Below are 115,343 nucleotides of genomic sequence, written 5' to 3'. Positions count from 1 at the left end.
AGAAAAACATACGAAAACTATATAATGCTGTGATAAATACACCAATCAAAACAGAAAAATAAGCAAATCCAGCACCTGTGCGTCCTATTTCACTCGCATGATGAGCCGCTTCTATAATGGCATCCTTGGAGAAAAACCCAGCAAAACCTGGAAAACCAATTAATGCTAAAGAACCAATCAAGGAAGTAATATAGGTAATGGGCATGTACTTGTACAAACCACCCATCTTACGAATATCCTGTTCATGATGCATAGCAACGATAACAGAACCTGCCGCTAAGAAAAGCAGTGCCTTAAAAAAGGCATGAGTCATCAAATGGAAGATACCCGCCGCATAGGCAGATGCACCCAACGCTACGGTCATGTAGCCCAACTGTGATAAGGTTGAATACGCCACAACTCGTTTAATATCGTTTTGCACTAACCCTAAGAAACCCATGAACAACGCTGTAATTGAACCTATTATTAGAACAAAACTTAATGCGGTTTCGCTCAGTTCAAATAAGGGCGACATTCTAGCAACCATAAAAATACCAGCAGTCACCATGGTTGCAGCATGAATTAAGGCTGAAATGGGCGTAGGACCTTCCATAGAATCAGGTAACCAAACATGTAAAGGCACTTGTGCGGACTTACCCATTGCACCAATAAATAACAGAATACAAATAACTGTTATTAAAGACCAATCCCATCCTGGAATAATTTGAATCATTGTATCTTTAAAAGTTTCGGTTTGCGCAAAAACATCCGCATAATTCAAACTGTTAAAGTACATCAATACCGCAGCAATGCCCAACAAGAAACCAAAGTCACCCACACGATTGACCAAAAACGCCTTTAAATTGGCATAAATCGCTGTTTCACGTTGAAACCAAAAACCAATCAACAAATAAGAAACTAAACCAACGGCTTCCCAACCAAAAAAGAGTTGTAAGAAGTTGTTAGACATAACCAGCATCAGCATGGAAAACGTGAACAATGAAATGTAACTAAAGAACCGTTGATAACCCGGATCATCAGCCATATAACCGATGGTGTAGATATGAACCATTAATGATACGAAAGTGACTACCACCATCATTGTAGTGGTTAGCGTGTCTATTAAGAATCCAACCTCGAAACGAACACTTCCCGACATCAACCAAGTATATAAGGTTTCATTGAAAGGCTCATTTCCATCAATCGCAATATGTTTAAAAACAAATAACGAGAGAATACAGGCAGTAGCTACACCAAGAATGGTCACCGTATGCGCAGCACGACGACTGACAGTAAACAGTCCCGCAATAATTGCACCCACTAACGGTGCCAGCACAATAGTCAGATAAATTGTTTGCATATCAACCCTTCATGCTGTCTAAGTCTTCAACATTAATCGTATTCTTATTACGGAATAAGACGACTAGAATGGCTAATCCAATAGCAGATTCAGCGGCAGCCACTGTGAGAATGAAGAACACAAAAATTTGTCCTGCAATATCTGCATTAAAATAGGAAAAAGCGATGAAATTCATATTGACAGAGAGTAACATCAATTCAATGCACATTAACAGAATAATGATATTCTTCCGATTAAGAAAAATACCCGCTACACTCAGACAAAACAAAACCGCTCCTAAAATTAGGAAGTCAGAAAGAACAAGCATGGGGATTAGTCCTTCTTTTCGGCTGGCATCTTAACAAGGCGAATACGATCCTCGCGACGAACATTAATCTGCTTTTCAGGGGTCAGATACTTCGTGCGACGAGAAGAACGCATAGTCAAGGTAATTGCTGCAATAATGGCAACTAACAAAATTACTGAGGCAATTTCAAATGGGTAAACATAGGTAGTATAAAGCACGTGTGCTATTGCTTCAGTATTAGATTTGCCGTCAATCATCATGCCAATAGGTTCAACAGAATGACCTTTAGCATTCCATAAAACCAATGTCATTTGAACAAGAATGAGAGCACTGACAAAGATACCAATAGGCAAGTAGCGTGTGAATCCTTCTCGTAATACGGTGATATTAATGTCCAACATCATCACCACAAACAAGAACAACACCATCACTGCGCCAACATACACTAATACCAATGCGATAGCCAAAAACTCTGCATTGAGTAATAACCAAATAGCAGCTGACGAGAAGAACGCTAATACCAAAAACATAGCGGCATGAACAGGATTTCGGACACTAATTACACGGCTAGCGGCAAAAACCAAGATTAGGGCGAAAAGATAGAAAAGAAGTTTTTCGGATATCATATAGTACTCTATGCTGTTTTTGTTTGAACCAAATGACTCATTACCAAAGTCTGAAACCCGTTACGCGCTGGCGTTTTACAAGGCGATCATCCTCATAGTAACGTTCGGCAACTAACTTACCGTCTTTGTCGTATTCTTCTGTAATACCATTAAGCTTGCCGTTTTCGAAATGATGTTTCATCCATAACTCACCACTTCGATAATAAATCAGGGCTGAGACAGGCTCACCATCCACAAATTCCCAATCACCTTGTAATTTGCCATTGTTATGATAGCCTTTTGCATAGCCATCCCGTTTGTCATTACGATAAGAACGGGTGGCTTTTAACTGCCCATTTTGGTAATACTCGGTTTCTTGACCATTCAACTTATTATTGAGCAATGTTCTTTCGCGTAATTTCTCGCCCGTTTGGTAATATTGAATTTGCGTTTCTTGCCGATTACCACCAACGATTTTTATTTCACGCTCCAGCTTACCATCTTTGAGAAATTCTTTAGAAGATACCAAGTTACCTTCTTTAAAGTTGAACTCTCCTTTTTTTTCCCCTGTCTCGTAAAACTCACGGACTTGTCCGTGAAACTTCTCATTCAGATAAGAATATTCAAAATGAACAACACCATTTTCATAATATTCTTTTTCTGGATATCCAACCGCCGGCAGGGTAGGTTCTGAATAAGCTACCGGAGCTATCCCCAATAACAAAGGGAAGAGTAGAACTTTCATGAACCGCATAGGTATTTCTCCTTGTTTAGCTAAGGAGAAGCAAAGCATCAACGATAACGTGAATCCTTAGCGCGATCAGCGGCTAACTGCTTCTCCATTCTATCGCCAACAGCCAGTAACTTTTCTTTAGTCATTAATAAATCGCCGCGCTGCTCACCGTGATATTCAAAAATACGGGTTTCAACAATGGAATCAACAGGACAGGATTCTTCACAAAAACCACAGAAAATACATTTTGTTAAATCAATGTCATAGCGTGTTGTACGTCGCGTACCGTCTTCACGTACTGAGGAGTCAATTGTAATGGCAACCGCAGGACAGACAGCTTCACATAGTTTACAGGCGATACAACGTTCTTCACCATTAGGATAACGCCGTAGTGCATGCAATCCACGAAAACGATGGGACAAGGGGGTTTTTTCTTCGGGATACTGTATGGTAATTTTTCTATCAAACAAATATCGCCCTGTTAGGCGCATTCCTTTAACCAGTTCCCACAGAAAAAGACTTCTTAAATAATTTAATGCTCTGTTCATGATGATAAACCTTATGCAAACCAAGGTGGTAATTTCGCTAACACAGCAAATCCAACAACAACAATCCAAACGATAGTGATAGGAATAAAGACTTTCCAACCTAAACGCATGATTTGGTCATAACGATAACGTGGGAATGTTGCACGAAACCACAAAAATAAGAATAAGAACAGAGAAACTTTAAGTGCAAACCAGATGAATCCATGTTGTGCAAGCAGACTACCTTCAAAAGCGGAAATTCCTTGGAAAGGAGATAACCAGCCGCCTAAAAACATCAGTGCTGCCAGTGCAGAAACAAGAATCATATTGGCATATTCAGCTAAAAAGAACACGGCGAACAACATGCCTGAATACTCTACGTGAAATCCTGCCACAATTTCGGATTCCCCTTCAGCTACGTCAAAGGGAGCGCGGTTTGTTTCTGCTACGGCCGAAATAAAATAAATGACGAATAAAGGTAATAGCGGTAACCAGTACCAATGCAATAGACCACCAGATTGTTTCAAAACAATTTGACTTAAATTCAAGCTACTGGCCGCCATCAGAACACCCACTAAAGCAAAACCCATCGCAATTTCGTAAGCAACTATTTGTGCTGCGGAACGCATTGCACCCAAGAAGGCATATTTGGAGTTAGAGGCCCAACCAGCGATTATGACACCATAAACACCCAATGAAGTCATTGCCAAAATGTAGAGCAATCCCGCATTGATATTGGTTAATACTAATCCTTCAGAAAAAGGGATTACAGCCCATGCGGCAAGCGCAGGTGCGATTGAGAGAACAGGCGCAGATAAAAAGAGAAAACGATTAGCATTTGATGGAATAATGATTTCCTTAAACATCAACTTAATCGCATCTGCTAAAGGCTGTCCGAATCCTTTTAAACCTAAAAGATTAACACGGTTAGGTCCCAAACGAATTTGAATATAACCAATGATTTTACGTTCAGCGAGTGTTAAATAAGCCACGCACGCCATCAGAGGCAAAACAATAGCAACAATCTTAATTATGTAATAGAGTGTTTCAAGCATGGGGAAGTCCATATTTACTGAAAACTATAGGGTTATTCGTTTGATATTTGAAGTATAGGGATAACTACTTTACCCTCGCATTTATCCCTATCATCACTTCATTACCTATGCAACACTGAGTTTTAAACCACCATGCCACGTACCTAACACAGCAGTAGTTGCTTGCCCTGCATAAATCAGGGCGCAATCGTCAGGAACACGCTCATCAATTACCAATGTTAATTGGATAGTCACTTCATCTTGTTTAACTTTTACCTGTGATGCTTTGCTCAGTCCCTGTTTATTTGCAGTGACCGCATTAAGATGAATACCATTGGTCGTCTTGCCATCAATTGTTTCTTGTAGGGCTTTAGCGCGTCTTACTAGTGCATCTACTGCATAAATAGGTAACTCAGTAATTCGTTGCAATCCGTTAATGACAGTTGTTGTCGGTAGTTGAGCAGGCAACATGTTATTGACGATTGTAACTACACTTTTATCCCCAATCAATTGGCTAACTTCATCACGTACTTCATCGGATGACACGTAATCAAATCCAGCTAAATTGAATAGGTTGCCTAAAACACGCAATATTTTCCATGCAGGGCGAATATCACCACAAGGTTTTATAGCACCAGTGAAACTCTGCCATTTACCTTCTGTGTTTACGAAAGTTCCTGATGTTTCCGCATAAAGACTCATTGGCAACACAACATGCGCATAACTTTCTATCGCGGGCGTACAGTATGCTGTTACTGACACAACAAAATCAGCCTGTTTTAGTGTTTGTAGTGCAGTCGTTCCCCAAATACTATCTAATTCGGGTTCTACACCTAACAACACATAACCCTTTACGCCACTGGTCAGCATGGCTTGTGCGTCTAATCCTGATGTTTTTAAAACTTCACCAGCAACACTACGATGTGGCAATGCACCTGCTAACCAAGCCCCCACCGTATTAGCAGATTCAGCTAAATAGCCTAACTTACTGCTACTCATTTGAGCAATTGCGTTGGCTAATGCACAGACAGTGGCATATAGAGGATGCGCTGTTGCTAAACTACCCAGTAAAATCGTGCTTTGTTCACCCGCCAAAAGTATGTCAGCAATCTGTTGTTGACTCGTATCAGGAGTGACAGAGGTTAACAAACTATCAACACCATCAGGAATCGTAACAGGTTGTTTTAACAATAAGGCTTTTGCAATTCCTGCAAGTGTTGCTACTAATTGTGCTGGTGGTGTAATTAACTCAGCCGCAACAGGATAGTTAAAATTATAACGTATTGGATTAACAAACATTATCTTACCACCACGCAAACTGGCTTTACGCAGACGGTGATTCAATAAAGGTTGTTCTTTACGAATGTGTGAACCAATGACTAAAACAGCTTGGGCAGTTTCCAGTTCGCTAATGGTTTGACCTAATGCAGGATATAGTGGTGCAGTATCTTGCTGACTAAAATCAGATTGGCGTAAACGGTGATCAATATTATGACTACCAATACCACGCAAGAGTTTTTGTAACAAATAAAGCTCTTCTAGCGTTGCAGTGGGACTGGCTAATGCACCAATCGCTTTGCTCTGATGAGTTTTAATAACTTTTTTCAATCCATCAACGGCAACACTTAAAGCAGTTTCCCAATCCGTTTCATGCCATTGCCCATCTTTTTTAATCATGGGCGTGGTTAAACGGTCATCCGCTTTCAACCCAGTATAACCATAACGGTCACGGTCGGATAACCACATCTCATTAATGGCTTCATTTTCTTTAGGCACAACACGCATGACTTCATCACGACGCACATGCAAATGTACATGTGAGCCAATTCCATCATGGGGTGCAATACCGTTGTACTGTTGCATTTCCCAAGCGCGAGCAGAAAAACGAAACACTTTATTGGTTAATGCACCAACGGGACAGAGATCAACAATGTTACCAGACAATTCGGAATCGACGGTTTTTGCAATGTAAGTACCAATCTTGGTGTGTTCACCACGCCCTGTTGCACCCAGCTCCATCATGCCTGCTATTTCATCACTAAAGCGCACACAGCGCGTGCAATGAATACAACGCGTCATTTCTGTCGCAACCAGCGGGCCTAAATTTTTATCCGCAACAACTCGTTTGCCTTCTTGATAATGAGATACATCCCCACCGTAGCCGACAGCAATATCTTGTAATTCGCATTCTCCGCCTTGGTCACAAATGGGACAATCAAGCGGGTGGTTAATGAGTAGAAACTCCATCACCGCTTTTTGTGCTAACAACGCTCTTGTTGAACGGGTATAGACTTTCATACCGTCCATAATAGGTGTCGCACAGGCAGGCATGGGCTTCGGGGCTTTTTCCACTTCAACGAGGCACATACGGCAGTTAGCAGCTACCGACAGCTTTTTGTGATAGCAAAAACGTGGAATATCAATCCCATTTGCATCTGTGACCTTAATCAACATCGTGCCGGGTTCTGCTTCGTAAGTCTTGCCGTCTATTTCAATGGTTGCCATTCTTCAATCACCAAATAGTAGGGTAATACATATGCTAACAACATTATCATTCTTCATAAATAATGGGTTAAGCTGCCTCAGCACGCTTTGTATCCAATAAAGAATGACCATGCTCAATGTAATGCTTAAATTCTTCAGGAAATTCGCGGACAAAACTTAAAACAGGCATGGATGCCGCATCACCTAACGCACAAATTGTCTTGCCCATAATCTTATTAGCGATGTTGCTCAGTAGTTCTAAATCTTCGTTTTTACCTTGCCCCATGCGAATACGATGGACAACACGATGCAACCAGCCCGTCCCTTCCCGACAAGGGGTACATTGACCGCAAGATTCTTCATAATAGAAATAAGAAATACGATCTAGGACACGAACCATATCGGTTGTTTCATCCATCACGATGACCGCTCCTGAACCTAGCATGGAACCTGCCTTAGCAATGGAGTCGTAATCCATCGTGAGTTTCATCATCACGTCGCCTTTTAATACAGGCACAGATGACCCGCCTGGGATAACTGCCTTAAGTTGATGTCCCGTGCGAATTCCCCCCGCCATTTCTAATAATTCGGCAAAGGGCGTACCCATTGGGATTTCATAATTGCCCGGTTTATTAACGTGTCCAGAAACAGCAAAAATCTTTGAACCACCATTATTTGGTTTACCTAAGCCTAAAAACCATTCCGCCCCTTTGTTTAAAATGGTGGGGATGGACGCAAAGGTTTCAGTATTATTAATGGTTGTTGGTTTGCCAAACAAACCATAACTAGCAGGGAAAGGGGGCTTATAACGAGGTTGCCCTTTTTTACCTTCAATGGATTCTAGTAAGGCAGTTTCTTCACCACAAATATACGCACCCGCACCATGATGTGTATAAAGGTCAATATTAACACCTGAACCTAATATGTTTTTGCCTAATAACCCAGCATCATAGGCTTCTTGCAATGCGGCTTCAAAGCGTTCAATAGACTCGCGAAATTCACCACGCATATAGTTGTAGGCAACGGTTGCGCCGATGGTATAGGCTGCAATTGCCATCCCTTCAATAACTGCATGAGGGTTGTAGCGAAGAATATCGCGGTCTTTAAAAGTTCCCGGTTCACCTTCATCAGAATTACAGACAAGGTATTTTTGAATATCAGGGCTTTTAGGCATGAAACTCCACTTTAATCCTGTAGAGAATCCTGCCCCACCGCGTCCGCGTAAACCAGAGGCTTTCACTTGGTCAATGATTTGTTGTGGTGGTGTTTTTTCTTGTAGAATCTTACGCCAAACAGCGTAACCGCTTACACTCTGTTCGTAAACAGGTAATGTCCATGATTTGTCTAAATGGATGTGCTGAAAACAGACTTCGTTCGCCATAATTGTTACTCCAGACTCGCTAGAATTTCATCTACTTGGGTAGGTGTCAAATTTTCATAATATTTATTGCCAATTTGCATCATTGGCGCACCACCACAAGCAGCGAGGCACTCCACTTCTTTTAAACTAAACTTACCGTCAGTTGTGACCTCACCAAATCCAACCCCTAATTTTTGTTGTAAGTGTTCAACAATTTCATCTGAACCGCACAACATACAGGAGACATTGGTGCAAACACAAATTTTATAGCGTCCAACGGGTTTGTGTTCATACATGGAATAGAATGTTGCTACTTCGTAAACAGCAATAGGTTCCATTTCTAAGTAATCAGCAACTGCATCCATCAATTCTGTTGTCAACCACCCACCATTGGCTTCTTGTACAATGGTAAGAGAGGGCATTACTGCGGAGCGTTTCCAGTCGCTAGGATATTTTGCAATCCAGCGATCAATTTGTGCTTTAAGGTCGGCTGATAAGTGTTTGTCTGCCATCCCTTTATGCGGTTTACTGATGTACTGCAAAGGGTAAGTAGAAACTGTTTGTTCTGCCATCGGATTGTTTCCAAGTCTTTATAGAGATGCGATGTTTTAACGGTCAATTTCACCAAAAACAATATCTATTGTACCAATAATGGCGACCACATCGGATAACATGTGTCCCTTCGACAATTCATCCATTGCCGCAAGATGTGGAAAACCAGGCGCGCGAATTTTTAAACGGTAAGGTTTATTTGAGCCATCGGAAATTAGGTAAATACCAAACTCGCCTTTTGGATGCTCAATAGCAGAATAGAATTCACCAGCGGGGACACAATAACCCTCAGTAAACAGTTTAAAGTGATGGATTAAGGATTCCATATCACCTTTCATGGTTTCACGACTGGGTGCAGTGACTTTGTGATCATCAACCATCACAGGACCGGGATTCTTACGTAGCCATTCAACACATTGTTTAATAATTTTATTAGATTGGCGCATTTCTTCAATACGCACTAAATAACGATCGTAACAATCGCCATTCACACCAATAGGGATATCAAAATCAAGACGGTCATAGACTTCATACGGTTGCTTTTTACGTAAATCCCACTCAATGCCCGAACCCCGTAACAAAACACCTGTAAAACCTAATTGTTGCGCCCGTTCTGGGGTTACAACACCAATGCCAACCGTGCGTTGTTTCCAAATACGATTATCCGTCAATAAGGTTTCATATTCGTCTATATATGTCGGAAAACGGGTGGTGAAATCTTCAACAAAGTCTAACAAAGAGCCACTACGATTTGCATTTAGACGGTTAACTTCTTTAGGATTACGCCATTTAGAGGCTTCGTAAAACGGCATTGAATCAGGTAAATCACGATAAACACCACCCGGACGATAATAGGCTGCGTGCATACGCGCGCCTGATACCGCTTCGTAGCAGTCCATTAAATCTTCACGCTCACGAAATGCGTACAGAAAAACCGTCATCGCACCAATATCTAGCGCGTGCGCACCCAACCACATAAGGTGATTGAGAACACGTGTAATCTCATCAAACATAACACGAATATATTTTGCCCGAATTGGCGGTTCAATACCCACCATCCGCTCAATTGCCATGACATAAGCGTGTTCATTACACATCATGGAAACGTAATCTAATCTATCCATGTAGGGTATAGATTGATTAAATGGCTTGTTTTCTGCCAGTTTTTCAGTGGCACGATGCAACAAGCCTATATGCGGGTCAGCGCGCTCAATTACTTCGCCATCTAACTCCAAGACTAAACGCAACACCCCATGTGCGGCGGGGTGCTGGGGTCCAAAATTCATGGTGTAGTTACGAATTTCAGGCATTTTGTACTTCCTTAGTCAATAGCTCGTTGCTTTGCCTTGACGAATGCAAACAGAAAACACGAGTTTACGTGTCAATTCAGTGGATTAATCTACATAACGATTATCGTGACGAATAACCTTGGGTACAAGCACACGATTTTCAACAGTAACGGGTTGATAAATAACCCGCTTCTTTTCTGGGTCATAACGCATTTCGACATAGCCGTTTAAGGGGAAGTCTTTGCGGAAGGGATGTCCGATAAAACCGTAGTCGGTTAAGATACGCCGTAAATCGGGGTGACCTTCAAATAGAATACCGTACATATCAAATGCTTCACGTTCATACCAATTGGCAACGTTCCAAATATCAATGACGGAGGGAATACGGGGAGACTCGCCATTAGCAAAAACACGCAGGCGAAGACGTTGATTGTGTTGAATAGAAAGCAGGTGATAAACCACTGCGAAACGACGATCAGCCGTTTCATTTTCTTTATTTTCTTTGTAAATGGACTTGCTAACACCGCGACTAAATCCTGATCCCGTTACTTGGGAGGAGGGTTCCCAATCGGCAACACCATAGTTAAGATAATCCACACCACATAGGTCGACGAGTAAGAGAAAGCCAAATTCATCCCGCAGAGATTCACAGGTGTTTAGTAAGTGACTACTCTCAACTTCAATCGTGATTTCGTCCAAGCTAATACAGGATTGTTGGAGGACATCGGCAAATTTATGTTGTAAACGTGTCAGTAGTATTTCTTGTGCGTTAGACATAGAGAATCTTACCTTTAGGTTTAACTGGCACGTGCAATGGTATTCGTGCGACGGATTTTATTTTGGAGTTGAAGTATGCCATACAACAGGGCTTCAGCCGTTGGCGGACAGCCGGGGACATAGATATCAACAGGGACAATTCGGTCACAACCACGAACAACGGCATAAGAGTAGTGATAGTAGCCACCACCATTCGCACAGGAACCCATAGATATAACCCAGCGGGGTTCAGGCATTTGGTCATACACTTTGCGTAAGGCTGGAGCCATTTTATTAACAAGGGTGCCAGCAACAATCATTACGTCGGATTGACGTGGACTGGGGCGAAAAACGATACCAAAACGGTCAAGGTCATAGCGCGACGCGCCTGCTTGCATCATTTCTACCGCACAACAGGCAAGACCAAATGTCATTGGCCATAATGAACCTGTCCGTCCCCAATTGATGAGTTTATCAGCGGTTGTAGTGACGATGCCTTCTTCTAAAACACCTTCAATTATTCCCATTCCAAAGCCCCTTTCTTCCACTCATAGATAAAGCCAACAACCAAAATACCTAGGAATATCATCATGGCAATAAAACCAAACCAGCCTAGTTGACTGAAGATAATCGCCCACGGAAAGAGAAAAGCAATTTCTAAATCGAAAATAATAAATAGAATGGCAACGAGGTAGTAGCGTACATCGAATTTCATCCGTGCATCTTCAAACGCTTCAAAACCGCATTCGTATGGCGAATTCTTTTCTTGATCAGGTCTATGTGCACCCAGTAGGAAACCGATACCAATAGGCGCGACACCAACTAAAATGCCAATTATGATAAATAAAAGTATAGGAAAATAATCTTCCAACATGACTTGGTATTACCCTCTTGGTTGCCCACTAGGAGAATGGAGTGCGTATTTTAAGCTGAAATACCCAGAAAGCATATAGTAATTTCATAATTTAGGTTAAAAAATCAACCAATAAATACCAACAAAAATAATCAACATTAGTAACTTATCGTTTATTAAGTCATTTTTTGGTGATTTTAAAATTGTGCATTAATCATTTTTAATGCCATATTTACTGCACTCAGTAAACTGTCAGCCGTTGCTTTGCCTGTTCCCGCTAGAGACAATGCTGTTCCATGGTCAACAGAGGTACGAATAATCGGTAATCCTAACGTAATATTTACCGCTTCTCCAAAACCTTGTTGTTTTAGAACAGGGAGTCCTTGATCGTGATACATTGTTAGAACAACATCAATATCTTGTAACATATCAGCTGTAAAAGCTGTATCAGCAGGTACAGGTCCTATTAAGCGCATACCTGTTGCCCTGAGCGTTTGTAACACGGGAATAATGGTTGTGATTTCCTCATCTCCTAAATATCCCCCTTCACCCGCATGAGGGTTTAACCCGCAGACAAGAATATGTGGGTCTTTTAAACCAAATTTTACTTGTAAATCATGATAGAGTATTTGTATAACGCTTGTTAGTTTTTCATGGGTAATTGCTTGGCTAACGAGGGCTAATGGGAGGTGTGTTGTAACCAGTGCTACGGCAAGTGTTGAGGTTGTCAACATCATCACAACCTCTTTTGTTCCTGTTTGATGGGCAAAAAATTCAGTATGCCCACTAAATGGAATCCCCGCTTCATTAATAACGCCTTTATGCACGGGTGCTGTGACTAACGCATCAAATTGTTTGTCTATGCAGCCTTGACAGGCTTGACGCAAAGTTGTTAATACATATAAGGCATTGCGTGGATTAAGTACGCCACAATGACTTGGTTCAACCAATGAAATCGGCTTGACCTTTAACGTCCCTGCAATTTGTGGGGTAGGAATATGACAGTCATGGACATCAAAATTTATGCTAAGACCCAATAATCGTGCTCGCTCAGCCAATAAATTTGGATCGGCAAAAGCAACAATATGTGCAGAAATATCTTGTTGTGCAAGTGCCAACGTAATATCAATGCCAATGCCCGCAGGTTCGCCGGGTGTTAGTGCGATACGAGGAAAAACAATAGACATAAACACAACCTCATTTATGATGATGACCAAAGCTATTAATTAAGCGGTAATTGCTCAGATAGTAATGAAAATCACATTTACGCAGCAACTATCACGTTGCTTAGCATAATTACGAGACAATTTCCTTACCTAAAATTTTAGGCTTGACATACAATGTGGATTTGAATAAACCATTACAAATTACGTTAAGTGTAAAAGGATTTCTGTGCGAATTCTGCTGATAGAAAAAGATGGTCAAGATTATTTAAAACTTCGTCAATTAGTTGATGAACAAGATGATGCTGTCACAATGGAATGGGCACCCAATCATGAAAACGCAGTACGTCTCATAAAAAAAAATAATTACACGATTTTTCTGGTCGCTTTTTACGATGAAAGTCAACAATCTTTCATCGACTGGTTATATGAATACACCACATCACCCATTATATTTCTAATAAAATCATGGTTTCCAAAGGCAGCTCCCCGCTTAGACTCCCTTCGTACTGAATACGTCAATAAAACGCATGTTAGTTGGGCATTAATAAAACAAATGATTCACCATTTTGAAACCTTACGTCAGTTTCAAGAAACGGGGAATAAATTTCTTTCTGCTTTTATGCAAGCGACAACATCCTTATGCCTACTTAACCCACAAGGTACTATTATTGAAATTAACGAAAATGCCTTAACTTTTGTTGGATTATCTTATGAAGAAGTCGTTAACGCGCCCGCATGGGATATACCATGGAACAAACTCACAGAAAAATTACGTCGACGTTTTCATGTTGCCATTCGCATTGCTAGACGTGCAAAAACGCTTAAATATGAAGTTAATATTAAAGGGCAAGGCAATAATAAACCAATAACCCTAGAGGTTGCAGTCAGTCCCATTACTAACTCCACAGGTAATGTCGTCTGGATACTTGTAGAAACGCATGATTTAAGTGCTTATAAACTCGCAGAACAACAACTCCTCCAAGCCAGCCAATCAGACCAACTGACAGGACTACCTAACCGACATTTCTTTCTTGAACGCTTAGAACGCGCAATGCTCAATGTACAAGGCAATAAAAATTACCGCATTGCTGTTTTATACATAGACTTAGACAGATTCAGAGTGGTCAACGAAAGTTTAGGGCCTGATATGGGCGATTGGCTCATCATGGAAATTGCCCTACGTTTACAAAATTGCCTACCAACAAACGGATTTCTAGCGCGTTCAGGTGGTGATGAATTTATGATACTGCTTGATGAACTCTCAAACCTGAGTGATGCTATCCGTTTGGCACGCACCATCAACCAAGAAGTTGCCCAAGCCTTTTTACTAGACGGCTATGAAGTACAAACTTCAGCAAGTATTGGCATTGCCTACAGCACCTACCACCAGTCCAGCAACGACTTACTGCGCGATGCAGACATTGCCATGTACCGTGCTAAAGCGGGTGGTAAGTCCTGCTACAGTGTATTTAACAGCAACATGCACGCTGAAGCTATGTCGCGCCTACAAATAGAAGCAGAACTTAATAGAGGGATTGAACAAAACAACTTTGTGCTTGTTTATCAACCACAAATAGAACTCCAAAGCAAAGAGCTGCTGGGGATGGAGTCACTTGTCCGCTTTTACCACCCCCAATATGGACTGATGTCACCACTTAGATTTATTCCTATTTTAGAAGATACGGGCATTATCATTAAAATTGGTGAATGGATTATTCAAACGGCTGTTCATCAATTCAAAACATGGCAAGATGCAGGACTGCCATTAAAACACGTTGCAGTCAACCTATCAGCAACCCAATTTCGCAACAAACACCTATTAGACTCCGTAAGAGAAGCCTTAGAAAAATCAGGATTATCCGCAGAATGTTTAGAATTAGAACTGACAGAAAGTTTATTACTAGAAGATACTAATTCAGCAGTTAAAACACTTAAGCAATTTAAAGACATGGGTATTCGTGTTACCATCGACGACTTTGGCACAGGCTATTCATCCCTCAGCTATTTACGTCGTTTTCCTGTAGATAGCCTAAAAATTGATAAATCCTTTATAAAAGGCATTATTTCTGAACCTGAAGACATTGCCATTACTGTCGCCACCATAGATATGGCACATGCACTCGGTTTAAGTGTTATCGCTGAAGGCGTAGAAACAGTTGAACAACGTGACTTCTTACGTGACCATGGCTGTGATTGTGCGCAAGGCTACTATTATTCCCAACCCCTAAATCATGAAGAATTTGCCAAATGGACTATAGAATATGAAAAAAACACACATAATGATATTTAATACAAAAATAAAACACAAAATATCTATCTTTTAAAGCGTTATCAACATAATGTTACTATCCAACTTGGAATATATTCCACTCCGCTTAATTCGTAAGTTTCTTTTAACTGAAAAATTACTACTAAAAATAGGTCAGTTTTTGCCTTATTATCAAACAAATAGCAATCAAATAAATCCAACTATTATTCTTGAGCAATACAGCCATTATCTTGCAAAAAAACAAATTAAACCAGAAGCCTTATCAATTCTAGAAATCGGTGTTGGTGCAACCAATTCAACAGGCTATCTCATGGCATTACAAAACTGGGGAAACATTTTTCTTTTTGAACCCTATATTTCCCTTTCTATTAAAGAAGATGACGCTTTACTCGCGCGTTTATGTCCAAAAGACGTAATAAAAACAACTATTGTACAAAAAGTAAAACGCCTAAATAACCTGCAAACGATACCAGACAATAGCATAGACCTAATTTTATCAAACTCTGTTTTAGAACATGTTGATAATTTAGAAAATTTATTTATTGAGTTAAAAAGAATTCTAAAACCCACAGGAAAGATGTTACATCTGGTAGATTATCGTGACCATTTTTTTAAATATCCCTATCATTTCCTACAATTTAGCAAAAAAACATGGCATTCTTACCTTAATCCCGGTGATTTACCTGTTTGGCGATTACGTGAACAACTAGAAATCTTTCAACAAATAGGCTTTGTCGTAGAAATGATGGAACAACATATTGATACAGCCCATTTTGAAAAAATAAAACCTTATATTGCAAACGACTATGATTTAAATGATTCACTATTGGGTGTTACTTTTGCCGTGCTGTGGATAGGGTTTACTTAGATATGACGTTCATTATGTTTCATTCACTTTTAGTCAAACATCGCCTATCTAGTCACAAAACTTTCGGTTTATTACTGTAATGACAATTAATACTTTAGATAACAAAAAGATATACGACAACACTTGGCAACAATGGCGCGATATGAAAAAGTATGGTGCAGCAAGTTGTTGGTTACGTGCCTTAATTAGTGACATATTAAAAAATATTTCTCAACAAGAGATTACCTCCATTTTAGACGTGGGTTGCGGAGAAGGAACAACGACGCATTTTATCGCTACCCAATATCCTGCAATACAGATTCGTGGTGTTGACTTTTCAAAAACAGGCATTGAATGTGCGAAAAGTGCGTGGCAATTGCCAAATTTACAATTTATCCATGAGGATGATACAACTTCTTTAAAAGAATCATGGGACTTAATTTGTTGTTTTGAAGTATTAGAACATGTGGAAACATGGCAATCACTCTTAACCGCTATCGCGACGGCAAGCACTAAATATATATTACTGTCTTTTCCAACAGGTAGAATGCGCACCTTTGAAGTGAATGTAGGACACGTTAGGAATTTTCGCCAAGGCGAAGTAGAAAAATTCCTTTTACAACAAGGTTTTGTTGCGCGTCAAGTATTTTATGCGGGTTTTCCCTTTTATTCACCGATTTATAGAGAATTAAATAATTTAACAAATGCAGGAAATAATTCTTTTACACAAGGTGAATATGGTTTTACACAAAAAACCATTTCCGCTATTTTCTATTTTCTATTTCGCTACTTATCAACCAGAAAATATTATGGTGACCAATTTTGTGGTTTATTTGAACGGGTTGATACGGAATCGCTAAAAGTAGTAACAAGTTGAATAAACAATATTTTAAATTAGGTGTTTCCATCATTTTATTGACATGGTTTCTGTCTAATACCAATTTATCAGCACTATTTTCTTTATTTAAAATGCTTACGTTAGTAAACCTATTATTAGCATTAGGATTGATTGCAATTACTTTCTGGATTAGTGCTACTAAATGGCAATTATTACTACCACAATATAAATTAACTAACTTACTAAAACTAAATGTGATTGCAACATATTATTCTTTAATCTTACCTGGGCAACTATTTGGTGAAGCTGTTAAAGTTTATTATCTGGGTAAGGGCAAACAAGAAATAGAAACGATAGCAACCTCTGTTGTCGTAGATAAAATAACAGGATTGATTGGTTTATTAATTGTAGGCACTATCGGATTTTATTATAGTAACTTATTATTACCTGTCATTTTTTTATGGTTGCTCATCATTGCGTTATTAGGATTAATTACCATTCTATTTATGATGAATTGGTTTATTAAGCCTTTGCATAAGCTTTTATGGAAAACAAAACGCTATTTCAAATGGTTGGAAAACATAGCTACACAACTTGAACGAGTTTCATTGGCTTGGTTGCATTATTTGCGAAATTCCCCTGTATTATTCATTTCTGTAATACTAGGGGCATGTTTTCAACTATTAACCATATTAGCCATTGTGTTACTGGCAATAGACTTAAATATTTACCTAGCCTTTGCTGATTGGTGTTGGATATTTGCACTGGTTTCAATCGCTTTACTGTTACCCTTAACTATTGCGGGTATTGGTATTCGTGAGGGAACATTTATTAGTCTTTTAGGAATGTTAGGTGTTCCTATAGAACAAGCCTTAGCACTGTCTTTGTGTGTATTTGGTTTGAATATTGTGATGGGAATAGTGGGTGGTATTATGGATTTTTATCACACCTAAGCCATTAAAAAATATAAATAACAACTGGTTATATAAAGAATTATGCACTCACTTTCTCTTATCATTCCTGTTTATAACGAAGCCGAAAATATCCCATTACTTCAAGAAAAAATTGCGAAAACGCTTGCTCAACTTTCTTATCCTTATGAAATTATTTATGTTGATGATGGTAGCCAAGACCAAAGTTTTGCGGTTTTAACCGCTCTTGCACAGAACAACGCATTCATAAAAGTCATTCAATTTACATGTAATCATGGGCAAACTGCCGCAATTGCTGCGGGTATTGACCATGCGACGGGTGATGTGATTATTTTTATGGATGCTGATTTACAAAACGATCCTGCTGATATTCCAATGATATTAAACAAATTAGATGAAGGCTATGATTTGGTCAGTGGGTGGCGTGCGAATCGGCAAGACGCATGGTTGACACGGACATTACCTTCAAACATGGCAAATTGGCTAATTTCCAAAGTAACGGGTGTACGGTTGCATGACTATGGTTGTACCTTAAAAGCCTATCGTAAAGAGGTTTTACAGGGTTATCGCTTGTATGGTGAAATGCACCGCTTTTTGCCTGCTTATGCTGCACAAGTTGGCGCACGCATTGCGGAAATACCAGTTAATCATAATCCGCGTCGCTTTGGACAGTCTAAATATGGTTTAGAACGAATTTTTAAGGTTATTTTAGATTTATTTACAGTTAAATTTTTAAGCAAATATGGGCAAAAACCCATTTATCTATTTGGCAGTATTGGGGCAGGATTTATTGTTGGCAGTTTTTTGCTACTTATCTATCTGTTACTAGATAAGTTTTTTTATGCACAGTCCTTAGTAACCAGTCCCTTATTGTTAATGTCTGCCATGTTTTTCATCGTTGGTGTGCAATCTATCTTTTTTGGATTAATTGGTGAATTATTAATGCGTACTTATTATGAATCGCAAGATAAACCAACATATAGTATTAGAACCCGCTTCAACATTACAGCAGATAAACCATAATTATGTGTGGCATAGCAGGTTTTATTGGTACGGGGACAATTGCAGATTTACGCAGTTTAACCCATCGATTGCAACATCGTGGACCCGATGCTGAAGGGTTATGGCATGAACAGACGGTTTTTTTAGGACATCGACGATTGGCTATAGTTGACCTCTCAGGAGGGCAACAACCCATGTTGACTAGCGATAAAGATTTAGTAATTGTTTTTAATGGGGAAATTTATAACCATATTGCCCTACGCCAACAACTGCAATGTAAAGGACACGTTTTTGTTACCGACCATTCAGATACCGAGGTGTTATTACATGGTTATCGAGAATGGGGTACGGAACTACCAAACAAGTTAAATGGGATGTGGTCGTTTGTATTGTATGACCGTAAACAACAAGTGATTTTTTGCAGTCGTGACCGTTTCGGGGAAAAACCGTTTTTTTATACCTGTCAAAAAGATTTATTTGTATTTGCTTCAGAATTACAAGCAATTACAGCACATCCCGCAGTAACTCCTACTCTTTTTCCCTTAGCATTACAAAAATATTTTGCCTACGGTTATATTCCTGCACCACACACACTTTATAAAAATATTTATAAGCTGCCTGCTGGGCATTCCCTCATTTATAACCTGCAAACACAGCATTGTAACATTCAAAAATATTGGGATTTTGTGCTAGAACCCTTTACAACTATTCCTTCTAACCCCGACATTGTATGGGCAGAACAGTTGCGCGAATTGCTGGATAATGCTGTTAAAATACGTTTAATGGCAGATGTTCCGTTGGGGATTTTTCTCAGTGGCGGGGTGGATTCCTCTGCGGTTGCGGCTTTTGCACGTCGGCATGTTGACCGCGATAAACTCAATACGTTCAGCATTGGATTTACAGAAGCAGATTTTGATGAATCTAAGTATGCACAACAAGTTGCAAGTTATTTAGGCACGCAACATCATTTAGATGTGCTATCGTTGGATAAAGCGCAAACTTTATTACCCAGTATTATCGATAAGTTAGATGAACCGATGGGGGATAGCTCATTATTGCCAACTTATTTGCTTTGTCGTTTCGCACGGCAAACGGTGACGGTCGCATTGGGGGGCGATGGTAGCGACGAACTTTTTGCAGGTTATGACCCCTTTCGTGCGTTACGCTGGGCAACACTTTATCAAAAGTTTATCCCTAAACCGCTTCATCAGGGAATTCGTTTGCTTTTCGCGCGGTTGCCTGTTTCTCACCGTAATATGAGCGTAGATTTTAAAATTAAGCGGACATTACGCGGTTTAAGCTATCCCCCATCGCTCTGGTCGCCTGTGTGGATGGCAACATTAGACCCTCAAGAACTCAACGATTTATTTCAAGAACCGATTGATTTAGAAAATTTATATTCTGAAGCAATAATACAGTGGGATGCATGTCAACAGGATAATTTAGTTGATAAAACATTGCAGTTTTATACAAAGTTATATTTACAAGATGATATTCTCGTAAAGCTAGATCGCGCTAGCATGATGGTTTCTTTAGAAGGACGCTGTCCATTTTTAGATATTGATTTGGTTAATTTTATCCGTCAAATTCCCAGTGATTATAAATTCCGTCATGGACAGACGAAATACTTATTAAAAAAGGCATTGGAAGGTATATTGCCCAACGAGATTTTATATCGCAGTAAAAAAGGTTTTGGTGTACCCATTGGGAAATGGTTAGCACAAGGGAAACTAACAATACCGACAACATTTCCCCTGTTACATAGTCCTTTTATTCAAGAAAAAATTCATGAACATAGATGCAATACGGTTGATAATCGGGCGTTTTTATGGAATCTATCGTTATTAAGTCGTTGGAGTGAATCTAAGTCTTTTTAGAAAATATGAATTTACTATTGATAAATTACGAGTTTCCGCCTATTGGCGGTGGAGCGGCAACTGCAACGTGGAATACCGCCCATGAGTTGGCTAAGCAAGGGCATCAGGTTACTGTTTTAACCAGTTGTTTCCAAGAATTACGTGGTTGGTCAGAAGAACAGGGTGTATTTATTTATCGTTGTTTAGCTTTCCGTCATCAAGTCAGTCGTTCTAGTTTGTTTGAGCAATTTTCTTTTGTTTTATCCGCAATGATGGTTTTGCCCCGTTTGTTAAAGAAACAGAATATTCAAGGAATTATTGTTTATTTTTCAATTCCTTGTGGCCCATTGGGTCTATGGGCTAAGCTTTTGTATAAAACACCTTACATTGTGTCATTACGGGGGGGCGATGTTCCCGGTTTAGAGCCGCGTATTATGTGGATACACCGCATATTGCAACCGTTACGCCGTGTAATTTTAAAACAAGCAATAGCCATTGTTGCTAACTCTATTGGCTTACAACAAGTCGCGCAAAAAGCTGACCCCTTCCAGACCCAAATAATAGCTAATGGTGTAGATACCCACTTTTTTTTCCCTATTCCGCATGAAAACCCAATTTTTCAATTTTTATTCGTTGGACGTTTTCAGGAACAGAAAAATTTATTCTTTTTATTAAAGCAGTTAAAAAAATTACGCGATACGACGACATTAGCCTTTTGTTGTCATTTAGTTGGTGATGGATACCAGAAGACAGCATTACAAGCCTATGCACAACAGTTGCAACTTGATGATGTGTTAATTTGGCATGGTTGGTTAGATAAGACAATATTACGTGCTTGTTATCAACAGGCAGATTGCTTATTAAGTTTTTCTTTATATGAAGGAATGCCTAATGTGTTGTTGGAGGCAATGGCATCAGGGCTTGCAATTGTTGCTAGTCAAGTAACAGGACATGAGTCGGTTGTACGTCATGGGGAAACAGGGTATTTGTTGGCATTGCAAAATAATGATGAGATACAAACAACGCTTAAATATCTCATAACAAATCGACAGCAAACAAAGGTATTAGGGGATGCAGGCAGACAATGGGTTATGGAACATTTTTCATGGGAACAAGTTGCAAAGCAGTATGTGCAATTATTTGTTAATAAAAGCTAAGATTGTTTTTTAATCTGTGTTTGCCATGTTGATAATAAATTTATTCCCGGAATACCAACCAGCATAACGGTATCGGCTAATAAGTGCATTTCAACAGCGCGTTGAGATTGCGCATAATATTCAGCAATGAGTGCCGCATATCGTGGAGTCAGTGCGTGGATTTGTTGGTTTTTTGAACCCCGCAAACTCAAGCCATCGTTTTGTTCTGCAATATATAAACCATCAATTAATACATCTATTTGGTCTAATAAGCCTGCAACAGCGGGATGTTTTTTAGCCATTTTTTGTAATTGTTCTAGGGTATAGCCTGAATAAACAATAATTCCTAATGACTTAACCCGTTTAATTTGATGAATTAATTCTAGTAACTCAGCACTTTGTGCAAAGGGTTCACCACCTGATAGAGTAATCCCTTCAATCGTGGGAGTGTTTAGAATTTGTTGAGCTAATTCTGTAATTTCCACAGATGTTCCGCCATCCACACGCAACGCATCAGGTGTCATGCAGTCATGACAACGGAATGGACAGCCTTGTACCCATAAGGCAAAACGGGTGAAAGGGCCTAAAACATGGGTTTGGGGGATAAGTGCGTAGAGTTGTAAGCTTGCCATAAAATTAGTGTAAATTCATTCATATAAATGTAGTATTACCAATATCAAGATGTGCGTAAGACTGACGAGTTACGTCATTTCCACCTTTCAAACCGTCCACAAAAGCATATAATGTTTTAGGTAATGGTATTAATGTAAAATAGTAGTGCTTAATTCTCATCAAGGAAAACGATGACTCCTTATAAACGCTTGGTTGATGGCATAAAAAAAATATTAAAATCTTTTGAACCTTCTGAGGTGCAACCGCAGACGGCGTTGTCATCTATTATAGATACGCAAAAGCCTGTTCCTTTACGTATTTCACGTGCAGAACACGCCCTTTCTCGTAAAAATATTAGTAAATCTGCCCTAAAAGTGTTGTATCAATTACAAAGTGCTGGTTTTCAGGCTTATATTGTGGGTGGTGGTGTTCGTGATGTTCTTTTAGGTAAACAACCAAAAGATTTTGATATTGTTACTAATGCCTTACCTGAACAAGTTAAAAACGTTTTTCGCAATTGCCGTTTAATTGGTCGTCGCTTTGTACTCGCGCATGTGTATTTTGGACAAGAAATTGTTGAAGTCGCTACCTTTAGAGCAAGCCATGGTGGCAAAGTGAATGGCAATGAACGGGTGATAGAAGACGGAAGAATTGTGCGTGATAATGTGTATGGTACAACCGTTGATGAAGACGCGAATCGTCGAGATTTTACTTTTAACGCTTTGTATTATGACATAAATGATTTTGCCATTTTAGACTACGCCAATGGCATGGCAGATTTACAAGCGGGTATTGTGCGTTTAATCGGCGACCCGATGTTACGTTATCAAGAAGACCCTGTGCGTATGTTGCGGGCGGTGCGGTTTGCGGCAAAATTGGGTTTTACGATTGAAAACTATACGGCTGAACCCATTCCACAACTGGGTGGTTTATTAGCCGATGTACCTTCTGCACGTTTGCATGATGAAGTTTTAAAACTGTTTTTAAGTGGACATGGTTTAAAATCTTTCCGCTATTTACGACAATACGGTTTATTTGAACATTTATTTCGTCAAACACATGAGTGCATTCTAGAAAATCCCAATGTCTTGACGATGGTCGAACAAGTATTAAAAAATACAGATGAGCGAGTTGCTAAACAGCAATCCGTTAATCCTGCCTTTTTATTCGCCGCGTTGCTCTGGTCGCCTATTCTCAAAGTCTTACCTTTTCACCGTGAAGAAGGGGCGAGTGAACAAGATTGTCTGATTAATGCAATGCAACGAGTGATGAATAAACAAGTTAAACAAGTTGCTATTCCTAAACGTATTAGTGTGATTATGCAAGAAATTTGGTTAATGCAACCACGTTTGTTACAACGAAAAAATAAGCGTAAACGCCTATTATTAATGGAACATCCCCGTTTTCGGGCCGCTTATGATTTCCTCTTATTGCGGGCATTTTTAGACGCGGAAGCGCGTGAAGGGGCAGAATGGTGGACGCAGGCATTGACCACAGAAGTTGTGGCGCGTGTGCCTGAAGAGAATACACCCGTTATTGCTGAAATAGAAGAAACATTAATAATATCAACACCACCGACGCATCCCGCCATTCATAAACAACCGCATCATAATCGCAGGAAACGTCGTCCTTATCGGCGTAGAAACGACGCATCGCAAAGCGAATCCTAGTGGGTCATTATGGTGAATAGTATCGCTTATATCGGGTTAGGCAGTAATCTTGCCGAACCAGTTAAACAAATACATCAGGCCTTTCAATCTCTCGCTACGTTACCGCAAACACAATTGCGTAAACAATCTGGACTGTATCAAAGCAAACCGCTCGCTAATATGCTACAACCCGATTATATTAACGCCGTAGCCGTTTTAGAGACACAACTCCCCCCATATATTCTCCTAGAACACTTGCAAGCGATAGAAAATCAACAAGGACGAGTGAGAGGGGAGCGATGGGGCGCACGCACGTTGGATTTAGACATCCTTCTTTATGACGCACTACAATCCACAGACCCGCGTTTGTGTTTGCCACATATCGGACTGACACAACGGGCATTTGTACTATACCCCTTGTATGAATGCGAACCCGCATTAATATTACCCGATGGAACACCCCTAGAAATATTACTACAACACTGTCCGATGGATGGCTTATATAGGATAGAAAACTGATGCCACGTTTATCACTTAATCACTTTCGCAAACTTAAACGCCAAGGCGAAAAGTTTGCTTCTCTAACCGCTTATGATGCGAGCTTTGCCCATCTGATAGAAGAAGCGGGCATTGAATTGGTATTGGTTGGCGATTCTTTGGGAATGGTGATTCAAGGGCATGAAAGCACACTCCCTGTTTCTATTGAAGAAATGATTTATCATGCTCAACAAGTACATCGTGGTAGTGACAACATGCTCTTAATGGTCGACATGCCATTTATGAGTTACGCAACACCCGATACAGCCTTACACAATGCAGCACGCTTAATGCGCGAAGGCTATGCCCAAGTGGTAAAACTGGAAGGGGGAAATTGGCTAGTTGATACGGTTAAACTCCTCACAGAACGAGGAATTCCTGTATGCGCTCATTTAGGACTCATGCCCCAATCCGTTCATCAACTGGGTGGTTATGTGGTACAAGGTCGCGCCAACAGCGATGCAGAACGATTGCGTCAAGATGCTCTCGCCTTACAAGCAGCAGGGGCATCAATGTTATTGGTAGAGTGCATACCGGGTAAATTAGCAGCAGAAATCACCCAAGCCTTACACATACCTGTCATCGGTATTGGAGCGGGTGCTGAATGTGACGGACAAATTCTGGTGTTATATGACATGTTGGGTTTAACGGTAAAACCCCCTTCATTTTCTAAAAACTTTCTGACAGAACAGTATTCCATCCAAGCGGCTGTTCAAGCCTACACGCAAGCAGTTAAAAGTAAAGCATTTCCAACCATAGAACAAACATTTACATAACAATAATACGCCAACCCGTTCAAACAGGGCGAATGCCTTCGCCCTTGCAATAAATATCCGAATTCACTTTTTTCCTACTCGACTACATCTGCAATGCAAATACCCCTTATTCAAAAAACTGCCATTCGGCATGATTGGCAACTCTCAGAAATTATTGACATCTTTAATCAACCGCTGAATGATTTACTGTTTCAAGCCCAATTAGCGCACCGCGCCTATTTTGACCCCAATCAAATACAACTAAGTGCATTACTAAATATTAAAACGGGTGCATGTCCTGAAGATTGTGCTTACTGTCCCCAAAGTGCGCGCTACGAAACAAGTGTTGAAGCCGCTCCATTAATGGACATTGCCAGTGTTTTGGATGCGGCACAACATGCTAAAACACAAGGGGCAACTCGTTTCTGTATGGGGGCTGCATGGCGAAGTCCTAAAGCTAAAGATTTAGATAAAGTTGTCGAAATCGTGCGCGCAGTCAAAGCCTTAAATATGGAAACCTGTTTAACCTTGGGCATGTTATCCGCAGAACAAGCGCAAGTGCTAAAAGACGCGGGCTTAGATTATTACAACCACAATCTGGACACCTCACCTGAATATTATGAACAAATTATCACTACACGTACTTATCAAGACCGTTTAGAAACATTAGAAAACGTGCGATTAGCAGATATAAAAGTGTGTTGTGGCGGTATTATTGGCATGGGGGAAAGTGTAAAAGACCGTGCGGCAATGCTGATGACGTTAGCAAATCTTAATCAACATCCTGAAAGTGTGCCAATAAATCAACTAATTAAAATTGAAGGCACACCATTAGCCGATGCTCAAGCGATAGACCCATTTGATTTTATCCGTTGTATTGCTACTGCGCGGTTATTAATGCCTGCTTCTTATATCCGCTTGTCAGCAGGACGTACAGAAATGGATGATGCGTTACAAGCCTTGTGTTTCTTTGCGGGTGCAAACTCGATTTTTTATGGTGATAAGTTATTAACGACGGAAAACCCAACCGCTCAACATGATGTCCGTTTATTTGAACGCTTAGGCATTCAGACCGTACAATAATTTTCGGTGCGATAGGACATATTAGATACATTACGTTGATACTTAACTTATTGTATATATTAATATAATGTGCTATTAGAGCATACCTGTCTAAGAACGGGTAGCAACCTGTAATATCAAATAGATTTATGCAGAAAATCTATTAAATCAAATTATTGCTCGTTACCAAGTTTCACTTGGTAGTGCCTATTCGCCAAGCTCTGCTTGGCTGGTACTTGAACGCCCCGCGCTTAAGTCCGCTTGTACTCGGCAAGCGGAGCTTGCAAGGCAGGCATTACCAAGCAGAGCTTGGTAACGAGCAATATCAAATAGATTTATGCAGAAAATCGATTAAATCAAGTTATAACCTTTTCTCTTCTTCTCTTCCCTGTCTATGATAGAACGCCAACACATCAGAAAGACCTCCTTGTCTTTCTGTGTGGCGATTCTCATTCGGACAAATCTAAAGCGGTAAATTAACCGTGTTTAAAATGAAATAACAAACGCTTGTGGGTCATAAACGAGGGTTTGTTCCCCTGTTGTCGTGTCTGTTATGTAATACCCTGCATAAATCGCCAGTGAACCATCATTAAAATCAGTTAATGCCCCTTGCCATACCGTTATCGTTTGACCTTCTACTAATGTGACCTGTTGTAAGGTTTCTAGGCTAGCCAAATCTCTGTCCCATACTTGCCATGTAGTGGGCGTTAAATTAAATAAATCTACTAAATAGCCTGATTGTATATATGCACCTACCACGATTAAACCGACAGTTTTGCCTATATCTTGGGTATCAGGTTGTAAACGCAGTTGGATAGTACGTTCATCATTGTCAGGGTTTGTAATGACTTGTCCTTGTACTTTTAAGTCATGATGATTTAACACCGTGATGGTAAACTCTTTTTCTGATACCGTTCCGCTTGTATCCGCTTGGGTTTCTACGATGATGGTGTGTTGTGTTGCCGTTTCATAATCAATTTTTTGGGTATCTGCAACAATGAGTAAGTCTTGAATGATTTGGAAACGCCCTTCTGCATCGTCTATCAGGCGGTAATGATAGGTATCTGCTTTTTGTTGTTGCGTGGTGAAGCGTCCGATGATTGAACCATTTAAACTGTTTTCTGCAATGGTTTGTCGGGTTAATTGTAGGTTTAAAGGTAAATTCTCGGTTTGTGTAATTTGCAGGGTAAAATCTTGGTCTATGTATTTGCCCGCAATATCCATTGCCCGTACCGCAACTTGATAATGATGTGTATCATCCGCTTGCAATAAATAACCATTATTTACTTGCAATACATTATCTTGCAATATAAAACGACCTTCATCATTATTTAAGAGTACGTAGTGAAATTGGTCTTGTTTATCAGGGTCAACCGCGCTAATTGTGCCTATTGTTGTTCCACGCGCGCTGTATTCGCTGACCGATGTGTTACTTAACTGTAGTGCCGTTGGTTGACGATTGGTATTGACGGTGAGCGTTATTATTTCGTTTTCAATCAAGGTACTGCCAAAACGATAGCCCAATTTAACGCGAAATTCCCCCGCTAAAAAGGCTAAGTTTCCTGTAAATAATGTCAGCGGTATTTCTTTATTTAAGGCGGTATTTTTGGCTAAAGTAATCGGAATTGTTAAGTTATTTATATTATTAGGTGCTTCCCAATAGTAAGTTACAATAATATCTGCAAATACGCCAACGTGACGGCTATCAGGTTTAATCAATCCTGTAACGGTAATTGTTTCAGGTGCATCTATGCTGATTTGCTCGCCTGTGTCGCCTAATGCCGTTTGAATTAAGCCTGTGATTTCCGCACCTGAAACGGTTAGCAAAAATTGTTTAGTAAAGGATAAGCCTTTGTTATCTACACTGGTGATGCTAATTGAATAACTGGTATTAACCGTTTCAAAAAGTTGTTTAGTTATTAGTTGATTTCCCAATAAGCCAAAACGACCATTGTTATCATTCATTAGTAAATAAGTATGGGTGTCGGTTGGATTTGGGTCTGTCGTGCTGAGTGTGCCAACAACGGTTCCGACAGCATCTTGCTTTAATAACAAGCTATTAGATAAAGTAATATCAGTAGGTGCGCGATTACCATCATCTGGCGTTGGGTCAACAGGTATTGGAGTTACAGGAACAGTTGTGCCTGTGCAAACAATGGTATAACTAGCCGTTAGTTGCGTCGGTGCATTGGTTTTTAATGCTAGCGTGACACTTTCTGTTCCAGCGACACTGGGTAAACAACGAATAGAAATCATTAAGGGATTACCACCGTCTGCAATGATAAAATCGCCCGTGCCACTCAATAAGCTGAAACTGCTGGTATTTGTGCCGATTAGCGGGTCGACTGTCACGGTTAAAGCGGCGTTGCCCGTTTCTAAAATGGTAATTGTTGTTGTCGTTGGTGTACCAACGGGGCTAATGAGTTCTAGTGTGGTATTCGGGGCAGGCGTTGAAGCAAAACCTGCTTGTGGCAGGGCGGTGCCTGTGCAATTAATGGTATAGGTTGCAATGGGTTGTGTTGGGGAATTGGTTCTTAATGTCAGGGTTGCACTTTCTGTACTTGCCGTGCTAGGTATGCAACGAACAGGGATTAATAATGGACTCCCACCATCCGCAACGGTAAAACTTCCCGCGCCATTCATTAAGGTAAAATCGCTAGGGCTGGCTGTCACTAATGGGTCAACTGTTACCAGTAAATCTGCATTGCCTGTTTCAGCGACGCTGATGGTTGCTATGCTTGGTGTACCAACGGTGCTAATGAGTTCTAGTGTGGTATTCGGGGCAGGCGTTGAAGCAAAACCTGCTTGTGGCAAGGCGGTGCCTGTGCAATTAATGATATAGGTTGCAATGGGTTGTGTTGGAGAATTGGTTCTTAATGTCAGGGTTGCACTTTCTGTGCTTGCCGTGCTAGGTATGCAACGAACAGGGATTAATAATGGACTCCCACCATCCACAACGGTAAAACTTCCCGCGCCATTCATTAAGGTAAAATCGCTAGGGCTGGTTGTCACTAATGGGTCAACTGTTACCAGTAAATCGGCATTGCCTGTTTCAGTGACGCTGATGGTTGCTATGCTTGGTGTACCAACGGGGCTAATGAGTTCTAGTGTGGTATTCGGGGCAGGTGTTGAAGCAAAACCCGCAACACTTGCCACTGTTCCTGTACATTCTAAAGGATAATCAACACTTGGTTTATTTGGGTCATCACTCAAAACCGTTAATATTGCCGTGCGTAAACCAACCGCAGATGGCGTGCATCTGATATTGACATCAAGACTTGCGCTGGGTAATAAAACATTATGTCCCAATGGTAACACCGTAAAATCACTGGCATTTGTGCCTGTCGGTGTAGATAGCGTAACGCTTAATGGAACATTACTGTCATCAGTGATTGTTAATGTGGTGACTGAACTTGTGATATTGACAGGACTGCTAAAAGTCAATGATGCGCCCGGTAAAGGCTGGCTGGTATAAACAGGCTGGCTTTCTAAAATAGTAAGTGAATATTCTGATGTTTCTACGGTGCTTAAATTGGTTGCCGTTGCAGAAATATAGGGGTGTCCCGCGACGGGGACATAATTAAATGTAAAATCAGCTACATTATTGATTGTGCTGACGGTCATTCCGCCTAAATAACGTGTTCCGCCACCATGCCCTGAAGTGTGAACATTTGCGGATGGATTGGCAAAAAATTCAAGCCGAAAACTCGTTGCATTTGTACTATTTAATGAACCAATAATTTGATTATTATAGGCATACGCTAACACAGGAAAATTTTGCAACCCATTTACGCCACTATCTCCATCATTCACATCATTACTGGTTACACCATCCGCATCTAAATCAATATCTAATAACCTATTAGCATAAATAGAATTTCTTTTAAACTCATTATTTTTTGACGTGCCTGTTACCGCAATACCCTCTTTACTATTTGCTGCAATTAAACTTTCCTGTATAACATTTAAAGAGGAATCACTGATTAAAATGCCATTTCCCGCATTTGGACGAAATCCTAAACCATGTCCATCAACCCCGATATAACAAGAGATAATAGTATTTCCACCGCCTGACGATAATATAATACCCTGTTGATCAAAGTTTTCTATTATCAAATTGCTGATTGTAGAAGCCCCTGCTGTTATCACTAAACCGCTACTCCCAGCCCCCGCACTTATCCCATCCAAACGAATAACGGGTGTACCCGCCGTGATAAAATCTGGCTCGGATGTCCCATCAATAAATACAAAATCAGTAATTGTCGGTAATGCTGATAACAACACAATCGTATGTGGTAACGTTCCCCCTGAAATATTAAAATTAATGGTATCAATTCCTAATGTTGCATTTGCATCAATGATAGCTTGACGCAATGAACCGCTACCACTATCTGCGGTATTGGTGACTAATAATGGACTCGCCTGCGCATGGCTGATAAAACTCAACCCCACTAACATGCCATAACATAAGGGACGAATCAGTAACCACTTCATATATTTTAATATTTTATCGACACACATTTGCTTGATTCCTATATCCAATGGTCTATGAATTACGTTTAAGTATAGAGAACAGCACACCGAAAAAGTATGCTTTTCATTACCTATTACCGCTATACTACACAACGAATATGAAAAAATTATCTTTTATAACTAGATAGATAAATAAATATAACCAATAAACCTAAGAAAAAGCCATTAATTTTCCCTCACATCCTTTATATACTGACCGCTTTTGACCAAAGGAAAATGCTACATGAGTGCAACTATTATTGAACAAGCTACCCCTCGCCTCCAACGCTCAGAATTAGCCGTACCGGGTTCAAATCCCGCTTTTTTCGAAAAATCTGCCCAATCGGATGTGGACTGCATTTTTTTAGACCTAGAAGACTCCATCGCCCCTGACGAAAAAGAAAAAGCCCGTAGTAATGTTGTTGCCGCACTCAACGATATAGATTGGGGCAAAAAAACCATGCTCGTGCGGATTAATGGTTTAGATACCCACTACATGTATAAAGATGTTATAGACATCGTCGAAAATTGCCCGCGTTTAGACATGCTATTAATCCCTAAAGTTGGTGTACCTGCAGACTTATACGCGCTCGACATGCTAGTAACCCAAATTGAAAACGCCAAAAAACGCACCAAACGCATTGGTTTTGAAATTCTCATAGAAACCGCATTAGGCATGGCAAACGTTGAAGCCATCGCCCAAGCCAGCAAACGCCTAGAAGCCATGAGCTTTGGTGTTGCCGACTATGCCGCCTCCACCCGCGCGCGGACAACCGTCATTGGTGGCGCGCACCCCGAATATGGTGTATTAACAGATAAAGCAAACGATGGTAGCCGTGATTTCCATTGGAACGACATGTGGCATTACGCACAAGCCCGCATGGTTGTTGCCTGTCGTGCTTATGGCTTACGTCCTATTGATGGTCCTTTTGGCGATTTTAGCGACCCAGATGGTTACACCGCTGCCGCCAAACGCGCCGCGATTCTTGGCTACGAAGGCAAATGGGCAATTCATCCCTCTCAAGTTGCCTTAGCTAATGCGGTTTTTAGTCCATCCGAAGCAGAAGTTACCAAGGCAAAGCGTATTTTAGAAGCGATGGCACAAGCACAAAAAGAAGGAAAAGGTGCGGTGAGTTTGGATGGACGCTTAATAGATGTCGCCAGTATCAAAATGGCAGAAAATTTGATTCAAAAAGCGAAAACAATCGGGATGTAAGCAACAGGATAAAGACGCTAATTATCGCTTTAGGGTTTTATGTTGCTTTTCAATGACAAGTGTTAGAAACGGATACCACCGCTCAACGCGGTGGTGTCCGTGCTGTTTTTACACGTGATTTACTACGCCTTCTACAGGTATTATCTTTGCTACAGACTGCTTTTTTCCTTGTCCTAACATTAATAAGCAAGGTGTAAGCACCAACGTTAATAAGGTCGCAAAAGTTAAACCGCCTGCAATCGCCGTTGAAAGTTGCGTCCACCATTGCGTAGAGGGTGCGCCAAAGGTTATATCGCGGGTGATAAAATCAATATTTATCGCGAAAACCATAGGAATTAAGCCTAAAATCGTTGTAAATGTAGTCAAAAATACGGGGCGTAACCGTTGGGCGCAGGTGCGAAGAATCGCCTCTCTTAGCAAATACCCCTCTTGTCGTAACACGTTAAACGTATCAATCAAAATAATATTGTTATTTACCACAATCCCCGCTAACGCAATAATCCCAATCCCACACATAACCACACCAAACGGTTGTTGCGTAATCAGCAAGCCAAGTAGTACGCCAACGGTTGAGAAAATAATCGCACTCAGAATTAAACCTGTTTGATAAAAGTTATTAAATTGCGCAACTAAAATCAATGTCACCAGAAAAATCGCCACAAAAAACGCATTACCTAAAAAGGCTTGGGTTTCACGCTGGTCTTCCTCTTCACCTTTAAACGTCACTTTAATGCGGGGGTCTGCTTGTCCTTCTGCCAATCCTGCGCGGATTTCGTTTAACTTATCATTCACCAACACCCCTTCTGCAACCGCCGATTTAATAGTTAGCACACGCTTTTCATCGCTACGTTTGAGCGTCCCAACTTGGGCTTGGGCTTGACGTTCTACAAATAGACTAATCGGTACTAAACCCGAAGCGGTACTGATGCGTAACTGGTCAAGCTCATCAACGCTACGGTTTTCCGTCGGATAGCGGACGCGAATATCCAATTCTTCATCCGCATCATCAGGGCGATATTCACCAACTTTAATGCCATTGGTAACTAATTGAATACCATTCCCAACCGTTAGAATATCCGCACCAAAACGGCTAGCTTGTTCGCGGTCAACCAACAATTTCCAATCAATACCGGGCAAAGGGCGATTGTCTTCAATATCCACCAAGCCCTCTAAAGTTTTTAATTTATCTACTATTTGTTTCGTCGCGGGAATAAGCAACTCAGGATATTGCGCACTGACTTGTAGTTGAATCGGTTTACTGTCGCCCGGCCCTGAAGGGGGTTTGCGTACTTCAATCACAATACCTGCTAAATCTTTGGTGCGTTGACGAATCTCTGTAAAAATTGCCTCCGCAGGACGACGTAATTTCCAGTCGACAAGCTCCAACTGAATCACGCCTATCGTATCTTCAGGGGTATCATTGCGACTAAGTACCCCACTACTTGCATAAATATTTGCAAATTCATGCATATTTAAAATACGGGCTTCCACCTCTTTCACCAATTTATCCCGCTCTTCTACGGACAAATCACCCCGCGTCCGAACATGAACAACCGCTTGTTCAGGTTCTACTTCAGGGAAAAATTCCACCCCTTTACCATAAGCACCATAAAGCATATAAGTGCCAACTAAGGTACACAATGCAAGAAATAAGACTTTTAACGGGTGTTTTAGCAAAAATCCTAACACATGAATATAAAAACCCGTTATTCCGCGTATGCTCTCTAACGGGGCATTATCATGATTGGGCAATGGTGTGCTATTTGCCTTACCAATCAATGCACCCAATGCAGGCATGAATAATAAAGCGACAATCAACGACGCGCTTAATGTTGCAATAACCGTAATTGGCAAATACTTCATAAATTCGCCAACGACACCGGGCCAAAACAACAGAGGAAAAAACACGGCTAAGGTTGTAAGCGTAGAAGTAATAACTGGAATTGCCATGCGTTTTGCGGCCAACCCATAGGCTTGAGCGCGAGGCATTCCTTCCATTAAACGGCGGTCGGCATATTCCGTGACAACAATCGCACCATCAACCAACATTCCTGACGATAAAATAAGGCTGAATAAAACCACGATATTCATGGTCAGCCCTAAATAATAAATAATTAAAATACCTAATAAAAAAGAACCGGGAATAGAAATAACGACCAATGTTGCAGTACGTAAACCCAACGCAGCTAAAACAACAATAGCAACCAATAAAACAGCCGTTAAAACATTATTTTGTAAATCTGCCAAAATGTTACGTACATCAGTAGAACGGTCTTGAATAAAATTAATTTGCACCGTAGCAGGAAAATCTTGTTTTTCTGCTTCTACCACTGAACGCACTTGCTCAATAGTATCAATAATATTAGTACCGACCCGTTTTTTAATTTCTAACGCTAACGCAGGTTTACCATTTACCCGCGCATAAGACGTAGGGTCTTTAAACGTGCGATGGATTTCCGCCACATCACCTAAAGTAATAACACGTTGCCCATCAACTTTTATCGGTAAGCTACTAATATCTTGCAAGGTTTCAAATACACCGGGAATTTTAACATTAAACCGCCCTTGTCCTGTATCCAATGCACCAGCGGCAATCAATTGATTATTCCGCTGAAATAACGCTAACACCTCAGCATAATTCAGGTTATAACTTTCTACGTGCAACGGGTCGATAATCACCTCTAATACTTCTTCTCTATCCCCTGTAATATCAACCTCTAATACGGAAGGCACGGATTCAATTGCATCTTTTAACTGGCGCGCCATACGCAATAACGCCCGTTCTGGCACATCACCCGCTAACGTCACGACGAGAATAGGAAATAACGCAACATTTACCTCATTAACAGTAGGTTCTTCAGTTTCACTAGGCAATTTTGCCTTAGCAATATCCACTTTTTGCTGCACATCACGCAAGGCTTGCTCACTATTAAACCCCGCGTCGAATTCCAACATTACCGAAGCATGACCTTCGCCTGCTGTCGCGGTCATTTCCTTAACCCCTTCAATAGTACGCAACTCCTTCTCTATTGGACGCACTAACAAACGCTCTGCATCTTCAGGCGAAATGCCTTCATGCGACAAAGAAACGTAAATGATAGGAATCGCAACATCAGGGTCAGATTCTTTAGGGATATTGATATAGGCGGATGTGCCAGAAATAAGAATAAAAGCCAATAGTAACAAGACAACGCGCTTATTATAAATCGCCGCGTCGATAAGGGCATTCATAAGGGAAGATTCCTTTATAGCTTAAAATTTTGGCAACACAGACAAACGCATCTATGCTGTAACTGGCTTAAAGTATATTGGAAAAATAACAAAATGTAGCGTAAAAATAATATCCATCGTGTTTTGATGGCATTCTTAACTCATTTGAAACAAGCCATGTCCTTCAAGCACTATTTTTCTTGCCTGCAATAAATGATGATGAACATGGCTAGTGAGAATAACTGCCCCGCCTGTTTCACAAAAATGATGTAAATTATCAATCACTAACTTAGCAGATTTATCATCTAAGCCTGCGGTAGGTTCATCTGCTAATAACACTTGTGGTTTTGTAAGCAACACCCGCACTAAAGCAAGACGGTTTTGCTGTCCCCCTGATAAAGAAGACGCATCACGCTCTAACGCAACATCTTGCAAACCAACCCGTTGTATAGCAAGGCGTAAATCGGGTGGTGTTGGTACATATTCTTGTCGGGCGAGTAATCTTTCTTGTTGAATTTGAAAGTTTCTAAAGGGATATAATAAGTTATCTTCTACTGTTCCCGACATCATCACATTTTTTTGTGGTAACAATGCAATTTCAGCTCGCCAATGATGTACGGGAACATCTTGATATAACATGCCATTTAAAAATAACTTACCCTCAGTAATGGGACGCATCCGCGCCAACGCCCACAACAAGCTACTTTTACCACAACCTGACGCACCCATTAAATGGACTAACTCGCCCATCCGTAAAATTAAGGAGCAAGTAGAACCACCCCGTAAAATAATTTTACGTTGTTCACGTAAACCCCGTTCTAGGGCTATGGATTCGGCATAAAGAAGGGGGAGAATTTTAGGATACCTCTGCAAGTTTTTGACGTAAAAAGTGCGTTGTTACAAAAGCAAAAGCGGGCTGTTCTGGCATATTCTCAATTTTATTAATTTCTCCATTAATCAGTGAAACTAAATCAATTTCTTCTGAATCTGTTTCTTCTTCTAAAGAATCAGTAAATTCTTCTACATTCTCAAATGTTTTAATACGGGATTCTTTTAGTTTTTTTGCATTCAAATTTAATATTCGAATCGTTTCATTGCATTCATTTTCATCTATTAAAATAGTGCCATCTTCTAAATAAGAAACCCGATTTTCACAGCTGAATACTTCATAATCATGTTTTGGTTGGTGTGCATTACGTATCCAGCCATTTACTAAAATAGGTTGAATTGTGATTTTTTCATTCTTTTTATGCGTATCACAAAATAATTCATTGGGGTTGTATTTTATCTTAATTTCCGTTTTAGCTGGGATTATATCTGTTTCTTTTAAATGGAGATAACGTGGAACAATGACCTTTTGCGTATCAACATTATATTGTTCTGCAACCACCTTTCTTGTTGTTTCATAAGGTAAATATAATGGTGTATCGCCTTTTCCCCCTTTGCATGATGCGTAAAGATTTGAATAATCAAAAGTCATTGCAGGAAATAAGCTTTTAGGGTTTAAATGCTCTATTATCAACTCATCCAGTTTTAATTGAGTCCCACAATAACAGCAAAGCCCCTTTTGTTCTTGATAAAGCTGTTTTTTTAAAGATTCTTTATCAAGTCCGCCAATTTTCCATAAAGATTCACCATTAGCATTCGCAAGTTGTGCGTTTTTAAATGCACTATTTCCTTCGATTTCTCGATGTATTGACTGTTGCCAATTCGTTAAAAGTTCAGAATCAGCAACATCTGTTTGTGTAATAGTGATATTTAGTTTTTTAATTGGAATCATATTATTTTTTGCTGACAATTAATTTTTTAGCATCTAATCGGCTTTTTAATTTATTTAATTCTTCATCTTCTGGATTAATTTCAGCTTCTAATTCAGAAATTAAATTGTCTGCTTCTTCAATCTGTTTTCTAGCAATTGCACTGCGTAAGGTTTCCAATTTATCTTTTATTTCGGGTTCTCTTTCTGGAACTCCCATAAAATCATCGGCAATTGTATTTAAATCCGCGCCGTATGGATTTTCTTTTGTCGGGTCAATTTCAACAAATACGACTTGCTTTGTTTCTTTGACTGCCCGATAAATAAAATAATTATCCTTGTTTTTCAAAGAGGATAGACCGATTACAGAATGACTCGTAACAACAAACTGCAAACAAGGGAATGTTTCAGTTAAAACCCGTAAAATATTCCGTTGCCAATTTAGATGCAGATAATAAGTATCAATTTCATCAATTAATACAATTCCATGTAACTCTTCAATTGTGTTTGCTTGGTAACGTTTTCCGCGTGTGTTTTGATTGCGTAAAAAGGAGTTTTTATCGTTTTTATATGCGGTTTGATGAGCTGCTAAGGCACTGTATAAGCGCATGACTAAGCGACCTACCCAGATGAAAATATTGGTATAGCCTTTACTGAGCAAATCTAAAGAAATCCCATCGGGCATGTCGGGGGTGCAGATAATAATGTCTTTTTTCCCTGTTGCAGGGTCGTGAACGGCACTTTTTAAGCGAATGGCGTTTGCATCAGTGTCAGAAATAATTTTAGAGAAAATATCAAAAAACCAATTGATTTGTAATAAATTATCTTCGCGGATTTTGGCATCAGGTTGACGATATAAAGCAACTATCCATTCTACTAAATCATTTTTCCAGTTTGCAATGTCGCGGTCTTCTATTAAATCAATCACATCGTTTAAATTCGGTTCGACAATTTTCCCCACTGACTTTTGAGCGCGTTTCTTGCCTTGTGGAAAACCTAATACTAAGTCAATAAAGCGGTTTTCACTGGACAATAACCATTCATCCTCATTATCAACAAAGGTTTTTACAGTTACGCCCCGCAATTCTGTTTGATTAAATTCAATTATCTGACTTTGTACAGCATTAATTTGTAAATTTAAGTAAATAGAACCACTGTTACAAAATTGTTTTGTACCATCAAACTCTGTTTTTAAAATGCGTAAATAATCTTGAACAAGTTCAGTATCTAATGTTCCTGCAATACCTGATAAAGCCAGCGCAATCGCTTTTAAAATTGTTGATTTACCGCTACCGTTTTCACCAATAAAAATCGTAACTTGTCTGCTTAAGTCAATGCCAAGGCTTTCAAAATGTCCGATATTTTCTAATTGTAAAGAATGCAGTTTTAACGGCTTACCGATTTCGGTTAAAGTTTTTATTTCAGCACTTTCTAATTTTTGACGTAATAAAGTCGTAAATTTTAAAGCCTGTAAAAACTCAGTTTCAGGAATAAAACTAAAATCGGCTATTTGATTACCTTTAAAGGCTAAATAGTCATCAATTTGGGTTTTATCGATTAAAAATGCGTCTAAAGCACTTTGCCAATCTTGCGAGTAAGTTTTTTTCCACTGTTTTCCATCAGTTGATTGAATAAACCCGTCGAGCAATTGCGTTATATCTTGTAAAAAATCAGTTTTTTCATGGGAATCATTGCCATTAAAAGTAATTGTGAGTTGTTGTTCTAAATCGATTTCGATAGCAATAGTTGGCATTTGATTGGTGCTATCAATGCCTTTCCAGAAAGAAAAATATAAAAATTCTTCTTCTCCTAAAAACCAATAACCTTTAGAAAGTCGCCCTTGTTCATCATTATGATGTGTGCGCAGAGTAAAAAATAATTGCGGATTGTTTTCACGCTTTTGTAATAGAAATTGTAAAATAGTTTTATGTAACTGATTAATAACAGAAAAAATGCCCGTGTTATCTGTTTCTGTGCTAATAGTTTCTGCGAGATTTATTAAACTTTGTGTTGTTTTCGGATGCTCAAAACCCAGTTTACCCTCTCGTATTGCAAGTGCTTGCTGATGCAACTGTTTTGCTTCTGCGTGCTTTCCCTGTTTTCGATAGGATTCAGCAAGATTATTTAACCCTGTAGCAATAGCAACATGTTCATTACCAAATTTATTTCGCCAAATGGCTAACGCTTTATCATAAAACTCGTTTGCTTTGGCATAATCGCCTTGGGCTTGATAAATAGTGGCGAGATTATTAAGGCTAGAAGCCACATCAGGATGTTGCGAACCGAAGAGCTTTTCGCGAATGGCTAAGGCTTTTTCGTGAAATTCTGTCGCCTTGGCATAATCGCCTTGGTCTGAATAAATAGTAGCGAGATTATTAAAGCTAGAAGCCACATCAGGATGTTGCGAACCGAAGTGCTTTTCGAAAATGGCTAAGGCTTTTTCGTTAAATTCTATCGCCTTGGCATAATCGCCTTGGGCTTGATAAATAGTGGCGAGGTTATTAAGGCTACCAGCCGTATCAGGATGTTGCGAACCAAAGTGCTTTTCAAAAATGGTTAAGGCTTTTTCGTTAAATTCTATCGACTTGGCATAGTCGCCTTGGGCTTGATAAATAATTGCGAGAATTCCTAGACTCGTGGCCATATCAGGATGTTCCGAGCCTAATATTTTCTTTTGAATTGGAATGGCTTTATTTAATAAGGTTTCTGCTTTTGTATAATTTCCTAAATTATCCAAGGCATTTGCAGCATTGACTAAACAGCTTGTATAACTTTGTTCTTGTCCTTTTATGCCCTTAAATAGTTCCGAAGCCTCTAAAAAATTATCAACTGCTTGTTGATAGTTAGCTGTATTTAGCGCGTGTTCTCCTGCTTCAGCTTTTTCATTTGCTAAACGTAAGCGTTTATTAAAATTCATTTTTTTATCTCTATTCTTCAGATACAAAAAACCGACAAAGTTGTATTGTTGTCGGGCGTTGCATTCATTTTTCAATAGTAGTTATTCGCAAGGGCTAAATAAACAATCTATTGTTTGTTTTGGTGTTGGTGCAGACAATTATACGCCCTAGTCCATCGTTAAAATTAATCATCATTCAGTAATCCCTGACCGCTGGGGATATTAATCAATCGTGCTTCAAGGCTTTCTGCTATGGGTAATGCCATTCGTGGGCAGGTTTGGTACATGGGGAGTTTGTGTTGTAACGTCCATGCGGGGCGGGTCATGATGCCGTGTTGGTTGGTGTGGGTTAATAGGGCGGTTTGTTGGTCTGCGTAAAGCTTGTCTAGTAATAGGGCGTTTAGCCAGTAATTCCCTTTTGTATCCGCAGGTTCGCAAAAAATATGCACGCCTTCTATAGCTGCAAAGGCTTGTTGATAGCGGTGTGCTAGTTGACGCTTTGCGTTGAGAAAGTTGGGGAGTTGTTCTAGCTGCGCACAGCCTAATGCGGCGTTAATATTTGGTAAACGGTAGTTATAGCCGAGTTGGTCATGGTCAAATCGCCATGCGTGTGGGATTTTTGCGGTGGTGGTTAGGTGTTTGGCTTGTTTGGCAAGGGTGGCATCGTTGGTGAGAATTGCACCGCCACCGCCTGTGGTAATGACTTTGTTGCCGTTGAAACTTAAGGCACTGAGTTTGCCATGATGTCCGACATGTTGCCCTTTGTAGTAAGAGCCTAATCCTTCTGCGGCATCTTCAATAAGGGTTAGGTGGTAGCGTTGACAGAGGTCTTGTAAGGGGTCTAGGGCGACGGGGTGTCCGAATGTGTGCATGACGAGTAGGGCGCGTATCGGGCGGTGGGTGTGTTTGTTGTAGCATACGTCATTTTTTAGGTAGGCGATGGTTTGTAGGTAGTCGGCTAGTGCGATGGGGTCAACGCCTAGTGTGTGTTCGTCGCAATCGACAAAGTGGGGTATGGAGCGACAGTAGGCGATGGCGTTGGTGCTGGCGATGAAGGTGAGCGCGGGGGTTAGTATTTCGTCGTCAGTTTGTACGCCTGCGAGTAGTAGGCAGATGTGTAGGGCTGCTGTGCCGTTGACGGTGGCGATGGCGTGGTTAATGTCTGTATATTCGGTAAGTTGTTGTTCAAAGCGGTCGACGAATTTGCCAACGGAGGATACCCAGCCTGTGTCTAAACATTCTTTGACGTATTCCCATTCGCGCCCTTTAAATTGGGGTTCGTGTAGGGCAATAAAATCGCGTTGTGGTAAACAGGTTTTTAATGTTTCTGTAATCAAAGGGATATTTAATGCCATTGCCCTGCTCACTTTATAGGTTGTAAATATTTGCTTTGTAACGACGTAAATTGTCGGGATTGGTGAACCAGTGTATGGTTTCTTGTAGGCCGCGTTTAAAGCCGTCTAAGCCTGCGTATTCGGGTTGCCAGCCTAGTATATCGCGGGCTTTTTGGTTGTCTGCCCAGAGTCGTTCTACTTCGCTTTTTTGGGGTCGTAAGCGCACGGTTTCTTCTTCAATATTGACGTTGACATTCATTAGGTCGGCTATGTGGCGTACGGTATCGCCAATGCTGACTTCGTAGTTGCTGCCTATGTTAATGACTTCGCCTAGACAGTTGTCTGTCGTTAAAAAGGCCATAAAACCGCGCACGGTATCGCGAACGTAGTTGAAGTCGCGGGTGGGGTGTAGCGCACCGAGTTTGAGTTGGTGTTGTCCGTTGGCGATTTGGGTGATTATTGTTGGAATCACGGCACGGGCGGATTGACGTGCGCCGTAGGTGTTAAAGGGGCGGATGATGGTAACGGGGGTGTTAAAGGCTTGGTAGTAGGAGAGGGCGAGTTGGTCTGCACCGATTTTGGTTGCGGAGTAGGGGGATTGTCCTTGTAGGGGGTGTTGTTCGGTAATGGGGACAAAACGCGCGGTGCCATAAACTTCGCTGGTGGAGGTGTGGATAACTTTTTGTACGTTTAGTTCGCGTGCGGCTTGGACGATGTTGAGTGTGCCGTTGATGTTGGTTTCTACGTAGGTAGCAGGGGAGTGGTAGGAGTAGGGGATGGCGATAAGGGCGGCAAGGTGCATGACAACATCGCAGCCTTGCATGGCTTGTTTAACGCCAAAGGGGTCGCGGATGTCGCCTGTGAAAACGTCGAGTTGTTCGCGTGTGGATTTGTCTATGTGGTCTAACCAGCCCCATGTGTTGAATGAGTTGTATAGGACAAATGCGCGCACGTCATGCCCTGCGTGTATGAGGGCTTCGGTTAAGTGTGAGCCAATAAAGCCATCTGCGCCTGTAACCAGTATTTTCATGGTGTTGTCTGTTGTTTTAGCGGTTGAATGATGTTGGGGATAACGGTTGCCGTTGGTACGGTTGATGAGACGGTATCTGTGGTTTCTACGGTTAGGCGTTCTCTAAAGGATTGGGTAATTTCTTGCGCTTCAGCGTCGTTGCTGATGACGTAGGGGACAATAATGGCAATGAGTTCTGTGCGCGTTTTGTTGCTACTTTCGGTTTTAAATAGACTGCCGATAATGGGGATGTCTTTTAAAATGGGTACGCCGCTGTCGCCTGTGTCGCTGTTGCTAGAAATCAGTCCGCCGAGTAGAACTGAGCCGCCGTCGTTAAGGGTTAATTTGGTGGCGATACTGCGATTAAAAATGGAGGGTGAGTCTATACCGCTAAATTCGTTTGTTGAGGCATTGCTGACTTCTTGGTTAATGTCTAGGTCTATGCGGTTGCCTGCGTGAACGATGGGTTTAACGGTTAGTATCACGCCTGTATTGCGGTATTGAATTTGTTGCAGAATGGTTGAGTCGCTTTGTTGGCTGGAGTCGCTGGATTGGCTGGTTACGATGGGAACTTCTGTGCCTACGTTAATCGTGGCACTTTCGCCACTTTTAACCATGATACGCGGGGAGGATAGGAGGCTAACACGGCTGTTGCTGGCGAATGCGCCAAGGAGTGCGCGGGTTTGTCCTGCGTTGTCTATGGTGTAGGTTAGTCCTGAGTTGCTTGTGCTTAGGGCAATTGTTGAGAGTGTGCCACCTAAGGTACTGCCAAGGTCTATCCCTTTTGCAAGCCATTCAATGCCAAATTGTTCTTGGTCGGTAAGCGTTACTTCTGCAAGGGTGACTTCTATTAGGGTGAGTTTGGGGGGTTGGTCCATTTGTTTTAGGATGGGGAGTAGGTATGCCCATGATTCGGATGAACCTTGATAGAGTAGCGCGTTGCGGTTGGTATCAACGACAAGTTTACGACTGGTGGTTGTGGTGGTCGTGCTGGTTGTGGTGCTTGGTGATACGTTGGTTGGCGGTGTTGTATTTGGCACATTAGCGGGTCGGTTGGTGTTTGGTGTTGCGGCGGCAACGACACCATCTAGCAGTGGTGTTAGGACTTTAGCAAGGTTTTCTGCTTGGGTATTTTGTACGGGGTAGAAATATAAGCTGTCACCGACTTTTTTGTTAATCGTGCTGTTGGGGGCATCTAGGGTTTTTACCCATTGTTTGACATGTTCGATAACGCTTGCATCATTCGCAAAGGTAATCAGGGCATTACTGGCTTTTAATGGGAACATGATAATGCTTCCCCCGCTGCTAGCTCCACCCGATACTGCAAATCCTTCTGAGGCGAGTACGCTGGTTAATTGTGTGGTTAATTCTTCTGCACTTAAGAAAACGGGTTCAATGCGGACGCTGTGACGACTGCGCATAAAGGGTTGGTCTAAAAATCCAATGATGTCGACAGCACTGCGAATGAGTTCGGGTGTTCCGAGTAGTACCATCGCGTTACGTTCAGGGTCTTCTATCATTTGTAGTTTTGGGTTGTTATAAATCTGGCGTAACCAGCCTGCAACTTGTGTATTACGCACAACTTTTAAGGGAACAACTTGAAAGATAGGGCGATGTGATATAGGTACGTTGGGTAGTGTTGTCCCTGTGACGAGTAATGGGGGGACGATGTTGGTATTGTTCGCTGAGGGAACAAAGCGGAGCATATCACCTTGTAGTACGATTGCAACGCCATAATTTTCTAGCACTTGGTTAGCTAATTTATACAGTTGTATAGGGGTTTGTGAGTCAACAACACGCAGGGTAACAAGGTCTTTTTTGGCTTGTAAACTGGCTTCAATTTCAAAAGATACCCCTAGTAGGTTGCCATACACTTCGTTAATGAAGGCAGGCAGTGGGAGGGCTTCAACGCTAATTTGCAATGGTTGATTATGTGCAAAAGTGGGAATGTAATCTTTAACTTCTCCTCCAACACTGGATAAAGTCAATGGATAGCGCGGGGTGTCTTGAAAATGGGTTGTGTCGCGCGGTTCTTCTTTTTTTTCTTCAACTTGTGTGGCATTGGAGTAGTTGACAGCGGGCGCACGTAAGGGGGTTGGTATGCGCATATCTTGTGCGGGTGGTAACACACATGCAGATAAGAAGATAACAGTGTATATAAAAAGTAGGGCATTTTTAGACATGGGAGGTTAAACAGTTAAATAACGCTGAGAGATAAGTTAGGAAGTTGGTTTAGGCGCGTACAACTTAAGGGTTTCTTCTGTGTCTGTTCGTTGTAAAGTCACGGTATTCTTGTCAATGGAAATAACAACTGTTTCATCAGGTAAGGTATCTTTTATGGTGTAACGGGTTATCTTTTGACCATCAGAAAGCAGAATATACTGTTTTCCGCCTTCTTTGACGATACCGACAAGTTGTAATTTATTGGTAGATTGATTTTTATTTGTTTTTGATGCGTTTTCTAGCTCTTTTCCCCATGGTTGCAGTGTGTTCAGTTTAGCATAAAGTGCTTGTGCTTCTATGGGGGCGGCTAAGGTTGGCAATTGCCATTCATCTTCTGGCGTTGGTGTTTGTAAATTGCGTGTCGGTTCAGCAACCCCTAGATATAATGCTCCTGCACTGCATAGGGTAATAGCCAGTAACCAGTTAATTACTTGGCGATTATTGGTAGGAATCAGTTTCATGAATTTGCAGACGGTAGAAAATAAGCAGTAACAACGAGGGTAAAGCGCATGGATTGTCCTGAACGGATTTCAAACCGTTCAATAATCAGCCATTGTGGATTTTGCGTGATGGCGAGCAGTAAGGTATTAACGCTATTCACACTAAATGGGGCTTCTACTTGTGCCGTTACTTGCCATAAATTAAGTGCGGTTTGTGTGGCATCAATTGCTGCTTCTGCTTTAATACGCGGTTCTTTAATGCCCGCAACTTTTAGTTGATTACTTAACCATGCTTGCACATTGGCTTGTGCTAACCCTTTACTATTAGCAAGCCATAAATGACTTTCTGTATCCAGTCGTAAGGTTTGTACTTGTTGCTTGCGTTCTAACCAGTATTGTTGCTGGGTAATGCTTTGTAATTGCGCTAGGCGTTTATTCGCTTCTGTGTATTCTCCCATTACTTTGTATCGGTAATCATTTAATAACAAAAGACCATAAGCAGAGAGAATAAAAAGAATGAACCATAAACCAAGTCGTAGGCGAATATTATTTTGTAACTCAGTAACTAAAGGAGTGGACATGCGAGCAGATAAAAGCCAATAAGGAGGGACAAATAGTATCAGTATCTACGTGATGACGGATAGTTAAAAATCTGTTTGAATCAGGATTAGCCGAATTTTCAGATTTGAAAAATGCACTCATTTAATAATGATACGGCTCTCACCGTTTTAAAGTCGTGTTATTCACGCTAACCACGTTTAAGCAACACATACACAGCACCTGTTCCACCATCAACAGGACGGGCTGAACAGAAGGCCAGCACTTCATCACGCTGACGTAACCAATGGTTGACCTTGATTTTTAAAATAGGTTGTTTCTGCCATGAGCCATAACCTTTACCATGAATAATGCGCGCACAACGAATATTACGACTTTGACAATAATGTAAAAATTCTGCAATGGCTTCACGCGCTATAGGCACAGTCATACCGTGTAAATCTAATTCTGTCTCAATGCTCAACTGTCCGCGTCGTAATCGACGGAACAAAGTTTGCTGAATGCCTGAGCGTAAAAATAATAACTCCTCACCTGTTTCTAATTCTGCTGGGTCATAAGCATCTGACAGCATATCTTCTTTAACTTGGGCATCTTCTAAAAATCGTTGGCGGGGGATAGGACGCGGGCGAGGTGACGTATCTAAAACACGATTAGCAGGTGGATTTGGCTTTACCCCAGATTGTTGCATCAATGTATGAAACAAGATGCTGTCATCTGATTTGTTTTTATCATCATCACTAGCCATGCACTAGTTGCCATCTGCTTATAATTAGCATAGTTAACGCCATTAGTTAAAAGAATAAAGTGTGTTATTGTCATTGATAAAATAGCCCGTCTCAAAAGCCACAATAAACAGGATGTGGAAAATAGCATAAGATGTGGGAACTGTGGAGTCCATAAACAAATAAGGCAAGTGGAATGTCCAACTTGGTAAAATCAAGAAAGTAATACGGATATAACTGTTTCAAACAATATTATCCGTTATCCGTCTTTTTTGATATTTTTGCAGAAAGTCTGATTTTATCCAAAATAAAATCCTTAAGATTTTAATGCTAGTTTAATGCTATGATTTATATTATAAATGATTAGTTATTCATAATACGCTAACAATAGAAACTGCTATGGCTGCTCATGATTTCTTTAACCATGTCACCGCGTTACTCTGTGTAATAGACACGACAGGGACAATTATCCAAGCAAATCCTGCATGGGAAACTAACTTGGCGCGACAACCTGTTGTCAATACTAATTTACTGTCATGGTTACACCCAGATGAACAGCAGACGATTCAAAAAACCCTAACCACCCTCTTTGCGCAACATAAGACCAGTATTAACTTTGTTGGACAGTGGCGCGTTGCTGACGAACAATATCACTGGTTGCAATGGTCACTGAATAGCGTCCCTCAACAAACCTATTACTACGCAGTTGCTACCGATATTACCGAACAAAAACAAATAGAAAAAAAACTAAGAGACAGCGAAGAACGTTTCCAACTGGCTATGCAAGGTGCAAATCATGGTATGTGGGATTGGAATTTACTCACCAATCGAGTACATATTTCCGCACGTTGGAAATACATGTTAGGCTATCAAGATGATGAAATTCCTGATGAATTAGACGAAATCAGCCGTTTTGTTCACCCTAACGATTTTGCGCGTATGTGGAATACTTTAGAAGCCTATTTGGACAAAAAAATTGCTGATTACGAAGGAACATACCGCTTAAGACATAAAGACCAAACCTATCGTTGGATTCTTATTCGCGCGGCAGCCTTGTGGAATGAAGAAGAAATTCCCTATCGAATCGTTGGTATTTATGTCGATATTTCTGAACATAAACGTATCGAACACGCACTACAAGAAAGCCAAACCCTACTGACTACCATTTTTGAAGTGAGCAAAATTGGAATTTGCGTTACTGATGAAAAAGGTCTGTATGTTCGCGTTAATCCTGCGTACTGCCAACTTTATGGCTATCAGCCTGAAGAATTGATTGGTCATTCAGTTACACGGGTTATTCCACCAGAAAAACATACCATTTGGCTTGCGCGTTATAACGCCTTGTTAGCGGGTGAACAGGAAACACAGGAAACAGAAGGTGAATGGCACATCCAAAACCGTCAAGGTAAGAAACTCAATATCTTATTTACCAGCTCACGCCTGCCACAAACGAATGGACAATTACTGCTTCTTACAACATTAATCGATATTACGGAACGTAAACAAGTTGAAGAAGAGCGCGGTCGACTGTTTAATTTTTCTGTGGATATGCAATCTATTAGCAACTTTCAGGGCTATTTTACCGAGTTAAACCCCGCATGGGAGCGAATACTGGGCTGGACAAAAACAGAATTATTGGCAAAACCCATTTTGAATTTTATTCATCCCGACGACCACGAGATAACGCGCCAAGTGGTACGTAAAATGATGGCGGGTAATATTATATTTGATTTTGAAAACAGATATTTATGTAAATCGGGTGATTACAAATGGGTTTCATGGACAGCCTACCCACTCGTCGAACAACAAAGCGTTTATGCCATTACCCGCGACATTACCGAACGTAAGCAAGCAGAACAAGCCTTGCGCCAAAGTGAAGAGCGACTACGGGCAGTTATTAATGTTGCACCTATCATTTTATTTGTTATTGATAAACAAGGAAATATTCAATTTTCACAAGGGAAATCATTAGGTGCGTTAGGCTATCAAAGCAATGAATTAGTGGGTAGCTCCATTTTCCAAGTGTTGGATGGTTTTCCCGCAGAAGTGAATTGTATCGAAACCGTTTTTGCAACAGGTAACACATTAAGTAATATTACAAAATTAAAAGAGCTGGTCTTAGAAAATAAATACATTCCATTATTGGGAGAAAATCGAGAAACTATTGGCTTAGTTGCTGTTTCTATTGATATTACAGAACGCTATCGACTAGAGTCAGAATTGCGCGATACAGTTAGCGAATTAGAAGTTATTATTGAAAACAGTATTATAGGCATCGCTTATGTTAAAAATAATCATTTTATTCGGGTTAATCATAAACTAGCTGATTTAATTGGGTATCCACCTGATGCGTTATATCGAATGACCTTTGATGAATTATGTGTACAACCAACAGATTGTGAAAAAATTACGCAACAGGCAATGGCGCAATTTCAACGCGGCGAAAATTTTACGACAGAGTATTTAATTCATACCAAAAATAATAAACCCTTTTGGGCGCGACTTGTCGGCACTGCCGTTGACCCCGCTATGCCCGAAAAAGGGGATATTTGGATGATAGAAGACATCACCGTACAAAAACAGGCTGAACAAGATTTACAACTCACCGCCACGGTTTTTGAAACCACTGCCGATGGTATTTTTATTACAGATTTATCTAACCATTTATTAAGAGCAAACCCTGCTTTTAGTCGGATTACAGGATATAACCTTGAGGAAGTATTGGGTAAATCCACGCATTTTTTATCATCAGGACGACACGATAAAGAATTTTATCAACAAATCTGGCAAAGTATTGAACAAACAGGACATTGGCAAGGAGAGATTTGGAATCGGAAAAAAGATGGCGAGTTATATATTGCATGGTTGACCATCTCCTTGATTACGGATGAACATAAAAATCCTGTGCAATATATGGCAATTCTCAGCGATATTTCACGATTACAGCAAGATATTGAACACGCTCGCTATTTGGCAAATTATGATTCACTAACAGGATTACCAAACCGCTTATTATTCCATGATAATTTAATCCAAGCGCGTGCATGGGCTAATCGGCATCATCGGCTATTTACTTTGTTATTTATTGATATTGATGGTTTTAAACCTGTTAATGATACCTTAGGTCACGCAGTGGGCGATTTGTTGCTGCAACAAATTGCAGAACGGCTTATTGTGTCTGTGCGCGAAACAGATACGATTGCGCGTTTAGGGGGAGATGAATTTACAATGATATTAACGGAACTGCATGACCCATACGATGCAAGCGTGATGGCAAAACGGATTATTACTGCGTTACAACAACCATTTATATTAAATACGCATCAAGTCACCATTTCTGCAAGTATTGGAATTAGCATTTATCCCGATGATGGGCAAGATTTAGAGCAGTTGTTAAAATTTGCGGATAACGCAATGTATGAAGCTAAGAAGGCAGGTAGAGGACGTTATGCGTTTTATAATAAAAATGTAGTCGGGCTAAAAGATTATCTGAATCAGGACTTGAAAAAATATTAATGATTAACAGCATGATAAATGCTTGTGAAGTCGTCTTGCAATCAACCAATGGCAAAAAACAGCAGGGATAGCATAGCGTTAAATAACCTGAGTTCGGGATAAGAAATAGGGAAAAATTAATAAATTTAATTGGTTTATCTCGTTCCCACGCTCCAGCGTGGGAATGCCTACCGCGTCGCTCTAGCGGCGCGTTTGCTTAGGCTGGTTAAACATTGAGGCGGATTTAACTCAATGGTTTTTATCTTAAATAAGTGATTAAAGTCCTCGCCGCTGGAGCGACGCGGTAGGCATTCCCACGCTGGAGCGTGGGAACGAGAATTTCTTATCCCGAACTCAGGTTAAATACCATTATCCATTATTTATCGCTTAGTTATCCTCAAGGCAATAAAAATACCACGATACCCTTATAATGGCTTAATTGTTCTAACCATTGCTCATCTTTCCTATCCCACACCCCTCGCGCCACAATACCAACTTTAAACGGTACACGTAGCTCTGCTAAAGAATGCAGATACGCTTTGTAGTGGGGAATCGTGTGTTTACCTTGATAAGTTTGAAAAATCACCTCATCCACTGTGTCCGCAAGGATTTGTAAAACCGTTGGGGATGCGTTTTGACTCCAATCTAATAACCCCGTAATACTCAATTGATATTGTTGCGGTAATGTTATACGAACTTGTCGCAAAAATTGTTCATATTTATCTAATTGTTTCGTTTGTGCATCAAAATCCAGTTGAATCCCTAGAACAGCGGGCGATTGCGCCTCCCAATAATGGATTTGATTTAAAATACTTTGCCATATCACCGCGTCCCAAGCCAATATTTCTAAACGATAAACTAAGAAGACAGGGGTATTTAGTGGTTTTACCAAAATACCTTGACGTTGAAAATAGCCTTGTTGTTTGTCAGGGCGAATACTGCCTTGCAAAATATACAAGCGTTGTGCCGTTGGGGGAATTTGCGCAGTTTTTATGCCACCCCACACCCAAAATGCTTGATAGTTATGTGGCTGTACAGAATGGGTTAGCGGTGTGGCGGCGGCAATAAAAACGCTACAGCTCAAGAAAAATAAACGGTAATTTCTCATTACCAATAATATTTTTGTTGGATTGCCCAATCGGTCTCTTTATATTTTTGTTTTAATAATTTGAACCAGTTAGCACGTTGGGTTTGTGGAATCTCTTGTCGTCCGCAATGATTGGCTCCGCTGGTTGCAAAGCAGTTAATCGCACGGTATAGCGCGTAGGCTTTAGCTTGGTCGGGGGCTTTGGGATTGTCAATCACGGCTAATGAGTAATCTAAGCGCGTGTAGGTTTTGCCTGCAAAATAATCAGGCATTTCACCTAAATAGTAGGGTTTATCGCCATGCGGTGCAGAGAAATTAACATCATAAAATAGATAGACTTCTGCATAGTTGTAGTAGAAAAATAGGCGGAAAAATTCGCCAACACAATTTAAAGCAACGGCATCATTTTTATTCTGTGCAAGGCGTTGCGCGGTTTTTAACAAAGGTTGGCAGGTGTAGTGGTCATCGTCTGTGGCGAGTGGTTCTCCTGTCCATTGAAAGTTTTGTAATTCTTTGAAATCAGGATAGTCTTTAATGGGGTATTGTTGATAAATACGGGTAAATTCTGCGTAGTTTGCATGAATTAATTGTTTAAATAATAAGGTTTTTAGTGCAATTGCTTTGGTAAGTGCTTCGATATCGGGTGTGTTTAAGATGTCTTCTAATAGTTTGGCAGAGGCGGAACGTTGAATTAACAGATGTTGTAAGCGTTTATCAGTAACAGCAGAATCTTTAGCAAAAATAGATTGTAGCCGTCCAGATTGTTCATAATTAAGTGCTAAAGCAAGTTGTAATTGACGTTGTTGGATAGGGTGTTGGGTATTTTTAAATAAGTCCAGCCAAATTGTTTCTGCTTTTTCCCATTGTTTTGTTTTTTCAAAGGCTAATGCGCGTAATGTCAGGGTGCTAAAAGTAGTCATTGATACAGGGCTGCTAATGGTTTGATTAGTCGTTTTTTGGAGAACAGCCGCATAGTCTTTTTGTACAAAATAGGTATCTGCGAGTAATAAATAAGTATGTAAAGCCCCTAATCCTGCTTGTGTAAACGATGTTTGTTTATCTTGTAAAACGGCAAGCGGGATACTCTCGATGGGTTTTTCCGCATTTGTTCGCATCCGTACTAATACCGCAACGGCATAAAGCAATGGTGCATCCCAATCTAATGAGGTTGATAAAAAAGAGGGTTTAGGGTTTTCAGTATCGGTATAGGGGAAGAATAAGGCGTGTTCAGCTTCGTTAATAAATTCAAAAAGTTGTTCTGTGTAAAGCGATGGTTGCGAATTAATCGCTGTTGCTAAGGTTTTCGCCAACTTGGCTTGGTTATTAGATAACCAATATAAACGTCGGAATAGCCCGCGTGCTGAGTCTGCATAAGCACCTTGTGGATAGTGGGTTAAATATTGGTTTAATTGCGTTTCTACAAAGGATTCATCTGCTTGAGTATCGTTTAAAGCCGTGCGGGCTAACATATACAAGGCAGTTTCTTTTAACCAAGCTTGTTCACTGGTGGATAATTTTTTGAATTCATTGGCGGCATTGGCAAAATCTGAACTATAAAAGTAATTTATCCCTTGTAAATATGTCGCCATTTCTTGGGCAATAGGTGTGTTGACAGGAATTGTTAATGCCGCTGCTGGGGTTGCTTGACAAAGCCCTAATAATTGTAATCGAGTTTTTGCAAGGATTTGTTTTTCTTCTGTTGATATGGATAAGTTATTCAGCGTTGTTAGAAATAATTGAGCAGCAAGGCTGTCATTAGAGATACATTGTGCTTCTTGATAACCTGTCGTTTTTATTAGTTCTTTATCAACACCTAATTGTGTTACCAGTTGTTCTAATGTCAATCCGATAGATTCTACTGGTTTTGCTTCGTTTGTGTCAGATTGGGGTGGGGATTGTGAGTTAAATAAATCTTTGTAATAAAATGGGATTTCATAACGAATATTCTCATTGTCTGTGGTTTCTGCCTTAACAATATCTAGCGGGATTGATTTTAAATCTTCTAAAATTAACATCAGGTTAATACGGGTATCATTGTAGGGATTTAAAAAATCAGTGCCTGCTAATTCATCATTACAACTTAAAAGGTGTTCCGCCTGTAGTGCTACGGTTAGTTGTCCTAAATTATCGTCACAATCTATATCAAAAGAGGCGAAACCAGAGGGGGCGTAAAAAAGCGTAAGAACAATGAGTAAATGAAAATAGCGCATCAGTAAACTCGGTTTAATGAGGGAGTTAGGTGGAGTCATATTTTACCAAAAAAACGAAGAGAGTCATGTCATCGTATTCGTTAAAATATTTTTCCTAAGCCTTTACTTTTGTCTGAATCAGAATTTGCGGAAGTTCCAAATATTGGCAGTATTAAAAGGATAAAAAAATACGACCTTAATTTGAGGGGATAAAAAGCGTTTAAAAATACTTAAGTTTTATTTAATAATGAGTTGCACACAGGTTCCTTGTCCTTTCTCTGATGCAAAAGTTAATTGCCAGCCGTGTGCTTGACAAACTTTAAACGCAAATGGAATGCCTAAGCCTGTACCGAAACGCTTGGTAGAGGGCATGGGAGCAACGAGGGCTTGAGGTTGTGCTTGAGGAATAAAAGGCATTCCGCTCCCTTGGTCTGCAATCGTGCAGTGTAATAGCCCACCTGCTTGTTGATGCAAAGTTAATTGAATGTTCGCGCCTGTTGGTGAGGCTTCTATCGCATTATTTAATAATCCATACAAGGCTTGTTCTACTAAATTGACATCCATGAGTACGGTGCTGGGGGTTGTCAACCCGTTTAATATTATCTGCAATTGCTTGGCTTCTAGCTTTATCTTCAATAATTGCACGGTTGTCGTTAAAACATTTGCCATATTGGCAGGTTGTAAGACAGGCTTTAAAGGATGCAAGTAAGAAACCAGTGATGTTACCCAACGTTCTAAACGGTCAACCGTCGTAATAATGTCATCTCGCGCTTCCAGTGTTTCCGCTTGGTGACATTCCATCATTTGTGCAATGGCGCGGATGCTGGCGAGCGGATTACGAATATTATGTGCAATAACAGGAACTAATGCACCTAAAGCAACTTGGCGTTCTTTTTCTAAGATGGCGGATTGACTGGCTAATAAGGCTTGCATCATTTGATTGATTGCTCGAGCAACGGTTTGGACTTCCTCTACACCATCAACATGAATTAAGGGGTCATACATACCTGCACTGATACGTCGTGCGTCGGCAGTGATTTGTAAAATAGGTAAAACAAAGCGTTGGCGGACAGCACGGCGCGAAATAATCAGCAGTAATATAGCTAACAAAACAGGTAATGGCATGATAAGTAATGTCCAATGTATCCATTGTCGGTTTTGTGCATCTAAGGCTTGCCGTTGAGATTCTAAAAAGCGCAAAAAAGCTGTAAACGCAACATCAAATTTTGCCATAATAGCTTGTGCATTAACCGATTGTCCTTGTGCTAACTGTAAGTAAAACGTGCTAGAGTCCAATAAATTATTTAAGTTATTTTGAATAACCAGATAAGCGGTTTGAAATTGCTGAACCAGTTCTTTTTCAGTGGCTGACGTGGTTGTCTGGCTTAAATGCGCAAATTGTTGGTTAATCAGCACTGGATAATCCTGATAAAAAGTCATAAACGCCGCTGGGCCTTCCAAACGGTTGGTATTATTGACGCTTTCTATCTGCTTAAATAAGGTTTCACGGATTTTGTAAATACTGTGATATAACACATTGATACGTGCAGATTCACTAGATGTTTTCTGCCACCAATAAGCCCAGCTACCGCCTATCGTTCCCGTAACGATAACCAGCAGTAGAAAGGTTGTTTCATAAAGAAATAGTAAGTTTTTGAGGGAGTGGGGGCGACACATCATGCAAATTCTCGACAGACCAACTTGTTCTATAAAAAGTACGTTAGCAATGGTCACGCGACCATTTACAAAAGATAATATGAACACGCTCACCATTCGCCCCGCGCGCCCTGATGACGCACCTATTATGCACGCGCTATTAAAAAAGCTGGCAGATTCTTTAGGGATGGGACACTTGTTTACAGCAACAATTGCCGATATTACCCGCAATGGATTTGGGCATTGTCCGTATTACCACACATTACTTGCAGAATATAGTAATAAAATAATAGGGTTGGTAACTTTTATGAAAAGCTATTCAACGTTTAACGGACAAGCTTATTTATATATAGACAGCTTATATGTAGAAGACAGCGGGCAAAACCTACATGTAGGGCAAAAACTGATTGCCGCAGTTTGCCAAAAAGCCGTAGAAAAACAATATAGTCGCGTTGATTTGCATATCCCTGATTGGAATCCGCATCAAGCCCTTTATGATAATTTGGACATGCAACGCACAGGACATATTCCTTATCAGATTACAGAACAAACGATGCGGGTATTAGCTGAATCTTTATGATTATTTTCGCATTACATCGTTTAACAAACGGTCTAAATCAAAATTTTCAGACTTTAAAAAATAAAGTTAAATCATATCCCCCGTAGCATAAACGGGGGTTAATCGTTCATTAATACTGGCTATTTCGTGAGCTAGGTGTACGTCGGATACGGATGGCAGGTTTTATAGTCATTTGTACAGCAAGCTGTTGTTTATCATCATCAGCCAAGGTAATGGGATAACTATCTGCTTCCTTAGCATTGTGTGCGTTAGGATGCCAAACCTTAATAAGGTATTTGCCCGCAGGTAGTTGGCTAATGGTTGCTTGTCCTTTAGCATCTGTTTGTGCAAACTTATCACTATCAGCAACATAGATATAGCCCAACATCCAATCATGAATATTACAACCCAATGTAACAATCCCCGCTTTATCAAATAAAATCGGTTCTGTTGGTGTGCCTTCATACAAGGGCAATTCAAAGGGTTTAGCGGGTGAGAAAGAATAGACATGATGATGAATATTATCTTTATTCGGGAATTTAATCGGCGTATTAACGGGAACAACGGTAATATGTGGGACAAATTCCTTATTCACTTGGTCAACAATTTCTACAAACGTTGCTGGTTTTGCCAATGCACCCGTTGGAGAAACCGCTTCAACCACTGCGCTTTGAATTGGGTTTCCCGTTTGGTCGGAAACACTAACACTTACCGAAGCGGCTAAACTAACCGTTGATAAACATCCCGTCATAAATAATATAACTAATTGCTTTTTTAACATAAATTACCCCATTTAAAAAGAAACAAAGATACTTAAGCGTAACAGGTTTGATTTATATTCAATCTCATCTGTTGCTGTCGTCAATAGGTATTCATAACCCATGGTCAATGCAGTATTGTCTGTGAGTATCCAGTTAGCTTCTAAGGTAACATCTTGCGTATTCGAATCTAATTTATAAACGACTTTATCATTGCCAAAAGCGTCATCAATCGCCCGTGCAGTTGATGCGTTTAAGAAACGTGCATTCGGTGCGGTTGCCGTCGAGTCAATATCCCCGTTGTGATAGCGATAAGTCGCACTGAGCAGAACATCTTCCGTCAAGGCGTAATCGCCCCCCATAAAAACAGAAAAACGTTGTTGGTCAAATACATCAAACGGCGGACGCGCACTACTGCCTTCCTCACGCGCACGACTGATTTTATAAGCAATACCGCCATGTAATTCCCAATATTCATCTAGCCTTTTATCAAGGCGTGTTTCTGCACGATAAATCCAACTATCTCGAATATCACTACGAAAATCTGCATAATCAATAGATAAGCTCGCACTAACGCGCGGTGTAAGCGCGCCTAAACCGAATTTATGGGTAAATTGTCCCATAATACCTAAACTAAATTGGCTTAAATCAGTTACATCAAACCATTGAGTTGTTTGTAAGTTTGTTTTTAACACAAGACTATTTCCAACACTCGGATGAAAAACTTTTCCTGCACTGACAGACAGTTGCAAGGCAGAATCTCCTCGTATATCAGCATCTTGTTCAGCACGTCCAAGATTATCGTCATAGAGGATGCTTGCATTGGTTTCCACGAAATTACTTGCATAACTACATACAGAAAAAAAACTATATAAACAAGCAATGAAAATCAATAAGTAAGGACGAGCATGAGGCATAATTAACATGATTTTTCCTTTTTCGTGTAGATAAACAGACTAGGATGCAAATAATATTGCTAAGTTAATTATTAGCTGAGGCTAACGACATAAAACTTTCCCGAATCAGGATATTCAGCACTTACGTATAAGGGTTAAAAATCCTGATTCCGATAGTTTTGCAAGGATTATGCGCAACGGATTAATCCAGCCGTTGCTATAACAACTGAGCGGGAACACTTGTCGATGGACGCGTTGTTTTTGATGTTAAAAAAGGACGTAAGATTTTTAGCGTTTGTTCCTCATCTAACTCGCCAATATGACGTGTAATAATATTGCCTTGTGGGTCAATAAAAACGGTAAACGGTAGCGCACCGATGTTATTGCCCAAACTTTTTGACAAATTCACGCCCGCCTCTTCGCCCAACAAAATCGGATAATTCATTTTTAGGCTGGTATTAAACTCAGTAACGGCTTCAGCTTCATCAATCGCAATGCCAACAATTTGTAATCCTTGCTCTGCATAAGTGCGTTGTAAGTGCATGAACATAGGAATTTCTTGAATACACGGCGGACACCAAGTTGCCCAAAAGTTGAGAATGACAACTTTTCCGTCCCATTCACTATTTTTCCGCTGTTTTCCTTGCAAATCAGGTAGGCTAAAATCAGGACGCTGTGTTGCCGTCTCTGCCCGCGCTGTGCGCAATAATAAATTGACGTGGTCATCTTCACTGGTTTCTAGGGACATGTCAGTATTCGCATGGTTTAAGTACTGATAAGATAAATAACCACTCATGCTTGCAATAATGGCGGCCAGTATCAATAAAGATAGAAATTGTTTCATAATGTTTGTTTAAACCGTTCTATATGATTAAAAAATGTGTTTGCAGGTGTAAATCCAACAACACGATAAGCACGTTTTTCTATGCCGTCGGAGCCATAAAAAAGAATCGCAGGGGGGCCAAAAATGCCAAATTGTTTGTATAGGGCTTTATCTTGCGCATCATTTGCAGTGACATCTGCTTGTAATAATACAAAATCTTTAAGACTTTCTTGCACATTTCTATCGGTAAAAGTAAAGGCTTCCATTTCCTTACAAGAAACGCACCAATCTGCATAAAAATCAAACATAACGGGTTTTCCTGCTTGTTTAGCCATTGCAAGGGCTTGATTTAATCCTTCTATGCCTTTAACAGTTTGAAAACTCAAGCCTGATGAGTTTATTGTCGCGGTGGAAGTACTACCGTTTTGTAAGCGTAAAGGATATAAAACGGCTTGTCCGCCTTGGCTGGCGGCTATCATCAATAAAACCCCATACACCAAGAAAATAACGCCAATACCTTTCCATAAACGTCGCCAATGTGACATGCCTGCCTGTAAACTGTCTAAGGCACCCATATAAACAGCAGAGACAATCAGTAAAGTTGCCCATCCCATTAATACAATAAAATCAGCTAATAAACGTTCTAATAACCACCAAGCAGTTGCCAGTAATAACACACCAAATACGTTTTTTATCGCGTCCATCCATAAACCTGCGCGGGGTAATAATTGTCCCGCAGAAGTCCCAATAATTAATAAAGGTATTCCCATCCCTAAACTTAATGAAAATAAAGCTAATCCCCCAAATACCGCATCACCTGTTTGGCTGATATAAATTAAAATGCCCGCTAATGGCGCAGCAACACAAGGACCAACGATAAGTGCGGAAAAAAATCCCATCATAGCAACACCAATCCATGTCCCACCTTGTTGATGATTGCTTAATTCGGTTAATTTGCTTTGTAACGCATTGGGCATTTGTAAGTCGTAAAAGCCAAACATAGAAAACGCAAGCGCGACAAATATCAACGCGAAAACAATTAAAACAATGGGTTCTTGAAAAGCGGCTTGTAAATTTTCCCCTACCATTCCTGCAAATACACCCGCGACCGTATAGGTGAGTGCCATTGCTAAAACATAAATGAGCGATAATAAAAACGCTGAACGTGTCGATAATTGCTTACCTTGTCCCACGATTATGCTGGATAAAATGGGAATCATGGGAAAAACACAAGGGGTAAAAGACAGCAACAAACCAAAACCAAAAAATAGCAATAACGTATAAAAAATATTATCTTGCATCAAGGCTTGAGCGATTTGGTCTTGTTCGGACAAGTTAGGCAATGCGGGTGTAACCGCTGTTGGGGTTGAGACAGGTGTGATGGTTTCTGCTGGCGTGGTGGGAGCGGGCAAAACAAGGCTAAGTGTTTTACTCATTGGTGGATAACATAAGCCTGCGGTGGCACAGCCTTGATAATCTACTTGTAAATTGAGTGTGTGACTGCGGATATTTTCTAAGGTTAATGTAATAATGACTTCTGTTTGCTCATAGACTTGCACTTTCCCAAACAGCGGGTCATCTTTAGTTTTACTGGGGGGTAAGGCAATATTGCCAATGCTCGCATTATCTGCAACAAAGTGCATTTTTTGCGCGTATAAATAATAACCTTCTGCAACCAGCCATGTTGCCCGTACTGTTTGGTGATTAATGGTCGTGACGGTTAAAAAAAAGGCTTTTTCAGGGTCTAAAAAATCCTCTTCTTCATTCAAGGCGGGTTGGGTTGCTGTTTCACTGGCGGGTGGAATACCATTTGCTAAAGGCTGCAAACCATTATCTGCTGGTTTACTATTATGTTTGGATTGTTGCAACATATCGTTTAAAGTCGGTGGATTAGCAACGGCTATGCCCATCCACACGCTAAAAGATAAGTAGCATAAATAAGCAAAAAAATGAGTACGCATGAGTATTTTTAAGGGTATCGTAGAAAGTTGTTTTTAATATGGAGGATAGGGGATTATCCTTCAATCAAAAAGTGTTTAATCGTTATTGCTATTTGAGTAAGTGCTTAGGGTTTATATTTATTAATTGGATAGATAAAGCGGATGATTTGTGTGATTTGATAACACTTTTTATGATGTCTCGCTTACAATCAATCATGAAAATTGCGCATTCAATATTATTGGTGAGTGAGATAAAATTATCTTTATAGCGTGTTTTAATATTTATTTTTCTGCAAATTAAATTATAGCGGTTATATAACTATTTAATTTTATAATTTTTAACGCTGGATTTTTCTAAAAACGTTTAAAAAATAAACCTTATTCTTAAATATTTTCTCATTTTTCTTCAATTTTAACTTTTATAGGATAGTCACTACATGGAGTTGACTCCACTTACTGCTATTTCGCCAGTTGATGGGCGTTATCATCATAAAACCCTTGCGTTACAACCCATTTTTAGCGAATTTGGTTTAATTCGTTATCGGGTGCAAGTTGAAGTGCGTTGGTTGCAATATTTGGCGAGTGTGCCAGAAATCACAGAAGTTCCGCCATTAAGTACAGAAGCAACGGCGTTTTTAGACGAGTTAGTCCATCATTTGTCTTTGAGTGATGCACAAAGAGTTAAAGACATTGAAACTAAAACTAATCATGACGTAAAAGCGGTTGAGTACTTTTTAAAAGAAAAAATCGCAGATGTTCCTGAATTAGTGGCTCTTAATGAATTTATTCACTTTGCGTGCACGTCTGAAGATATTAATAATCTGTCTTACGCCTTAATGTTACGTGATGCACGGAAAACGGTGATTGCGCCATTATTGACACAAATCATCGATGTATTAAGTCATTTAGCGATTAAATACGCGAGTATTCCTATGTTATCGCGGACGCATGGGCAACCTGCTTCACCAACTACATTGGGAAAAGAAATTGCTAATGTCGTTTATCGTTTACATCGTCAGCGTGAATTATTTATGCAAGTGCCATTATTTGGCAAGATGAACGGTGCGGTGGGTAATTATAATGCGCATTTAGCGGCTTATCCGCAGTTAGATTGGGAAAGTTTTGCTGAAGATTTTGTCATGCAACTGGGGCTTGCGTGGAATCCGTACACAACACAAATTGAGCCACATGATTATATTGCGGAATTATTTAATGCGTTGGCGCGATTTAATACGATTTTGATGGATTTTTGTCGTGATATTTGGGGTTATATTTCGCTCGGTTATTTCAAACAGCGGTTAGTTGAGGGTGAAGTGGGTTCTTCTACCATGCCTCACAAGGTTAATCCCATTGATTTTGAAAATGCTGAAGGTAATTTAGGCGTTGCGAATGCGTTAATGGAACATTTGGCAAATAAATTGCCGATTTCGCGCTGGCAACGGGATTTAACCGATTCCACCGTGTTACGGACATTGGGCGTGGGGTTTGCGCACAGTGTGATTGCTTATGAATCATGTTTAAAAGGCGTGGCAAAATTAGAAATTAATGAAGCGTTGTTGCGGGCGGATTTAGAAAATAACTTTGAGGTATTAGCTGAACCTATTCAAACGGTTATGCGCCGCTATCAAGTGGAGCAGCCCTATGAAAAGTTAAAGGCGTTAACCCGTGGGCGAACAATAGATCAAGCACGATTACAGGCGTTTATTAAAGCCTTAGAAATTCCTGATGCGGAAAAAGAGCGGTTATTGACGATGACCCCTGCAACTTATATCGGTAATGCTACCGCGCAAGCGCAGGCAATTATTGATAGAGTAAAACAAAAAACGACAAAATATGCCTGAATTGAATGCAAATCGCAGTGTGTGGCAACGAATCCGCCAACAATGGCAAAACAGTTGGCAGATTTTGCAGGATAAAAAACGCTTAAAGTTTTTCGTGGCGTATCATCTTGTTTATGCTTACTATTGGTTTTTATTGAAAACGGTACGCATTCAAAAAACGGGGATTGAAGCTGTTTTTGCGGATATTGAAGCGGGACATTGCCCAATTTTTGCGGGTCCACATTTGCATTTATTAGTTTTTTTATTGGCTTATGATGGTAAACCTTGTGCTTTTTTAGCCAGTTCGAGCAAGGATGGGGAGTTAATTACCCATTTGTTGCATCAACGGGGGTTTTCTACGGCGCGTGGGTCTTCGTCAAATCGGGCGAGTGACGGTTTACGGGAGTTATTAGGGTTTATTCGGCAAAGAGTACCTGTCGGGGTAACGTTTGATGGCCCTAAAGGGCCTGCATTAGAGCCTAAACAGGGGGTTGCGATGTGTGCGCGGGCGGCGGATGGGCATGTGTATTTTACCTACGTTAATTTGGCGCAAGGTAAAAAATCTTTTTGGGGAATGCACTTGAAGAGTTGGGACAGGTTTGTATTGCCGTTTCCGTTTGCGCGGTTAGAAATGGTGTATGAAAAAATCGAGGGCTTGCCTGATAAGCGCGACCCTACTTTTCAGGAAAAGACTTTAGCTGAAATTCGTCGTCGTGCCTTTACGCAGTACGCATATTTGTTTGAATAGTCAGTAATTGCAGGGGCGAATTTATTCGCTTTTTGTCAGAAGTGTTACTTGATTAAGGGTATCTTGCTTCAGACGACAGGCGAATAAATTCGCCCCTACATTTTATTAGGTTGATGTAGCAGACTCATCGCCCATACAGGCTTGTAAATAGTTCTGTAGGCCAATGTGTTTAATCAAACTCAGTTGTTTTTCTAACCAGTAAGCATGGTCTTCTTCAGTATCATCTAACATCTGTTCCAGCATTTCGCGGGTAACATAGTCTTTTACCGATTCGCAGTAGGCAATGACGGTTTTTAATTCTTTGACCACGCTGTATTCTAACGCTAAGTCACTGTTTAACATGTCTGGAACTGTTTTACCGACATTTAAGCCATGACGCACGGATAAATCGGGCATACCTTCTAAAAAGAGAATTCGTTTAATCAGCCAATCAGCATGTTCCATTTCTTCTAACATTTCATGATGGCTTTTTTCATACAAGCGATGATAACCCCAATTGTGATACATCCGAGAATGAATCAGGTATTGGTCAATCGCGGTTAATTCACCCGCTAGTAAGTGGTTTAAGTGTTTAATAACGCCATTGTCACCTTGCATCACGTGCTCCTTCTTCAGTTTTTTGTATGTGATTGAAGAACGGTCTTCAACGGGGTAATTATTACATATAATGGGTGATTAGCGGTATTTTGTCATGATGGCGAGTACATTAAAAATAAGTAGATGATTCCGCTTTTTTACTCGATGGTTTGCAAAAGCAGTTCATTCCCGCGAGAAACGCACGTTTTACCTGTCAGGGCTAGATTCTTATGCGTATAAAATATAAACGCGGGAATAACATAACCTGTTTATTTTCATCACTCTACGAATTTGTTCAGACTGCTTTCGTCATTAGACCTTAATCGTCACCAATTCCGCTTGAATTTGTTGGCCAATTAAATGTTTCAAAATGGCATCCGCGCTGATTTCTTCTGTATTGTGTTCGACAATGAGGACGTGTGGTAAATTGTCTTGAAATGAGACGAATGCAACGCCTTGTAATTCTTGAATATCATGAGCAATGGCAACGCGCTCATCGTGGGTAAGGGTTTTATCAAGGTGTAACATTGCGTCAATATACTTATGTGTTTCGGCTGCTGTTTCGTCTCCCTCTTCTTTACCGATGCGTTTGATAATCGTTTGAATTTCTGCAACCACATTGTCAGGCGGTTCAAGTAGCATAAATCCTGTTGCATATAATTCGTGGTCAACTTTTCCTACCCAACGGCTTTGCGCCATACAGCAGATATGTTTGTCTGTTGTCATATCCACATAATGTAAATCAGCTTCTAACTTTTGTAAGCGAATGCCAATAATTACTTTTTTACCAACATCTATAGGCGTTTCACTGATAAGTAATAAGCCATTGCTGGAAATGTCGCCCAGATAGCCTAAGACTTTCCCTGTTTCAGAATCAAAGAGATGTAAAAACATGACTAATACTTGTCGTTTAAATTGACGGCGTTCTTTCATAATAACCTCGCTTAATGCTGTTTTATCCTGATGTTTAAAAGTTACAATTAATATAACCTTAACCTTATTATTCTGTGCTTATCAAGAATATCTTTTACTTTTGTTACTCATTAGCAACTCATCACTTATTTATCAACCATGTCCACACTTATAAGTCATACCCCTATTTGGCAGGCTTTACAAACACATCAACGCACTTTAACAGCCGTACATCTGCGCGATTTATTCGCTCAAGACCCACAGCGATTTGTAAAATACTCTTTGAGTGCATGTGGATTATTTCTCGATTTTTCTAAAAACCATCTCACTGGTGAAACGTTTAACTTGTTGCTCGATTTAGCAAGAAAAGTAGCGTTAGAAAGCCGAATTGAACAGTTGTTTCAGGGAGATAACGTTAATAACACGGAACAGCGCGCAGCGTTACATACCGCATTACGTAATCATTCTCAATATCCTATTTTGGTTGATAACAAAGATGTTATGCCTGCGGTCAATGCGGTATTGGCAAAAATGCGTCAGTTTAGTGAAACCGTCAATCAGGGAAAATGGTTAGGCTATACAGGAAAACGGATTGATACCTTAGTGAATATTGGTATCGGTGGTTCAGATTTAGGCCCTTTGATGGTAGTGCGCGCATTAAAAGCTTTTCATATTCAACCATTGCGTGCATATTTTGTGTCGAATGCGGATAGCACACAATTAGCCGAAATTTTGGCAGATTGTAATCCTGAAACAACCTTATTTATCGTCGCGTCTAAAACATTTTCCACACAAGAAACGCTGTTAAATGCACATAGTGCGCGCCGTTGGCTCATTGAGAAATTAGGCACACCGATGGCAGTCGCACGGCATTTTGTCGCAGTGAGTACAAATACCCAATTAGTGCAAGACTTTGGAATTGATACGGCGAATATGTTCGAGTTTTGGGGGTGGGTGGGCGGACGCTATTCGCTATGGTCGGCAATTGGGTTGTCAATTGCGGTCATGATTGGTATGGATAATTTTGAGCAGTTACTGGCGGGCGCACATGCGATGGATAGGCATTTTGCAAGCGCGCCATTAGCAGAAAATATGCCTGTTATCTTGGGTTTATTGGGCGTTTGGTATAGTAGTTTTTGGTCAGCAAATACGCATGTGATTTTACCTTATGATGTCGCATTAGAGCATTTTCCCGCTTATTTGCAACAGTTGGTAATGGAAAGTCTAGGTAAACAGGTTACTAAACAAGGGATAAATGTAGATTATGCAACTTGTCCAATCTCGTGGGGAACATTGGGGAATAATGGACAACATGCGTTTTATCAATTACTTCATCAAGGGACGCAACTTGTCCCTGCCGATTTTTTGGTAGCGATTGAAAGCCAGCATAGTTTAGGTGAACATCAGTTTGCGGTTTTATCTAATGCCCTTGCGCAAGCACATGTTTTAATGCAGGGGCGAACAGTCGCAGAAACGCGCGAAACTTTGCAGGTGACGGGGTTACAAGCTGAGGCATTAGAGGCAGCAATTCCGCATCGAGTTTTTAAAGGTAATCAGCCGTCAAATACGTTGGTTTATCAGAAACTCACTCCACAGGTATTAGGGGCATTAATCGCGTTGTATGAGCATAAAACCTTTGTACAAAGCGTGTGTTGGGGAATTAATGCGTTTGACCAGTGGGGGGTTGAGTTGGGTAAACAGATGGCAAGTACATTTTTAACAGAGTTGAAAAATACTAAGCCTAGTCAAGGCTATAATTCTTCTACTGATGGGTTATTGAATTATATTAAAACCCGCTTGGTGTGATTTTTTAGTTCTCAGCATGTAATGGATAACACCGCTTAGAGCGGTGGTATCCGTGCTGTTTTTTAATGTTTTAGGAGTGGAGCGGGGTTATTCAGTTGCTTGCATACTGTCGTTTGGCATGTAAAAGTAGATATTTCCATCTTTTATATGCAGTTGTAGTGTTATATTCCAATAGCTGGTGTTGCCATCGGCATTCGTAATCGATGCACGCGGTATGGAAAGTATGTCGTTGGTGAGTGTTCCTGTCACGCCTTCAGATACAGTGCCTGTTGGTTGTGCATTCAATAGTTGAAACCAGAAACCGTTGCTATCTATTTCAACAAGTTTCATATCCCCTTGAATCAGTTGGTCTGCATAAGTAACCCATGCACGTAAAACGCTTGTTTGTAAGTCAAAGTAAGCAGCAACAGGCAGTTGTCCAACGAAAGTCCCTTGACGGTATAAGTTGGGTGTTCCTGTATTGTTTAGCCAGCTTTGTGGCTCACCTTGTGGCGTTAGTCGGTCGGTTGCAATGTGTTGTGTGATGAGTTGATAGCCTAAAGAGCCGAATAGGGCATTTTCATCTGGCATCATGTAAACAATGCTGCTGTCGTCGCCATTGTAGGTAGGAAAACTATAGCTGCCAACATATTCAGCGATTAAACCATCTTTTCCATTGTTTAGGTTTAGGGTGTGAACTTGGAGTTTATCTGTTGCGGTGTTGTAAATATCGTAGGTGATAAAGTTATCGCTGGTTTTACTTAAATGAGGAAAACCAATATCTTGACCATTTGTGGGTTTAACCACGCTGAGTACTTTGCTCGAATTGATATTTAGCGAGTAAATTCCCCATAAACCAATCGTTTCACCTTCTGCTGTCCGTATTAGATTTTGTGCATCAAATAGGATAGTTTTACTGTCTGAACTGAATACCAGCGTATCCACGCCTGAAATGGTATCCGTTGGTTCAGAGCCGTCAAGTGCAGGGGCTTTAATGGTAAAGATTTTATTTGCTTCATTCGTGGTTAAATCAATGACAACTATTTGATTGGTTATCCTGTAATTATTGTCATAAAACGTTAAGGCGTAACGATTGCCATCGGGTGACATGGTAACTGAATGAACATCGTCAAATCCTGCACAGGCTTCTTGACCATTATTAATTTCTATAAAGCAAAGGTCGTCATTTGCGTTAATAAAAACCGCCATGCTTCCATCACCTTGAATACTAACCCGTTTTAATGGTTTAATACTTGATGTGGATAAAATAACGGGTTCGGTATCTCCAAGATTGGTGTCATAGCGACATAATTTTGTGTCCCCAGTGCTGGTTAAACAAGCCGATAACAAGGCATCTGGAGCTTCGCTTACAGGGTTAAATGATGTGGGTGAAGGGGTTGTGGGGTTGTCTGCAAGCAAACCAACGGCATCAAAAGCCTCAGCAACTTTTTGTGCTTCAATAGCATTTTGACCATATAAGTCATGAGCCGCGTTTATTGCCGCAAGACGGGCATCTGTAAATTGTGAATTACGGGTTAAGTATTGAGTGAGCGCGCGATAGAAAATCTTAGCAGCAGCTTCCGTCCCAATAGCATCATTAAGCCCGACACTTAACAGGTAAAACGCATGGTTAATAATGCCACTGTTAATATGCACACCACCATTATCCCCATCTTCTGTATTGGGTAGTGTTTGATAGCTACTCATCGTTGACGGTTGGTCATAAGCTTCAGGATTGGTGAAGCTGCGAATGGTTACTCCCAGCTCTTGCCCGCCTATAATCCAATCGGGTTGTCCTTGCGTGCGCGTTTGTGTCATTTCGCCGAAAATATCAGCAAAGGCTTCGTTTAATGCACCCGATTGACCTTCATAAACCAAGCCCGCACTATATTCAACAACTCCGTGGGTTAATTCGTGACCTACTACATCTGATGAGGCAGCGTAAGGTCTCGCATCACCAAAATACATCGCACTCCCATTCCAAAAGGCGTTATCGTAGTTTTCACCTACGCGCACGATACCGATAATTGAACCGCCTTGACCATTAATTGAATTCCGTTCCTGCTTTTGTAGAAAATAATCATAGACTTCAGAGATATTGTAAGCCGCACTAACACCATCAGCTAAAAAGTTATTATTGGTTGTAGAAGATAGTATGCTTGGTTGAACAATTTCAGCATCCGCATGTTGCGCGTCATAAATAAGGATTGTTCCTAAATTAACGTCGGGTTCAGTTAAACCATATTGGGCAAACATGGGCTTGCTGGTGTCATTAAGCACATAACGCCCCTCCTTTTCGAATACATTAATCGTGCGTACTTGTCCTGTTAAGTCTTGCCCAGAACCTGTTACGGCTGCACCATGAATTTGATTAAATTCAGCTAATACCTTAGCACTCAGTGCATCAACTACTACCATTATTCGTTGGTCTAACCGGGCTAGTACTTGAAAACGCCAAGCAAGACGCGGTTCTTGGTCAACGGTTGCGTAAATAATCAACACGGGCTGTGTCGCTTGTGTATCAACAGGATAGCTAGACATCACCTGATTACGTGCTTGTTCCGCGCTTATTTGCGGGGTGACATTGAGCGGATGACGTGGTGTTGCTGCATAAATACCATTCATCATCACTACGTTACCTTGTGCATCAAGGCGTACACCAATCTCTGCGGGCCACACTTCTAACCCTGCGTATTGTTGGGTAAAGCGTAAGCGGGTATTACTGTTGAGTGTGTCGTATTGTACTTGGTGTAATGCAAACTCTTGGTCGGGGTTTTGAATTTTTAATAGAAAACGGTTAATCCGTAAAAAATCCCGTGCGGTTGTTTCGTTTTGTGTGGTTTTTCCGCTCCGTGTTTGTAAACTATTTGCAGAAATCGTGTTGGCCGTTTGTAAGATACCGCCTTTAATTTCTCGGGGCGTACCATTTTTATTCCATTGAATATTAATGGGGTTACTTGAGCGTAGCGGGCTGTATAGTGGTGAGTATTTTAGCGGTGTTTCTGTGGGTGCATACGGTGCTGCACGTGTTGTTCGGGCGAGTGTGGCACGGGTTTCAGATAAGCTACGCGCTAGTTCATTAGGCGTTGCGGCGAATAATTCGGCAGATGTCAATAAAGCCATGATTACCAACCCACTAATGCCCGTATTGGGCAAGGTGATAGGCATGATAATTTTTCCTTTAGGTATTGTGTTATTAAGAGAGAGTAATAAAGAATGGAACAGCACGGTTTATAAGGCTTACAAACCGTTTTCATTATGAGTGTTATGTAAACGGTAAAATATAAGTAATGATGCTATCTTTCTATTTTTTAAAAATTTACTTAGAATAGCGTGCACAATGTGATATTTATTATCTAATATATTGTTTTAAAAATAAAAATGCCAGAATTTTTGCAAAAAAAAACGGATACCACCGTTTCAAGCGATGTTATCCGTTATTCACCTATTTCATACTATTGCAAGAAGCCTAAAAAAACAGGGTAAATCATGTTGGCATTTCGCCAATCAAATCCGTTTAAAACCGTATTTCTGCCATTCCTGCCACAACAGGGTTTGTTAAATCACCTGTTAGTTCTGTAAACTTATTAATAACATCATAGGGTAATAAGTTATAAATTAACTCCGCACGAATGACGGTGATGTTATCAGCCGTTATTTCATAACGTAGTGTCCGTTTTTCGTAAGGACGTAAACGGGTATCACTTCTGATATCCTTCTCTGTAATTTGATGCGGCAAAATAGGTTGCACGTCACCTGTTTCATTCACCACAATTAAGGATAAAAAGGCTTGTGGGTCGTCGGTATCAACAGGTGGAAAAGATTGGAAATTATGCCAAACTAATTGACCTTCTTTGCTGTATGCCGTGAGTTTTAAATAGGCATTGCGTAAGGGTGAGCCGTCAGGAAAATAATGTGGCAGAATGTTTTGCAAATGCACTTGTGTTTTTAACGTTTTTCCCTCTGCTTGCGTTTCTAAGGTCACGATAACCGCACGTTTAATCATAACTTCACTATGTCCGCCTGCAATCGCATGGTGAGTTGATTCGTTGATTTTTGGCATGTGACAAGATTGACAGGTAGGCGTTGGTTGCGTATTGGGTTCACTCGCTAGTACATGAAATTGACTATGACACCCAACACAGACTTGGCTGGTTCGTAGCATCGTTTGATTGGGTTCCATTGGGAATGGATGGGTTGCATCTAGCTCGGGTGCAAGGTAACGCCCTGAAGGGCTTTGTAAATGGGTGTTGGATAATAAATAGGTTTGTATGCCAAATAAAACCGCGCCTTTGTCGTCAAAAATGCCTTTAAAGTGTTTGGCGGTGTGGCAGGTGACGCAGCTCACGCCTTCGTGATAGTTGGCATCATCAAGTTTTGTTTTGGTGACAAGTGCCGCATTGGGCGCGTGACAGTTTAAACAAACAGGATACGCGCCTTTTAAAGTAATCCCTTCCGTCGTTGGGCTACCGACAACTTCTTTATAAATCCCCCCATGTACAGGGTCACTCAATGCCGTACTTTGGGCGTGCATAGAGCTTTGCCATTGTGCAAAAATATCTTGATGACAAGCCCCACAAATTGCTGTGGATAATTGGTGTGGGTCTAGCGTTGTGGGTGTTGCATGAATGTTTGTTGGTCCAAACAGGCAAAAAAGCAGTACTCCCCCCTTTATAACCAGTTGATATAAAATAGTTAATCTGGTGCGTAGCATGGGTAACTCCCAACATTGTTGTTATGTAGTTAATAAAGTTATACTGTTTCGTTAAAAAATGTCTCTCTGGTGTAACAATGCAAAAACTGTTCATATCTGGAAATAGCGGACATCACGGTTGTCAGTCGTTATAACAAACTATTTGCTATTATTTTATATGTCTAATGACCTATTTGTATCAGAATAAACATTTTGAAGCGTAATTATCACGTCATAATAAAGCGATAACGTGTTATATTAAATTTAGTTTTTTGGAGGATAATAGTATGAGTTTTCTAAAAAAAATAAAAAATTTAGTAACAAAAAATAATGATGATATAGAGATAACTGAAGAGGTTCACGAGTTTTCCCCCGAAGCATTAGATAGCCCTCCTAATTATGTATTTATTAACGCACTCCATGCGGTTAGGCAGGGCGATTTAGCAAAAATTCAGGCCTATCTCCAATTTAATAAAAATTACGTTTTTTGTAGAAATTGGGAAGATAAAACCCTGTTACACGATGCGGTATCAACAGCACGTGTTGAATTAGTGAAGTATTTGCTAGAACAAGGGGCTGATGTGGATGCTATTTGTAAAGAACAAAGTCCATTACATTTTGCCATTGAAGGGGATGTGCGTGAAATTGCGAATAAAACCCCCGAGCAATTTTTAGAATATCGTAAAAGACGGCGTGAAGTTGTACGTTTACTACTTGCCCATCATGCAGATTTAAATATTACTAATGCAAATGGCGAGTTTCCGATTCATACAGCAGCTAAATTGGGCTTGTTTGAACTGGTTGATGTGTTGTTAGGTGCAGGTGATGATGTCAATAAACTGACGGAACAGCCCAAAGACAACGAAGATAAAAATATTGTTAATCAAGCACGCACCCCCTTATTGTTAGTCAGTAAATACACAAAAGACTTAAAAACCATCCAGTTGCTACTGAATAAAGGCGCAAATCCTAATGTGACTGACCAAGAGCCGGGATATAACGCCTTACATTATCTCGTTGCTTATCGAGCAGTGAATCAAGAAAGGGATATGAAAGAAAGCCGTTTGCGTGATGTCGCACTCTTGTTGATACAATCTGGCGTTGATGTAAATGCACTAACTACTGATGTAGAAACACAAACAGCGTTACATCTAGCGGTAAATAACGATTATTTTTTACTCATGGAATTACTCATTCAACATGGCGCAAATATTGAGGCAAAAAATGCTAAAGGTTTAATGCCATTAGGGTTAGCGGCGCGCAATGGTGATGCACGCATGGCAGACTATCTGCTGAAGAAAGGGACGGGCGTGCGCCGTTCACGTGTCTTGTTTCATGCGGCTTCTTGCACAAAAAATGATACCGTTTTACGTGCTTTATTAGACCAAGGGGTGGATATTAATCTACCCGATGAAGAAGGTTACACGCCTATTTTTGCAGCAATTGCGGCTTATTCCTTGCACAATGTAAAATTACTATTAGAAAAAGGCGCGGATTTAACGCAACGTTCCCCCAAAGGACAAACTGTTTTAGAACTCGCTTTTGCCTGTTGGGGAGAAGTTTCTAATCTAACAGGTGAAACTGTTTCCGATGCGCGCAAACAAGCAGAAACGGATGCAAAAGAAATTATTAAATTATTGGGTGGTTTTGAACGTGCAGAGAAAAAGTTTTTTCCTTAATTTCTTTATAAAATAAGCATTGAAGGTATGTTATGCATAGTACACATCCTAATCGGCGGCATCTATTTTTATATTTAGACATTGTAAATTTAGCGACTCAAGAACTAATAGGGCATTTAGGCGATATTTCTAAAGAGGGTATTTTGATTATTACAGATAAGCCCCTCACCATGCACGGCATTTATCACATACGAATCAAGCTCCCTGAAGATGAAAACATCTCCAAACCTTTTCTCGATGTAACAGTAGAAGTTCGCTGGGAAAAACCCGATATTAATCCTAAATTACAATTAGTTGGCTGTCACTTTGTGACAATAGAACCTGATGACTTGTATCTTATTGATGACGTTAGTGAAGTCTTGGGTTTTAATGATTAACACACATAACAGGTAATAAACTTTGCTTTTCAGCATCACGCAACAGCCACTCAGGCAATATTCCTATGCCACGTCTTTTACTCAATTTCTTAAACTTGTTGCGCGCGCGACTGTCTTCCCGTATAGCTCTCTGGGTATTTGTTAGTATTGTTATTATTGAAATAATTATTTTATGGCCCTCTACGGTGCGTCGTGAATATGAAGTGATGAACCAGTTAGAACAAGTCAGCATTGCAACATTAGATGCGGTTGCACGTTTTAGTGAAGCACATACCAGCGCGGCAGAAATCCTAGAAAAAGCCCAAATGTTAGCCCCCGATTTCCCCATTTTAGGCGGGACGCTTTATAATCAAACAGGCAAACAATTAAGCCAATTTGGTGAGCAACCACAATTAGCATTCAATACAATCAACAATATCATAGAACCCTATCGCCAACGGACTGTTGATAACACCCGTTACGATGTTGCTCTCCCTGTTCAACCCAATAGTCGTCACGACTCCCTTGCTAAAGCCCTTGCCGAACAACATTGTCGTTACATTCCTAACGTCCACGCCATGCCTTGCCAATCATTGGGTAGTATTATCCTTGTTCTGCGTATTTCTGCCCAAAAAGTCAACGAAGAAGTAGAAGGATTTGTGTGGCGTATTGCAGGGTTAGTAGTGATTATCTGCTTATTTGTGACGGTTTCTATGCTTTTTGTGTTAGCTATCCTCGTTATTAACCCTATTTTACAACTGCGTACCGCGCTAACCAGTATTAGCGAAGTGACAAATGATGCACCCAATATCAAGCTACTCCGCACACAACGCTGTGACGAACTGGGTGACGTAATGCGAACCTTCAACAACATGGCAAAACGTCTTGTTGAACAAGTTAGTGACATTAAAGACCGTGAAAAACAATTAACCACGGTTGTCAATGAATTGTGTGAAGCCAATACACAAGCAGAAAAACTGCTCCTAAATATTCTACCTATTCCAATTGCAACCCAACTTAAACAAGGTGTTTATCCGATTGCTGAAAGCTTTCCCGAAGCAACGGTTTTATTTGCGGATATTGTTGGTTTTACCCAACTATCTGCACAAACGCCTCCCGCAGAAATGGTAGAGTTGCTTAACCAACTTTTTACTACCTTTGACCACTTAGCAGAACACCACGGGCTAGAAAAAATCAAAACGATTGGCGATGCCTATATGGTCGTTGGTGGCTTACCTGTGCCTAGTGACGAACATGTTGAAGCTGTTGCCAATATGGCATTAGACATGTTGCGTGATGTGCAAACGTTTAGCGGACGACAAGGCACACCATTAAGTATTCGCATCGGTATCAATACAGGGCCTGTGGTTGCGGGTGTTATTGGTGTGAAAAAATTTATTTATGACTTATGGGGCGATACGGTCAATACAGCCAGCCGTATGGAATCACATGGATTAGTCAATACCATTCAAGTGACAGAAAGCACTTATTTGCGTTTGAAAGATAAGTATCAATTTCAATCGCGTGGCACAATTGCGATAAAAGGGAAAGGGGATATGGCAACTTACTTGTTACAGAGTAAAACGTTGGTAGATATCTTGTTATAAAATAAGTCGGACTTGTTATTTAAAAAAAGATTATTGCTGAATAATACTACTTAAAACAACAATGTCGCTATATGTTTAAACCAGAATTGACGGAGACAGAAGTATTAATTTTTCGCTTTTTAATCCCAAAAATTCTGGTAGTTCTGTAAATTGTGATTTAAACAGTCTTTCGTTTTATAGGCGAGAAAAACGGATAACCGCGTTTAAAGCAAAAGAATTCAATAAGGCAACCACAACGGACGTTTTGCTGAAATCACTTTAGTATTCACACCCATAAAATTTAAACCGCCAAATAAACGGGCATACTCAATTTTCATGCAACGATTCATTACCACGTCTAAACCCGCATTCCGTGCTTTTGCAGCAGAAACCTCATCAATAATTCCTAATTGCATCCACAAGACTTTTGCACCAATGGCGATAGCCTGCTCAGTGAGGGCGGGAATTTCTTCTGCTTTACGGAAACAATCTACAATATCAATAGGGTAGGGAATAGATTGTAAATCAGGGTAACAGATTTCGCCCAAAACTTCTGTATAAATAGGATTAACAGGAATTACCTGATAACCCTGTTTTTGCAGATATTTTGCAGCAAAGTAACTGGGTCTATACCAATTATTAGACAACCCAACAATAGCAACCGTTTTATAGGCTTTTAAAATACGGCGTAAACTTTGGACATCATCCATATTATCTCCCCTTATTTATTCAGTTTTTGCAGAACGCGCCCCAAAAATAGCCGTACCAATGCGGACGATAGTCGCCCCTTGTGCAATCGCGGCTTGCATATCATCTGTCATTCCCATTGATAGCGTATCTAAAGACAAGCCTTGTGCTTGTAATTGTTGTAACATTTCATTCAATAAATGAAAGGGTTGGCATTGGGTTGTAAAGTCGGCAGCAGGTGCAGGAATTGCCATTAAACCGCGCAATTTTATATTCGGCAAGGTCTGAATTGCTAAGGCTAACGCGGGAACATCTGCCACACTTACGCCTGCTTTTTGCGGCTCAGCACTGATATTAACCTGAATACACACTTGTAGCGGTGGCAGTATTTGCGGTCTTTGCTCGCTTAAGCGTTTGGCCTGTTTTAGATTATCTAAGGTATGTACCCAATGAAAATGGGTTGCAATCACACGGGTTTTATTGGTTTGTAATGCGCCGATAAAATGCCATTCTACTTGTGGATAATCTACGCGTAAGGCTTGAATTTTTTCAACGGCTTCTTGTACATAATTTTCCCCAAAACAAGTTTGCCCTGCTTTAATAGCATTAATAATGGCTGTTTTAGGTTGCATTTTACTCACCGCAAGCAGTTGTACGCTGTTAGCGGGGCGATTAAATTGGCGTTCTGCCATTAAAATTTGTTGGCGAACATGGGTTAATGTATCGGCAATGCTGGACATAGTGATATAAGGATGATACTGAATGATTTATCTTGTGGGTTAGCAGGTATTTTTTTGTAAATGGATTAAATGAATATCCGTTGGATACGCATTCAATCCGTTGTTAATACCTTTTGTCTAGCTAGCGCGAATTTTAACCAACTCTTTCAACAAGCCTTCTAATCCGCCATAAACAGAAATACTGCCCACTTTTTCCGTGACTTTTTCCAAGGTTTCCAACTCTTTTAAACGTAATGCGGTTGGATTGTCTTCCATCACTTTCGCTGTATTGAGTAATGAGCGGGTAGCCGCAGTTTCTTCACGACGGCGAATTAAATTTGCCTGTGCAACTTTTTCTGCTTCAACAACTTTACTCAAAATGGTTTTCATTTCACCGGGGAGAATAATATCTTTAACGCCAACACTATGCACAACAATGCCTAAATCCGTCGTTTTTGCCTGAATATGCGCGAATACTTGGTCATCAATCATGGTTTTGTTTTCTAACAGTTCATCAAGGGTGCGTGTGCCTACCGCCGCACGTAAACCAAACTGCAATTCTTTATAAATAAAATCAATTGGTTTAGCCAATGCTAAACTCAGTTTTAAATAATCCGTAATTTGGTAACTAGCGGATAAATTAATACGCAAGGTTACTTTATCTTTAGTCAGAATTTCTTGTCCTGCAATTTCAGTTTCTTGCTGACGGGTGTCCACAATATCAACAGCAATGCGACGGTTAAATGTCCAATAGGCGTAAAGCCCTACATCCAAAAGTTTTAACCGCTTTCCGTCAACCGTTAAAATACCAACATGATATTCAGGAACAATAGGACTATAAATTGCGGTACTTAGACGGGAAGCTAACGGCGCATTTTTCGCGTAAATTAACATTGTCGCCTTTTCATGCGGAATTTCATAGTTCTCACTAATATCAATGATATCAGCTTCAACGGTAATTAAGCCTTTCCAATACAGTTGGCGAGTGGTGGGAAATAAAATATCAGTTACAACGCCATTTTTCCGAATCAGCGCAACTTGTTGATTATTTAGCTCTACCTTCATGCAATATTGTTGCATGGCATCCGCATATTTGGTAAGCAGAAAATCGAGCATCGGATGGTCAAATTCAGGTTTAGCAAGGTTAAAAACCTCTACCGTGATTTTCTTTGTAGGGTCAAAATAAGTATAAGTACCTGCCTCTAAAAACCCTTGAAAATCGCCGTCTTTGAATAACAAACCGCGTTCATTTTTGCGTACAACAAATTTACGCCATAACACCATCATGACTTATCCCCGTTTGACTGAAAATAATAATGTGGCTGTTCCACCGCACAATGTGGGTGCTGGTGCAGGGGGGCGATTGCACAACGACAATATTATTGCCTGTCTGCTAAGGTGATAAAAGCACCGCCACAGCATTACATAATATTGAGGAAGAACAACGGCACATCCTATCTTGCCCAACACACAAAACCTGTGCAGGCTGTTATGCGTTATCTGCTAAACCAGCCATTTAACTCATAACGGGAACAGTCACGGGTACTGCCGAATTTTAGGGTAGGAATCGAACCTACTACAGGTTGAGTAAAAGTCAACTGCTCTACCAAATGAGCTACCTAGCATAGGTGGTGTCCAATGCAGGAGTCGAACCTGCGACCTAATTAACAAGTAATTAAAACTCTACCACTGAGTTAATTGGACGGGATAAAGGAACTTTATTATCGGTACGCATCATGTCAATTTGCAGACACAGTGCGCCAGATGGGCATACAGAACCCAAGCAGCTGAATAATAAAATAAGCCTTTGCCCACTGACCATTATGCAGAAAATTGGGTATTGAAACAATCTATGTATTCAGTCTTAACGATAGATGGTATAAAAATAAGGGATGAGAAGATGTTAAATATAAAATCGGTTTCAAACGCCTAAACGAAAAAACGTATTTTAAGCGTGTTCGCGTTTTAAAATTTAAGTACAAAATGTCATTGCTAAACTAGATGAAATCTTGAGTTGTCTGCTTATCTCCTAGATAATTAAGAACCGCTGTTAATCCATTGATGTAGAGATATAGCCCCATGACCGAAACCCGCTATAAGGTTGTTTTTCGTGGTGAAATTCAGCAAGAAAAAACCATAGAACAGGTAAAAATACAGCTTGCGCAAATAACCAAGCAATCACCCGAAAAAATTGAATTACTCTTTTCTGGTAAACCCATAACGGTGCTTAAAGAGGCGGATGAAGTAACCGCAAAACGTTATCAAACAGCTTTTCATAAAGCGGGTGCAATTTGTTATGTGCGGGCAATTACTGCCCCTAATACGGTTGTTACACCAGATGCAATACCACCAAAAAACCCTACCCCGAAAAAAATTCCATCATCACGAGCGGTTGTAAAAAAAGTGCCTGCAACAACCAGCGAGGATATTTTTAATACCGCAGAAGAAAGTCCACGTAAAAAAGGGTCTGTTGTTTTTATCAGTATCATCCTGTTAGTCATTCTTGTGGCGGGTGCATTTTTTGCCACGCCTTATTTAACTGTGTGGAATATGAAAAAAGCATACAGTGCGCGGGATGCGGCAACCTTGAATAGCTATGTTGATTTTCCGACATTGCGACTTAATCTAAAATCACAGTTATCTGCTTTAATTGATAAAGAGATTAAGGGAACGCCCGTGAATAGTGGTGCATCACCTAGGGAGGCAGCGCAAGCGGCTACTTCCTTTGCGATGGCAAAACCGTTGCTTGAACCTTTAATTGATCAATTTATTGTTCCTGAAACGGTGGAGAAATTGTTGGCAGAAAAAGTGCCTGAAAAAGAAGCGCAATCACTTAATTCTTCAATGGAAAAAATTAAATTAAGTTACGATGGGATATCGTCATTTTTAGTAACGACAGAGGTGGAGGGTAAAGCAATTACAGTTGTGTTTGCGCGGGTTGATGTGATTAATTGGCACGTTGTAGATGTACGTTTACCCACTGATGGGATTGATTTACCGACGGAGATGGGTACGCCTTCAGTCAATGCGGAAGAAGAAGTACCTGCCGAGCCTGTTGCTGAACCCGTTTCACCAACAGAGAGTGAAATAAAACCTAATGCGTATGGTGCGTTAGCTTATTCAACGACTAGTGGTATGCACGGGTTATCCAGTCAAAAAAGTTCTCAAGCAGAAGCCGAGCAGGAAGCAAACAATCGTTGTAATAGCCTAACGGCAAAGAAAGATTGTCAGGTATTATCCATGATAAATAATGCTTGTATTGCGTTAGCTAAAGCGTCTGATGCGACGATTTTCGGTTGGGCATGGAATAACACGCAATTGGAAGCGGAAGAACGTGCAATGCGTGATTGTCAGGAGCGGAGCGTGGATTGTCGTTTGCAGCAATCTTTTTGCAGTAAATAGATGTAGTTATATGTAAACAGAGGGATTTTTATCATCTATTTAAGAATGAAAAAATTCTCTCTTGTATCCCTCTCTATGGGACAATTCAGCCATTATTCTTATGACTTTGGCACTGTTATAGTTTTAATATCCTAATGATTTTAGGATGAAAATGAGCAATTATGAAACTAAGAAATAGAACATTACTTGCCATTGCATCAACGCTGATTATTTCTATCACAATCCTTTATTTTTTTTCTGCACATATTTTATATCTTAATATTCAACAAGCGGAAAGACGTGAAACAGTACAGCAAATTGACAATTTTTTATATGTCCTAAAATATGCGCAAACGCATTTTAATCAAACGCTTTATTCTTGGTCAACTTGGGATGATACCTATCAATTTGTGGATGATCTCAATCCAAACTACATCAGTTCTAATTTAACGCTTTCGATGATGGAAACCAGTAATGTTGATTTTATGCTGTTTTTCAATAAATCAGGAAAGTATGTGTATGGTCTTGGGTTTGGGCATGAGCGTTTAAAAGAAGAGGATATATCGGATGTACTTCAACAACAATTAGTCGTGAATGGACAATTGCAATTACCTTGGAATGCAGAAGAAAGTGTAATGGGCTTGATAAGTTTACCAACTAATCCCTTATTGATAGCAGCTTATCCAATTTATCCAACGGAAAACAAGGGTGTATCCAATGGTCATTTAATTGTTGGGAAAGTGCTAGATGCAACTTATTGGCTTGATTTATCTAAAATTATTCAGCATACATTAACGGTTAATTCTGTACATTCTGATAACCTACCGATTGATTTTCGAGATGCTTTTCAACACATCACGCCAGAAGAAACTAAGTATGCAAATGAATTATCGGACGGCTTTATCGGTGGTTATACAACGATTCCTGATATTTATAGTAAGCCATTGCTGATTATTCGTTTATTAGTGCCGCGAAAAACGTATCAAGCGGGACAGCGTAATCTGACTTATATGTTAATTGCGGTTGTAACGATAGGATTAATTCTTTTATTTGTTATTTTGTTTTTATTAGAACAAATGATATTAAAACGCTTGAGTTGTCTGATTAACGAAGTCTCTGAAATCAGTATAACGGGAGATTTAAGCAAACGAATTAGTCCGTTAGGCAAAGATGAGTTTTCTACCTTATCCAAGCAAGTCAATACATTGTTGAATGCACTGCAACAGTCACAAACTGAAATAATGGCACTAAATACCAGTTTACATACAGAAAATCTGCGTATGTCGGCTGAATTAGAAGTATCGCGCCGTATTCAATACATGGTATTACCAAAAAATAGTGAGTTAAAACAACTTTCTAATTTGGAAATTGCTTTATCTATGCACACAGCGACAGAGGTGGGTGGAGATTATTGTGATGTTTTTCAACAAAATGGGCATATTATTTGTGGCATTGGCGATGTAACAGGACATGGATTAGAAAGCGGGGTTGTCATGTTGATGGTGCAGTCTGCCTTACGCGCGTTATTCGTCAATGATACTAAAGCACCGAAACAAATTTGGAACGCGCTAAATCAGATGGTGTATCAAAATGTGCGTCGTATGCAATCAGATAAAAATTTAAGTTTGTTGGTGTTAGATTATTTCGACGGCAAAGTTAGACTGATGGGACAGCATGAGGAGGTGTTGATTCTTCGCCAAGATAAAATGATAGAAAGAATAGACACTTTTGAATTGGGTTTTGTTATTGGTTTATTAGAAGATGATATGTCAGAATTCGTGCAGGAATGCGAAATACGGTTGGCGATTGGAGAAGGTATTGTTTTATTTACTGATGGGATTACGGAAGCAGAGAACGAACACGGGGAATTTTATGGCATTGACCGTTTGTGTCAGGTCATAGAAGAGTATAAACACGCTTCAGCGTCTTTAATCCAGCAGGCGGTTATGGATGATTTAAACCAATATATTGGTAACGCCCCTGTTTATGATGATATAACGCTGGTTGTACTTAAACGTTGCAATTGAGCTGCGCAAATCTTGTTCCCTGTACTAATCAATTAGATGCACAGGGAACAAGGGGTGTCTTATAAAAACTTATAAGGCTTCAGTGTTTTTACTTAAGTAATCGGCAACACCTTCGGGTGAGCCTTTCATGCCCACATCCCCTTTTTTCCAGCCTGCTGGGCAAACTTCGCCATTTTCTTCAAAGAATTGTAACGCATCAACCATACGTAACATTTCGTCGACGTTACGTCCTAAGGGCAAATCATTCACAACTTGGTGAACAACTTTACCTTCTTTGTTGATAAGGAAAGAAGCACGATAAGCAACACCACCCGCCGCTTCAATACCGTAGTTTTTGACAATGCTGTGATTGATGTCAGCAACTAAAGTATATTTCACCAAACCAATGCCGCCCTTTTCAATGGGCGTATTGCGCCATGCTAAATGGCTAAAATGGGAGTCGATGGAAACGCCAATTACTTCCACATTGCGTTTTTTGAATTCTTCTAAACGCTTGTCAAAGGCGATCAATTCGGTAGGGCAAACAAATGTAAAATCTAAGGGATAAAAGAAAATAACCGCAGGTTTCCCTTTGATAGTCGCGGACAGATTGAAATTATCGTCGATTTGACCATTGCCTAAAACAGCGGCGGCTGTGAAATCAGGGGCGGCGTGTCCAACTAAAACTGTCATTATTCAAACTCCTTGATTATAGAAAGGTTATGGCAATCAAAAACCTGAAGCTTTCAGGATTTTTCTCACTCATGCGTTATATCACACTTTCAATTGTAACCATTTTGATGTGATTTAGATACAGTCTAAAAAATTTCTTCGAACGCATCATTGAATATGGTGTTGTATCAGATATTGCTCAATAGCTATTTTTTATGACACAAGTGAATTTATTACCTTTAGCTGATAACCCGTCCGCCTCTTACAAAGCGTTTAGCATAATAACCACTGGCCAGGCTATCAACGGTTACGTTTCTACCACGTGATGGTGCATGGATAAATTTGTCATTGCCGACATAAATACCAACATGACTAATGCGTCGTGAACGATTGGTTTTAAAGAAAACCAAATCACCCGGTTGTAAATCGGTATGTTGGACAGGAAGCGAGGCTAAATATTGGTCGTGTGCTGTGCGGGGTAGTGAAATGCCAATTTTGCTATGTGCGTAATAAACTAAACCACTGCAATCAAAGCCACTGCTGGGGGTTTTTCCACCAAACCGATACCGTGTTCCTAACACTTTATTGGCTTGTGTCAAAATTAGATTCATACGTGCTGTGCGTGGTAAGTGACTCGCTTGCAAATAGGAGAGGGCATCATTAGCATCTGCAAGTGTGGGGTTTTCTTCTTCTGCCTCAGCCATTTGTCCTAGTGTGTCGACAAAAATTTCTACCACTTTATCGTATGAAAAGTTATTTTCTGTCCCTGTTTGTTGAAGAATATTTAAATAGGCCATAGAAACAGATTGTTCAGCTAATGTGCTGACAACAGAGTCATAAGAAAAGGCGAACGCACCAACAGGGTCAACCAATTTACTTTGTTGAAAATCATTTAATTCTGCTTTTAAATCTGCTTGTCTAACGGAGAAATCAAGCTGTTGTAATTCTGGTTGTAAGCTAGTTTCTTGAATATCACTTAAATGGCTACATCCCGTTGTTAATCCCGAAAGAAGGATAAGTAGGAAAACTGTTCCTTTCATATTGATAGACATATTCTTTTAACTTCTCCCTGTACTTAGTGTTTTATTATAAATTTAGGTTATCTTAGGTATCAATACCTATTGATTATTCTAACGATGTCTGTCGGTAAAAGATATATAATGGATAAAACCACAGTATCTATGTGTGTAAACGTAGGGAATATTTTTTTATCTTTGAATTCTGTCAGTTTTTGAAATTCTATGAATTTTGATGCAGATAAAAAAAGACCCACAGCAAAGCAGTGGGTGAGGCATAAAAAAGCAACCACGATGGGTTGCTATGATTATTAGGTAGTTAGTTTCTATATGACGGATTTAATTATTGTTCTACTTTGAAGTATTCGGCTAAATAAGCTGGGAAATCAACACCTGTTAATTTAAAACGGATACCAAATCGCTCTTCAAGTTTATCCGCTTCTTTTTGTGTTGGACGGATAAAAGAAACCTCTGTAAATTCTGGGTTATTTGTCAAAATTTCCAATAATGCAGGCGGATTTGGGCTATAACCTTCAACTTCTGCAACCCCTGTTTCTATTTTTAATCCTGATATCCAACTGTTTTTTGGGATTAAGTCATTCAGCTTATTCATTAAAACCGTAACATGCTGTTGTGGAAAGTTTTTCACAGGGGCAAGATAATCTTCAATTTCCACAACTTCATTGCGTAATTGTGTCACGTCAATCGTTTTACCCTTTACTTCAGCCAGTTTACGTTCTAAACGTAATTCCCGCTGAATGGCATAGGCGACTCCTAATATACCTAGAAAAACAACTATACCTGCCGCAATCATCATGGTGCGTCGTTTTTTCTGGTTATTTAGGATATTTGTCCGTCGTTGCGTGCCTGCGGGCATAAAGCCATAACCATAAACAACGCTATGCGGCATGGGCAGACTGTCCCACGCATTAGCTGTTCCCTTGTAAATGGCATTTTTATCGTTTAAGGCGGATAAATTGGCTTGAAATTGTTTGTTGAATTCTGCATCCGCACAATCTGCTTTTAGAACATGTAACCAGCGACGAATAGCACTGCCTGACCATTCTATTGCAGTGATAGCCGCATCATCCTCGTCAATGAGATGGCAGGCTTGTTCTACAGGTGCAGGGAGGGCAAGCAAGGCGCGGGGTAAAATAACTGCCAGAAATAAACCTTCTTTTTCAAACGCATTAAATAGTTCTTCCGCCCGTTGTGCAGAAAGCCACAAAGCAACCGTTGCACCGCTATGGGTTTGGGGTTGTACCGCAAGTAATAAGGGGTCGGTTACACCGGGTAATAGCGTAGGTAGTTGTAAGTTGACGGCATTTTTTAGCGTAGTGGGTGCAATGGCGGGTAAATTTAAGCTGATGGCGACGAATTCGTCATTCGGCAAGGCAAGCGCAATTCGTTGTTGTCGGTCTGTATTGGGTAATAGTCGCCGTGCGGCTTCGGCAATTTCAGTGGCGGTGAGTTTTAGTAACGATTCATCATGTTGGGCAATTAAGTTTTGCCGTTCTGCATGAAATAATGTATTACCACGAATAATAAGACAAATATCTGCTTTTACTATGGAAGCACTGCGTTTAAAAGAAGGTATTTTTATTTTCATATCACATTAGGATTCTGAGGTCACTGGTTGAGCCGATTCGTCTTGGTCAATCGCCCAGCCTGCGGGCTGTGGCAGTGACCAATGCATCGTTAAACCCATATCGACCAATTCAGTGGTTAAAAAAGGATTGTAGTAGGGGTCGCCTTGTTGTAGCCAGTTTGCCCAATATTCACTAAACCGTGTACGGTCATTATTTGACCAGTTGCTGGGGGTTTGCCATTCTCCCGTGTGTTGAAAGCGGGCAAAAGGGGTGTAAACCGTGCGCCAGCCTGCGTGTAAGGCGCGCAATGCAAAATCAAATAGACCGTAGGGGCTTTGATAATCATGCGTTAACCCCCCGAGTTGTTGCCAAGCAGTGCGTTTAATCGCACAGCAGAACGGATGCGGAATGCTAACGTTGTGCGCGATTGCCGTCATTGCCATATAACTGGGGGTTGTTTCTGGCTCATTTTGATAGAGCGCAAGCGGAATACCTGTGGGACGTTGTACCCAGCCTGCATGTAAAATACGGCCATTTGTATCTATAACTTTTCCCGTTACCATTCCGACTGCGGATAATTGTAACCAGCCGATAAGTTCTTGCACCGTATCTGGTGTTAATGCTTGTAAAGTATCAGCTAAGATAATTAGATAAGTGATGTCTGGCGCATTTTTTAATGCCTGATTAATACAGTTTACATAATCTGCATCAGCAGGTAACGTTAAAATCTGATAATGATTTTCTGCGACAGGCATGAACGTTATACGGTAATTGCCACGCCATAGTGCTTTATTTTCAGTCACTGTTGCGTATTGTATATTTTGTCGTTGTAAGGATTCTTGTAACGCATGAATACCCGCTTGATAAGCATATTCTTTCGCATTATGTTCCAACGCAACCGAATGTTGATGTTGTCGCCAGTGGTAGAGTACTTTAGGAATATGCTGGACATGAGGCTGTTTATCCATCGCCCGCAACATTAAATCGTAATCTTGTGAACCTTCAAATGCTTCACGCACCCCACCTAGCTCATTCAATAAATACCGTCGATAAACTAATAAGTGAAACAAATAGTTACCTGATAACAAGGTTTCTGGTGACCATTGTGGTTTAAACAGGTGCATAAAACGAAAACCTGTTGGGGAAATCATATCGCGGTCGGTATAAACAATATCGGTGTCTGGTTTATCTCGTAGCGTTTTTGCAACCCAATAAAGCGCGTCGGGCGCAAGTCGGTCATCATGGTCTAAAAAAGCAACATAATCCCCTGTTGTCATTGTAATCGCCTGATTAGTTGCCCGACAAATACCTAAATTTTCTGCGGCATGATAAACCCGAATACGGGAATCATCACGGCTTAACGCTTGTAAACAGGCGATAGTATCAGGATGACGACTGCCATCATCAACGATACACAATTCCCAATGTGGATAGGCTTGTGTTTGTACGGAATAGATACATTCCCGCAGAAAATCGGGTGGGGTGTTATAAACAGGGGTAACAATACTGATAATGGGCGGTTTTTCCCATGTAATTGCGTCATCTCGTAACTGTTGCCATTCATACAACGTTAGGAAACTATGGTGAAATAACCATGCTTGATATTCAATCCATTCACTACTCGCCCAACGTCTTAAATCAATAGTCGTGGGCTTATCAATAAGGTAGGGAAGGGCTTTAGGTTTAGCACGAAACAACGACAACAGTGGGGTTAAAGGCACGATAAGGAATAGGCTTGAAATAAAACAATTAAAGTAGGAGAGCAGTATAAACTAAAACAGAATAAAGTAGCATTTTACAGCATATTATGCTGATTTATATTGCGTTTAAGTCAGCATTAACAAAATTTAAAGATAAAAAATATAAAAACAATCAAGAATTATCTACTCATGGATAATAGTAAAGATAGCCACATTGATAATATTGAAAATCCTATCTGTCTGTAAATTCTGATTCAAACAATCTTTAAGCAGATTTCTATCCTATTTCCTAGATAATGGAAGAATAAATAAATTACCAAACTTTTAGTTATCGCCATAAACAGATTTATTATAAGTTTCATTATATTATAAAAGAAAATACAATTATTAGAACAGTTATTTCTATAAAAGGAGTATCCATGATGGTGCATTTAACAGAGCAACAAATTCAAACCCACGCACTTGATTATGCAACACAATCGCCAAAAGCAATTTTACAATTGGCATTACAACACTATGAAAAAATTTCAATTGCCTTTAGTGGTGCTGAAGATGTTGTGCTGATTGATATGGCATACAATTTATTAAAAAAACCAATAGAAATTTTCTGTTTAGATACTGGACGATTACATGCAGAAACCTATCGTTTTTTAGAAACTGTCCGCACCCATTATCAATGCACACTGACTATTTTGTATCCTGATGCGACTGCTGTAGAGCAACTTATTAAGGAAAAAGGATTTTTCAGTTTTCTCCAAGAGGGACACCAAGAATGTTGTGGTATTCGTAAAGTTGCCCCTTTAACACGCAAACTGAATACCCTAGACGCATGGATAACAGGACAACGTAAAGACCAAAGTTTAGATACTCGCGCACAACTGTCAGTTATTGAAATAGATAAAACGTTTTCTACGGTCGAGCATCCACTGGTTAAATTTAATCCATTGGCAAATTGGACATCCGCACAAGTTTGGAATTATATTCAATTGTATGAAGTTCCTTATAATTTGTTACATGAACGCGGTTTTGTCAGTATTGGTTGCGAACCCTGTACACGCGCGGTATTACCACATCAACACGAGCGGGAAGGGCGGTGGTGGTGGGAAGCAGGCACAAAAAAAGAATGCGGTTTACATGCCAGCAATACAATTTCCACACACAAGCCCACTTGATTATTGCCACACACTCCCACACTCAAGGAAAGGTTGTTACGTGAACTTAAGGTCTGACCGAATCTAGCGAATAATTCCTTCCATTTTACGCAGAGAAATAATGATGAGTGCGAAAAAAATTCTGTTGTTAGCGGGTGATTATGTTGAAGATTATGAAATCATGGTGCCATTTCAGGCCTTATTGATGGTTGGACACATTGTTCATGCTGTCTGCCCTCAAAAAAAACTAGGTGATATTGTTCGTACCGCTATTCATGATTTTGAAGGTGACCAAACGTATAGCGAAAAACCGGGACATAACTTTACCTTAAATGCGACATTTGCAGATGTGAAAGCGAGTGATTATGACGCATTAGTTATTCCGGGGGGGCGCGCGCCAGAATATTTACGTCTAAACCCTGATGTTATTAATATTGTTAAACACTTTGCTGAAACCAATAAACCCATTGCAGCCGTTTGTCATGGTGCGCAAATCTTAACGGCGGCAGGGGTTGTTAGTGGTAAAAGTTGCTCCGCCTATCCTGCGGTTGCGCCTGAAATCAATAGTACAGGGGGATGTTGGGTAGATATTGCCTTAACAGATGCGTATGTTGATGGTAATTTAGTTACCGCCCCCGCATGGCCTGCACATCCCCAATGGTTAGCAAAATTCCTTATATTATTAGGTACAAAAATCACCCTGTAAAATATAGCAACCGTGCCATAAAGTGATTTAAATTTAGGATTAGCCTAATCCTTCGCACCGTTTTATAGTGCGTTTAGTATAGATAAATCCCTTTCAAACAGGGGAATTTTGCAAGTCACCATTAACAGAAGTATCAACAAAGACAACGGATAACACCGCTTCAAGCAGTGGTATCCGTGATGCTTTTGGGCGCGGGCTGACACGCGAATATGCAAACTATATGAATCGGTTGTGGTTATAAACCTACTTTCTTGCAAGGTATCTTCTCTATCTGATGTCAGGTAAAATGACACCCTCAATTTTTTCACCATTGTAATTCCCAACAGCTTTACTAGAATTTTAGCGTTATTACCAACTAAAACCTCCCTCAATTAACTACCGCTTTTCTCATATTATTTTTTCAATACAACCGAATTTTTTCCTCTTCCATTTTAAGTAAGGTAACAAGCTATGTTCTCAACAAATATGACTATTGCCGAGTTTGACCCTGAGTTATTTCACGCCATTCAACAAGAAAAACAACGGCAAGAAGACCATTTAGAGTTAATTGCATCCGAAAATTACACCAGCCCGCGCGTGTTAGAAGCGCAAGGCTCTGTATTAACCAATAAATATGCTGAAGGTTATCCCAGCAAACGTTATTATGGGGGATGTGAGTTTGTTGATATTGCTGAACAATTGGCTATTGACCGCGCTAAAGAATTATTTCACGCAGATTATGCCAATGTTCAACCACATTCAGGTTCACAAGCAAATGCGGCTGTTTATATGGCATTGTTAGAGCCACACGATGTTGTATTGGGCATGAGCCTAGCGCATGGTGGACATTTAACACACGGTGCAAAAGTCAACTTTTCAGGCAAAATCTATAACGCAGTGCAGTATGGGTTAGACACGGCAACGGGTGAAATTGACTATGCACAAGTAGAAAGTTTAGCGTTAGAACATAAGCCAAAGATGATAGTTGCGGGGTTTAGTGCTTATTCGCGCGTGGTTGATTGGCAACGTTTTCGTGATATTGCGGATAAAGTTGGCGCGTATTTATTTGTCGATATGGCACATGTTGCAGGACTGGTTGCTGCGGGTTTATATCCTAGCCCTGTTGCGATTGCGGATGTAACCACCACCACCACACATAAAACCTTAAGAGGGCCTCGCGGTGGAATGATTTTGGCGCGGGCAAACCCTGATATTGAAAAGAAATTACAATCGTTGGTGTTTCCCGGCACACAAGGCGGTCCTTTAATGCACGTCATTGCTGCTAAAGCGGTCGCGTTTAAAGAAGCCTTACAACCCGCATTTAAAGTGTATCAACAACAAGTGTTAGACAATGCCCGCGCAATGGCTGCCGTGTTTAGTGAACGTGGCTATAAAATTGTTTCTGGTGGCACGGACAATCATTTGTTTTTATTAGACTTGATTGATAAAGGGATTACAGGAAAAGCAGCGGATGCCGCGCTAGGCTTAGCCCACATTACAGTCAACAAAAATGCAGTGCCAAATGACCCACAATCGCCATTTGTCACCAGTGGTTTACGTATTGGTACGCCCGCAATTACCACCCGTGGCATGGGATTAAATGAAGTGAAACAAATTGCAAATTGGATTTGTGACATTTTAGGCGATATTGATAACATCGAGATACAAGCCCGTGTGCGCAATCAGGTGAAACATTTGTGTACACAATTCCCCGTTTACGCAGAAACCACTAAACAGGCAAATGCGGCTTAATTAAGATTGAGGGCGAATTTATTCGCCCTTTATTTGGTTGTTGTAAGTTCAAATCAGAACGCATTGATAATCTAACTTTTAGAATTTAAATAAATTGTTCCCTGTGGTTGGGCATCACCATAAAAATTAATGATAGTGATCATTGCAAAACGGTTAGGTGAAATATCATTTATATTTGTTATACTAAACGAAAATATTATAAAAAAATAATACATCAAAGGACACTATATGCCGCATCATCAACAACGTGTGGTCATCTTTACGGATTTTCCGGGTTGGCATGGAAAACGGCTCACTAAAGCCTTTGCTAAACGCCATATTACGAGCCAATATCTTTCTCTCAACGATTGTTACTTTGATTTAAACAGCGCAACTGGCTTGCAAATTCCTACGTTTACCGATTGTTTGCCTGATGGTGTCTTTGTGCGAGGTATTGCAGGCGGAACGTTTGAACAAGTAACAGTACGATTAGGCATATTACACGCGCTAAAAGCAGCGGGCGTGCCTATTTATAACGATGTTCGAGCCATTGAACGAACCGTTGATAAATCGATGACCAGTTTTTTACTGTATCGAGCAGGGATTCCTACACCCGCAACGGTTGTTTGCGAATCGCGGGAACAGGCAAGCCATGTTTTGCATACCGCGTTTGCGCGTGGTGAGGAAATGGTATTAAAACCGTTATTTGGCTCACAAGGTAAACGCTTGTTGCGTTTAAAAGCAGGCGATAGTTTGCCAGCGGGTGAACTGTATAATCATCTTTACTATTTACAAACCTTTATCCCTTGTGCAAATACGGATAAAAGCGGTAATACATTGGCTTATCATGACTGGCGCGTGTTTGTTATTAATGGTAAAGCCCAAGCAGCTATGTTACGGCATAGTCAACATTGGATTACTAATCGCGCCCAAGGTGCAAGCTGTCGCGCCAGTGCTTTAGACCCCGAATTAATTAAATTGGCTGAATCTGCTGCCCAGACAATCAATGTTGATTATGCTGGTGTGGATATTCTGCGCGATAAAGCAGGACAAGCCTATGTATTAGAAGTAAACGGCGTTCCTGCATGGCAAGGGTTACAAGGGGTCTGTAAACAAGATATTGCCGATTGTTTGGTGGATGACTTTGTTTTACGGTATTTGTCACCATACAGTCAGGCACATGCTGTGTTATGAGTGGATTGTCTGCAAGCCTGATTGAACAAGCCGTTTATGCCGCCTGTGTTGCTGAACTAAATGCGTTTAAACCGGGAAATGTCAGCATTTACAGTGCAGGACATGGCATGACCACGGCTGATTTTATTCACAGTGCAAAACAAATTGCCCCTATTTTAGCGAATCCCAGTTTATCCATTGGTGAGCGCATTTTGGGGAGTGTTGAGGCAACACAAAAAGCGGTGGCGTGTAATACAAATTTAGGCATTATCCTTTTATGTGCGCCATTGGCAAAAGCAGCGGAACAGGGGGATGTGCTTGAATGTTTACCCACTGTATTGGCAAGTTTAACCCAAGCGGATGCGTGTTTAACTTATCAAGCTATTCGGTTGGCTAATCCTGCGGGATTAGGCGATGTTGCAGAACAAGATGTGCAACAAGTACCCACGTTGTCATTATTAGAAATAATGCGATTGGCACAAACACAAGATAAAATTGCTTATCAATATGCAAATAATTATATTGATATTATTAAATTTTTACCTACATTAAATCGCTTACTCACAAACGGATGTGCTTTACCAACAGCAACCGTTATCACTTATCTGCATTTTTTAAGTGATTTCCTAGATACGCATATTGTGCGAAAATGGGGACGTGTTATTGCTGAACAAGTACAACAGCAAGCCCGTTTGTGGGTAGCAAAAGAAGTGTTTCCATCCGATACCAGTCTATCTGCCTTTGATGATTGGTTAAAAACGCGGGATATTAATCCAGGTACTAGTGCAGATTTAACGGTTGCCGTTTTATTTATAACGCAATTAAGGGAACTGTTTAGTGGCAGGGATGCGAAACTAAAGGAGGGGAATGCTAAACGCGACTCTGTTCGAATTTCGTATTCCACACATAACGACTGATGGCAGTTTGCCATTTTTAAAACCACGTAAAATAGAGAGGAAGAATAATGTCAGCTCATGGTAATAAAGTGATTGATGGCGTTTTAGTTGGTGAGTCTTTAGTTGGTGATGGCAACGAAGTTGCCCATATTGATTTAATCATCGGCCCCCGTGGCAGTGCCGCAGAAGATGCATTTTGCTTAACCCTGACCAACCAAAAAGAAGGCGTAAATGGTTTATTAGCCGTTTTAGCCCCTAATTTAGCGGTCAAACCTTCTACCGTGATGTTTAATAAAGTCACGATTAAGGGCGCAAAACAAGCCGTGCAAATGTTTGGTCCCGCACAACGCGCAGTTGCAATGGCGGTTGCTGATTGTTTAGCCGATGGTACGATTCCAATGGAAGAAGCAGATGATCTCTTCATTTGCGTTGGTGTCTTCATTCATTGGTTGGCAGAAGACGATGCCAAGATTTATGACTACAACTATGCAGCAACCAAAGAATCCATCAAACGTGCGATTGCCAAAGAACCCAAACCACAAGACGTGGTTGCAAAACGCAGTAGCTCACAACATCCTTTCTCCCCGAAATAATGTTGTAAGTATGTAGTGAAAAAGCCTGTCAGTATGCTGTATTGTCTGACAGGCTTTTTTTGTAGCTCACTATTTTAAATCAATTTAAACTTAATCCGTTATGTTGCAATTACCCACAACGCCTCAGACCCCTAACCAGTTAATTGAAAACGGTGTACGTTTATTTATTCAAGCCTTTCCCACCATTTATCCTGTCACCCTAGCCGTTGGGATTTTTTCCATGTTACCCAGTCTGAGCCTGCCTGCGTTATCCTCAGACAATTTGGACGACATTGTGCAAGCTATGCTGGATTTTTTCCCCTATTTGCCTTTTTATACAGGCATTATGCTGATGTTATACGCGATTTTATTTTATCAACTCAGCGTGGTTATTCGGGGGATAACTATCAGTTACTGGGAAATTCTACGCACTGGTGTAGAAAAACTACCTATTTTATTTGTTGCAACATGGATTTATGCGTTCTTATTAGGAATGGGTTTCTTTTTTATGCTTGTTCCCGGCATTGTGTTAGGCATCGCGCTTATTTTTTATATGCCCTTGATACTTTTTGACGAAAAAGGGATTGTGACGAGCTTACGAGAAAGTTTCCGCTTAGTGTGGGGACAATGGCTACATACCGCTTCAGTTTTATTATTGGCGTTTTTAATATCGTCAGTTGTGGGACAACTGATTGCCATGCTTTTAGAAATGTTAATTCAAGCAACCATACCGCTGGATGAGGCTGTATTTTTAGCCGTGTTAAAATTTATTTATATCCTCATTACAAGCCTACTAAGTCCCTTTTTAGACGGCATTATTTTATTGTTGCTACACGATTTAAAACTACGCCGTGCAATCACAACCGCCTTTATTGAAACTCCGAAAAACGGTCAATTTAACGCTTAACTACAAACACAATCGCCATTCCTTATCAAATACCCGTTGATACACTAAATAAACGCTTGCCATCGTCCCGATGGCTGTTGCGGCGGATAACATCAAAATAAATACAATTTGATAGCGTGCCGCATGTAATGGGTCTGCTCCCGCCAAAATTTGCCCTGTCATCATACCGGGGATAAACACCAAGCCAACGGCATTCATAGAATTAATCATCGGCATTAACCCTGCTAATAATGCCGTGCGAATGCTAGGTAATGCGACTTCCCACAACGTTCCACCGAATGCAAGCGATTGATTAACTTCAGCAGTCCGTTTACGTAAATCATCAAGTAACCGTTCAATAGAAACCGCAATGCTGGTCATTGTGTTACCTAAAACCATGCCTGCACTGGTTAATACATAACGCGGGTCATACCACGGTTCTACTTGTAAAATGATGGTCGTCAGCGCGAAAGTAACGATAACATTGGATAAAAAAATGGCTGCCGTCACAGGTAAATATAAACCAGCAGGACGTTTATTAATCCGTTGAATAGCAATGTGTGCTGTCATGAAAATCATACATAATAAAATCCCCAAAACCAGCCACATACTGGAATGCTTAAAAATCCAAGTAAACGCAAAACCAAGCGCGATAAGTTGTACATAAGCTCGAATAACGGAAAATAATAAACTTTGTACCAATCCTAACGCCATGACAACAGAAATAATACCCGCGACAAAAATGAAAAAAGTTGCTAATCCAATTTCTAACCAACCAATAGTAATTGTTGCTGTGTGCATATTTAAAGGCTTAAGGTCTATGCTGATATATCAGAAAAGTAAAAAGAAAAATAAATAACGGATATCACCGTTTGAACCGGTCGTATCCGTACTATGGTTGGACGATAGGAAAATTTTCAATTAGCCTTTTGCATTTCTATCTTCTGCGTAGGCTTTTAAAACCCCTTGTAATGGGACGAGCATGTCCACTGGTAGGGGAAAAATAACCGTGTGGCTTTTATCTTTTGAGGAAATATCATTAAGCGTTTGTAAATAACGCAGTTGTAAAGACTGGGGTTGTGTTGCAAGAATTTTTGCCGCTTGTACCAACTTTTGCGAGGCTTGCAGTTCACCGTCTGCATGAATGACTTTTGCACGCCGCTCCCGCTCTGCTTCTGCTTGACGAGCCATTGCTCGAATCATGTTTTCATTAAGGTCTATATGTTTTATTTCCACATTTGCAACCTTAATTCCCCACTCATCTGTTTGTTTATCCAAAATATCTTGAATATCTTTGTTGAGTTTGTCACGCCCTGACAACATCTCATCCAGCTCATGGTGTCCCAACACAGAACGCAATGTTGTTTGTGCTAATTGACTGGTCGCTTGTTGATAATCTTCTACCTGAATAATGGCTTTTTCTGGTTCGATAATACGGAAGTAAATCACCGCATTCACCTTAACAGAAACGTTATCCCGCGATATCACATCTTGACTAGGAACATCCATCACCACCGTGCGTAATTCAACCTTGACCATCTGTTGTAAAAAAGGAATCAAGATGATGAGTCCTGGCCCTTTTACACATTGATAACGTCCTAAGAAAAAAACCACCCCTCTTTCATACTCGCGAAGTATCTTGATTGTATTGTATAAAAACACAACAATTAACACGACAAACACGATTAGCAAATTAAAATCTAATTCCATCAGGATTACCCCTTTTATAAAGAAAGTTTAGTCATACTCGTTTAATAAAATAATATAAATCAATTTATTAAAAACAAGATATGCAAATGAATTTGCCCTTATGAAACATGTGGTGCAGGCAAACCGCGTGTAAGCAGATAAAAAAGTGTTCTCAATGTAATATTACTTTTAACACTGAGATTACTGATTAATAAGGTTGCTTTTACCCAACGACGCGAAATTTTCACTTGTTGCCCACTGGTAAATTGGGGGTGTTGGTTGATATTACGTAAAGTTAAAATTGCCATGCCTAATGCCCATAAACAAAAACGACGAATGCCTGTTTCTTTGGGGGGAATGAGCAGTATATAGTGTAATGATTGAATTAAATGATAATGCGCAATACCGATAAGATATTGTAAGCCATCACCAAATGCTGGCGAATAAGAGGTAGTATCTAACTGGCGTATATCAAACCCCGCTTGTTGAAAAACCGTTTGTGGCAACCAACACGCGCCACGACTACGGTCATCCCAAATATCCTTTAAAATATTCGTCATTTGTAAGGCTTGCCCAAAAGAAACTGCAAGCGGCTGCAAGATTTGACGGTTTTTGGCAATATCGGGCGAATACTCACAAAATAAATCCGTTAGCATTTCCCCAACCACCCCCGCAACGTAATAACAATAACGATTTAATTCAGTAACATCTTGCAAGCCTGCGAGCGTATTGGATTGTTGAAAAACGCTCATTCCTTCCGCCATGATGCTCACACAACGGTGTAAACTGATTTGCTGTGTTGCCGTAAAACTATGCGTTAAACGGATAACATGGTTTGTATGGAGAATTAAATCTTTTTCGGCGGGCGTTGTGCTGCTGGATAAAAGCGGTAAAAGCTGGTCACTAAACGGTTGGGGGGGTTCTGTACCTGCGACTACGTGAATAAATTGTTGGCTAAATAATTGTTTTTGCGCGGGCGTGAGTTGTGGCTCATCTTCTATCGTATCTGCAATGCGACAAAGCAAATAAGCATTGCCAACCACCGTATATAAATCTGCGGGTAATTGTGGAATAGTCAGGGCAAAGGTACGCGAAACCCCTGTTAATATATGTTTTTGATAGGCTTCATCAGTGCTGTAGTGATTCATAAATAGCGTGCGTCGTGAAAAAATGCGACCGTCATTGTACCCGAATAATACATGATATTTGCCTGAATCACCCCTGTGTGTCATGAGGTGATAGCACGGTGTTTATTTTTCACTCATTCCATGTTGTCCCGCCCAATCACGGGCAAATTGCCACGCCGCCCGCCCGCTACGTGAACCACGGGTTAATGCCCATTGTAAAGCCGCAGTACGCATAGCAGGATTAGTCAAGTCAGTAACCCCTAAGTGCGCTAACCAGTAGCTTACAATATCTAAATACTCATCTTGTTTAAAGGGATAGAACGATAACCATAAGCCAAAGCGTTCAGATAAAGAAATTTTTTCTTCTACCGCTTCCCCCTGATGAACTTCGCCTTCAGGCGTATAAGTCGCCTCTAGGTTTTCCTTCATATATTCAGGTAGCAAGTGTCGGCGATTAGACGTTGCATAAATCAACACATTGTGTGGTGGCGCACTGATAGAGCCATCTAACACACTTTTCAGGGCTTTATAACTCGCATCTTCCTTCTCAAAAGATAAATCATCACTAAAAATAATAAAGCGTTCAGGACGATTATATAAACTCTCCACAATATCAGGTAAATCAACTAAATCATGTTTTTCCACTTCTATCAAACGTAAGCCTTGCGTTGCATACTCATTTAATAAGGCTTTGATAAGGGATGATTTTCCTGTACCACGTGAACCCCATAATAAAACATTATTTGCGGGGTAATGATGGATAAATTGTTGAGTATTGCGGTCAATTTGTTGTTTTTGTGTATCAATGCCTTGTAAATCACTTAAACGAATATCATGTGGATGATAAACCGCTTGTAATTCACCTTGTTGATTCCGTTTTCTCCAGCGACACGCATAAATATTTTCCCAATTAGGCGGTAATGGTGTTGTTGGTAAAAAATTCTCTAAGCGATTTAACAAGGCTTCTGCACGTTCAAGGAGAGGTTTTAAAGAGTCGTTCATCATTTTATCGAATAGCGTTCAAGAAACCTTGAACGCACTAAAAAAGAGAAAAAAGCGGTTATTACACAGTTTTTGCTGGTGTAAAGCGTTTAATTAACTGATAAATGGCAAGCATTGCAAAAAAAGTAAACCAAATGAATGTCCAACCAGCAATAGATAATCCTAAAAATTCCCATGAGACTTCTGCGCAAGACCCTGAACCACGCCATAACACTTCAACCGTTTTTAAAATCGGGAAATTGTTGACCATAAATTCAAAATCAGGTCCACAAGCAGGCACTTGGTCTGCTGGTAAACTTTGTAGCCAAACTTGTCTGCCCGCAACAGACATCCCGCCAACGGCAAACAAAAATAGCAACACACTGTATATTTTATTTGCCCAGCCAAATGACCCATGCAATAAGCCAACAAGTGCAATTAAACCAATAGAAATCATGATAAGCCGTTGTGCCATACATAAAGGGCAAGGTTCTAAACCCATTACATATTGAAAAAAATAGGCGGTTATCATCAAGGCAACACAAGCCAAAAAGATAAACGCATACACACTACGACGATTAGATAAAATGTTTTGTAACACTTGACATAACCTCTAATGACATAAAAAAAAGAAAATCCATTGCTGCAATTAAGTCAATTGCATTAGATTTTCTCTATTATAAACATAATTAGCGTAAGCGATATTTACGAAAAATTTATACCTGAAGAAAGTCGCTTATGGTAAGAATTAGCTTTTGTTTTATTATCCTATTTAAGTAGTGCTAAAGATGTAGTGATACTAAAATGAGAAAATTGAGGAAATAGAAGAGTCCCTTGGTATTTTACAGCATGTTCAGGAGAGATAAATAATAGCGGCTGGAGAGTGAAAACTATTTTCTATATAAGCTTGTTTTTATAAAGAAGAGCTATAGATAATTGGATTCTTTTAAATTAAAGGAGATGGTAAATTATGCGTATGCGTAGAAAACGGTCTGCACTTTTTGCTGATGTTTGGCATATAGCCGACCGATTATCCATAGTAGGAACATTGATTTTTGGTATTATCATCATCAGTATTTTTAGTTTGTTACTTCCCTTAGTTCTTGATTATATCTTTTATCGAGGTAACAGCAATATCTCTCATCCGCTGATGGCTCATTTGCTGACGGCTCTTTTTTCTATATTTAAATTCTTTGCGCAATTAATTGGTCTTATAGCAATCTTTGCTTATTTTTTTGTTGTTGTAAAAAAACGTTGGTCTGAGTTTTACAGTTAAACTGAAATGTTGATTCAGAGTGCATTACGCTAATGCTAACGCACTCTGCAATTTAATAGGTTGCTAAGGCAATTGAATAACAACGTTAAGCCACCTGTTTAATAGCATGTTGCGCTACTAACTGTTTTAACTCAGGAATACAAGACCCGCAATTAGTCCCTGCTTTTAAAATCTCACCTAGTTGTGTAACGCTATTAATTCCCTGTTCCTGAATTGTTTTAATAATTGTTGCACGTCCAACACCAAAGCAAGAACAAACAGTGTCGCCGCGCTCTGCCACGTTTTTGCCTATTTGTCCTGTTAATAGACTTAATCGGTCTGTTAGGCTTAGCGGATGGTTAAAAAGTTCGCTGAGTCCAATACGGCTAGGTAACTGCATATCACGGCTAATAAATAAACAAATATTTAACAAATCATCCTGTACATTTGCACAACGGTAACGACCATGTGCAGGGTCGGCAAATTCTAGCCAGTTTTTATCCGCACCAAAGTAGGTATTTGCCCATGTTGCCCAATTTTCTGGGGGGTCATCACCTGCAAATTCATATTGTATAAAGCCTTGTTGTGGAATTTTTGCCCAGTAGCGTATTCCCGCGCTTGGTGGCAATTCAAGCGGATTTTTGGACAATAAGAAGCCGTACCATCTGGCTTGATAGCGACTGACTGCAACAGGGGTATGTTTAAATTCAGGTTGTCCCGAATACGGGTCGGTGTGGGACGCAATCAATGTACCGACACGGGCTTGCGCGCTAAATTGCGCATTCCAGTGCATAGGGCTGAACAGATAACCGCGTTTTTGTCCCTCGCTTAATTTGGCGCGGACGATGATTTGTTGTAGTGCGCTGTTAAGACAAACAAGCTCGTTATCTTTAATATCGAAGGCTTGTGCATCTTCAGGATGAATGTCGACAAAAGGTTCGCTAATATGCGAGAGCAGGCGCGGGGTTTTGCCTGTGCGCGTCATGGTGTGCCATTGGTCACGAATTCGTCCTGTATTAAGAATCAGTGGAAAAGTTGAATTACTTTCACTTTTTGGGGCGATAGGGCGCACGGGGACGAAATTAGCTTTGCCTGACAAGGTATAAAAACGTCCATCTGCAAAAAAACGCGGGCGATTTTCTGCTGTCGTTTGCAGTGCAGAACGGGGCGACCATTGATAAGGTGTTAAGGTTTGATATTCTGCATCAGAAAGTTGGCTCAATATGCTGATGTCAAAATCACGATGACCATTATTTTCAATGCCTGATAAGCCTGCATATTCGCGGAAAATATCAGCAGGTGATTGATAGTTAAAACCGTATTGGTAGCCCATATGTTGGGCGACTTGGCTGATTATCCACCAGTCGGGTTTGGCATCAGCAGGTGCAGTTAAAAAAGCGCGTTGGCGAGAAATGCGTCTTTCTGAGTTGGTGACTGTGCCTTCTTTCTCGCCCCATGTTTGGGCAGGTAGCAGAATGTGAGCGTAGGGGACGGTGTCGTTATTGCGTACACAGTCGGAAATGATGACTAATTCACAGCGGGCTAAAGCGGTTTTAATCCGCTCGGCATTGGGTAAGCTGACAACAGGATTGGTTGCCATAATCCACACTGCTTTGATATCCCCTTTTTCAATGGCTTCAAACATATCCACCGCTTTTAGCCCTGCCTGCAAGGCAATAGTGGGTGATTGCCAATAATTTTGAACGATAGCTTGGTGTTCAGGTTCAAAATCTAAGTGTGCCGCCAGTTGGTTAGCTAATGCACCGACTTCGCGCCCACCCATGGCGTTGGGTTGTCCTGTGATGGAAAAAGGCCCCATACCGACGCGCCCAATTCGTCCTGTTGCAAGATGGCAGTTGATGATGCTGTTGACTTTATCTGTGCCACTGCTGGATTGATTAACCCCTTGTGAATAGAGGGTGACAACTTTTTCTGTGCGGGCAAATAGGCGATAAAATTCAATAATATCAGCTTCGCTCACGCCACAATGTTGGGCAATTGCGGGTATTGAATTGGCGGTTTCTTTTGCGGTTTGTAATGCGTTGGCAAAACCTTGGGTGGATTGTTCGATAAAACGGTAGTCTAAATGGTCATGGGCGCGTAAGTGATGCAGTAAGCCATTAAATAAGGTGACATCAACCCCTGTTTTAATCGGTAAATGTAAATCGGCAATATCGCAGGTTGCGGTACGACGCGGGTCGATAACGACAATTTTTAATTTATCATTGCGTTGTTGACGTGCAGCACTGATGCGTTGGAATAAAACAGGGTGACACCATGCCAGATTAGAGCCGACAATGACAATAAGGTCAGCTTTTTCAAGGTCGCTGTAGTCAACAGGGACAGTGTCGCTACCAAAGGCGCGTTTATGTCCTGCAACGCTTGATGCCATGCACAGGCGGGAATTGCTGTCGATGTTAGCGGTGCCGATATAGCCTTTCATTAATTTGTTAGCAACGTAGTAATCTTCAGTTAATAATTGTCCCGAGACGTAGAAGCCAATGGCTGAATTACCGTATTTTTGGATGATGTCGTTTAAGGCGGTGGCGGTGGTGTTTAAGGCGGTTTCCCAGTCGGTGACTTGTCCATAAATTTCAGGGTGTAATAAACGCCCTTCTAGGTCTAGCGTTTCCGCCAGTGCCGCGCCTTTAGAGCATAAACGTCCAAAATTAGCGGGATGGGTTTTATCCCCTTTCACGGTGATTTTATCCCCTTCTTGGGTTGCCACCACACCACAGCCAACGCCGCAATAGGGGCAGGTGGTTTGAGTTGTTGAATCAGTCATATACAAAACCTTATGTAGTGCGGTTGCAGGGGGTTAAGCAGGCGCAGTTTCTGGCGTTAGGGAAATAAACAATTGTCCGTTTTCTATTTTGATGGGAAATTTACGCACACAACCTTTATTCGGTTCAGTTACGCAACCGTTATCCAGTTGAATATTCCAACTGTGTAAGGGACAGGTGACGCTATAACCCGTTACAATGCCTTGTGATAAAACCCCGCCTTTGTGCGGGCAACGGTCATTTAAGGCAAACACAGCATCGTTACTGGTGCGAAATACGGCAACTTTTTGTTTACCCAGTTCTACAATGCGCGCACCTAAACGGGGGATGTCGTCAATTTTTCCAATGTCTATCCAATGGCTCATGATGTTTTCCTGTGAGAAAAAAAATATTGTCTGAACCATAATTTGCACAATTAACTTAATTGACACAATTTAAAAGTATTAAAAAATTAAGTAAATTGTGTTAGTTACGTGAATTATGGTTTGGACATTTAGGCGACTTTAGAAGAAATATCAGCTAATTTAACAATATCTATGTGTTTCATTGCCTTAAACTCGTGTTCATGCACGCCTGCTTTTGCCCGTTCTGCCCAAGGGTCTTTTTGTGCGGTTATTTGGGATTGTAAAAAACGGTCGTAGTAATGTTTACGATTTTCAGCATTTTCAACTATTTGCTTTTTGACGTATTCCACACCAACCCGTTCAATCCAGTGGGCAGTTCGTTCTAAATATCGCGCTTCTTCGCGGTAAATTTGCATAAACGCGCCGCAGTATTCCATAACTTCTTCTTCTGTATTGACTTTACAGAGTAAATCGGTAGCACGGACTTTAATCCCGCCATTGCCCCCAACGTGTAATTCCCAACCAGAATCAACAGCAACAACGCCAAAATCTTTAATTGTGGCTTCTGCGCAGTTACGTGGACAGCCTGAAACAGCCAGTTTGACTTTGTGCGGTGTCCATGAACCCCATGTCATTTGTTCCAATTTAATGCCCATGCCCATCGCGTCTTGTGTACCAAATCGACACCATGTTGAACCAACGCAGGTTTTTACGGTGCGTAAAGATTTACCGTAGGCGTAGCCTGAGACCATACCCGCTTCGTTAAGGTCTGCCCACATGGCGGGCAAGTCTTCTTTTTTCACCCCGAGCAGGTCGATACGTTGCCCGCCTGTGATTTTGACCGTTGGAACGCTGTATTTATCAGCAACGTTGGCAATGGCGCGCAATTCGTCGGGCGTGGTTAAACCACCCCAAATGCGGGGAACGACAGAGTAAGTGCCATCTTTTTGAATGTTGGCGTGGGCGCGTTCATTGATAAAGCGAGATTGATAATCGTCTTGGGCTTTATCGGGATGGGTGGAGAGTAGGTAGTAATTCAGGGCAGGACGGCAGGTAGTGCAACCGTCAGGGGTTTTCCAATTTAAGGATTTCATGAGTTCTGCAACGGTGTACACGTCGGTGTGTGTAATCGCTTCACGAACTTCGTCGTGGCTCATGTCGGTACAAGCACACATTATTTTTTTTGTGGGTTTTACCGCATCTTCACCGTTGACTAGCATTAAAAGTTGTTCAACCAGACCTGAGCAACCGCCACAAGAGGCTGATGCACCTGTTTGTTTGCGGACTTCTTCGAGTGTGGTTAAGCCTTTTTCTTGAATAGCTTGTACGATTGTGCCTTTGCAAACGCCATTGCATCCGCAAATCTGGTTATCATCTGCCATGCTGGCAACAAGGCTTGTATTGCTTCCACCGTCGCCTGTGAGGGCGAAGGCTTGACCAAATAGAATGCGTTCCCGCATTGTGCTGACATCTTCACCATCGCGTAATAGTTGAAAATACCATGCGCCATCGGTGGTATCGCCAACCATGACCGCGCCTTTAACTTTGTTATCTTCCAAGACTAATTTTTTATATATGCCCATGCTGGGGTCTTGAAAAATAATGCTTTCGGTTTTTTCGTTGCCAAGAAAATCGCCCGCTGAGAAAACATCAACGCCTGTTACTTTTAATTTGGTAGAGGTTACTGAGCCTTCATAGTGTTTACCGCCAATATCGGCTAAATGGTGGGCGCAGACTTTGGCTTGTTCGTATAGGGGCGCGACTAAACCGTAAATTTGTTGACGGTGTTCGACGCATTCACCCACCGCGAAAACATCGTTGTCGCTGGTTTGTAAGTGGTCATTGACGAGTAAACCGCGCCCGCATTCTAAATTCGCACTTTTTGCTAGGTTGATATTGGGACGAATTCCAACCGCCATCACGATTAAATCAGCGGGTAATTCGTGTCCATCTTTAAAGCGAATTGCTTGCACATGATTTTCACCTAAGAAGCAGTCAGTTTGTGCTTCTAAGCGGAAATTTAAGCCTTGTTTTTCTAAATGGGCTTTGAGTAAATTGGCGGCGGGTTTGTCTAATTGCCGTTCCATTAAGGTGTCGAGTAAATGGACGACAGTGACCGTCATGCCTTGTTTTTGTAAGCCGTAAGCGGCTTCTAATCCTAATAAACCACCACCGATAACAACCGCATGTTTGCCTGTGCCTGAACGTGCAACGGTGAGCATAGCTTCTACGTCGCGGATGTCCCGATAAGCGACGATGCCCGCTAATTGACTGCCTGCAACAGGGAGCATGAAAGGATTAGAACCTGTTGCAATCAGGAGTTTGTCGTAATCTAAGGTGATGCCATTGTCACTGGTAACGGTTTTTTGTTGGCGGTTAATCTGGGTAACAGTATGCCCTTTATGTAAGGTAATCCCGCGCGTCGCGTACCATTCATCATTGTGTATCATTATGTCTTCAAAAGCTTTTTCGCCAGATAACACGGGTGATAGGAGAATGCGGTTATAGTTACCGTATTGTTCTGTGCCAAATACAGTAATTTCATATAAGTCGGGGGTAAGGGCGAGCAGTTCTTCAACGGTACGCATTCCCGCCATGCCATTACCAATACAAATCAGTTTACGTTTTTTCATGGGAAAGACCTCAAACACAACAATCAAGAATGACACAATAGGCGACGATTTTTTGTAACAGTCCCTGCTCTCATCAGAGACTGCGTACTATTTAGGGTTTAATTAAGCAACTGCTTTATGTTTTTGTCTTTCGTATAAAAAGCGTAAAACTTCAGCGCGATAATGGTTATATTCAGGGTTATCCGCTAAGGCTAAACGGTTACGCGGGCGCGGTAATTTGACCTTGAGAATTTCCCCAACCGTTGCGGCGGGACCATTGGTCATCATGACAATTTTGTCGGAGAGTAAAACGGCTTCGTCCACATCATGGGTAATCATGATGACGGTGTTGCCTAGGTTTGCGTGAATTTCCATTACGGAGTCTTGTAAGTGCGCACGGGTTAAGGCATCTAGCGCGCCAAAAGGTTCATCCATCAGCAGCACTTTGGGTTGCATCGCTAAAGCGCGCGCAATACCGACCCGTTGTTTCATCCCGCCTGATATTTCATTTGGGCGTTTTTCCAGCGCGTGTAACATGTTGACCAGTTCTAATTGGTGTAATGTCCATTCATGGCGTTCCGCTTTGGTTTTTTTATCGGTAAAAACTTTGTCAACCGCTAAACGTACGTTGTCATAAACGGTGAGCCAAGGCAGTAAGGAATGGTTTTGAAATACAACCGCACGTTCTGGTGCGGGGGCGTTGACTTCTTTATTTTCCAATAACACACCGCCAGCGGTAACTTTTAACAGACCTGCAATGATGTTTAAAACTGTAGATTTTCCACAGCCTGAGTGACCAATGAGGCTAACGAATTCGCCTTTTTCTACCCGTAAAGAGACATCATGTAAGGCGTGGAATACGCCCGATTTTGTGTTAAACACCATTTCTATTTGTTCTAGGCTTAGGTAGCTCATGATGTGTATCCTTAACGAGCGTTGTAATCAAAACGGGATTGAATAAAATTCATAATGGTTTCTAGGAGAATCCCGACAAAACCAATTAGTAGAATCGCAACGACAATGGAGCTGACATTTAAATTGTTCCATTCGTCCCAGACGTAGAAACCAATCCCGATACCGCCCGTGAGCATTTCCGCCGCTACGATAACCATCCATGCAATATTGAGTGATAAACGCATCCCTGTAAGGATATGCGGTAGTGTCGATGGTAAGAGAATTTTATGTGTTATTTCAAAGGTATTCAGTTGTAATACAGCAGCGACATTCATGTAATCTTTCGGAATTGCCCGCACTCCTGCGGAGGTATTGATAATGATGGGCCAAATACTGGTGATGAAAATCACAAAAATTGCTGAAGGGTCAACAGCCTTAAACATTAATAAGCCTATTGGTAGCCATGCTAATGGGCTGACAGGGCGTAAAATTTGAATTAATGGGGTGCAAGCACGGGAAAAATTTGCACTCATTCCCATTAAAAAACCAACGGGAATCCCAATAAGTACCGCGAGTGAAAAGCCTGCCATAACACGCCCTAAGGAGTACAACACTTGCCAACCGATACCTTTATCATTAGGGCCTGCATCGTAAAAAGGGTTGGCGAATACTTCTATTGCACGATTCCAAACGTCTATTGGTGTGGGTAAGTCTGTGGCGAAATGCTTTTGCACAATGAACCACAAGCCAATCACGATAGAAAAGGTGATGAGCGGTAACACGATAGCGGCGGTATAAGCCTGCCAATTGCTCGCTAACCAATTGGGTTGCTTAGGTAATTCAGGCGTTGCTAGGGACGCATTTTTATTTGTAGATTCAACGCTCATGGTGACAGAGGTCGCTATGGGTTTTGTGGATTCATGAGTATGTCCCGTTTGGTTTAACGGTAAGGCAATAACAACAGCATTATTAGACATTTGCTTTCTCCAAATCGGCTAATTGCATGGCGAGGCTATGAACTTCAAAACTGCTGATGTATTCCACAACGTTGGCGGGGTTGAAGGTTTTTCCATCAAAAAAGCGATCGGCACCCATTGCTATGGGGTTGGTTGCTTCTTTTAATTCCCAAGCGTTGGCATTCGTCCCTTCTGTTTTGTAATCAATGATTGGTGCAGGTAAGTTGAGGGCTTTCACTGCTTCCCGGTAAATATCAGGGCGATAAATTTCTGCGGCTGTTTTCTTGATATGTAAGGGCTTATCAATTTGTCCCCAGCGTATCATTTGGGAGATAAACCACGCTGCATGAGATTGCCAAGGGAAGGTTGCGGCGTAACGGTAGAACACGTTGAAATCAGGCAATGGGCGCGGTTCTTCCATCGCGTTATATTGGAATGTGCCCGTCATGGACATTTTGACAACATCTTCAGGCGCGTTGACATAGGATTTACTGGAAATAATTTTCACCACTTCCAGACGATTTTCGGGCTTATCCATCCATTGCGCTGCGTCTAATAACGCCATAATAATGGCTTGATGCGTATGGGGATTTTTTTCTGCCCATTCTAAATTTACCCCGAAAACTTTTTCAGGGTTGTTTTGCCAAATTTCATAGCTGGTGATGATGGTGCGTCCAATACCCATTGTTACTGCGCGTTCATTCCAAGGCTCGCCGACACAGTAGCCAACAATGTTGCCTGCTTTTAAGTTGGCGACCATTTGGGGTGGTGGAATGACGATTAAACGTACGTCTTTGTCAGGATTAATGCCTGCGGAGGCCATCCAGTAACGTAGTTGATAGTTGTGTGTAGAAACAGGAAAAACCATTGCAAAAGTCAGTGGTTCTTTACCTGCTTTTTTGTCGGCATCAATGACTTTTTTCAACGCGATAGCGGTCATTGGTGAGGCTTTCATCGCTTCGGGGTCAGCTTGTACCATGCGCCCATATAATTCGTTGCTCACGGTAATCGCGTTACCATTTAAATCCATGCTATAAGCGGTAATGGTTGGTTTTGGTAATGCGCCAACGCCTAAACTCGCGGCAATGGGCATCCCTGCCAGCATGTGCGCACCGTCTAATGCACCAATTGAGACTTTATCGCGAATATTTGCCCAAGAGGCTTCTTTAGAGATTTCAACATCTAAGCCATATTTTTTGAAATAGCCTTTTTCTTTTGCAATGACTAAGGGCGCGCAATCTGTTAAGGGAATAATCCCTAAGGTTAATTTAACTTTTTCCAGATTATCAGCAGTTCCTGCATAAACCAGACTACGTAATGAATCCATACCCATTAGTGTTGCTCCTCCAACGGCGGCACCCGTTAATTTCAGAAAATCGCGGCGATTAAAACCAGATTTTATTGCATCACGCATGGTAAAACTCCCGAAAATATCAGTAAAAAAAAGCAAAAAAAAAGCGTCCGTCTAACGAGCTTTCACTCGTTAAAACGGACGCCGTTGTCCAGTGCGCAAACCAACGTTGGCTTGCTATCAGTTGTTCATTACTTAACTCAAGTTGATTGAGTTATACAGTGTTATATCAGTAGTTTAGCGACAGCAATAATGTCTTCTGCGACTTCTGCAAGGCGGATATTTCTGTCCATTGCCATTTTACGCAGTGCGCGATAGGCTGAATCTTCATCTAAACCTTTGTGTTGCATTAAGATACCTTTAGCTTTTTCAATGGATTTACGTTCAGCTAATTTACTTTTCGTATCTTCTAACTCTTTGCGCATCGCTTGATATTCGCGAAAACGCGCAATGGCAACTTCTAAAACGGATTTAACCCGCTTTTCACTTAATCCATCTACAACGTAAGCACTAACCCCTGCTTTAATCGCGGCGTGAATCATGTCGCTGTCATCATCTTCAGCAAACATAATCACGGGTTTAGGCTGTTCTCGATTTAGACTGTTGACATATTCTAATGTGTCACGGTCAGGCGAATCTAAATCGATAATAATAATATCTGCAGGTGTTTTTTCTAACTGGGTTAGTAGTTCAACCCCTGTTTTGAGCGTGGCGACGACTTCGTAACCTGCGTCATCTAGGGCTTGCTTTAGTAAAGCAATCCGTCCACGGTCTTCATCTATCAACACAACTCGTAATTTCATCATGTTAATCGATTCGGCAACAGACTTATTTGACAGCGTTGTCTGTGGGTCAGTTGCACTTTTCCTGATGGAGATACGCCGTTGTACCTCGTTGAGTCGAAATTAAAGCAAAATTGAAGCCAATTCGTTCTTATAAGTTTTATGCTATAAAAATAGCTTATTAAGAAAAAAAATATCTTGTTTGTTGTTAGTTGCGCACTTAATTGGTTATTTTCCGCATAAAACGCGCTATTTTGGTGCATTAAAAACAGGTGTTTTACTGTACGCGTTCATTATCCAATCGCCAAATACTGAGTAGTAAAAATAAGCTGATGACTATCAAGTAGTACGCAATATCTGTGGTATCAAAGATGCCTTGAAGTAGGGGTTGATAATGGCGCGTGAGAGATAAATAGCTTAGGGGGGTGTTAGTTTCTTTGCCTATGATATCAATTATCCATAGCAGTAATAGGCTGCCGAATGTGCCTATTGCCGCAATGGCTGGGTGTTGCGTAAGGGTGGATATGTATAAACCTATGGCGGTAAATGCACCTGTTAGTAGGAATAATCCCAATGTACACATGGCTAATTGTCCTATATCTACCGCTCCACCGATTAATAGGCTTAAGGGCATTAAGCTGATTAACCCAAAAATGAAGAGGAAGAACCCCATTAAACCTAAATATTTTCCAAGAATAATGGCAGTGATAGAGATAGGAGAGGACAGTAATAGTGCAAGGGTTTTATTGCGTCGTTCTTCACTGAGCAATCGCATGGTTAATAAGGGAGTCACGATTAAAAAGAGCATACCTGCCCAAACATATAAGTAGCTAACAATAATATCTGTTAGCCCTAGCGCATCTGGTATGTGGTTAATTTTTGCTTGAAAACTGGGGTCAAGAAAAAACTCGACGCGGGTAGCAAAGATAAAAGCAAGAATGACTTGTAGAACGCCTAATACAATCCATGCTAATGGCGAATAAAAAAGACTGCGTAATTCTTTAGTTGCAATTGTCCACATCGTTTATTTTCTGTTAGTGCCAGCAGGAAAGAATGGGTTATTTTTTGATTAAAGACTGTTTGAATCAGAATTTTCAGTGTTATCAATGCCATTATTTTTTATATCTATCAGGTCTAAAAGTTCTAATTCAAACAATCATGCTGTTTATCTTGTTTGACACGTTCCGTTTTCTTATCGTTGCGTATCTAACTGTATTAAAAAAATTATCTGGTTTCGTTAAATAATTCACGTCCAATTAACATGCGGCGAATTTCTGATGTGCCTGCACCAATTTCATAGAGTTTGGCATCTCTTAATAAACGTCCTGTGGGATATTCATTAATATAGCCATTTCCCCCTAAACATTGAATCGCTTCTAATGCTAATTGTGTTGCTCTTTCAGCCGCATATAAAATCACGCCTGCTGAATCTTTGCGGGTGGTTTCACCACGGTCACAGGCTTTCGCAACCGTATAAACATAGGCACGGCAACAGTTTAATGTTGTGTACATATCTGCCAGTTTGCCTTGCATTAATTGGAATTCACCAATGGATTGCCCAAATTGTTTTCTGTCATGCAGATAAGGAATAACCACATCTAAACAGGCTTGCATAATCCCCAAAGGGCCGCCAGATAACACCACGCGCTCGTAATCTAAGCCGCTCATTAATACTTTTACGCCTTTATTCAATGTACCAAGAATATTTTCTTCAGGCACTTCGCAATCTTGAAAAACCAATTCGCATGTGTTTGAACCACGCATTCCTAATTTATCGAGCTTTTGAGCCGTAGAAAAACCTTTAAAGCCTTTTTCAATCAGGAATGCCGTAATTCCTTTTGAACCCGCATTTATATCAGTTTTAGCGTAAACAACCAGTACATCCGCGTCACAACCGTTGGTAATCCACATTTTATTGCCATTTAAAACGTAACGGTCGCCTTGTTTATCGGCGCGTAATTTCATACTGACTACATCAGACCCTGCATTCGGCTCGCTCATCGCTAATGCACCGACATACTTGCCGTTGATTAGTTTAGGTAAAAACCGTTGTTTTTGTTCATGATTACCATTACGGTTGATTTGATTAACGCATAAATTAGAATGCGCTCCATAGCTTAACCCCACAGAGGCAGAGGCACGGCTTACTTCTTCCATTGCAATCACATGCTCTAAATAGCCCATGCCCGCACCACCATATTCTTCTGGAATGGTAATGCCCAATAGACCTAAATCGCCCATTTTTTCCCATAAATCGCTAGGGAAATCATTTTGTTGGTCAATCATTGCGGCGCGCGGGGCTATTTCTATCTCGGCAAATTGTGCGATAGATGTGCGTAACAGGTCGGCTGTTTCGCCTAATGCGAAATTGAGTGTCGTGAATGCAGACATTTGATTTAGTTCCTTTGGTAGTTTATTGCGTTGTTTATTTTTAACTTTTACGTCAACGTCAATTTTTTAAAGATAATGCGAAAGAATATACAGATAACTTCTCATTTTTTAAGCACTTAATAATAAAATATCATTCCGATTAACCACTTGGTAATTACGCTTATAGGTCAAGGTGATAAAACCCGCTCGTAATATGGAAATGACTTCGATTCTATCGTTACCAACCAACGCAACGCAAGGAACACCAATCGCAAAACGTGCGGATTTTTCCAAACGCTCTAAGGTATTCGTAATAGTAGCTGTTGACATCTCTATTTCCCCTTAATGCTTATGTGAAGCGAGATAAGTATTACATATTGTGTTTATTCATCCCCTTTAGTTGGTTTTGTCGTGTGACGGAGAGTTGCTTTTTTGTCAGCGCGTTTAATTAATTCAATCTCTGCACGTAAGGCTTTAATTTCATCTTTTAAATCATCGTATGACAAGACTTCTTTCGTTTGCAACGGTTCTTCCATTGCGGTCTTTTTTATTTCTCGACGCATTTCCTGCATACGTTTGTGCAAGGTGTTTAAACCCCGTCGAGTGGGCATGTTTAACGCACCTAATATTTCGTCTATCGTTTGTTGTTCATGACGTTTCCAAGCCATCAAACTATTAATTAAACGCGCATTAACAATGCTATATTCTTCAGTAGTTACAATTTCGGCATAAGCTAATTCGCCACAATCAACCCACTCATTATATAAACAACGCAAATTATCAATGGGTTGTGCTTTATTTGCACGATGGATAAGCTTATCACGTAACAATTCAATTGTACGAGTAACAATACGCTGAAATTGATGGCTATAATCTCTCTGTGCTGTTTGATGAGCAATCAATAATTGTAATCCCTTTTGCAATCGCGTTTGCCATTCTCGCGTATAACCGATAGCAGGCATAGACAACAATTGTGTCATCTTCTCTTTAGTTATCTCTTCAGATTTGACTTGCGCGTTAAGATTTTGTAAGAAATCTCCCGGAAAAGCAGACAAGAGGGATAATGTGTGTCCCCAATTGTCCAGCGGTAAATCCCAAAAACCGGGAATATTTTTTTTCTCTTTTAGATAGTTAAGCAGATTTTCTTGTAAAAGGCGCAAACCATCTTCAATCAGCGTAATGCTTTCCTGTGTCTCTGCTGGTGCATTAATTAGTGTTTGAAAAGCCTTAATAAATTCATTATTGAACTGAAAATAATTTTTTCCTTGATCAATAAATTTACGCAGAACCGTTTGATTATCTGTAGGGGTAACGGAGGATAATACTTGCCACCACAATTCAATACTTTCTATCCAAGGTTCAATGGCTTGTAAAGGCGGAGGATTATCTTCTGTTACATTTGCTTGTTGCGTTTTATGCTGTAATAGTTGATTACTGATAGCAAGCCACATATCCCAATAGAGTTGCTGGATTTTTGACCATTGTTCTTCATCTGGGAAAATGTCTTTATCTTTCATAGCGTAGGTGTGTATTGGCGACAGTGAGTATTTTAAACATCATAGCAAATAAGCAGGCGAATTTGTTATGGGTCAATAAGGGGTTAATTGAAGCACAGGCAGTGCCAAATTTTGTTTAAGTCGGTGTTTTTAGAACTGTCATGATTGATAGACACAAAAATGTTATTTTTTGCTTTTAATGCTGAATGTTAGTAAATTTTGATTCAGACAGGCTTAATTTGAGTGAATTCATATTATGTTAGATTTTATTATTCCGCAGTGGACAGCACCCGCACGTGTTAAAGCCTATTGTACCACTCGTCAAGGGGGTTACAGTTCTATGCCATATCATGGTTTTAATTTAGGTGACCATGTTGGTGATGCCCCCGTGCAGGTATTAAAAAATCGGGCGTTGTTATGTAATAGCCTGCAATTACCGCGTGAACCATTGTGGCTGAAGCAAGTACACGGTACGGTTGTCGCAACGCTTGAACATCCGCCCGTTGATGGCATTGCTGATGCGGCAACGACGAAAACAGTGGGATATGTTTGCGCAATTTTGACAGCAGATTGTCTACCTGTGTTGTTTTGTGATAAGGCAGGTACACAGGTTGCAGCGGCTCATGCAGGTTGGCGTGGTTTACTAAATGGTGTGTTAGAAAATACCGTGCAACAGTTAGCATTACCATCCGAACAAGTCTTGGTTTGGCTTGGGGCGTGTATTAGTCAGCAAGCATTTGAAGTGGGTGATGAGGTTTATCAAGCCTTTGTCACACAACATCCTGAGTCTGCAATTGCTTTTCGGGCGAGTCGCGCACAACATTGGTGGGCAGATTTGTATGAATTGGCTAGACAACGTTTACGAAGAATGGGAATTACGGTCATTTATGGGGGAGATTACTGCACATTTACTGAAAAAGAGCGGTTTTTCTCTTATCGACGTGAACCAGTAACAGGCAGAATGGCAAGTTTAATTTGGATGGAATAGTGTTTTAAGATTAATAAAATAGATACCATCGCTTAACGCGGTGGTATCTGTGTCTGTTGCAAGCGGTCTATTTGGGGACGCGGGCAACTTCTTCAATTTTGTCCACGCTAACGTGACGTACATCTTTACCACGTACAAAGTAAATAACATATTCGCAGACGTTGCGAGAATGGGCTGCAACTCTTTCTAACGCCCGTGCTGCCCACATGATGTCCATTACTAAGGGAATAGAGCGGGTATCTTCCATCATATAGGTCATTAATTGACGGCTAACGCTGTCATATTCGTTATCTACTTTTAAATCTTCACGAATCACATGTAAGGCAGCATCCACATCCATGCGAGCAAATGCGTCTAATGCGTCATGAAGCATTTGTTTAACATGATTGCCAAAGTGATTAATCGCGACAAAATAACGGCTAGGTGATTCTTCAGCTTCTTGCATTGCCATTTGTGCAATGCGTTCTGCTTCATCGCCTATTCGCTCTAAATCACCGATGGTTTTAATCACAGTGATTAGTAAGCGTAAATCGCTTGCGGCTGGTTGACGACGTGCAATAATGCGTGAACAGTCTTCATCAATAGCAACTTCTAGCGCATTGATTTTATAGTCGGAGTTATAAACTCGTTTTGCAAGTTGAATATCACATTCGACGAGAGCTGTTAGTGCATTTAGCAACTGCTCTTCAACCAGACCGCCCATACTTAATACTTGATTCCGTAATTCGCGCAATTCTTGATTGAATTGTTGCGAAATGTGATGTTCGGTCTCTTCCATCATGTTACTTACTCCCAATTATTCAGTGCTATGCCATCATATCATTGCTTTACTAAAGGGGTTGTGGCTGTTTAGCCGTAGCGTCCTGTAATGTAATCTTCCGTCTGTTTTTCTTTGGGGTTGGTGAAAAGGGTGCTTGTGTCACCAAATTCAATTAATTCACCCAAATACATAAATGCAGTATAGTCAGAAACCCGTGCTGCTTGTTGCATGTTATGCGTCACAATGACAATGGTGTATTTATATTTTAATTCACTAATCAACTCTTCAATTTTCAGGGTTGAAATCGGGTCTAATGCTGAGGCGGGTTCATCTAACAACAGGACTTCAGGTTCAATGGCAATCGCACGTGCAATAACAAGCCGTTGTTGTTGTCCACCAGACATGCCTAACGCATTTTCGTGTAAACGGTCTTTAACTTCATCCCATAACGCAGCACCGCGTAAGGATTTTTCTACGACTTCATCCAAAATACGGCGGTTATTAATCCCTTGTAAACGCAAACCATAAGCGACATTTTCATAAATCGATTTTGGAAAAGGGTTGGGTTTTTGAAAAACCATTCCTACCCGTCGGCGCAAGTCGGCAACGTTTATCGACGGATGAAAAATATCTTTACCGTCTAATAGCACCTCACCTTTCACATTAACGCTGTCAACTAAATCATTCATACGGTTAAAACAGCGTAATAATGTGGATTTACCGCAACCGCTAGGGCCAATATAGGCTGTCACTCGTTTGCGAGGGATTTCCATATTGATGTTTTTAAGGGCTTGTTTTGTACCGTAAAACAGGTTGAAATTTTTTGCTTCTAAGCAGATGTCTTCTTGTTCTAAGTTGAGCTGTGGCTCACCTCGTCCTAAAGAAGCGATATCAAATCCATGTGTAATTGTATTGGGTTGCGTCATCGTGTCTAAATCCTGCATGTTTTCTACCCTCGTGTGGGGATGTTGTTCTCGCCCCATCACCTAGCACGAGAACCGTCTTTAATTAAGCTGATTCTAAAGCCTTGTATTTTTCCCGTAAGCGATTACGGATAGCGATAGCGGACAAGTTTAAAATAACAATGACAGCAACCAGTAATAAAGAGGTTGTGTACACTAAAGGACGTGCCGCTTCAACATTTGGGCTTTGAAAACCCACATCATAAACATGGAAACCTAAGTGCATAAATTTCCGCTCTAAATGTAAATAAGGGAAATTACCATCCATAGGCAAGGTGGGGGCAAGTTTGACGACACCCACAAGCATGAGGGGAGCAACTTCACCCGCCGCACGGGCAATGGCGAGAATCATACCCGTCATAATGGAAGGACTTGCCATGGGTAATATAATTCGCCATAAGGTTTCAGCTTTGGTCGCGCCTAAGGCTAAACTGCCCTCACGAATTGCACTGGGAATACGCGATAAACCTTCTTCAGTAGAAACAATGACGACTGGTAAGGTTAAAATGGCAAGGGTAACGGCTGACCATAAAATACCGCCCGTGCCAAAAGTGGGTGCAGGCAAGGCTTCAGGATAGAAAATTTTATCTATCGTACTCCCCATCATATAGACGAAAAATCCTAGACCAAACACACCGTAAACAATAGATGGCACACCTGCAAGATTATTGACGGCAATGCGTATCATCCGCGTTAATACGCCTTGTTTTGCATATTCGCGTAAATAAACGGCGGCAATCACCCCTAACGGGGTAACGAAGATGGACATGATGAAAACCATCAACACCGTGCCAAAGATGGCAGGAAAAATACCGCCTTCTGTGTTTGCTTCGCGCGGTTCTTCAGTGATGAATTCCCAAATTTTTAAGAAGTAAAAACTTAATTTTTCGCTGAGTGTCATGGCGTTAGGCAGATAGGCACGAACCACTTTTGAAAGCGGAATTTCAATCACTTTGCCATCCATCACTTCTGCCGTAAAACTATCACGACCCAGTTGCATGGTGAGTTCCCCCACCTTAGCAAGAATTGCATCAAACTCTTTTTGATATTCGGCGCGTTGTTTGGCAATGTCAGCATGTTTATCAGGGTCTGTGTCGTTATTCAGCTCTAAACGACGTTCCCATAAACGAAGTTGTTCTAACTGGTAATTTACTCTGCCAATATCATGTTTTTTAAGTTTTTCTATATCTTTAAACAATCCATTTGCGCGAGTAAT

94 protein-coding genes and 1 tRNA gene (2 of these 95 only partly in view) are annotated in these 115,343 nt (G+C 40.7%); 31 read left to right on the top strand and 64 right to left on the bottom strand.

Going from position 1 to position 115,343, the window contains the following annotated elements:
* The 14 genes from nuoL to pdxA form a co-directional block, all read right to left on the bottom strand.
* Positions 1 to 1,339, bottom strand: partial view of an NADH-quinone oxidoreductase subunit L gene (nuoL, locus tag AL038_RS09175; protein ID WP_062152098.1) — the 5' portion only. It extends 626 nt beyond the left edge of the window; only the first 1,339 of its 1,965 coding nucleotides appear in the window; it begins with the start codon at positions 1,337 to 1,339; its stop codon lies off the left edge, out of view.
* A gap of 1 nt (position 1,340) precedes the next feature.
* Positions 1,341 to 1,646: an NADH-quinone oxidoreductase subunit NuoK gene (gene nuoK, locus AL038_RS09170; protein WP_062152096.1), complete on the bottom strand. Its 306-nt coding sequence runs from the start codon at positions 1,644 to 1,646 to the stop codon at positions 1,341 to 1,343.
* Between the two features lie 5 nt (positions 1,647 to 1,651).
* On the bottom strand, positions 1,652 to 2,251 hold the full coding sequence (locus tag AL038_RS09165) for an NADH-quinone oxidoreductase subunit J (protein WP_062152093.1): 600 nt from the start codon (positions 2,249 to 2,251) through the stop codon (positions 1,652 to 1,654).
* Positions 2,252 to 2,291: 40 nt separating this feature from the next.
* Positions 2,292 to 2,984, bottom strand: a complete 693-nt coding sequence (locus tag AL038_RS09160) for a toxin-antitoxin system YwqK family antitoxin (protein ID WP_062152090.1) — start codon at positions 2,982 to 2,984, stop codon at positions 2,292 to 2,294.
* A gap of 38 nt (positions 2,985 to 3,022) precedes the next feature.
* A complete protein-coding gene (gene nuoI / locus AL038_RS09155; RefSeq protein WP_062152087.1) occupies positions 3,023 to 3,511 on the bottom strand; it encodes an NADH-quinone oxidoreductase subunit NuoI in 489 nt (162 codons plus the stop codon).
* An 11-nt stretch (positions 3,512 to 3,522) separates the two neighbouring features.
* Positions 3,523 to 4,545, bottom strand: coding sequence for an NADH-quinone oxidoreductase subunit NuoH (nuoH, locus tag AL038_RS09150; protein WP_062152074.1), 1,023 nt, complete (start codon positions 4,543 to 4,545; stop codon positions 3,523 to 3,525).
* Between the two features lie 105 nt (positions 4,546 to 4,650).
* Complete coding sequence (nuoG, locus tag AL038_RS09145) at positions 4,651 to 7,029, bottom strand: NADH-quinone oxidoreductase subunit NuoG (protein WP_062152071.1); 2,379 nt, start codon at positions 7,027 to 7,029, stop codon at positions 4,651 to 4,653.
* Positions 7,030 to 7,096: 67 nt separating this feature from the next.
* A complete protein-coding gene (gene nuoF, locus AL038_RS09140) occupies positions 7,097 to 8,389 on the bottom strand; it encodes an NADH-quinone oxidoreductase subunit NuoF (protein WP_062152068.1) in 1,293 nt (430 codons plus the stop codon).
* Between the two features lie 5 nt (positions 8,390 to 8,394).
* On the bottom strand, positions 8,395 to 8,880 hold the full coding sequence (nuoE, locus tag AL038_RS09135) for an NADH-quinone oxidoreductase subunit NuoE (RefSeq protein WP_062155447.1): 486 nt from the start codon (positions 8,878 to 8,880) through the stop codon (positions 8,395 to 8,397).
* Positions 8,881 to 8,976: 96 nt separating this feature from the next.
* Positions 8,977 to 10,230 carry an NADH-quinone oxidoreductase subunit D gene (locus tag AL038_RS09130; protein ID WP_062152065.1) on the bottom strand — a complete coding sequence of 418 codons (1,254 nt, stop codon included), beginning with the start codon at positions 10,228 to 10,230 and terminating at the stop codon, positions 8,977 to 8,979.
* A gap of 84 nt (positions 10,231 to 10,314) precedes the next feature.
* Entirely contained in the window at positions 10,315 to 10,986 is a 672-nt protein-coding gene (locus AL038_RS09125; RefSeq protein WP_062152062.1) for an NADH-quinone oxidoreductase subunit C, read from the bottom strand.
* A 20-nt stretch (positions 10,987 to 11,006) separates the two neighbouring features.
* Entirely contained in the window at positions 11,007 to 11,492 is a 486-nt protein-coding gene (locus AL038_RS09120; protein ID WP_062152060.1) for a NuoB/complex I 20 kDa subunit family protein, read from the bottom strand.
* A complete protein-coding gene (locus AL038_RS09115) occupies positions 11,483 to 11,839 on the bottom strand; it encodes an NADH-quinone oxidoreductase subunit A (protein ID WP_062152057.1) in 357 nt (118 codons plus the stop codon). Before AL038_RS09115 ends, AL038_RS09120 begins: the two co-directional genes overlap by 10 nt.
* A gap of 176 nt (positions 11,840 to 12,015) precedes the next feature.
* Positions 12,016 to 13,005, bottom strand: a complete 990-nt coding sequence (gene pdxA, locus AL038_RS09110; protein WP_062152054.1) for a 4-hydroxythreonine-4-phosphate dehydrogenase PdxA — start codon at positions 13,003 to 13,005, stop codon at positions 12,016 to 12,018.
* Positions 13,006 to 13,210: 205 nt separating this feature from the next.
* On the opposite strand from pdxA, the gene AL038_RS09105 reads away from it, so the two are divergent.
* From AL038_RS09105 to AL038_RS09075, 7 genes are all read left to right on the top strand, one after another.
* A complete protein-coding gene (locus AL038_RS09105; protein ID WP_062152051.1) occupies positions 13,211 to 15,274 on the top strand; it encodes a putative bifunctional diguanylate cyclase/phosphodiesterase in 2,064 nt (687 codons plus the stop codon).
* A 49-nt stretch (positions 15,275 to 15,323) separates the two neighbouring features.
* Positions 15,324 to 16,121, top strand: coding sequence for a methyltransferase domain-containing protein (locus tag AL038_RS09100; RefSeq protein WP_062152047.1), 798 nt, complete (start codon positions 15,324 to 15,326; stop codon positions 16,119 to 16,121).
* A gap of 79 nt (positions 16,122 to 16,200) precedes the next feature.
* A complete protein-coding gene (locus AL038_RS09095) occupies positions 16,201 to 16,977 on the top strand; it encodes a class I SAM-dependent methyltransferase (protein ID WP_062152044.1) in 777 nt (258 codons plus the stop codon).
* The gene (locus AL038_RS09090) at positions 16,974 to 17,891 is read left to right on the top strand and encodes a lysylphosphatidylglycerol synthase transmembrane domain-containing protein (RefSeq protein WP_062152040.1); all 918 of its coding nucleotides are present in this window, start codon (positions 16,974 to 16,976) and stop codon (positions 17,889 to 17,891) included. Before AL038_RS09095 ends, AL038_RS09090 begins: the two co-directional genes overlap by 4 nt.
* 42 nt (positions 17,892 to 17,933) lie before the next feature.
* A complete protein-coding gene (locus tag AL038_RS09085) occupies positions 17,934 to 18,893 on the top strand; it encodes a glycosyltransferase family 2 protein (RefSeq protein WP_062152037.1) in 960 nt (319 codons plus the stop codon).
* 2 nt (positions 18,894 to 18,895) lie between these two features.
* Positions 18,896 to 20,749 (top strand): asparagine synthase (glutamine-hydrolyzing), encoded by a 1,854-nt coding sequence (asnB, locus tag AL038_RS09080; protein WP_062152034.1) that lies wholly within the window; start codon positions 18,896 to 18,898, stop codon positions 20,747 to 20,749.
* A gap of 5 nt (positions 20,750 to 20,754) precedes the next feature.
* Entirely contained in the window at positions 20,755 to 21,885 is a 1,131-nt protein-coding gene (locus tag AL038_RS09075) for a glycosyltransferase family 4 protein (RefSeq protein WP_062152032.1), read from the top strand.
* On the opposite strand, the gene AL038_RS09070 is transcribed toward AL038_RS09075, so the two are convergent.
* Positions 21,882 to 22,496, bottom strand: a complete 615-nt coding sequence (locus AL038_RS09070; RefSeq protein WP_062152029.1) for a 4Fe-4S single cluster domain-containing protein — start codon at positions 22,494 to 22,496, stop codon at positions 21,882 to 21,884. The genes AL038_RS09075 and AL038_RS09070 overlap by 4 nt on opposite strands.
* Positions 22,497 to 22,667: 171 nt before the next feature.
* Here AL038_RS09070 and pcnB point away from each other — a divergent pair, with 171 nt between their 5' ends.
* From pcnB to bioB, 4 genes are all read left to right on the top strand, one after another.
* Positions 22,668 to 24,146 (top strand): polynucleotide adenylyltransferase PcnB, encoded by a 1,479-nt coding sequence (pcnB, locus tag AL038_RS09065; RefSeq protein ID WP_062152026.1) that lies wholly within the window; start codon positions 22,668 to 22,670, stop codon positions 24,144 to 24,146.
* Between the two features lie 9 nt (positions 24,147 to 24,155).
* The gene (gene folK / locus AL038_RS09060) at positions 24,156 to 24,644 is read left to right on the top strand and encodes a 2-amino-4-hydroxy-6-hydroxymethyldihydropteridine diphosphokinase (protein WP_062152023.1); all 489 of its coding nucleotides are present in this window, start codon (positions 24,156 to 24,158) and stop codon (positions 24,642 to 24,644) included.
* Positions 24,644 to 25,438, top strand: a complete 795-nt coding sequence (gene panB / locus AL038_RS09055; protein ID WP_062152021.1) for a 3-methyl-2-oxobutanoate hydroxymethyltransferase — start codon at positions 24,644 to 24,646, stop codon at positions 25,436 to 25,438. The genes folK and panB overlap by 1 nt, the downstream gene beginning before the upstream one ends.
* Before the next feature lie 93 nt (positions 25,439 to 25,531).
* Entirely contained in the window at positions 25,532 to 26,500 is a 969-nt protein-coding gene (gene bioB / locus AL038_RS09050; RefSeq protein WP_062152019.1) for a biotin synthase BioB, read from the top strand.
* A 465-nt stretch (positions 26,501 to 26,965) separates the two neighbouring features.
* Here bioB and AL038_RS09045 read toward each other — a convergent pair whose 3' ends face one another.
* Positions 26,966 to 31,000, bottom strand: a complete 4,035-nt coding sequence (locus tag AL038_RS09045) for a choice-of-anchor D domain-containing protein (protein ID WP_062152017.1) — start codon at positions 30,998 to 31,000, stop codon at positions 26,966 to 26,968.
* Between the two features lie 235 nt (positions 31,001 to 31,235).
* Between AL038_RS09045 and AL038_RS09040 the strand changes: the two genes are divergently transcribed.
* A complete protein-coding gene (locus tag AL038_RS09040; RefSeq protein ID WP_062152015.1) occupies positions 31,236 to 32,207 on the top strand; it encodes an HpcH/HpaI aldolase/citrate lyase family protein in 972 nt (323 codons plus the stop codon).
* 108 nt (positions 32,208 to 32,315) lie between these two features.
* Here AL038_RS09040 and AL038_RS09035 read toward each other — a convergent pair whose 3' ends face one another.
* The 10 genes from AL038_RS09035 to AL038_RS08990 all read right to left on the bottom strand — a co-directional run bounded on the left by AL038_RS09035 (position 32,316) and on the right by AL038_RS08990 (position 46,378).
* On the bottom strand, positions 32,316 to 35,438 hold the full coding sequence (locus AL038_RS09035; RefSeq protein ID WP_062152012.1) for an efflux RND transporter permease subunit: 3,123 nt from the start codon (positions 35,436 to 35,438) through the stop codon (positions 32,316 to 32,318).
* A 135-nt stretch (positions 35,439 to 35,573) separates the two neighbouring features.
* Positions 35,574 to 36,290: an ABC transporter ATP-binding protein gene (locus AL038_RS09030; protein WP_062152009.1), complete on the bottom strand. Its 717-nt coding sequence runs from the start codon at positions 36,288 to 36,290 to the stop codon at positions 35,574 to 35,576.
* Positions 36,274 to 37,197, bottom strand: a complete 924-nt coding sequence (locus AL038_RS09025) for a retron system putative HNH endonuclease (protein ID WP_062152006.1) — start codon at positions 37,195 to 37,197, stop codon at positions 36,274 to 36,276. The genes AL038_RS09030 and AL038_RS09025 overlap by 17 nt, the downstream gene beginning before the upstream one ends.
* 1 nt (position 37,198) lies before the next feature.
* Positions 37,199 to 40,090, bottom strand: a complete 2,892-nt coding sequence (locus AL038_RS09020) for a tetratricopeptide repeat protein (protein WP_062152003.1) — start codon at positions 40,088 to 40,090, stop codon at positions 37,199 to 37,201.
* A 164-nt stretch (positions 40,091 to 40,254) separates the two neighbouring features.
* Positions 40,255 to 41,424 (bottom strand): LegC family aminotransferase, encoded by a 1,170-nt coding sequence (locus AL038_RS09015; RefSeq protein ID WP_062152000.1) that lies wholly within the window; start codon positions 41,422 to 41,424, stop codon positions 40,255 to 40,257.
* Positions 41,425 to 41,437: 13 nt separating this feature from the next.
* Positions 41,438 to 42,433 (bottom strand): NAD-dependent 4,6-dehydratase LegB, encoded by a 996-nt coding sequence (locus tag AL038_RS09010; protein WP_062151997.1) that lies wholly within the window; start codon positions 42,431 to 42,433, stop codon positions 41,438 to 41,440.
* Positions 42,430 to 44,520 carry a secretin N-terminal domain-containing protein gene (locus AL038_RS09005; RefSeq protein WP_161575455.1) on the bottom strand — a complete coding sequence of 697 codons (2,091 nt, stop codon included), beginning with the start codon at positions 44,518 to 44,520 and terminating at the stop codon, positions 42,430 to 42,432. The genes AL038_RS09010 and AL038_RS09005 overlap by 4 nt, the downstream gene beginning before the upstream one ends.
* A gap of 111 nt (positions 44,521 to 44,631) precedes the next feature.
* Positions 44,632 to 45,096, bottom strand: coding sequence for a hypothetical protein (locus AL038_RS09000; protein WP_062151991.1), 465 nt, complete (start codon positions 45,094 to 45,096; stop codon positions 44,632 to 44,634).
* The gene (locus tag AL038_RS08995; RefSeq protein WP_062151988.1) at positions 45,093 to 45,656 is read right to left on the bottom strand and encodes a hypothetical protein; all 564 of its coding nucleotides are present in this window, start codon (positions 45,654 to 45,656) and stop codon (positions 45,093 to 45,095) included. Before AL038_RS08995 ends, AL038_RS09000 begins: the two co-directional genes overlap by 4 nt.
* A 167-nt stretch (positions 45,657 to 45,823) precedes the next feature.
* The gene (locus tag AL038_RS08990; protein ID WP_066246115.1) at positions 45,824 to 46,378 is read right to left on the bottom strand and encodes a Smr/MutS family protein; all 555 of its coding nucleotides are present in this window, start codon (positions 46,376 to 46,378) and stop codon (positions 45,824 to 45,826) included.
* A 376-nt stretch (positions 46,379 to 46,754) separates the two neighbouring features.
* Here AL038_RS08990 and AL038_RS08985 point away from each other — a divergent pair, with 376 nt between their 5' ends.
* Entirely contained in the window at positions 46,755 to 49,871 is a 3,117-nt protein-coding gene (locus AL038_RS08985; protein ID WP_062151987.1) for a PAS domain S-box protein, read from the top strand.
* 376 nt (positions 49,872 to 50,247) lie between these two features.
* Here AL038_RS08985 and AL038_RS08980 read toward each other — a convergent pair whose 3' ends face one another.
* The 3 genes from AL038_RS08980 to AL038_RS08970 all read right to left on the bottom strand — a co-directional run bounded on the left by AL038_RS08980 (position 50,248) and on the right by AL038_RS08970 (position 54,806).
* Entirely contained in the window at positions 50,248 to 50,958 is a 711-nt protein-coding gene (locus tag AL038_RS08980; RefSeq protein ID WP_062151984.1) for a DUF3142 domain-containing protein, read from the bottom strand.
* Positions 50,958 to 53,186, bottom strand: a complete 2,229-nt coding sequence (locus tag AL038_RS08975; RefSeq protein WP_145917081.1) for a tetratricopeptide repeat protein — start codon at positions 53,184 to 53,186, stop codon at positions 50,958 to 50,960. The genes AL038_RS08980 and AL038_RS08975 overlap by 1 nt, the downstream gene beginning before the upstream one ends.
* A 177-nt stretch (positions 53,187 to 53,363) precedes the next feature.
* On the bottom strand, positions 53,364 to 54,806 hold the full coding sequence (locus tag AL038_RS08970) for a sensor histidine kinase (RefSeq protein ID WP_062151982.1): 1,443 nt from the start codon (positions 54,804 to 54,806) through the stop codon (positions 53,364 to 53,366).
* On the opposite strand from AL038_RS08970, the gene AL038_RS08965 reads away from it, so the two are divergent.
* Positions 54,805 to 55,362: a GNAT family N-acetyltransferase gene (locus tag AL038_RS08965; protein ID WP_062151981.1), complete on the top strand. Its 558-nt coding sequence runs from the start codon at positions 54,805 to 54,807 to the stop codon at positions 55,360 to 55,362. The two genes, AL038_RS08970 and AL038_RS08965, sit on opposite strands and share 2 nt — an antisense overlap.
* 109 nt (positions 55,363 to 55,471) lie before the next feature.
* On the opposite strand, the gene AL038_RS08960 is transcribed toward AL038_RS08965, so the two are convergent.
* The 4 genes from AL038_RS08960 to dsbD form a co-directional block, all read right to left on the bottom strand.
* Positions 55,472 to 56,122 (bottom strand): hypothetical protein, encoded by a 651-nt coding sequence (locus AL038_RS08960; RefSeq protein ID WP_062151979.1) that lies wholly within the window; start codon positions 56,120 to 56,122, stop codon positions 55,472 to 55,474.
* A 12-nt stretch (positions 56,123 to 56,134) separates the two neighbouring features.
* Positions 56,135 to 57,025: a porin family protein gene (locus tag AL038_RS08955; protein WP_062151977.1), complete on the bottom strand. Its 891-nt coding sequence runs from the start codon at positions 57,023 to 57,025 to the stop codon at positions 56,135 to 56,137.
* Between the two features lie 187 nt (positions 57,026 to 57,212).
* Positions 57,213 to 57,839 (bottom strand): TlpA family protein disulfide reductase, encoded by a 627-nt coding sequence (locus tag AL038_RS08950; protein WP_236839368.1) that lies wholly within the window; start codon positions 57,837 to 57,839, stop codon positions 57,213 to 57,215.
* On the bottom strand, positions 57,836 to 59,779 hold the full coding sequence (dsbD, locus tag AL038_RS08945) for a protein-disulfide reductase DsbD (RefSeq protein ID WP_062151975.1): 1,944 nt from the start codon (positions 59,777 to 59,779) through the stop codon (positions 57,836 to 57,838). Before dsbD ends, AL038_RS08950 begins: the two co-directional genes overlap by 4 nt.
* 416 nt (positions 59,780 to 60,195) lie before the next feature.
* Between dsbD and purB the strand changes: the two genes are divergently transcribed.
* Both purB and AL038_RS08935 read left to right on the top strand, forming a co-directional pair.
* On the top strand, positions 60,196 to 61,599 hold the full coding sequence (gene purB, locus AL038_RS08940; RefSeq protein WP_062151973.1) for an adenylosuccinate lyase: 1,404 nt from the start codon (positions 60,196 to 60,198) through the stop codon (positions 61,597 to 61,599).
* Positions 61,592 to 62,326 (top strand): lysophospholipid acyltransferase family protein, encoded by a 735-nt coding sequence (locus AL038_RS08935; protein WP_062151970.1) that lies wholly within the window; start codon positions 61,592 to 61,594, stop codon positions 62,324 to 62,326. Before purB ends, AL038_RS08935 begins: the two co-directional genes overlap by 8 nt.
* A gap of 105 nt (positions 62,327 to 62,431) precedes the next feature.
* Here the strand turns inward: AL038_RS08935 and bfr are convergent, their stop codons facing one another.
* Positions 62,432 to 62,923, bottom strand: coding sequence for a bacterioferritin (bfr, locus tag AL038_RS08930; RefSeq protein ID WP_062151966.1), 492 nt, complete (start codon positions 62,921 to 62,923; stop codon positions 62,432 to 62,434).
* Positions 62,924 to 63,214: 291 nt separating this feature from the next.
* Positions 63,215 to 63,835 (bottom strand): PilZ domain-containing protein, encoded by a 621-nt coding sequence (locus AL038_RS08925; protein WP_062151963.1) that lies wholly within the window; start codon positions 63,833 to 63,835, stop codon positions 63,215 to 63,217.
* A gap of 138 nt (positions 63,836 to 63,973) precedes the next feature.
* Here AL038_RS08925 and pgi point away from each other — a divergent pair, with 138 nt between their 5' ends.
* On the top strand, positions 63,974 to 65,620 hold the full coding sequence (gene pgi, locus AL038_RS08920; RefSeq protein WP_062151960.1) for a glucose-6-phosphate isomerase: 1,647 nt from the start codon (positions 63,974 to 63,976) through the stop codon (positions 65,618 to 65,620).
* 87 nt (positions 65,621 to 65,707) lie between these two features.
* On the opposite strand, the gene AL038_RS08915 is transcribed toward pgi, so the two are convergent.
* The gene (locus AL038_RS08915; RefSeq protein WP_062151957.1) at positions 65,708 to 68,767 is read right to left on the bottom strand and encodes a M4 family metallopeptidase; all 3,060 of its coding nucleotides are present in this window, start codon (positions 68,765 to 68,767) and stop codon (positions 65,708 to 65,710) included.
* A 349-nt stretch (positions 68,768 to 69,116) separates the two neighbouring features.
* A complete protein-coding gene (locus AL038_RS08910; protein WP_062151954.1) occupies positions 69,117 to 70,313 on the bottom strand; it encodes a cytochrome c family protein in 1,197 nt (398 codons plus the stop codon).
* Between the two features lie 266 nt (positions 70,314 to 70,579).
* On the opposite strand from AL038_RS08910, the gene AL038_RS08905 reads away from it, so the two are divergent.
* The 3 genes from AL038_RS08905 (at position 70,580) to AL038_RS08895 (ending at position 73,934) form a co-directional block, all read left to right on the top strand.
* Positions 70,580 to 71,971: an ankyrin repeat domain-containing protein gene (locus AL038_RS08905; protein ID WP_062151951.1), complete on the top strand. Its 1,392-nt coding sequence runs from the start codon at positions 70,580 to 70,582 to the stop codon at positions 71,969 to 71,971.
* A 32-nt stretch (positions 71,972 to 72,003) separates the two neighbouring features.
* A complete protein-coding gene (locus tag AL038_RS08900) occupies positions 72,004 to 72,348 on the top strand; it encodes a PilZ domain-containing protein (protein ID WP_062151948.1) in 345 nt (114 codons plus the stop codon).
* Positions 72,349 to 72,413: 65 nt separating this feature from the next.
* Positions 72,414 to 73,934: an adenylate/guanylate cyclase domain-containing protein gene (locus AL038_RS08895; protein ID WP_062151944.1), complete on the top strand. Its 1,521-nt coding sequence runs from the start codon at positions 72,414 to 72,416 to the stop codon at positions 73,932 to 73,934.
* Between the two features lie 218 nt (positions 73,935 to 74,152).
* On the opposite strand, the gene AL038_RS08890 is transcribed toward AL038_RS08895, so the two are convergent.
* From AL038_RS08890 to AL038_RS08875, 4 genes are all read right to left on the bottom strand, one after another.
* A complete protein-coding gene (locus AL038_RS08890) occupies positions 74,153 to 74,623 on the bottom strand; it encodes a CoA-binding protein (protein WP_062151941.1) in 471 nt (156 codons plus the stop codon).
* 15 nt (positions 74,624 to 74,638) lie between these two features.
* Positions 74,639 to 75,340, bottom strand: a complete 702-nt coding sequence (locus AL038_RS08885; protein WP_062151939.1) for a YggS family pyridoxal phosphate-dependent enzyme — start codon at positions 75,338 to 75,340, stop codon at positions 74,639 to 74,641.
* Between the two features lie 117 nt (positions 75,341 to 75,457).
* The gene (locus AL038_RS08880; RefSeq protein WP_201800148.1) at positions 75,458 to 76,606 is read right to left on the bottom strand and encodes a slipin family protein; all 1,149 of its coding nucleotides are present in this window, start codon (positions 76,604 to 76,606) and stop codon (positions 75,458 to 75,460) included.
* A 342-nt stretch (positions 76,607 to 76,948) separates the two neighbouring features.
* Positions 76,949 to 77,023: transfer RNA gene (locus AL038_RS08875), tRNA-OTHER, on the bottom strand.
* A 375-nt stretch (positions 77,024 to 77,398) separates the two neighbouring features.
* Here AL038_RS08875 and AL038_RS08870 point away from each other — a divergent pair.
* Together AL038_RS08870 and AL038_RS08865 are read left to right on the top strand one after the other, a co-directional pair.
* A complete protein-coding gene (locus AL038_RS08870) occupies positions 77,399 to 78,721 on the top strand; it encodes a DUF4189 domain-containing protein (protein ID WP_062151932.1) in 1,323 nt (440 codons plus the stop codon).
* A 161-nt stretch (positions 78,722 to 78,882) separates the two neighbouring features.
* Positions 78,883 to 80,727 (top strand): SpoIIE family protein phosphatase, encoded by a 1,845-nt coding sequence (locus AL038_RS08865; RefSeq protein ID WP_062151929.1) that lies wholly within the window; start codon positions 78,883 to 78,885, stop codon positions 80,725 to 80,727.
* A gap of 69 nt (positions 80,728 to 80,796) precedes the next feature.
* On the opposite strand, the gene AL038_RS08860 is transcribed toward AL038_RS08865, so the two are convergent.
* The 4 genes from AL038_RS08860 to AL038_RS08845 form a co-directional block, all read right to left on the bottom strand.
* Positions 80,797 to 81,399, bottom strand: a complete 603-nt coding sequence (locus AL038_RS08860; protein ID WP_062151926.1) for a peroxiredoxin — start codon at positions 81,397 to 81,399, stop codon at positions 80,797 to 80,799.
* A gap of 218 nt (positions 81,400 to 81,617) precedes the next feature.
* A complete protein-coding gene (locus AL038_RS08855) occupies positions 81,618 to 82,430 on the bottom strand; it encodes a C40 family peptidase (protein ID WP_062151921.1) in 813 nt (270 codons plus the stop codon).
* Between the two features lie 307 nt (positions 82,431 to 82,737).
* On the bottom strand, positions 82,738 to 84,003 hold the full coding sequence (locus AL038_RS08850) for a PilN domain-containing protein (protein WP_062151918.1): 1,266 nt from the start codon (positions 84,001 to 84,003) through the stop codon (positions 82,738 to 82,740).
* Between the two features lie 6 nt (positions 84,004 to 84,009).
* Complete coding sequence (locus AL038_RS08845) at positions 84,010 to 85,704, bottom strand: glycosyltransferase (RefSeq protein WP_062151915.1); 1,695 nt, start codon at positions 85,702 to 85,704, stop codon at positions 84,010 to 84,012.
* Positions 85,705 to 86,102: 398 nt separating this feature from the next.
* Between AL038_RS08845 and AL038_RS08840 the strand changes: the two genes are divergently transcribed.
* From AL038_RS08840 to AL038_RS08810, 7 genes are all read left to right on the top strand, one after another.
* Entirely contained in the window at positions 86,103 to 86,855 is a 753-nt protein-coding gene (locus AL038_RS08840; RefSeq protein WP_062151912.1) for a phosphoadenylyl-sulfate reductase, read from the top strand.
* A gap of 100 nt (positions 86,856 to 86,955) precedes the next feature.
* Positions 86,956 to 87,540: a DJ-1/PfpI family protein gene (locus AL038_RS08835; protein ID WP_236839502.1), complete on the top strand. Its 585-nt coding sequence runs from the start codon at positions 86,956 to 86,958 to the stop codon at positions 87,538 to 87,540.
* 450 nt (positions 87,541 to 87,990) lie between these two features.
* On the top strand, positions 87,991 to 89,271 hold the full coding sequence (glyA, locus tag AL038_RS08830) for a serine hydroxymethyltransferase (protein WP_062151906.1): 1,281 nt from the start codon (positions 87,991 to 87,993) through the stop codon (positions 89,269 to 89,271).
* A gap of 228 nt (positions 89,272 to 89,499) precedes the next feature.
* On the top strand, positions 89,500 to 90,444 hold the full coding sequence (locus AL038_RS08825) for an ATP-grasp domain-containing protein (RefSeq protein ID WP_062151903.1): 945 nt from the start codon (positions 89,500 to 89,502) through the stop codon (positions 90,442 to 90,444).
* Positions 90,441 to 91,340 carry a triphosphoribosyl-dephospho-CoA synthase gene (locus AL038_RS08820; protein ID WP_062151900.1) on the top strand — a complete coding sequence of 300 codons (900 nt, stop codon included), beginning with the start codon at positions 90,441 to 90,443 and terminating at the stop codon, positions 91,338 to 91,340. Before AL038_RS08825 ends, AL038_RS08820 begins: the two co-directional genes overlap by 4 nt.
* Positions 91,341 to 91,387: 47 nt before the next feature.
* A complete protein-coding gene (gene fae, locus AL038_RS08815) occupies positions 91,388 to 91,912 on the top strand; it encodes a formaldehyde-activating enzyme (RefSeq protein WP_062151897.1) in 525 nt (174 codons plus the stop codon).
* 100 nt (positions 91,913 to 92,012) lie between these two features.
* Positions 92,013 to 92,798, top strand: a complete 786-nt coding sequence (locus tag AL038_RS08810) for a DUF7847 domain-containing protein (protein ID WP_062151894.1) — start codon at positions 92,013 to 92,015, stop codon at positions 92,796 to 92,798.
* Here AL038_RS08810 and AL038_RS08805 read toward each other — a convergent pair whose 3' ends face one another.
* The 5 genes from AL038_RS08805 to AL038_RS08785 all read right to left on the bottom strand — a co-directional run bounded on the left by AL038_RS08805 (position 92,799) and on the right by AL038_RS08785 (position 97,175).
* Positions 92,799 to 93,578, bottom strand: coding sequence for an ABC transporter permease (locus tag AL038_RS08805; protein ID WP_062151891.1), 780 nt, complete (start codon positions 93,576 to 93,578; stop codon positions 92,799 to 92,801).
* A gap of 120 nt (positions 93,579 to 93,698) precedes the next feature.
* On the bottom strand, positions 93,699 to 94,487 hold the full coding sequence (locus tag AL038_RS08800; protein ID WP_062151888.1) for a slipin family protein: 789 nt from the start codon (positions 94,485 to 94,487) through the stop codon (positions 93,699 to 93,701).
* Positions 94,488 to 94,585: 98 nt separating this feature from the next.
* Positions 94,586 to 95,614 carry a phytoene/squalene synthase family protein gene (locus AL038_RS08795; RefSeq protein WP_062151885.1) on the bottom strand — a complete coding sequence of 343 codons (1,029 nt, stop codon included), beginning with the start codon at positions 95,612 to 95,614 and terminating at the stop codon, positions 94,586 to 94,588.
* A gap of 102 nt (positions 95,615 to 95,716) precedes the next feature.
* Positions 95,717 to 96,598 (bottom strand): ATP-binding protein, encoded by an 882-nt coding sequence (locus AL038_RS08790; protein WP_101539209.1) that lies wholly within the window; start codon positions 96,596 to 96,598, stop codon positions 95,717 to 95,719.
* Between the two features lie 58 nt (positions 96,599 to 96,656).
* Complete coding sequence (locus tag AL038_RS08785) at positions 96,657 to 97,175, bottom strand: disulfide bond formation protein B (RefSeq protein WP_062151879.1); 519 nt, start codon at positions 97,173 to 97,175, stop codon at positions 96,657 to 96,659.
* 369 nt (positions 97,176 to 97,544) lie between these two features.
* Between AL038_RS08785 and AL038_RS08780 the strand changes: the two genes are divergently transcribed.
* The gene (locus tag AL038_RS08780; protein ID WP_062151876.1) at positions 97,545 to 97,850 is read left to right on the top strand and encodes a hypothetical protein; all 306 of its coding nucleotides are present in this window, start codon (positions 97,545 to 97,547) and stop codon (positions 97,848 to 97,850) included.
* An 85-nt stretch (positions 97,851 to 97,935) separates the two neighbouring features.
* Here AL038_RS08780 and AL038_RS08775 read toward each other — a convergent pair whose 3' ends face one another.
* The 11 genes from AL038_RS08775 to phaE form a co-directional block, all read right to left on the bottom strand.
* A complete protein-coding gene (locus tag AL038_RS08775; RefSeq protein ID WP_062151873.1) occupies positions 97,936 to 100,614 on the bottom strand; it encodes a nitrate reductase in 2,679 nt (892 codons plus the stop codon).
* A gap of 33 nt (positions 100,615 to 100,647) precedes the next feature.
* The gene (nirD, locus tag AL038_RS08770; RefSeq protein WP_066246113.1) at positions 100,648 to 100,977 is read right to left on the bottom strand and encodes a nitrite reductase small subunit NirD; all 330 of its coding nucleotides are present in this window, start codon (positions 100,975 to 100,977) and stop codon (positions 100,648 to 100,650) included.
* 128 nt (positions 100,978 to 101,105) lie between these two features.
* Positions 101,106 to 103,589: a nitrite reductase large subunit NirB gene (nirB, locus tag AL038_RS08765; protein WP_062151867.1), complete on the bottom strand. Its 2,484-nt coding sequence runs from the start codon at positions 103,587 to 103,589 to the stop codon at positions 101,106 to 101,108.
* A gap of 102 nt (positions 103,590 to 103,691) precedes the next feature.
* Positions 103,692 to 104,483 carry an ABC transporter ATP-binding protein gene (locus AL038_RS08760; protein WP_101539210.1) on the bottom strand — a complete coding sequence of 264 codons (792 nt, stop codon included), beginning with the start codon at positions 104,481 to 104,483 and terminating at the stop codon, positions 103,692 to 103,694.
* A gap of 11 nt (positions 104,484 to 104,494) precedes the next feature.
* Positions 104,495 to 105,439 (bottom strand): nitrate ABC transporter permease, encoded by a 945-nt coding sequence (gene ntrB, locus AL038_RS08755; protein WP_062151862.1) that lies wholly within the window; start codon positions 105,437 to 105,439, stop codon positions 104,495 to 104,497.
* A complete protein-coding gene (locus AL038_RS08750) occupies positions 105,432 to 106,832 on the bottom strand; it encodes an ABC transporter substrate-binding protein (RefSeq protein WP_083991477.1) in 1,401 nt (466 codons plus the stop codon). The genes ntrB and AL038_RS08750 overlap by 8 nt, the downstream gene beginning before the upstream one ends.
* A gap of 161 nt (positions 106,833 to 106,993) precedes the next feature.
* Positions 106,994 to 107,575: an ANTAR domain-containing response regulator gene (locus AL038_RS08745; RefSeq protein WP_083991476.1), complete on the bottom strand. Its 582-nt coding sequence runs from the start codon at positions 107,573 to 107,575 to the stop codon at positions 106,994 to 106,996.
* Between the two features lie 253 nt (positions 107,576 to 107,828).
* Positions 107,829 to 108,572, bottom strand: coding sequence for an ABC transporter permease subunit (locus tag AL038_RS08740; protein ID WP_062151858.1), 744 nt, complete (start codon positions 108,570 to 108,572; stop codon positions 107,829 to 107,831).
* Positions 108,573 to 108,775: 203 nt separating this feature from the next.
* Positions 108,776 to 109,942 (bottom strand): isovaleryl-CoA dehydrogenase, encoded by a 1,167-nt coding sequence (locus tag AL038_RS08735; protein WP_062151855.1) that lies wholly within the window; start codon positions 109,940 to 109,942, stop codon positions 108,776 to 108,778.
* A 108-nt stretch (positions 109,943 to 110,050) separates the two neighbouring features.
* The gene (locus AL038_RS08730) at positions 110,051 to 110,251 is read right to left on the bottom strand and encodes a hypothetical protein (RefSeq protein ID WP_062151852.1); all 201 of its coding nucleotides are present in this window, start codon (positions 110,249 to 110,251) and stop codon (positions 110,051 to 110,053) included.
* Between the two features lie 53 nt (positions 110,252 to 110,304).
* Positions 110,305 to 111,438 carry a class III poly(R)-hydroxyalkanoic acid synthase subunit PhaE gene (gene phaE, locus AL038_RS08725; RefSeq protein WP_062151849.1) on the bottom strand — a complete coding sequence of 378 codons (1,134 nt, stop codon included), beginning with the start codon at positions 111,436 to 111,438 and terminating at the stop codon, positions 110,305 to 110,307.
* A gap of 235 nt (positions 111,439 to 111,673) precedes the next feature.
* On the opposite strand from phaE, the gene pgeF reads away from it, so the two are divergent.
* A complete protein-coding gene (pgeF, locus tag AL038_RS08720) occupies positions 111,674 to 112,405 on the top strand; it encodes a peptidoglycan editing factor PgeF (protein ID WP_062151847.1) in 732 nt (243 codons plus the stop codon).
* Positions 112,406 to 112,472: 67 nt separating this feature from the next.
* Here the strand turns inward: pgeF and phoU are convergent, their stop codons facing one another.
* From phoU to pstA, 3 genes are all read right to left on the bottom strand, one after another.
* The gene (gene phoU / locus AL038_RS08715; RefSeq protein ID WP_062151844.1) at positions 112,473 to 113,186 is read right to left on the bottom strand and encodes a phosphate signaling complex protein PhoU; all 714 of its coding nucleotides are present in this window, start codon (positions 113,184 to 113,186) and stop codon (positions 112,473 to 112,475) included.
* 68 nt (positions 113,187 to 113,254) lie between these two features.
* Complete coding sequence (gene pstB / locus AL038_RS08710; RefSeq protein ID WP_101539211.1) at positions 113,255 to 114,109, bottom strand: phosphate ABC transporter ATP-binding protein PstB; 855 nt, start codon at positions 114,107 to 114,109, stop codon at positions 113,255 to 113,257.
* 64 nt (positions 114,110 to 114,173) lie between these two features.
* A protein-coding gene (gene pstA, locus AL038_RS08705) for a phosphate ABC transporter permease PstA (RefSeq protein WP_062151841.1) crosses the window boundary here: on the bottom strand, positions 114,174 to 115,343 show its 3' portion. The gene runs 486 nt beyond the window's last position; 1,170 of the gene's 1,656 nt are visible here — the last part of the coding sequence; its start codon lies off the right edge, out of view; the stop codon is at positions 114,174 to 114,176.

The sequence above is a fragment of the Beggiatoa leptomitoformis genome (assembly GCF_001305575.3).
Lineage (GTDB): Bacteria > Pseudomonadota > Gammaproteobacteria > Beggiatoales > Beggiatoaceae > Beggiatoa > Beggiatoa leptomitoformis.
This window is presented reverse-complemented; position numbering and strand designations above follow the sequence as displayed.

Bases quoted from the DNA above. Each gene is read 5' to 3' on its own strand.
- nuoK (WP_062152096.1), bottom strand. From the start codon at position 1,646: ATGCTTGTTCTTTCTGACTTCCTAATTTTAGGAGCGGTTTTGTTTTGT.
- AL038_RS08965 (WP_062151981.1), top strand. From the start codon at position 54,805: ATGCAAATTCTCGACAGACCAACTTGTTCTATAAAAAGTACGTTAGCA.
- pstB (WP_101539211.1), bottom strand. From the start codon at position 114,109: ATGCAGGATTTAGACACGATGACGCAACCCAATACAATTACACATGGA.
- pcnB (WP_062152026.1), top strand. From the start codon at position 22,668: ATGACTCCTTATAAACGCTTGGTTGATGGCATAAAAAAAATATTAAAA.
- AL038_RS08750 (WP_083991477.1), bottom strand. From the start codon at position 106,832: ATGCGTGATGCAATAAAATCTGGTTTTAATCGCCGCGATTTTCTGAAA.
- AL038_RS09075 (WP_062152032.1), top strand. From the start codon at position 20,755: ATGAATTTACTATTGATAAATTACGAGTTTCCGCCTATTGGCGGTGGA.
- nuoE (WP_062155447.1), bottom strand. From the start codon at position 8,880: ATGGCAGACAAACACTTATCAGCCGACCTTAAAGCACAAATTGATCGC.
- AL038_RS08880 (WP_201800148.1), bottom strand. From the start codon at position 76,606: ATGATGGTGTTATGGCGTAAATTTGTTGTACGCAAAAATGAACGCGGT.
- AL038_RS08795 (WP_062151885.1), bottom strand. From the start codon at position 95,614: ATGAATCACTACAGCACTGATGAAGCCTATCAAAAACATATATTAACA.
- AL038_RS09160 (WP_062152090.1), bottom strand. From the start codon at position 2,984: ATGCGGTTCATGAAAGTTCTACTCTTCCCTTTGTTATTGGGGATAGCT.
- purB (WP_062151973.1), top strand. From the start codon at position 60,196: ATGGAGTTGACTCCACTTACTGCTATTTCGCCAGTTGATGGGCGTTAT.
- AL038_RS09040 (WP_062152015.1), top strand. From the start codon at position 31,236: ATGAGTGCAACTATTATTGAACAAGCTACCCCTCGCCTCCAACGCTCA.
- nuoH (WP_062152074.1), bottom strand. From the start codon at position 4,545: ATGCTTGAAACACTCTATTACATAATTAAGATTGTTGCTATTGTTTTG.
- AL038_RS09100 (WP_062152047.1), top strand. From the start codon at position 15,324: ATGTTACTATCCAACTTGGAATATATTCCACTCCGCTTAATTCGTAAG.
- AL038_RS08865 (WP_062151929.1), top strand. From the start codon at position 78,883: ATGAAACTAAGAAATAGAACATTACTTGCCATTGCATCAACGCTGATT.
- AL038_RS08730 (WP_062151852.1), bottom strand. From the start codon at position 110,251: ATGTCAACAGCTACTATTACGAATACCTTAGAGCGTTTGGAAAAATCC.
- AL038_RS08915 (WP_062151957.1), bottom strand. From the start codon at position 68,767: ATGCCTATCACCTTGCCCAATACGGGCATTAGTGGGTTGGTAATCATG.
- nuoI (WP_062152087.1), bottom strand. From the start codon at position 3,511: ATGAACAGAGCATTAAATTATTTAAGAAGTCTTTTTCTGTGGGAACTG.
- AL038_RS09020 (WP_062152003.1), bottom strand. From the start codon at position 40,090: ATGAATTTTAATAAACGCTTACGTTTAGCAAATGAAAAAGCTGAAGCA.
- AL038_RS09120 (WP_062152060.1), bottom strand. From the start codon at position 11,492: ATGGGAATAATTGAAGGTGTTTTAGAAGAAGGCATCGTCACTACAACC.
- AL038_RS09000 (WP_062151991.1), bottom strand. From the start codon at position 45,096: ATGAAACTGATTCCTACCAATAATCGCCAAGTAATTAACTGGTTACTG.
- AL038_RS09035 (WP_062152012.1), bottom strand. From the start codon at position 35,438: ATGAATGCCCTTATCGACGCGGCGATTTATAATAAGCGCGTTGTCTTG.
- AL038_RS09045 (WP_062152017.1), bottom strand. From the start codon at position 31,000: ATGTGTGTCGATAAAATATTAAAATATATGAAGTGGTTACTGATTCGT.
- AL038_RS08925 (WP_062151963.1), bottom strand. From the start codon at position 63,835: ATGAAAGAACGCCGTCAATTTAAACGACAAGTATTAGTCATGTTTTTA.
- AL038_RS08790 (WP_101539209.1), bottom strand. From the start codon at position 96,598: ATGATGAACGACTCTTTAAAACCTCTCCTTGAACGTGCAGAAGCCTTG.
- nirD (WP_066246113.1), bottom strand. From the start codon at position 100,977: ATGAGCCATTGGATAGACATTGGAAAAATTGACGACATCCCCCGTTTA.
- phaE (WP_062151849.1), bottom strand. From the start codon at position 111,438: ATGAAAGATAAAGACATTTTCCCAGATGAAGAACAATGGTCAAAAATC.
- AL038_RS09165 (WP_062152093.1), bottom strand. From the start codon at position 2,251: ATGATATCCGAAAAACTTCTTTTCTATCTTTTCGCCCTAATCTTGGTT.
- AL038_RS09085 (WP_062152037.1), top strand. From the start codon at position 17,934: ATGCACTCACTTTCTCTTATCATTCCTGTTTATAACGAAGCCGAAAAT.
- panB (WP_062152021.1), top strand. From the start codon at position 24,644: ATGCCACGTTTATCACTTAATCACTTTCGCAAACTTAAACGCCAAGGC.
- AL038_RS08800 (WP_062151888.1), bottom strand. From the start codon at position 94,487: ATGGAATTAGATTTTAATTTGCTAATCGTGTTTGTCGTGTTAATTGTT.
- AL038_RS08855 (WP_062151921.1), bottom strand. From the start codon at position 82,430: ATGTCTATCAATATGAAAGGAACAGTTTTCCTACTTATCCTTCTTTCG.
- AL038_RS08810 (WP_062151894.1), top strand. From the start codon at position 92,013: ATGTTGCAATTACCCACAACGCCTCAGACCCCTAACCAGTTAATTGAA.
- AL038_RS08895 (WP_062151944.1), top strand. From the start codon at position 72,414: ATGCCACGTCTTTTACTCAATTTCTTAAACTTGTTGCGCGCGCGACTG.
- AL038_RS08775 (WP_062151873.1), bottom strand. From the start codon at position 100,614: ATGACTGATTCAACAACTCAAACCACCTGCCCCTATTGCGGCGTTGGC.
- AL038_RS08835 (WP_236839502.1), top strand. From the start codon at position 86,956: ATGATGAGTGCGAAAAAAATTCTGTTGTTAGCGGGTGATTATGTTGAA.
- AL038_RS08975 (WP_145917081.1), bottom strand. From the start codon at position 53,186: ATGACTCCACCTAACTCCCTCATTAAACCGAGTTTACTGATGCGCTAT.
- AL038_RS08890 (WP_062151941.1), bottom strand. From the start codon at position 74,623: ATGGATGATGTCCAAAGTTTACGCCGTATTTTAAAAGCCTATAAAACG.
- AL038_RS08970 (WP_062151982.1), bottom strand. From the start codon at position 54,806: ATGATGTGTCGCCCCCACTCCCTCAAAAACTTACTATTTCTTTATGAA.
- AL038_RS08990 (WP_066246115.1), bottom strand. From the start codon at position 46,378: ATGGCTAGTGATGATGATAAAAACAAATCAGATGACAGCATCTTGTTT.
- AL038_RS08955 (WP_062151977.1), bottom strand. From the start codon at position 57,025: ATGTTAATTATGCCTCATGCTCGTCCTTACTTATTGATTTTCATTGCT.
- AL038_RS09125 (WP_062152062.1), bottom strand. From the start codon at position 10,986: ATGTCTAACGCACAAGAAATACTACTGACACGTTTACAACATAAATTT.
- fae (WP_062151897.1), top strand. From the start codon at position 91,388: ATGTCAGCTCATGGTAATAAAGTGATTGATGGCGTTTTAGTTGGTGAG.
- ntrB (WP_062151862.1), bottom strand. From the start codon at position 105,439: ATGTCTAATAATGCTGTTGTTATTGCCTTACCGTTAAACCAAACGGGA.
- AL038_RS08960 (WP_062151979.1), bottom strand. From the start codon at position 56,122: ATGTTAAAAAAGCAATTAGTTATATTATTTATGACGGGATGTTTATCA.
- AL038_RS08850 (WP_062151918.1), bottom strand. From the start codon at position 84,003: ATGAAAATAAAAATACCTTCTTTTAAACGCAGTGCTTCCATAGTAAAA.
- AL038_RS08950 (WP_236839368.1), bottom strand. From the start codon at position 57,839: ATGAAACAATTTCTATCTTTATTGATACTGGCCGCCATTATTGCAAGC.
- AL038_RS09015 (WP_062152000.1), bottom strand. From the start codon at position 41,424: ATGGCATTAAATATCCCTTTGATTACAGAAACATTAAAAACCTGTTTA.
- AL038_RS09025 (WP_062152006.1), bottom strand. From the start codon at position 37,197: ATGATTCCAATTAAAAAACTAAATATCACTATTACACAAACAGATGTT.
- AL038_RS08740 (WP_062151858.1), bottom strand. From the start codon at position 108,572: ATGTGGACAATTGCAACTAAAGAATTACGCAGTCTTTTTTATTCGCCA.
- nuoF (WP_062152068.1), bottom strand. From the start codon at position 8,389: ATGGCGAACGAAGTCTGTTTTCAGCACATCCATTTAGACAAATCATGG.
- dsbD (WP_062151975.1), bottom strand. From the start codon at position 59,779: ATGCGTACTCATTTTTTTGCTTATTTATGCTACTTATCTTTTAGCGTG.
- AL038_RS08905 (WP_062151951.1), top strand. From the start codon at position 70,580: ATGAGTTTTCTAAAAAAAATAAAAAATTTAGTAACAAAAAATAATGAT.
- AL038_RS08860 (WP_062151926.1), bottom strand. From the start codon at position 81,399: ATGACAGTTTTAGTTGGACACGCCGCCCCTGATTTCACAGCCGCCGCT.
- pgi (WP_062151960.1), top strand. From the start codon at position 63,974: ATGTCCACACTTATAAGTCATACCCCTATTTGGCAGGCTTTACAAACA.
- AL038_RS08985 (WP_062151987.1), top strand. From the start codon at position 46,755: ATGGCTGCTCATGATTTCTTTAACCATGTCACCGCGTTACTCTGTGTA.
- AL038_RS08840 (WP_062151912.1), top strand. From the start codon at position 86,103: ATGATGGTGCATTTAACAGAGCAACAAATTCAAACCCACGCACTTGAT.
- AL038_RS08995 (WP_062151988.1), bottom strand. From the start codon at position 45,656: ATGTCCACTCCTTTAGTTACTGAGTTACAAAATAATATTCGCCTACGA.
- AL038_RS08885 (WP_062151939.1), bottom strand. From the start codon at position 75,340: ATGTCCAGCATTGCCGATACATTAACCCATGTTCGCCAACAAATTTTA.
- AL038_RS09115 (WP_062152057.1), bottom strand. From the start codon at position 11,839: ATGTTGGAAGATTATTTTCCTATACTTTTATTTATCATAATTGGCATT.
- AL038_RS09130 (WP_062152065.1), bottom strand. From the start codon at position 10,230: ATGCCTGAAATTCGTAACTACACCATGAATTTTGGACCCCAGCACCCC.
- AL038_RS08900 (WP_062151948.1), top strand. From the start codon at position 72,004: ATGCATAGTACACATCCTAATCGGCGGCATCTATTTTTATATTTAGAC.
- AL038_RS08935 (WP_062151970.1), top strand. From the start codon at position 61,592: ATGCCTGAATTGAATGCAAATCGCAGTGTGTGGCAACGAATCCGCCAA.
- bfr (WP_062151966.1), bottom strand. From the start codon at position 62,923: ATGCAAGGTGACAATGGCGTTATTAAACACTTAAACCACTTACTAGCG.
- AL038_RS08910 (WP_062151954.1), bottom strand. From the start codon at position 70,313: ATGCTACGCACCAGATTAACTATTTTATATCAACTGGTTATAAAGGGG.
- AL038_RS08820 (WP_062151900.1), top strand. From the start codon at position 90,441: ATGAGTGGATTGTCTGCAAGCCTGATTGAACAAGCCGTTTATGCCGCC.
- nirB (WP_062151867.1), bottom strand. From the start codon at position 103,589: ATGAAAAAACGTAAACTGATTTGTATTGGTAATGGCATGGCGGGAATG.
- AL038_RS08980 (WP_062151984.1), bottom strand. From the start codon at position 50,958: ATGAGAAATTACCGTTTATTTTTCTTGAGCTGTAGCGTTTTTATTGCC.
- AL038_RS08870 (WP_062151932.1), top strand. From the start codon at position 77,399: ATGACCGAAACCCGCTATAAGGTTGTTTTTCGTGGTGAAATTCAGCAA.
- AL038_RS09005 (WP_161575455.1), bottom strand. From the start codon at position 44,520: ATGCGCATACCAACCCCCTTACGTGCGCCCGCTGTCAACTACTCCAAT.
- asnB (WP_062152034.1), top strand. From the start codon at position 18,896: ATGTGTGGCATAGCAGGTTTTATTGGTACGGGGACAATTGCAGATTTA.
- AL038_RS08805 (WP_062151891.1), bottom strand. From the start codon at position 93,578: ATGCACACAGCAACAATTACTATTGGTTGGTTAGAAATTGGATTAGCA.
- AL038_RS09095 (WP_062152044.1), top strand. From the start codon at position 16,201: ATGACAATTAATACTTTAGATAACAAAAAGATATACGACAACACTTGG.
- AL038_RS08825 (WP_062151903.1), top strand. From the start codon at position 89,500: ATGCCGCATCATCAACAACGTGTGGTCATCTTTACGGATTTTCCGGGT.
- pdxA (WP_062152054.1), bottom strand. From the start codon at position 13,005: ATGTCTATTGTTTTTCCTCGTATCGCACTAACACCCGGCGAACCTGCG.
- phoU (WP_062151844.1), bottom strand. From the start codon at position 113,186: ATGATGGAAGAGACCGAACATCACATTTCGCAACAATTCAATCAAGAA.
- AL038_RS08735 (WP_062151855.1), bottom strand. From the start codon at position 109,942: ATGTCTGCATTCACGACACTCAATTTCGCATTAGGCGAAACAGCCGAC.
- AL038_RS08745 (WP_083991476.1), bottom strand. From the start codon at position 107,575: ATGATGAAATTACGAGTTGTGTTGATAGATGAAGACCGTGGACGGATT.
- folK (WP_062152023.1), top strand. From the start codon at position 24,156: ATGGTGAATAGTATCGCTTATATCGGGTTAGGCAGTAATCTTGCCGAA.
- AL038_RS08780 (WP_062151876.1), top strand. From the start codon at position 97,545: ATGCGTATGCGTAGAAAACGGTCTGCACTTTTTGCTGATGTTTGGCAT.
- glyA (WP_062151906.1), top strand. From the start codon at position 87,991: ATGTTCTCAACAAATATGACTATTGCCGAGTTTGACCCTGAGTTATTT.
- bioB (WP_062152019.1), top strand. From the start codon at position 25,532: ATGCAAATACCCCTTATTCAAAAAACTGCCATTCGGCATGATTGGCAA.
- AL038_RS08760 (WP_101539210.1), bottom strand. From the start codon at position 104,483: ATGAGCTACCTAAGCCTAGAACAAATAGAAATGGTGTTTAACACAAAA.
- pgeF (WP_062151847.1), top strand. From the start codon at position 111,674: ATGTTAGATTTTATTATTCCGCAGTGGACAGCACCCGCACGTGTTAAA.
- nuoG (WP_062152071.1), bottom strand. From the start codon at position 7,029: ATGGCAACCATTGAAATAGACGGCAAGACTTACGAAGCAGAACCCGGC.
- AL038_RS09010 (WP_062151997.1), bottom strand. From the start codon at position 42,433: ATGAAAATACTGGTTACAGGCGCAGATGGCTTTATTGGCTCACACTTA.
- AL038_RS09070 (WP_062152029.1), bottom strand. From the start codon at position 22,496: ATGGCAAGCTTACAACTCTACGCACTTATCCCCCAAACCCATGTTTTA.